Origin of the sequence: Mesorhizobium sp. LNHC229A00, assembly GCF_000502415.1 — a bacterium.
GTDB lineage: Bacteria > Pseudomonadota > Alphaproteobacteria > Rhizobiales > Rhizobiaceae > Mesorhizobium.
On sequence record NZ_AYWQ01000013.1, the window covers coordinates 1 to 88394 of the forward strand.

General features: G+C 63.4%; 93 protein-coding genes, 1 tRNA gene, 4 pseudogenes and 1 riboswitch. Of the genes and pseudogenes, 45 read left to right on the forward strand and 53 right to left on the reverse strand.

All coding sequences use genetic code 11. The annotated features are described in order from the left end of the window. A pseudogene (locus X742_RS147160) lies at positions 1-634 on the forward strand (hypothetical protein); the annotation flags it as partial. 18 nt (positions 635-652) lie between these two features. On the opposite strand, the gene X742_RS147155 reads toward X742_RS147160, so the two are convergent. The 4 genes from X742_RS147155 to X742_RS147140 are packed head-to-tail and all read right to left on the reverse strand — an operon-like array spanning position 653 to position 3730. Continuing rightward, a complete protein-coding gene (locus X742_RS147155; protein WP_023773911.1) occupies positions 653-952 on the reverse strand; it encodes a CcdB family protein in 300 nt (99 codons plus the stop codon). Next, positions 952-1194: a type II toxin-antitoxin system CcdA family antitoxin gene (locus tag X742_RS147150; RefSeq protein WP_023773912.1), complete on the reverse strand. Its 243-nt coding sequence runs from the start codon at positions 1192-1194 to the stop codon at positions 952-954. Before X742_RS147150 ends, X742_RS147155 begins: the two co-directional genes overlap by 1 nt. A gap of 54 nt (positions 1195-1248) precedes the next feature. After that, positions 1249-3069, reverse strand: a complete 1821-nt coding sequence (locus X742_RS147145) for an ABC-F family ATP-binding cassette domain-containing protein (protein ID WP_023773913.1) — start codon at positions 3067-3069, stop codon at positions 1249-1251. Position 3070: 1 nt separating this feature from the next. Then, the gene (locus X742_RS147140; protein ID WP_023773914.1) at positions 3071-3730 is read right to left on the reverse strand and encodes a thiamine diphosphokinase; all 660 of its coding nucleotides are present in this window, start codon (positions 3728-3730) and stop codon (positions 3071-3073) included. Between the two features lie 86 nt (positions 3731-3816). Next, positions 3817-3931, forward strand: a riboswitch (TPP riboswitch). Positions 3932-3974: 43 nt separating this feature from the next. Between X742_RS147140 and thiB the strand changes: the two genes are divergently transcribed. The 4 genes from thiB to X742_RS147120 all read left to right on the forward strand — a co-directional run bounded on the left by thiB (position 3975) and on the right by X742_RS147120 (position 9140). Continuing rightward, positions 3975-4973: a thiamine ABC transporter substrate binding subunit gene (thiB, locus tag X742_RS147135; protein ID WP_023773915.1), complete on the forward strand. Its 999-nt coding sequence runs from the start codon at positions 3975-3977 to the stop codon at positions 4971-4973. A gap of 78 nt (positions 4974-5051) precedes the next feature. Next, positions 5052-6671 (forward strand): thiamine/thiamine pyrophosphate ABC transporter permease, encoded by a 1620-nt coding sequence (thiP, locus tag X742_RS147130; protein WP_023773916.1) that lies wholly within the window; start codon positions 5052-5054, stop codon positions 6669-6671. Continuing rightward, positions 6664-7440, forward strand: a complete 777-nt coding sequence (gene thiQ, locus X742_RS147125; RefSeq protein ID WP_023773917.1) for a thiamine ABC transporter ATP-binding protein — start codon at positions 6664-6666, stop codon at positions 7438-7440. The genes thiP and thiQ overlap by 8 nt, the downstream gene beginning before the upstream one ends. A 230-nt stretch (positions 7441-7670) precedes the next feature. Next, positions 7671-9140 (forward strand): M48 family metalloprotease, encoded by a 1470-nt coding sequence (locus X742_RS147120; RefSeq protein WP_023773918.1) that lies wholly within the window; start codon positions 7671-7673, stop codon positions 9138-9140. Between the two features lie 16 nt (positions 9141-9156). Here X742_RS147120 and X742_RS147115 read toward each other — a convergent pair whose 3' ends face one another. Further along, complete coding sequence (locus X742_RS147115; protein ID WP_023773919.1) at positions 9157-10020, reverse strand: RNA polymerase factor sigma-32; 864 nt, start codon at positions 10018-10020, stop codon at positions 9157-9159. Positions 10021-10322: 302 nt separating this feature from the next. On the opposite strand from X742_RS147115, the gene X742_RS147110 reads away from it, so the two are divergent. From X742_RS147110 to X742_RS147100, 3 genes are all read left to right on the forward strand, one after another. Then, complete coding sequence (locus tag X742_RS147110) at positions 10323-11096, forward strand: amino acid ABC transporter substrate-binding protein (RefSeq protein ID WP_023773920.1); 774 nt, start codon at positions 10323-10325, stop codon at positions 11094-11096. A gap of 134 nt (positions 11097-11230) precedes the next feature. Next, complete coding sequence (locus X742_RS147105) at positions 11231-11911, forward strand: amino acid ABC transporter permease (RefSeq protein WP_023773921.1); 681 nt, start codon at positions 11231-11233, stop codon at positions 11909-11911. Continuing rightward, entirely contained in the window at positions 11908-12678 is a 771-nt protein-coding gene (locus X742_RS147100) for an amino acid ABC transporter ATP-binding protein (protein WP_023773922.1), read from the forward strand. Before X742_RS147105 ends, X742_RS147100 begins: the two co-directional genes overlap by 4 nt. A gap of 79 nt (positions 12679-12757) precedes the next feature. Here X742_RS147100 and X742_RS147095 read toward each other — a convergent pair whose 3' ends face one another. The 7 genes from X742_RS147095 to X742_RS147070 form a co-directional block, all read right to left on the reverse strand. Further along, entirely contained in the window at positions 12758-13339 is a 582-nt protein-coding gene (locus X742_RS147095; RefSeq protein ID WP_015315301.1) for a CarD family transcriptional regulator, read from the reverse strand. Positions 13340-13708: 369 nt separating this feature from the next. Beyond that, a complete protein-coding gene (gene fdxA / locus X742_RS147090; RefSeq protein ID WP_015315302.1) occupies positions 13709-14047 on the reverse strand; it encodes a ferredoxin FdxA in 339 nt (112 codons plus the stop codon). A 227-nt stretch (positions 14048-14274) separates the two neighbouring features. Further along, entirely contained in the window at positions 14275-14661 is a 387-nt protein-coding gene (locus X742_RS147085; protein WP_023773923.1) for an RNA-binding S4 domain-containing protein, read from the reverse strand. A gap of 10 nt (positions 14662-14671) precedes the next feature. Beyond that, positions 14672-18031, reverse strand: coding sequence for a helicase-related protein (locus X742_RS147080; protein ID WP_023773924.1), 3360 nt, complete (start codon positions 18029-18031; stop codon positions 14672-14674). Positions 18032-18262: 231 nt separating this feature from the next. Continuing rightward, positions 18263-18565, reverse strand: a complete 303-nt coding sequence (locus X742_RS1000000174150) for a hypothetical protein (RefSeq protein ID WP_156939419.1) — start codon at positions 18563-18565, stop codon at positions 18263-18265. 171 nt (positions 18566-18736) lie between these two features. Next, positions 18737-19462 carry an acetoacetyl-CoA reductase gene (gene phbB, locus X742_RS147075; protein WP_015315305.1) on the reverse strand — a complete coding sequence of 242 codons (726 nt, stop codon included), beginning with the start codon at positions 19460-19462 and terminating at the stop codon, positions 18737-18739. A 106-nt stretch (positions 19463-19568) separates the two neighbouring features. After that, entirely contained in the window at positions 19569-20747 is a 1179-nt protein-coding gene (locus X742_RS147070) for an acetyl-CoA C-acetyltransferase (RefSeq protein ID WP_023773925.1), read from the reverse strand. Positions 20748-20833: 86 nt separating this feature from the next. Between X742_RS147070 and X742_RS1000000176590 the strand changes: the two genes are divergently transcribed. Together X742_RS1000000176590 and phaR are read left to right on the forward strand one after the other, a co-directional pair. After that, on the forward strand, positions 20834-20962 hold the full coding sequence (locus X742_RS1000000176590) for a hypothetical protein (protein ID WP_023773926.1): 129 nt from the start codon (positions 20834-20836) through the stop codon (positions 20960-20962). Between the two features lie 81 nt (positions 20963-21043). Continuing rightward, positions 21044-21652, forward strand: coding sequence for a polyhydroxyalkanoate synthesis repressor PhaR (gene phaR / locus X742_RS147065; RefSeq protein WP_023773927.1), 609 nt, complete (start codon positions 21044-21046; stop codon positions 21650-21652). Positions 21653-21672: 20 nt separating this feature from the next. Here the strand turns inward: phaR and X742_RS147060 are convergent, their stop codons facing one another. After that, positions 21673-22815 carry a citrate synthase gene (locus X742_RS147060; RefSeq protein ID WP_023773928.1) on the reverse strand — a complete coding sequence of 381 codons (1143 nt, stop codon included), beginning with the start codon at positions 22813-22815 and terminating at the stop codon, positions 21673-21675. Positions 22816-22908: 93 nt separating this feature from the next. On the opposite strand from X742_RS147060, the pseudogene X742_RS01000000170450 reads away from it, so the two are divergent. Together X742_RS01000000170450 and X742_RS147055 are read left to right on the forward strand one after the other, a co-directional pair. After that, positions 22909-23969 (forward strand): annotated as a pseudogene (locus X742_RS01000000170450) (citrate synthase/methylcitrate synthase). A gap of 219 nt (positions 23970-24188) precedes the next feature. Beyond that, positions 24189-25319, forward strand: coding sequence for a patatin-like phospholipase family protein (locus tag X742_RS147055; RefSeq protein WP_023773929.1), 1131 nt, complete (start codon positions 24189-24191; stop codon positions 25317-25319). 252 nt (positions 25320-25571) lie between these two features. Here X742_RS147055 and X742_RS1000000176595 read toward each other — a convergent pair whose 3' ends face one another. After that, positions 25572-25694 carry a hypothetical protein gene (locus X742_RS1000000176595; RefSeq protein WP_023784811.1) on the reverse strand — a complete coding sequence of 41 codons (123 nt, stop codon included), beginning with the start codon at positions 25692-25694 and terminating at the stop codon, positions 25572-25574. Between the two features lie 454 nt (positions 25695-26148). On the opposite strand from X742_RS1000000176595, the gene X742_RS147045 reads away from it, so the two are divergent. The 3 genes from X742_RS147045 (at position 26149) to X742_RS1000000172875 (ending at position 30837) form a co-directional block, all read left to right on the forward strand. Beyond that, the gene (locus X742_RS147045; RefSeq protein ID WP_023773931.1) at positions 26149-27324 is read left to right on the forward strand and encodes an efflux RND transporter periplasmic adaptor subunit; all 1176 of its coding nucleotides are present in this window, start codon (positions 26149-26151) and stop codon (positions 27322-27324) included. Between the two features lie 80 nt (positions 27325-27404). Continuing rightward, positions 27405-30581 carry an efflux RND transporter permease subunit gene (locus X742_RS147040; RefSeq protein WP_023773932.1) on the forward strand — a complete coding sequence of 1059 codons (3177 nt, stop codon included), beginning with the start codon at positions 27405-27407 and terminating at the stop codon, positions 30579-30581. A gap of 97 nt (positions 30582-30678) precedes the next feature. Then, positions 30679-30837 carry a DUF3309 family protein gene (locus X742_RS1000000172875; RefSeq protein ID WP_023773933.1) on the forward strand — a complete coding sequence of 53 codons (159 nt, stop codon included), beginning with the start codon at positions 30679-30681 and terminating at the stop codon, positions 30835-30837. 63 nt (positions 30838-30900) lie between these two features. On the opposite strand, the gene X742_RS147035 is transcribed toward X742_RS1000000172875, so the two are convergent. After that, the gene (locus X742_RS147035; protein WP_023773934.1) at positions 30901-31860 is read right to left on the reverse strand and encodes an SDR family oxidoreductase; all 960 of its coding nucleotides are present in this window, start codon (positions 31858-31860) and stop codon (positions 30901-30903) included. Between the two features lie 115 nt (positions 31861-31975). Between X742_RS147035 and X742_RS147030 the strand changes: the two genes are divergently transcribed. Next, entirely contained in the window at positions 31976-32890 is a 915-nt protein-coding gene (locus tag X742_RS147030; RefSeq protein WP_023773935.1) for a LysR family transcriptional regulator, read from the forward strand. Here the strand turns inward: X742_RS147030 and X742_RS147025 are convergent. The 3 genes from X742_RS147025 to X742_RS147015 form a co-directional block, all read right to left on the reverse strand. Continuing rightward, entirely contained in the window at positions 32848-34029 is a 1182-nt protein-coding gene (locus tag X742_RS147025; RefSeq protein ID WP_023773936.1) for an MFS transporter, read from the reverse strand. The genes X742_RS147030 and X742_RS147025 overlap by 43 nt on opposite strands. 99 nt (positions 34030-34128) lie before the next feature. Beyond that, on the reverse strand, positions 34129-34437 hold the full coding sequence (locus X742_RS147020) for a DUF1244 domain-containing protein (RefSeq protein ID WP_023773937.1): 309 nt from the start codon (positions 34435-34437) through the stop codon (positions 34129-34131). A 12-nt stretch (positions 34438-34449) separates the two neighbouring features. Continuing rightward, positions 34450-35247, reverse strand: a complete 798-nt coding sequence (locus X742_RS147015) for an N-formylglutamate amidohydrolase (RefSeq protein WP_023773938.1) — start codon at positions 35245-35247, stop codon at positions 34450-34452. Between the two features lie 214 nt (positions 35248-35461). Here X742_RS147015 and X742_RS147010 point away from each other — a divergent pair, with 214 nt between their 5' ends. Together X742_RS147010 and pyk are read left to right on the forward strand one after the other, a co-directional pair. Beyond that, positions 35462-35980, forward strand: coding sequence for a DUF1036 domain-containing protein (locus X742_RS147010; protein WP_198019230.1), 519 nt, complete (start codon positions 35462-35464; stop codon positions 35978-35980). Continuing rightward, positions 35977-37410, forward strand: coding sequence for a pyruvate kinase (gene pyk / locus X742_RS147005; protein ID WP_023773940.1), 1434 nt, complete (start codon positions 35977-35979; stop codon positions 37408-37410). The genes X742_RS147010 and pyk overlap by 4 nt, the downstream gene beginning before the upstream one ends. On the opposite strand, the gene X742_RS147000 is transcribed toward pyk, so the two are convergent. From X742_RS147000 to ykgO, 4 genes are all read right to left on the reverse strand, one after another. Then, complete coding sequence (locus X742_RS147000) at positions 37380-37883, reverse strand: hypothetical protein (protein ID WP_023773941.1); 504 nt, start codon at positions 37881-37883, stop codon at positions 37380-37382. The genes pyk and X742_RS147000 overlap by 31 nt on opposite strands. 52 nt (positions 37884-37935) lie before the next feature. After that, positions 37936-39003, reverse strand: coding sequence for an alpha/beta hydrolase (locus tag X742_RS146995; RefSeq protein ID WP_023773942.1), 1068 nt, complete (start codon positions 39001-39003; stop codon positions 37936-37938). Positions 39004-39077: 74 nt separating this feature from the next. Then, complete coding sequence (locus X742_RS146990; RefSeq protein WP_023773943.1) at positions 39078-39725, reverse strand: hypothetical protein; 648 nt, start codon at positions 39723-39725, stop codon at positions 39078-39080. A gap of 110 nt (positions 39726-39835) precedes the next feature. Continuing rightward, positions 39836-39961: a type B 50S ribosomal protein L36 gene (gene ykgO / locus X742_RS146985; protein WP_006327841.1), complete on the reverse strand. Its 126-nt coding sequence runs from the start codon at positions 39959-39961 to the stop codon at positions 39836-39838. A 241-nt stretch (positions 39962-40202) separates the two neighbouring features. Between ykgO and X742_RS146980 the strand changes: the two genes are divergently transcribed. Further along, the gene (locus X742_RS146980) at positions 40203-40622 is read left to right on the forward strand and encodes a lysozyme inhibitor LprI family protein (RefSeq protein WP_023773944.1); all 420 of its coding nucleotides are present in this window, start codon (positions 40203-40205) and stop codon (positions 40620-40622) included. 12 nt (positions 40623-40634) lie between these two features. Here the strand turns inward: X742_RS146980 and X742_RS146975 are convergent, their stop codons facing one another. The 10 genes from X742_RS146975 to X742_RS146930 all read right to left on the reverse strand — a co-directional run bounded on the left by X742_RS146975 (position 40635) and on the right by X742_RS146930 (position 48930). Continuing rightward, a complete protein-coding gene (locus X742_RS146975) occupies positions 40635-41711 on the reverse strand; it encodes a 5-(carboxyamino)imidazole ribonucleotide synthase (RefSeq protein WP_023773945.1) in 1077 nt (358 codons plus the stop codon). After that, positions 41708-42205: a 5-(carboxyamino)imidazole ribonucleotide mutase gene (purE, locus tag X742_RS146970; RefSeq protein WP_023773946.1), complete on the reverse strand. Its 498-nt coding sequence runs from the start codon at positions 42203-42205 to the stop codon at positions 41708-41710. Before purE ends, X742_RS146975 begins: the two co-directional genes overlap by 4 nt. Positions 42206-42304: 99 nt before the next feature. Then, positions 42305-43216, reverse strand: a complete 912-nt coding sequence (locus tag X742_RS146965; RefSeq protein WP_023773947.1) for an anti-sigma factor — start codon at positions 43214-43216, stop codon at positions 42305-42307. Continuing rightward, complete coding sequence (locus X742_RS146960) at positions 43213-43752, reverse strand: sigma-70 family RNA polymerase sigma factor (RefSeq protein WP_023773948.1); 540 nt, start codon at positions 43750-43752, stop codon at positions 43213-43215. The genes X742_RS146965 and X742_RS146960 overlap by 4 nt, the downstream gene beginning before the upstream one ends. Before the next feature lie 426 nt (positions 43753-44178). Beyond that, complete coding sequence (locus tag X742_RS146955) at positions 44179-45384, reverse strand: aminotransferase class V-fold PLP-dependent enzyme (protein ID WP_031248210.1); 1206 nt, start codon at positions 45382-45384, stop codon at positions 44179-44181. A gap of 25 nt (positions 45385-45409) precedes the next feature. Continuing rightward, positions 45410-45871 (reverse strand): RidA family protein, encoded by a 462-nt coding sequence (locus X742_RS146950; RefSeq protein ID WP_023773951.1) that lies wholly within the window; start codon positions 45869-45871, stop codon positions 45410-45412. A 37-nt stretch (positions 45872-45908) separates the two neighbouring features. Next, positions 45909-46703 carry an amino acid ABC transporter ATP-binding protein gene (locus X742_RS146945; RefSeq protein ID WP_023773952.1) on the reverse strand — a complete coding sequence of 265 codons (795 nt, stop codon included), beginning with the start codon at positions 46701-46703 and terminating at the stop codon, positions 45909-45911. A gap of 5 nt (positions 46704-46708) precedes the next feature. Continuing rightward, on the reverse strand, positions 46709-47359 hold the full coding sequence (locus X742_RS146940) for an amino acid ABC transporter permease (RefSeq protein ID WP_023773953.1): 651 nt from the start codon (positions 47357-47359) through the stop codon (positions 46709-46711). Position 47360: 1 nt separating this feature from the next. Further along, positions 47361-48026: an amino acid ABC transporter permease gene (locus X742_RS146935; protein WP_015315334.1), complete on the reverse strand. Its 666-nt coding sequence runs from the start codon at positions 48024-48026 to the stop codon at positions 47361-47363. Between the two features lie 73 nt (positions 48027-48099). After that, positions 48100-48930 carry a transporter substrate-binding domain-containing protein gene (locus tag X742_RS146930; RefSeq protein WP_198019231.1) on the reverse strand — a complete coding sequence of 277 codons (831 nt, stop codon included), beginning with the start codon at positions 48928-48930 and terminating at the stop codon, positions 48100-48102. Positions 48931-49100: 170 nt separating this feature from the next. On the opposite strand from X742_RS146930, the gene X742_RS146925 reads away from it, so the two are divergent. Further along, on the forward strand, positions 49101-49889 hold the full coding sequence (locus tag X742_RS146925) for an IclR family transcriptional regulator (RefSeq protein WP_023773955.1): 789 nt from the start codon (positions 49101-49103) through the stop codon (positions 49887-49889). Positions 49890-49922: 33 nt separating this feature from the next. Here X742_RS146925 and X742_RS146920 read toward each other — a convergent pair whose 3' ends face one another. Beyond that, positions 49923-50126 carry a YdcH family protein gene (locus X742_RS146920; RefSeq protein WP_015315337.1) on the reverse strand — a complete coding sequence of 68 codons (204 nt, stop codon included), beginning with the start codon at positions 50124-50126 and terminating at the stop codon, positions 49923-49925. A gap of 238 nt (positions 50127-50364) precedes the next feature. Here X742_RS146920 and X742_RS146915 point away from each other — a divergent pair, with 238 nt between their 5' ends. The 4 genes from X742_RS146915 (at position 50365) to X742_RS146900 (ending at position 54119) form a co-directional block, all read left to right on the forward strand. After that, positions 50365-50544: a YdcH family protein gene (locus X742_RS146915; RefSeq protein ID WP_015315338.1), complete on the forward strand. Its 180-nt coding sequence runs from the start codon at positions 50365-50367 to the stop codon at positions 50542-50544. Between the two features lie 330 nt (positions 50545-50874). Then, positions 50875-52125, forward strand: coding sequence for a flavodoxin-dependent (E)-4-hydroxy-3-methylbut-2-enyl-diphosphate synthase (gene ispG / locus X742_RS146910; protein WP_023773956.1), 1251 nt, complete (start codon positions 50875-50877; stop codon positions 52123-52125). Positions 52126-52480: 355 nt separating this feature from the next. Next, entirely contained in the window at positions 52481-53242 is a 762-nt protein-coding gene (locus X742_RS07050; RefSeq protein ID WP_051407675.1) for a lytic transglycosylase domain-containing protein, read from the forward strand. After that, on the forward strand, positions 53211-54119 hold the full coding sequence (locus X742_RS146900; protein ID WP_245273938.1) for a Stf0 family sulfotransferase: 909 nt from the start codon (positions 53211-53213) through the stop codon (positions 54117-54119). Before X742_RS07050 ends, X742_RS146900 begins: the two co-directional genes overlap by 32 nt. A 2371-nt stretch (positions 54120-56490) precedes the next feature. Here the strand turns inward: X742_RS146900 and X742_RS146895 are convergent. Next, the gene (locus tag X742_RS146895) at positions 56491-57408 is read right to left on the reverse strand and encodes a polyprenyl synthetase family protein (protein ID WP_023773960.1); all 918 of its coding nucleotides are present in this window, start codon (positions 57406-57408) and stop codon (positions 56491-56493) included. Between the two features lie 232 nt (positions 57409-57640). Between X742_RS146895 and X742_RS146890 the strand changes: the two genes are divergently transcribed. The 3 genes from X742_RS146890 (at position 57641) to X742_RS146880 (ending at position 59380) form a co-directional block, all read left to right on the forward strand. Continuing rightward, the gene (locus X742_RS146890) at positions 57641-58402 is read left to right on the forward strand and encodes a transglycosylase domain-containing protein (protein ID WP_031248212.1); all 762 of its coding nucleotides are present in this window, start codon (positions 57641-57643) and stop codon (positions 58400-58402) included. A gap of 141 nt (positions 58403-58543) precedes the next feature. Then, positions 58544-58726, forward strand: coding sequence for a 50S ribosomal protein L32 (rpmF, locus tag X742_RS146885; RefSeq protein ID WP_008834724.1), 183 nt, complete (start codon positions 58544-58546; stop codon positions 58724-58726). A 252-nt stretch (positions 58727-58978) separates the two neighbouring features. Then, entirely contained in the window at positions 58979-59380 is a 402-nt protein-coding gene (locus tag X742_RS146880; RefSeq protein ID WP_023773963.1) for a hypothetical protein, read from the forward strand. Between the two features lie 9 nt (positions 59381-59389). On the opposite strand, the gene X742_RS146875 is transcribed toward X742_RS146880, so the two are convergent. The 3 genes from X742_RS146875 to X742_RS146865 all read right to left on the reverse strand — a co-directional run bounded on the left by X742_RS146875 (position 59390) and on the right by X742_RS146865 (position 60812). Then, entirely contained in the window at positions 59390-59821 is a 432-nt protein-coding gene (locus X742_RS146875; protein ID WP_023773964.1) for a heme-binding protein, read from the reverse strand. A 159-nt stretch (positions 59822-59980) separates the two neighbouring features. Then, positions 59981-60214, reverse strand: a complete 234-nt coding sequence (locus X742_RS146870) for a hypothetical protein (RefSeq protein WP_023773965.1) — start codon at positions 60212-60214, stop codon at positions 59981-59983. A 76-nt stretch (positions 60215-60290) separates the two neighbouring features. Further along, entirely contained in the window at positions 60291-60812 is a 522-nt protein-coding gene (locus X742_RS146865) for a helix-turn-helix domain-containing protein (RefSeq protein WP_023773966.1), read from the reverse strand. A gap of 92 nt (positions 60813-60904) precedes the next feature. Here X742_RS146865 and X742_RS146860 point away from each other — a divergent pair, with 92 nt between their 5' ends. From X742_RS146860 to X742_RS146845, 5 genes are all read left to right on the forward strand, one after another. Beyond that, positions 60905-61741: an alpha/beta hydrolase gene (locus X742_RS146860; RefSeq protein WP_023773967.1), complete on the forward strand. Its 837-nt coding sequence runs from the start codon at positions 60905-60907 to the stop codon at positions 61739-61741. Positions 61742-61829: 88 nt separating this feature from the next. Continuing rightward, complete coding sequence (locus X742_RS146855) at positions 61830-62486, forward strand: glutathione S-transferase family protein (protein ID WP_023773968.1); 657 nt, start codon at positions 61830-61832, stop codon at positions 62484-62486. Positions 62487-62491: 5 nt separating this feature from the next. Beyond that, the gene (locus X742_RS0137835) at positions 62492-62815 is read left to right on the forward strand and encodes a metalloregulator ArsR/SmtB family transcription factor (RefSeq protein WP_031241517.1); all 324 of its coding nucleotides are present in this window, start codon (positions 62492-62494) and stop codon (positions 62813-62815) included. Positions 62816-62828: 13 nt separating this feature from the next. Then, positions 62829-63200: a nuclear transport factor 2 family protein gene (locus X742_RS146850; RefSeq protein ID WP_023773969.1), complete on the forward strand. Its 372-nt coding sequence runs from the start codon at positions 62829-62831 to the stop codon at positions 63198-63200. A gap of 17 nt (positions 63201-63217) precedes the next feature. Continuing rightward, positions 63218-63682: an SRPBCC family protein gene (locus tag X742_RS146845; RefSeq protein ID WP_023773970.1), complete on the forward strand. Its 465-nt coding sequence runs from the start codon at positions 63218-63220 to the stop codon at positions 63680-63682. Positions 63683-63708: 26 nt separating this feature from the next. On the opposite strand, the gene X742_RS146840 is transcribed toward X742_RS146845, so the two are convergent. The 3 genes from X742_RS146840 to X742_RS146830 all read right to left on the reverse strand — a co-directional run bounded on the left by X742_RS146840 (position 63709) and on the right by X742_RS146830 (position 65528). Next, complete coding sequence (locus tag X742_RS146840) at positions 63709-63972, reverse strand: metalloregulator ArsR/SmtB family transcription factor (RefSeq protein WP_010911936.1); 264 nt, start codon at positions 63970-63972, stop codon at positions 63709-63711. 31 nt (positions 63973-64003) lie between these two features. After that, entirely contained in the window at positions 64004-65251 is a 1248-nt protein-coding gene (locus X742_RS146835; protein WP_023773971.1) for an MFS transporter, read from the reverse strand. Between the two features lie 82 nt (positions 65252-65333). Next, the gene (locus X742_RS146830; RefSeq protein WP_023773972.1) at positions 65334-65528 is read right to left on the reverse strand and encodes a DUF1192 domain-containing protein; all 195 of its coding nucleotides are present in this window, start codon (positions 65526-65528) and stop codon (positions 65334-65336) included. A gap of 122 nt (positions 65529-65650) precedes the next feature. Here X742_RS146830 and X742_RS146825 point away from each other — a divergent pair, with 122 nt between their 5' ends. The 3 genes from X742_RS146825 (at position 65651) to X742_RS146820 (ending at position 68056) form a co-directional block, all read left to right on the forward strand. Further along, positions 65651-66661, forward strand: a complete 1011-nt coding sequence (locus X742_RS146825; RefSeq protein ID WP_031248213.1) for an NAD(P)H-quinone oxidoreductase — start codon at positions 65651-65653, stop codon at positions 66659-66661. Positions 66662-66862: 201 nt separating this feature from the next. Then, positions 66863-67003, forward strand: a complete 141-nt coding sequence (locus X742_RS1000000172880) for a DUF1127 domain-containing protein (protein WP_023773975.1) — start codon at positions 66863-66865, stop codon at positions 67001-67003. A 360-nt stretch (positions 67004-67363) separates the two neighbouring features. Then, a complete protein-coding gene (locus X742_RS146820; protein WP_023773976.1) occupies positions 67364-68056 on the forward strand; it encodes a DUF1013 domain-containing protein in 693 nt (230 codons plus the stop codon). A 64-nt stretch (positions 68057-68120) separates the two neighbouring features. Here X742_RS146820 and X742_RS146815 read toward each other — a convergent pair whose 3' ends face one another. From X742_RS146815 to X742_RS1000000172885, 4 genes are all read right to left on the reverse strand, one after another. After that, complete coding sequence (locus tag X742_RS146815) at positions 68121-68840, reverse strand: YafY family protein (RefSeq protein ID WP_013529238.1); 720 nt, start codon at positions 68838-68840, stop codon at positions 68121-68123. A 72-nt stretch (positions 68841-68912) separates the two neighbouring features. Further along, positions 68913-69320 carry a hypothetical protein gene (locus X742_RS146810; protein ID WP_023773977.1) on the reverse strand — a complete coding sequence of 136 codons (408 nt, stop codon included), beginning with the start codon at positions 69318-69320 and terminating at the stop codon, positions 68913-68915. A 66-nt stretch (positions 69321-69386) separates the two neighbouring features. After that, the gene (locus X742_RS146805) at positions 69387-69977 is read right to left on the reverse strand and encodes a DJ-1/PfpI family protein (RefSeq protein ID WP_023773978.1); all 591 of its coding nucleotides are present in this window, start codon (positions 69975-69977) and stop codon (positions 69387-69389) included. An 84-nt stretch (positions 69978-70061) separates the two neighbouring features. Next, a complete protein-coding gene (locus X742_RS1000000172885; RefSeq protein ID WP_015315361.1) occupies positions 70062-70229 on the reverse strand; it encodes a hypothetical protein in 168 nt (55 codons plus the stop codon). 265 nt (positions 70230-70494) lie between these two features. On the opposite strand from X742_RS1000000172885, the gene X742_RS146800 reads away from it, so the two are divergent. Then, positions 70495-71448, forward strand: coding sequence for a ring-cleaving dioxygenase (locus tag X742_RS146800; protein ID WP_023773979.1), 954 nt, complete (start codon positions 70495-70497; stop codon positions 71446-71448). Positions 71449-71564: 116 nt separating this feature from the next. Then, positions 71565-71726 (forward strand): hypothetical protein, encoded by a 162-nt coding sequence (locus X742_RS06940; RefSeq protein ID WP_015315363.1) that lies wholly within the window; start codon positions 71565-71567, stop codon positions 71724-71726. A 25-nt stretch (positions 71727-71751) separates the two neighbouring features. Here X742_RS06940 and X742_RS146795 read toward each other — a convergent pair whose 3' ends face one another. The 7 genes from X742_RS146795 to tkt form a co-directional block, all read right to left on the reverse strand. After that, on the reverse strand, positions 71752-72468 hold the full coding sequence (locus X742_RS146795; protein WP_023773980.1) for an SGNH/GDSL hydrolase family protein: 717 nt from the start codon (positions 72466-72468) through the stop codon (positions 71752-71754). A 140-nt stretch (positions 72469-72608) separates the two neighbouring features. Further along, on the reverse strand, positions 72609-73352 hold the full coding sequence (locus X742_RS146790; RefSeq protein WP_023773981.1) for a thioredoxin family protein: 744 nt from the start codon (positions 73350-73352) through the stop codon (positions 72609-72611). Positions 73353-73525: 173 nt separating this feature from the next. Then, positions 73526-74551 (reverse strand): class I fructose-bisphosphate aldolase, encoded by a 1026-nt coding sequence (locus X742_RS146785; RefSeq protein ID WP_023773982.1) that lies wholly within the window; start codon positions 74549-74551, stop codon positions 73526-73528. Between the two features lie 145 nt (positions 74552-74696). Then, positions 74697-75893: a phosphoglycerate kinase gene (locus X742_RS146780; protein ID WP_023773983.1), complete on the reverse strand. Its 1197-nt coding sequence runs from the start codon at positions 75891-75893 to the stop codon at positions 74697-74699. Positions 75894-76050: 157 nt separating this feature from the next. Further along, on the reverse strand, positions 76051-77931 hold the full coding sequence (locus tag X742_RS146775; protein ID WP_023773984.1) for a potassium/proton antiporter: 1881 nt from the start codon (positions 77929-77931) through the stop codon (positions 76051-76053). 186 nt (positions 77932-78117) lie between these two features. After that, positions 78118-79128: a type I glyceraldehyde-3-phosphate dehydrogenase gene (gap, locus tag X742_RS146770; RefSeq protein ID WP_023773985.1), complete on the reverse strand. Its 1011-nt coding sequence runs from the start codon at positions 79126-79128 to the stop codon at positions 78118-78120. A gap of 206 nt (positions 79129-79334) precedes the next feature. Then, positions 79335-81326: a transketolase gene (gene tkt, locus X742_RS146765; RefSeq protein WP_023773986.1), complete on the reverse strand. Its 1992-nt coding sequence runs from the start codon at positions 81324-81326 to the stop codon at positions 79335-79337. A 261-nt stretch (positions 81327-81587) separates the two neighbouring features. On the opposite strand from tkt, the gene X742_RS146760 reads away from it, so the two are divergent. From X742_RS146760 to X742_RS146745, 4 genes are all read left to right on the forward strand, one after another. Next, positions 81588-81860 (forward strand): DUF4164 domain-containing protein, encoded by a 273-nt coding sequence (locus tag X742_RS146760; RefSeq protein ID WP_015315371.1) that lies wholly within the window; start codon positions 81588-81590, stop codon positions 81858-81860. 11 nt (positions 81861-81871) lie between these two features. Beyond that, positions 81872-82237: a cell division protein ZapA gene (locus X742_RS146755; RefSeq protein ID WP_023773987.1), complete on the forward strand. Its 366-nt coding sequence runs from the start codon at positions 81872-81874 to the stop codon at positions 82235-82237. A gap of 216 nt (positions 82238-82453) precedes the next feature. Beyond that, positions 82454-83113, forward strand: coding sequence for a peroxiredoxin (locus X742_RS146750; RefSeq protein WP_015315373.1), 660 nt, complete (start codon positions 82454-82456; stop codon positions 83111-83113). Between the two features lie 143 nt (positions 83114-83256). After that, entirely contained in the window at positions 83257-84129 is an 873-nt protein-coding gene (locus X742_RS146745) for an MBL fold metallo-hydrolase (RefSeq protein ID WP_031248214.1), read from the forward strand. A 264-nt stretch (positions 84130-84393) separates the two neighbouring features. Here the strand turns inward: X742_RS146745 and rpoH are convergent, their stop codons facing one another. Next, positions 84394-85305: an RNA polymerase sigma factor RpoH gene (gene rpoH / locus X742_RS146740; RefSeq protein ID WP_023773989.1), complete on the reverse strand. Its 912-nt coding sequence runs from the start codon at positions 85303-85305 to the stop codon at positions 84394-84396. A 189-nt stretch (positions 85306-85494) separates the two neighbouring features. After that, complete coding sequence (locus tag X742_RS146735) at positions 85495-86550, reverse strand: RluA family pseudouridine synthase (protein WP_023773990.1); 1056 nt, start codon at positions 86548-86550, stop codon at positions 85495-85497. 26 nt (positions 86551-86576) lie between these two features. On the opposite strand from X742_RS146735, the gene X742_RS146730 reads away from it, so the two are divergent. From X742_RS146730 to X742_RS1000000175245, 4 genes and pseudogenes are all read left to right on the forward strand, one after another. After that, a complete protein-coding gene (locus X742_RS146730; protein ID WP_023773991.1) occupies positions 86577-86960 on the forward strand; it encodes a hypothetical protein in 384 nt (127 codons plus the stop codon). A 36-nt stretch (positions 86961-86996) separates the two neighbouring features. Beyond that, positions 86997-87403 (forward strand): annotated as a pseudogene (locus X742_RS01000000170460) (VOC family protein). A gap of 90 nt (positions 87404-87493) precedes the next feature. Further along, positions 87494-87568, forward strand: a tRNA-Glu gene (locus tag X742_RS146725). Positions 87569-88175: 607 nt separating this feature from the next. Further along, a pseudogene (locus X742_RS1000000175245) lies at positions 88176-88394 on the forward strand (hypothetical protein); the annotation flags it as partial.

Genomic DNA, 88394 nt, shown 5'->3' on the forward strand with positions numbered 1-88394 from the left:
AGCCGCCACGCCGCCGTCGGCACCGGCAGCCGCAACGCCGCCGACGGCACCGGCTGCGGCCGTGGCGCCAACCTCGGTTCCGGTGGGCCAGAAGGCGATCTTCTATGAGGAGCGCACCAGCACCGCGCAGGGTTCAGCCGAACCCGGCAGCATCGTCTGGTCGCTGGTGCAGGAATCGCCAGGCGGCGACCTGCCGCCCGAGCCGGCGATCCGTGCCGAGGCGACTATTCCCGGCAAGGACATCCAGTTGCGCATGACCATCCGTCGCAACACCGACCAGACCCTGCCGGCCAGCCATATCATCGAGATGATCTTCCTGACCCCCGATGGGTTCGAAGGCGGCGGCGTCGACAACATATTGCGCGTTGCCATGAAGAGTTCGGAACAGGACGCCGGCAGCCCGCTGATCGGCATCCCGGCCAAGATCGCCGACGGCTTCTTCCTCGTCGCGCTCAACGACACCAAGGCCGACGAGGACGCCAACATGACCCTGTTGCGCGGCCAGGACTGGATCGACGTGCCGGTCGTCTACAAGACCGGACGGCGGGCACTGCTGACCATGGAAAAGGGCATTCCCGGCGAGAAGGTGTTCGACGAGGCTATCAAGGCCTGGCAGGCCAAGACGGCGGGCTGAGGCCAGGTCCGTCTCTGTTCAGAAGCCTTGGAACAGCATGTCGAGTGCAACAACGATCTCGTCATGATGCCGGGAAAGATTTCCTTCGACGTCCGGCAATTCGGAGGCCGTCAAGGCTGAGATGAACTGTGTGACCATCACATGGTCTTTGCCGTCGATGGCGAAGGTCGGGTTTAGTCGGCGGCCCGGAACCGGAGCCATATTGGGCGGCATCAACGGAATGACGACTCTCGTGGTCAGCCTGTCAAGAAGGTCGGACTGAACATCGAGAAGATAACCGTTGCCGTCGATATTCCGATAAAGATCGTAACGTGCCATCAAAACAGTCGATATTTGGCCAATGGCAGTCCGTTGCGCTCCACGTAGGCGTTGGAGCTTTCAATCGCTTCCGTGTTCTCTTCTTGCCAACGGCGCGTTTTTTCCGCTGCAATTGCCTGGGCGATACCTGCCTCGGCAGCACGGGAGATGTTGATGCCCAGCGCCTTGGCGTCTTTGAGCAGCTGGGAGTCTATGGACGTGTTGACGGACTTTCGTTGAGATTTCTGGGTCGAGTGCAGCATAGAAATTGCTCCCCTTATGCGCATAATATGTGCGCATGAAGGAACATGCAATCTTCACCCTTCCATCTCCTCGCGCAGCATCTCGAGTTCCAGCCATTCTTCCTCGAGCACGGCCAACGTCGCACGCTCCTTGTCGAGGGCGGCGATCGTCTTCTGGAACGAGGCCGGGTCGCGTTCGTAATAGGCCGGGTCGGCGATGTTATTCTCCAGCCGCGAGATCGACGCGGTCACTGCCTCGATCTTCTTTGGTAGGGACTCCAGCGCGAACTTCTGCTTGAACGACAATTTCTTCGCCGGCCCTTTTGGCGCCGCCGGATCGCTTTTGCCCGGTGTCGGCGCATCGCCGGCTTCCGCCTTGGCGCGCGCCTTGCGGTCGTCAAGCCTGGTGCCGCCTCGCTGCGCCAGCATGTCGGAATAGCCGCCGGCATATTCGACCCAGCGGCCGCCGCCATCCGGCGCGATCACGCTGGTCACGGTGCGGTCGAGGAAATCGCGGTCGTGGCTGACCAGTATGACGGTGCCGGCAAAGCCGGCGACCAGTTCCTGCAGCAGTTCCAGCGTCTCCATGTCGAGATCGTTGGTCGGCTCATCGAGAACCAGAAGATTTGCAGGCCGTGCCAGCACGCGTGCCAGGATCAGCCGCGCCCGTTCGCCGCCGGACAGCTCGCGCACTGGTGTGCGGGCCTGTTCCGGCTTGAACAGGAAATCCTTCATATAAGACACGACGTGGCGCTGCTCGCCATTGATGACGAGGTTCTCGCCGCGCCCGTCGGTGAGATATTGCGCCAGCGTCTCTTGCGGGTCGACCGCCTCGCGCTTCTGGTCGAGCGTGGCGATCTCCAGATTGGTGCCGAGCCGGACCGAGCCAGCGTCCGGCGCCAATTCGCCGGTCAGCATCTTCAGAAGTGTCGTTTTGCCGGCGCCGTTCGGCCCGACAAGGCCGACGCGGTCGCCGCGCTGGATGCGGGTCGAGAAGCCCTTGACGACGGTAAGGTCGCCAAAGCTCTTCTCGATGTTCTTGGCCTCGATCACCAGCTTGCCGGATTCGGCGGCGTCGCTTGCCACCATTGTCGCGGTGCCTTCGGCGCCGCGATGGCCGCGAAAACGCTGGCGCATGGTCTGCAACTCGCCGAGGCGCCGCATGTTGCGCTTGCGCCGCGCCGTCACGCCGTAGCGCAGCCAGTGTTCCTCGCGCACGATCTGGCGGCCGAGCTTGTGCTGCTCGCGCTCTTCCTCTTCCAGTACTAGGTCGCGCCATTCCTCGAAATGACCAAAGCCCTTGTCCAGCCTGCGCGTCTGGCCGCGATCGAGCCAGACTGTGGCGCGCGACACGCGCTCGAGGAAGCGGCGATCATGGGAGATGACGATGAGCGCGGAGGAAGTCCGGATGAGCTCTTCCTCCAGCCATTCAATGACAGATAAATCAAGATGGTTAGTCGGCTCATCAAGAAGCAGGATGTCGGGCTCAGGCGCCATGACGCGGGCAAGCGCGGCGCGCCTGGCCTCTCCGCCGGACAGGTCGCCAGGCCGTTCTTCGCCCGACAGGCCGAGATGCTCCATCAGATAGCTGGCGCGGTAGGGATCGTCGGCGGGCCCGAGCCCGGCCTCGACATAGGCGCGCACGGTGGCAAAGCCGTCCATGTCGGGCATTTGCGGCAGATAACGCACCGTCGCCGAAGGCTGGCGGAACACCTCGCCGTCCTGTGGCTCGATCAGGCCGGCGGCGATCTTGAGCAGCGTCGACTTGCCGGATCCGTTACGGCCGACCAGCGCAATCTTGTCGCCGGCCGAAGCGGTCAAGGCGGCGCCGTCGAGCAGTGGCGCGCCGCCAAAGGTCAGTCTTATCCCGTCGAGATTGAGAAGAGGCGGGGCCATGTCAGCTTTCGGGCAATGGATAGGGATGGGCGAGCAGCAGCGCGCGGCCATGGCCGAGCGCGATGTCGAGGCGGCCCCCGGTCTTGCCGAACTTGACCTCGTTGGAAATGGTCAGTGACGAACCGAATGCCACCTCAACCTTGTCGAGCGGCCATTTGGCGCCCGTGACGGTCAGGCCGGAGAGTTCGGAGAAGCCGAGAATCGAGAGCAGCGTGCCGTCGGCATAATCGAAGCCGGCCCTACCGGGCAGCAAGGGAACACCTTCCTGGGCGCCGCTGGTCAGACACACATCCATTCCGGCCTCGGCCAGCCGCAGGCCAAGCGCCAGATGCAGGAAGGCGTGGTCGGCGCGCTTGCCGCCGAATGCGCCCGCCAGCACAAGGCGGGTCGCCCCGCGCTCCAGTGCGGCCGCGATCGCCAGTTCTCCGTCGGTCTTGTCCTTTTCCGCCGGGAAGGTTTGCCGCGGCACGGCGGCGAGGTCGGCGGGCAGATCAGCCGGAACCGAGTCGAAATCACCCACCCACAGTTCCGGCACGAGGCCCAGCATCCGCGCATGGCCAATGCCGGCGTCGGCGGCGATGACGCGCGAGCCTTCGACCTGGCGGTCGAGCCGAGGCGTGCGGATGAGATCGCCGCCAAGCAGGATGGTGAATATGCTCATATCCCGTCGCCTTACCAGCCCGGCACCGGAAACGGAAGGCGGCAAAGTCCCACTTGCGCGGGTCATCGGCCCGGCCTATGTGTCGAAACGCTCTAACGGGGTGCCGGACGCGAATTTCGCGGGCCGGCTGAGAGGCAGTCTCGCCAACCCGCTGAACCTGATCCGGTTTGTACCGGCGGAGGGATTAGACGTTTCGGACACTCCGACGCCTCAATTCCTTTCAACGCAAACGAAGGAGGCGCCGATGCGCACGCTTTTATATTCTCTGATCGCCGCCACGGCAGTGACCCTGTCCGGGCCGGCCTTGGCCAAGGACAAGCTCACCGTCTACACCTATGAGAGCTTCACCGCCGACTGGGGTCCCGGTCCCGTGGTGAAGAAGGAATTCGAGGCAGAATGCGGCTGCGATCTCGAGTTCGTCTCGGTCGCCGATGGCGTGGCGCTGCTCAACCGCGTCAAGCTGGAAGGCGCTTCGACCAAGGCCGACATCGTGCTCGGTCTCGACACCAATCTCACCGCCGATGCCAAGGCCTCGGGCCTGTTCGCGCCACATGGCGCAGTGACGGACGTCAACGTGCCGGGTGGCTGGAGCGACGGTACTTTTGTTCCCTTCGACTATGGCTACTTCGCCGTCGTCTACGATACCCAGAAGCTGAAGTCCCCGCCGAAAAGCCTGAAGGATTTGGTGGAGGGTAGCGCCGACGACAAGATCGTCATCCAGGACCCGCGCACATCGACGCCCGGTCTCGGACTGCTGTTGTGGGTGAAGGCGGTCTATGGCGACAAGGCGCCCGAGGCCTGGGCCAAGCTCAAGACCAAGGTGCTGACCGTGACGCCGGGCTGGAGCGAGGCCTATGGCCTGTTCACCAAGGGCGAGGCGCCGATGGTGCTGTCCTACACCACCTCGCCAGCCTACCACATGGTCGCCGAGAACACCGAGCGCTATCAGGCGGCGTCGTTCGAGGAAGGCGAATATCTGCAGATCGAGGTCGCGGGCATCACCATGACCGGCGCCAAGAATCCGCTGGCGGAAAAGTTCATGGCCTTCATGACCGGACCGAAATTCCAGGAAGCCATTCCCGAGACCAACTGGATGTTCCCGGCCGGCAAGACCGACAAGCCGCTCAACCCCGCCTTCGACAAACTGGTCAAGCCGACCAAAACCTTGCTGTTCAGCCCGGAGGAGGTGGCGGCCAACCGCAAGGCTTGGGTCGATGAATGGCTGGCGGTGATGAGCAAGTAGCTTTTGTGGGCTAATCTCGTGACATGACCGCTCTACGGCGACGCTCCCTAAGCTTCACCCAATCGTTGATGGTGCGGCGTGCAAACCCGCTCTGATACCCGCATCACAGCCGGCATCATAGGGCTCGCCGCCATCGCCATTTTGATCGGCGGCGCGTTTGCGGGGCTGCTTGTGGAAGGTGCTCGCGATTTTTCCGGCGCTTGGGCCGCGTTCGATCCCTACCTGTTCCGGGTCGTGCGGTTCACGCTCTTGCAAGCGGCCCTGTCGACGCTGCTCTCGGTCGGGCCGGCCCTGTTCGTGGCGCGGGCGCTGTCGCGGCATCCACGGTTTTTCGGCCGTGCCTTCATCTTGCAGCTCTTCGCTGTGCCGCTGGCGCTGCCGGCGATAGTCGCGGCGCTCGGCATCCTGGCGCTTTATGGCCGCGCCGGCTATTTCGCGGGCCTGTTCAACTGGGTTGGCGGCCAGGGTTGGCCGGGCATCTATGGCCTGTCCGGCATTCTCGTCGCGCATGTCTTCTTCAATCTGCCGCTGGCCACACGTCTGCTCCTCGAGGCGCTGCAGACCATTCCCTCCGACCAATGGCGGCTGGCGAGCCAGCTCGGCATGGGGGCGCGGCCGGCATTCCGGCTGATCGAGTGGCCGACGCTGCGTGCTGCGCTGCCCGGTGTCGCCGGACTTGTCTTCATGCTGTGCATCACATCCTTCACCATCGTGCTGACGCTCGGCGGCGGGCCGGGCGCGACGACGCTCGAAGTCGGCATCTATCAGGCATTGCGCTTCGATTTCGATCCCGCGAGGGCTGTTGCGCTGACACTGCTGCAGATCGCCTTGACCTTCATCGTGGTGCTGACGTTGACCCGGCTCGGAGCCGACGTCGTCGGCGACGCCAACCTGCCGGTCGCGCCGCGCCGCTACCTCTCCGTCAACAGGACTGAAGCTTGGCTGAACGCGACGCTCATCGTGTTGGCCTTGCTCTTCGTCGCCGGGCCGATGGTGGCGACCGTGGCGGCCGGACTTGGCGCCGACCTCGGCCGGCTTGCCGGCGAGGCCAGTGTCCGTCAGGCGACGCTGACCAGTGCTGTACTCGCTTTCCTATCGGCATTGCTTTCGGTGATGCTTTCGCTGGCATTGACCATGGCGCGCAGGGCGCTGGCGTCGAACCGCCGCTTCGGGGCAAGGACACTGCTCGAAGAGGCCACCGATACCGGCGCTGGGTTCGTCCTGGTCGTGCCGCCGATCGTCGTCGGCGCCGGCTGGTTCCTGTTGCTGCGCCATGTCGGCGATGTCTTTGCCATCGCCCCGCTCATGGTCGTCACCGTCAACGCTGTCATGGCGATGCCTTTTGCGCTGCGCGCCATCCGTCCCGCCTATGATGCGGCAAGCGAGCGGCACGAGCGGCTCTGTGCGCAGCTCGGAATTTCCGGCTGGTCAAGACTGTGGTTGGTCGACTGGCCGACGTTGCGGCGCCCGCTGGCCACCGCTTTTGCCTTCGCCATGGCACTGTCGCTCGGCGATCTCGGCGTCATCGCCCTGTTCGGCAGTGATTCCGTGCAGACCTTGCCCTACCTTCTCCTGGCGCGCATGGGCAGCTACCGAACCGAGGACGCCGCCGGCTTGGCGCTGCTGCTCGGCCTTGTCTGCCTGGGATCGGTGCTGGCGGCGGACCGGCTGGGAAAGGAGACGGCCAGCAATGTCTGACGAGGCGGGTGGCGGCAAAGGGGTTTCGGTGCGGCTGGACAAGGTTTCGTTCAGCTATGGCGAGGCGTTGTTCGCCTTCGATGCCGAGTTCACGGCGGGGCAAATCACCGCCATCATGGGACCGAGCGGCTCCGGAAAGTCGACGTTGCTCAATCTGGTGGCCGGGTTCGAGCCGCCGCGATCCGGCCGCGTGCTGATCGGCGGGGCCGATGTCAGCACCGCGCCACCGGCGACGCGGCCGGTGTCGATGGTTTTTCAGGAAAACAACCTTTTCGCGCATCTTTCCGTCGAGCAGAATGTCGGGCTCGGCCGTTCGCCATCGTTGCGGCTAGCCGAAGCCGACCGCGCTGCGATCACCGATGCGCTTGCGCGCACCGGCCTTGCCGGCAAGGAGAAGCGGCTGCCGCGCGAACTTTCCGGCGGTGAGCGCCAGCGCGTCGCCCTGGCTCGCGTGCTGGTGCGTGACCGCCCGGTGTTGCTGCTCGACGAGCCTTTCGCTTCGCTTGGGCCCGCCTTGCGAGACGATATGCTCGACCTCGTTGCCGGCCTGCATGCCGAGCGTGGCATGACGGTACTGTTCGTCACGCATCAGCCGCAAGATGCCCGCCGCATCGCTCGGAGGCTGGTGTTTCTCGAGAACGGCGCCGTCGCCGCTATCGGCACGGCAGATGATTTCTTTGCCGGGGCTGGTCCGGAGGCATTCCGGCGCTATATCGGAGCCGGTGGCGGGGGTGCTTTATCACGAGATATTGCCCGGAAGCGGACATAATTTACGCTCAAACCGGCCCGACGCGATGTGGCGCTTGCTTGCCATGACTGGAGTAGTGTGGCTAGGTCCGCCCGATACCGGTCCGGCACAGGCCGTGATTTGCCTACAGCTTCCGCCGCATGCTTCGAGGGGCGCGTGACGGATACTGTAGCAGTTTTGTTTTGCGCATGTGGTCATGCGCAGGGACCTGAAAGGAAGCCGTTCTGGCGATCGGCGTTGACAGGCTACGAATGAACCCGCTGGCGCGCTTTATGGCGCTGGCCGGCTTTGCCGTGGCGCTGGCAAGCTGCCAGATGTTCACGCCTCCGGAAGTGCAGGAATCAGGCTTCCAGCCATCCGACAAGCCGATCACGGTCGACAATGTCGCCGCCAACAACAAGCTCGCGGAACTCGCCAAGGCGCAGCATCCGCGCATCCTGGCGACCTATGGCGGCGAATATTCAGATCCCAAGCTCGAACGCATGGTGGCCAAGGTGGTCGGCAATTTGACCGTGGTGTCGGCGAACCCGACCCAGACCTACCGCATCACCATCCTCAATTCGCCCAACGTCAACGCCTTCGCGCTGCCGGGCGGCTATCTCTACATAACGCGCGGCCTCTTGGCGCTGGCCAATGACTCGTCCGAGCTCGCCGCCGTCATCGCGCATGAGATGGGCCACGTCACCGCCAATCATGGGCTGCAGCGCCAGCAGCTGGAGGCCGAGGAAGGTCTGGCGACCAAGGTCGTTTCCGATGTGCTTGGCGACAGCCCGACCGCCAAGGCTGCACTTATCCGCGGCAAGCTCAGGCTGGCGCAGTTCTCGCGCAACCAGGAGCTTGAGGCTGACGCCATCGGTATCAAGTCGATCGGCGAAGCCGGCTACGATCCCTATGCCGCCGGCCGCTTCCTGCAGTCGATGTCGGCCTATACCGATTTCCGCTCGATCAGCGGCGCCACCGACGCCAGCCTCGACTTCCTGGCGACGCACCCCAACACGCCGCAACGCATCGATTTGGCACAGCGTCACGCCCGACAGTTCGGTGCGCCCGGCTTCGGTACACGCGACCGCGATTCCTTCCTCGCCGGCATAGACGGCCTGCTTTACGGCGACACGCCGGAAGAGGGCTATGTGCGCGGTGAAACCTTCCTGCATCCAGGCTTGGGCGTGTCGTTCACGGTGCCGGACGGTTTCATCATCGACAATTCGGCGGCGGCGGTGACGGCGACCGGCCCCGGCGATATAGCGATCCGCTTCGACGGTGTTTCGATAGACAAGAATCGCGCCCTGACCGACTATATCAGAAGCGGCTGGGTGGCCGGCCTCGACGACAGCACCGTCAAGCAGGAAACCATCAACGGCAATGAGGCGGCGACCGCGCATGCAGGCGCCGAAGGCTGGCAGTTCGATATCGCCGTGATCCGCGCCGGCGGTCAGGTCTACCGATTGCTGACGGCCGCCCCTTCGGCCAGCACCTCGCTTGAAACGGTGGCGCGCTCGGTCAGCGGCTCCTTCCGCATCCTCAGCCCCGCCGAGAAGGCGGCACTGAAACCACTGCATATTCGCGTGCTCACCGTGCAGCCGGGACAGACGATGGGGTCGCTTGCCGCGCAGATGGTTGGCGTCGACCGCAAGCTCGACCTGTTCCGCGTGCTCAATGCGCTGTCGCCGGGGGCCGCGGTTTCGGCCGGCGACAAGGTCAAGATCGTCACCGACAAATAAAAGCTCGAGCGGGAGATCAGGCGGCCGTCGCCATGAATTCCGGATTCTGCTTCACCAGGGCGACCTTGAGCTTTTCCATGGCGCGCGCCTCGATCTGGCGGACACGTTCCTTGGAGATGCCGAGCGTCTCGCCGAGCGCCTCTAGCGTGGCCCCCTCATCATTCAGCCGGCGTTCCTCGATGATCCTGAGTTCACGCGCGTTGAGCGCGTGAAGCGCTTCCTTGAGCCAGAGCGAGCGGCGCGCGACATCGATTTTGTCGCCGACAATTTCGTCGGGCAAGGGATCGTCCGAGACCAGAAAATCCATCCGCTCGGTGCCGCCCGCATCGTCGGCCAGCGGTACGTTCAGCGAAGAATCCGGAGCCGACAGCCGTGAATCCATCATCGCCACATCAGCCTCGGAGACACCAAGCGCAACTGACACCTCGCGGTAGAGATTTGTGTTGGAGAGCGGCTCGGCGCCGTTCGCCAGACGCGCGCGCAAGCGTCTGAGATTGAAGAACAGGGCTTTTTGCGCCGAACTGGTGCCGCCGCGCACAATCGACCAGTTGCGCAGGATGTAGTCCTGCATCGAGGCGCGGATCCACCACGTCGCGTAGGTCGAGAACCGCACCTCGCGCTCCGGTTCAAAACGTGCGGCGGCCTCCAGCAGTCCGACATGGCCTTCCTGAACCAGATCGCCGAGCGGCAGCCCGTAGTGGCGGAATTTCGAGGCCATGGAAATAACCAGCCGCATGTGGGCAACCGTGATGCTGTGCAGCGCGTTCTGGTCGTTGTTTACTTTCCAGAGCAATGCCAGCCGATGCTCCTCCTCGCGCTCGAGATAGGGCGCCTTCATTGCCGCGCGGACCATGATCCGTCCTGCCGTGTCTTCCATCATAAGGCGCTCCGTGGCTCGGCGAGGCAACTTGGCAGACACCGGCTTGAAATGACGGCGGCGTGCCCTACAACAGCCAAAACTGTCATGCGCGGGAAAGGTTCCGCCGGTGCGGGCAGGGCGAGCGCTAGCGTCCGCGCAGTTGTCTGGAACTTCCGAGCTTGCGAGTAAATTCCTTCCGGAGAATTTGATTTCCGAGAGACGCTCTCTTTGAAATTTCATTCCTTATTTTTTCGATCGGCATCTGCCATTTTCCAGCCCTCACAGCATGCCGGGTTACCGGCCAAGGACGGGATCACAGAAAAATGAAATGGCTCAAATCACTCATCATCGCCGGAACGTTGCAGGCCCTGGCCATCGCATCGGCCCACGCCGGCGCCAATCTCGACCAGATCAAGCAGGCCGGAGTCATCAAGGTCGGCACGGAGGGCACCTACGCTCCGTTCACCTACCATGACGCTTCCGGTGCGCTGGTTGGCTTCGATGTCGAAATCGCCAAGGCGATCGCCGATAAGCTCGGCGTCAAGGCTGAGTTCCTCGAAGGCAAGTGGGACGGGCTGATCGCCGGCCTCGATGTCAACCGTTATGATGCCGTCATCAACGAAGTCGGCATCACCGACGCCCGCAAGGCCAAGTACGACTTTTCCGATCCCTATATCGCTTCCAAGGCAGTGCTGATCGTGCGCGGCGACAACACCGACATCAAGACCTTCGCCGACCTCAAGGGCAAGAAGGCGGCGCAGTCGCTGACATCCAATTTCGGCAAGCTGGCCGAAACCAATGGCGCCGAACTGGTCGGCACCGACGGCTTCGACCAGTCGATCCAGCTGCTTTTGACCGGCCGTGCGGACGCTACGATCAATGACAGCCTGTCGTTCCTCGACTTCAAGAAGCACAAGCCGGACGCCAACGTGAAGATCGCCGCCCAGGAAGAGAATGCCGATTACTCCGGCGTCATCGTTCGCAAGGGCGATCCGGAGCTGGTCGCTGCCATCAACAAGGCGCTGGCCGACATCAAGGCCGACGGCACCTACCAGAAGATCGCAGACACCTATTTCGGCCAGGACGTCTCGAAGTAGTTCACCAAGAAGGGCCGGCTGTCGCCCTGCCACGCATCCAGCGGCGAGCCGTCTTTGACGGCTCGCCGCTTTTGTCGTGATATGGCTGACGCATTCGCGCTTCGATGACGCCCTTCCATTCCGGAGGATATTTCGTGCCGCACTGGCTGCAACTGATGCTGGACTCGCTGCCTTCGCTGCTGTGGGCAGCGTTGATCTTTACGGTGCCGCTGACGCTGCTGTCCTTCGTGCTCGGCCTGACGGTGGGGCTGGGCGCGGCGCTAGGCCGGCTGTTCGGCCCGAAGCCGCTGGTGGCGCTCGTGCGCTTCTATGTCTGGATCTTCCGCGGCACGCCACTCCTGGTGCAGCTCTTCCTGATCTTCTACGGCCTGCCGTCGGTCGGCATCCTGCTTGACGCCTTCACCGCGGCGCTGATCGGCTTCACGCTAAACATCGGCGCCTACACGTCGGAAATCATCCGGGCAGCCATCGGCTCGGTGCCCAAGGGCCAGTGGGAGGCCGCCTATTCCATCGGGATGACCTGGGGCCAAGCGATGCGGCGCACCATTCTGCCGCAAGCCGGACGGGTGGCGGTGCCGCCGCTCTCCAACACCTTCATCTCGCTGGTCAAGGACACGTCGCTGGCCGCCGCCATCACCGTTCCGGAGATGTTCCAGGCGGCGCAACGCATCGTCGCCACCACCTACGAGCCGCTCATCCTCTATGTCGAGGCGGCGATCCTCTATCTGGCGATGAGTTCGGTGCTGTCGGCCTTGCAGACGCGGCTGGAGGAGCGGCTCAACCGCTATGGCGGCTTCCTGGAGGCACGCTCATGATCAGCCTCACCAACATCGAAAAGCGTTTCGGCGACAATCTCGTGCTGAAGGGGGTGACTGTCGCCATCGCCGAAGGCAGCGTCACCGCGCTTGTCGGCCCTTCCGGCGGGGGGAAAAGCACGCTGCTGCGCTGCATCAACCTGCTGGAGATCCCAACTTCGGGCACGGTGCGGATCGGCGACGAGACGCTTGAGTTCCGCCCGGGCGGCAAGGTCTCGGCGGCGGACATAAGGCGTCTGCGCCTGCAGACCGGCATGGTGTTCCAGAATTTCCAGTTGTTTCCGCATCGCACCGCCATCGAAAATGTCATGGAAGGCTTGGTTACGGTGCTCAAATGGTCGCCGCAGAAGGCGCATGAGCGGGCACTCGCGCTGCTGGAGAAGGTCGGCATGGTGCATAAGGCGGATGCCTGGCCGGCGACGCTGTCGGGCGGCCAGCAGCAGCGCGTGGCGATCGCCCGTGCGCTGGCGCCGTCGCCGAAGGTGCTGCTGTGCGACGAACCGACTTCGGCGCTCGACCCGGAGCTGGCGCAGGAGGTGGTCGATGTGCTGGGTCAGCTCGCCAGCGAGGGAACGACCATGGTGATGGCGACGCATGATTTGCGCCTGGCCTCCAAGATCGCCCAGGAGGCGGTGTTCCTCGACGCCGGCACCATCGTCGAGCAGGGGCCATCCGCCAAGCTGTTCGGCAATCCGGAGCGCGAACGCACCAAGCGGTTCATCGCCACGCTGAAGCAGGAGGCGGCGGAGAAGGACGGAGGCGCATAGGCGCGACAATCGCGGCCTTCCCCAAATACAAAAAACCCGGCGCGAGGCCGGGTTTTCGTCAACTTGAGTGCGAAAAAGCTCAGGCAGCTTCTTCCTGCTCGGCTTCCTCATTGTCGGCCTTGGCGCCACGCTTAGGGCCTTTGTTGAGGTTGACCTCGATCAGGCGTACGGCTTCGGTTTCCGACATGCGGTTGACGGCCGCGATCTCGCGGGCCATGCGGTCGAGTGCCGCCTCGTAGAGCTGGCGTTCGGAATAGGACTGCTCCGGCTGGTTATCGGCGCGATAGAGGTCGCGCACGACCTCCGAAATCGAGATCAGGTCGCCCGAATTGATCTTGGCATCATATTCCTGGGCACGGCGCGACCACATGGTGCGCTTGACGCGGGCGCGGCCCTGCACGACCTTCAGCGCGCGCTCGACATAATCCTCCTCCGACAGCTTGCGCATGCCGATCGAGGTCGCCTTGGCAACCGGCACCTTCAGGCGCATCTTGTCCTTCTGGAAGTCGATGACGAACAGTTCCAGCTTGTGGCCGGCCACTTCCTGCTCGTCGATCGAGACGATCTGGCCGACGCCATGCGCCGGATAGACGATGAACTCGCCGGTCTTGAAACCGTGACGTGCAGCTGTGGACTTCTTCTGCGGGGTGATCGTTGCCATTACGCCCTGAACTCCTTGTTGTGGGCCGGCGGCGGTGCCGGCTGAACTCACGTGACCGGGGTCACCGATCATTAGCCGCACAACAGATGAACCCACCGGAAAAGCCGGGACCGGCAAACCGCAAGAATTGCGACCGCCTGGCCCAGATCGCTCTGGTCCGAAATGGGATTTTCACCTTTCAGTGATTTGGGGCGTCTGCGCCATAAATCGACGTTGTGTCACCGGCATGTTTCGCTGATGTAACACAAAAAGTCGGAAGAATCAAGGTTTTGCTACGTAAGCGGAGGCCACAACCAATCGCCGCCTGTCAAGGCGGTTAATCCGGCGTGCCTGTTACGCTGCGTCATACAAGCCTTTACAGCGGCGTTGTCAATCGCCTTCGCCGGGCTCGGCGGAGAAGTATTTCTCGAATTTGCCGGCCTCGCCGTCGAAGCTCTTGGCGTCGGCGGGCGGCTCCTTCTTGGCGGTGATGTTGGGCCATTTATCGGCATATTCGGTGTTGATCTGCAGCCATTTGTCGAGGCCGGACTCGGTGTCGGGCTTGATCGCGTCGGCCGGGCATTCCGGCTCGCAGACGCCGCAGTCGATGCACTCGTCGGGATGGATGACGAGCATGTTCTCGCCTTCGTAGAAACAGTCGACCGGACAGACCTCGATGCAGTCCATATATTTGCATTTGATGCAGTTGTCGGTCACGACATAAGTCATCGGTCGGCTCCGGGATGTCCCGTTTTTGCTGGCTTTTTCCGTGAGGTAACGCCTTTATCGGCTGCTTGCAAGAGTAGCCATTCCCACTGGCGCCAGAGTTTGGGAATTGAATTTCAGATCGGCGGTGCCGGGACGGTCCCACACCCCTCACCGACGTTCGTTTGCCGGTCCAAATCTGTTTTGGTTGCCGTTGCCGCGGGAGAGCACATCCGCGTCGATCGACAGGCTCAATCTTCGTCGCGCAATCGGTCGGTCTGGCGACGCTCTTTTTTGGTCGGGCGGCCGCTGCCTGCCTCGCGCATCGCCGGGATAGCATCGGGCGGGGTGTCGCCTTTCGGTGCGGGCGGGGGCGACATGTCTTGATAAAGAGTGCGAGCTTCCTCGGACGGGCCGCGCCGCGCGCCTGCGCCGAGCACCTTCCAGACGAAGATACGCCGGTCGAGCGTGATGGTCAGCACGTCGCCTGGCTTGACCAGATCGGAGGCCTGCGCTGCTTTGTCGCGATTGATGCGAACACGGCCGGCGACCACCAATTTGGCCGCGAGCGAGCGCGATTTCACCGCGCGCGAGAAGAACAGCCATTTGTCGATGCGCTGACGGCCTTCAGCAACCATCGAAGCGAATTTACTTCTTCAATTGGTCGCGCAAGGCGGCGAGCTTGGCGAAGGGCGAGTCCGGATCGAAACGTACCGGGCGCTCCTCGCGCGGCTTGGGCTGGAAGGCGGGCTTTCCGCCGCGATCGGCACCCTTGCCTTCCGGCCTGCCGCCCTTCCAGTCTGGCCGGCCTTCGCGGCGCTCGGGACGCTCGCCCTGCGGGCGGCCGTCGTGGCGCTCAGCGCCCTCAGCTTGCGGTTTGGGCTTGTACTTCGAGCGGTCGAAGCGCGGCTTTCCGGCGCCGTCGCGGCGTCCTTCGTGTGCGGGACGGTCCGCCGGCGCGTCTGTTGCCTGTTCGCCGCCGGCCGGCGCGTTGCTTCGGCCGCGCGCCTGTCCGTTTTGCGGCCGGTTGTTGCGGCCGTCGCGATGACGCGGACGCTGGTCGAAGCGACCTTGGCGCCACAGCAGGATCGGCTTTGGCGCTTCGGCTTCCGGCACGGGTTCACCGGCGGCTTCCGCCACGGCAGCTTCCGTCGATGCGGAGGCTTCGACGGCGGGCTCCGCCGCTGCGGTTTCCTCGGTGAGTGCCGCGTCAACCTCGGCGGTTTCAGGTTCGGCCCACGGCTCAACCGGCGCCGGCTCGGCGACTTCGACAGCGGCTACAGGCTCCTCCGCAACTTCAGCGGTGGCTTCCGCCTGCTCTTGCGCGACGGTTTCCACCGTCGCGTCGGCTGCGACTTCGGCTGGAACCCGTGTCTCCACGGCGGTTGCCGCATCCGACACCAGTTCGGCTCCCTCGGCGGCCGGCGAAGCCGCCGCTTCCGCCGCCTTGGCTTGTTCCGCGCGGGCTGCTTCTTCGGCTGCCTGCCTGGCCGCGGCGGCTTCCCGCGCGGCATTGTCCTGCGCTTCCAGCCGTGCCTTGACTTCCGCGGCCGGCTTCGGCTCGGCGCGATAGCCGAGACCCTTGAGGATCTCTTCCATGTCGTCGGCGGTTGCGCCAAGGATCGACATCATCGGCGGCGTCACCATGAATGACTGGCCGTCATAGGCGCCGTCCGGACGCTGGCCAAGGCCGGGCTTCCAGTTGGTCGCCGGGCGGATCAGGTCGGCCAGCCGCTCCAGAATGTCGATGCGCACGGCGCGGCGGCCGAGATTGCGGTACCCAGCGAGCTTGTAGAAGGCTTTGTCGAAGGCCGGGTCGATGACAACAGAGGTGCGGCCCGAGGCCAGCGAGTGGACGACGTCGCCGAAGCCTGGCTTGTCCTTGCCGTCGTTCTTCAGCGCCCAAAGCAGCGTCACCAGCCCAGCGGGTGCCGGCTTGATCAACGCCGGCACGAACACGTGGTATGCGCCGAAGCGGACGCCAAGCCGGCGCAGCGCCGCGCGGCCTTCCTGGTCCAAGGATTTCATCTCTTCGGCGATGTCACGACGGTTAATGAGGCCGAAATTCTCGACCAGCTGGAAAGCGATGCCACGGCCGATGCCGGAAATCTGCTCGGCGTTTTTCAGATCGACCAGCGGCTTCAACAACGACTCGATCTGGAAATTGACGAAGCGTTCGGCGCGCGCCGCGACCTTGTCGCGCGCCGGGCCCGTCAGCTGTTCGTCAGCCAGCAACACCAGGCGCGGCTTCAGCGCGTCTTCGCCCGAGACCAGCGTGCCTATCGGCGCGCCGATCCAGCGCAGCGTGCCGTCCGAACCGAGCGCGAGATCGCCATTGGCGCAGGCGCCGAAGCGCTCCGCGCGTGCCTCGAACTCGGCGGCAAGCGCCTTTTGCGCGGCAGTGCGCACGGCCTTGGCGTCTTCGCCGCCGGCGGTCTGGTCGGCGGTGAAGCGGAACCCTTGCAACTCGCCGACATGATGGCTTTCGACAAGGACGGTTCCGGTAGGACTGATTTCGGCTTCAGGCATGGTATTTTCTCTAAGGCGCCGCATGAGGACGGAAGTCCTGCGGTCTACGAAGCGTTTCGTCAACCGCTCATGCAGCGCATCCGACAATCTGTCTTCGATTTCGCGCGTCTTTTCCTGCCAGTGTGCCTGATCGGCCAGCCAGCCGGGCCGGTTCGACACGAATGTCCAGGTGCGGATCTGGGCGATGCGGTGCGACAGCGTGTCGATGTCGCCCTCGGTGGTGTCGGCGCGGCGCACCTGTTCGGCCATGTAGTTCTCGTCGACATGGCCCTGCCGGGCGAGGTCCATGTAGATCGAGGCGATGAGGTCGGCATGCTGGGCAGGCGCGATCTTGCGATAGTCGGGCAGGGCGCAGGCTTCCCACAGCAACGCCACGCGCTTTGCATTGGTGGCGAGCGCGCGGATGTCTTCGTCGCGGGAGAGATGTTCGAGCGCTTGCGCATCGACGGCCGGCAGCGCGCGTGTCAGGCCCTCGACCGGCGCGTTGGTTTCGATCGAGCGCTTCAGCGCATCAAGGCTGGCGAAATCGAATTGGGCGGTGCGCCACTGCAGCACCTTCACCGGGTCGAAGTCATGGCCCTCGATCTTCTGGACGAGATCCTCGTCCAGCGGATCGACCTGGCCGGTGACGCCGAACGTGCCGTCGCGAAGATGCCGGCCGGCGCGGCCGGCGATCTGGCCGAGCTCGGCTGCCGTAAGATTGCGGTACTGGTAGCCGTCGAACTTGCGGTTCTGGGCGAAGGCGACATGGTCGAGGTCAAGGTTGAGGCCCATGCCGATCGCGTCGGTGGCAATGAGATAGTCGACATCGCCCGACTGGAACAGCGCCACCTGGGCATTGCGAGTGCGGGGCGACAGGGCCCCGAGAACGACGGCCGCACCACCCTGCTGGCGGCGGATGAGTTCGGCGATGGCATAGACCTCGTCGGCGGAGAAGGCGACGATCGCGGTACGCCTGGGCAAGCGGGTCAGTTTCTTGGAGCCGGCATAGGCCAGATGTGACAGCCGCGGCCGCGTCACTACGGAGATGCCTTTCAGCAGCCGCTGGAGAATGCCGTGCATGGTGGCCGCGCCAAGCAGCAGCGTCTCCTGGCGGCCGCGCAGATGCAGGATGCGGTCGGTGAAGATATGGCCGCGCTCGAGGTCGCCGGCCAGTTGCACCTCGTCGATGGCAACAAAGGCGGCGTCGGTTTCACGCGGCATGGCTTCGACGGTGCAGACCGAATATTTGGCGCCCGGCGGCTGGATCTTCTCCTCGCCGGTGATCAGCGCCACTTTGTTGGCACCGACCTTTTCGCAGACGCGCGTGTAGACCTCGCGGGCCAGCAGCCTCAGCGGCAGGCCGATGACACCGGTTTCGTGCGCGACCATGCGCTCGATGGCGAGATGGGTCTTGCCGGTATTGGTCGGCCCAAGCACGGCGGTCACGTCGCGGCCCGACAGGATCAGCGGCTCGGTGTGTTTCGGCTGGATGTTCATCGGCTCGGAAATAAGGCTTTCTGGCCTCTCGTGGTCGGGAGCGTGCCAGGGTGGCGCGTATGACAGCCGACACATAGGGTTTTCGGGCGCGAAGCGAAAGCAGAATGTTCCGGCAGGGTTCCGCAGACACCCGCCTCACTCCGCAAATCAGCCCTGCTTAACAGTTGGAACGAGTCTGGAACGAATCAGCGACGAATCGGCGACTCCGCCAGATTCAGCTTTTGTTCACGGCTAGATATGGATTTTGGGACCACGAGTCTCACCACATGCTGAATCGCCGAACTGGCCCGTTTTATGCTGGGCGGGTCCTGCCGTTAACTTCCGCCGGGAACAATGAGGGGGAGTCGGTGCGCGCTCGGATAAGCTTATGAAACTGTTAATCTTTCTAAACTCGACGTTAAAGAATAGCAGCTTATCGCGGCCATTAATCTTAACATTGGGCTCAAAGCCGGAACGAATCGGCGACAAAGCAGCGCCGGCCGTATTTTCTGCTTTTGTTCTCTCAATATCTTGTGTTGTGAACAGCTTATCCACCGAGAATCCAAAGGCTTAACCACAGGGTTCGCACAGACGCGCCTACCGGCATTAACCTTTGCGTGCCGAATTGGGGCATTGCGTAACAGCCATTTGGAAACGGACCGATTTCCGGTCCGCTTATCGCAGGTGCTTATGGATCCGCAGCCTTGGACCGCGCGAGCAGACGTCTCAGACGAAGTACTGGCCGCCATTGGCGGTGAGGGTCGAGCCGGTGATGAAGCCGGCATCTTGCGAAGCGAGGAAGACCACGCAGCGCGCGATCTCTTCCGGCTCGCCAAGACGGCCGACCGGGATTTGCGGGATGATGCGCTCGTTGAGCACCTTTTCGTCGATCGCCTTGACCATCTCGGTGGCGATGTAGCCAGGGCAGATGACGTTGACGGTGATGCCCGCGCGGGCGCCTTCCTGGGCGAGCGCCTTCGAGAAGCCGATGTCGCCGGCCTTGGCGGCGGAGTAATTGACCTGACCGGCCTGGCCCTTCTGGCCGTTGATCGAGGAGATGGTGATGACGCGGCCGAACTTGCGGTCGCGCATGCCGCCCCACAGCGGATGGGTCATGTTGAAGACACCGGACAGATTGGTATCGATCACCTCTTTCCACTGCTCGCGGGTGATCTTGTGGAACATGGCGTCGCGGGTGATGCCGGCATTGTTGACCAGCACCGAGACAGGGCCGAGGTCGGCTTCGACTTGTTTGATACCGGCCGCGCAAGCGTCATAGTCGGCGACCGACCATTTGTAGACCGGAATGCCGGTCTGCGCCTTGAACTTCGCCGCCGCCTCGTCGTTGCCGGCGTAGTTCGCGGCAACCGAATAGCCGGCGTTCTTCAAAGCGATCGAGATCGCCGCGCCGATGCCGCGCGATCCACCCGTGACGATTGCAACCTTGGTCATGCATTTCCCCTTCTTAAATCGCCCTGTTGTCGGGCTTGGCAGGCACTGGACTTACCATAGGCACCACATGTGAAACGGGCGGCTTGCGCCGCCCGTCCAAAGTCTATCAGAAAGCCTCCACGCACATGGCGACGCCCATGCCGCCGCCGATGCATAGGGTGGCCAGCCCCTTCTTGGCGCCGCGTCGGCGCATTTCGAAGACCAGCGTGTTGAAGATGCGGGCGCCCGAGGCGCCGATCGGGTGGCCGATGGCGATGGCGCCGCCATTGACGTTGACGATCGAGGGATCCCAGCCCATGTCCTTGTTGACGGCGCAGGCCTGTGCGGCGAACGCCTCATTGGCCTCGACGAGGTCGAGATCCCCTGCCGACCAACCGGCTCGTTCCAAGGCCTTGCGTGAAGCGGGAATGGGTCCGGTGCCCATGATCGCCGGATCGACGCCGGCGGTCGCCCAGGAGGCGATGCGCGCCAGCGGGGTGATGCCGCGCCTGGCGGCTTCCGTTTCGCTCATCAGCAGCGCGCCGGCGGCACCGTCATTGATGCCGGAGGCATTGGCGGCCGTCACCGTGCCATCCTTGTCGAAGGCCGGCTTCAGCTTTGTCATGGCGTCGATCGTGGCGCCGTGGCGGATGTATTCGTCCTGATCGACAACCGTGTCGCCCTTCTTGCCCTTGATGGTGAAGGCGACGATCTCGTCCTTGAACTTGCCCGCCTTCTGCGCGGCCTCGGCCTTGTTCTGCGAGGCCAATGCGAACTGGTCCTGGTCGTCGCGGGTGATCTGGAACTGGCGGGCGACGTTCTCGGCGGTGTTGCCCATGTGGTAGCCATTGAAGGCGTCCCACAACCCGTCCTTGATCATGGTGTCGATCATCTTGTAGTCGCCCATTTTGACGCCGGCGCGAAGGTGCTCGGCGTGCGGCGACAGCGACATCGATTCCTGGCCGCCGGCAATGATCACCTTGGCGTCGCCGGTGGCGATCTGCTGCATGCCGAGCGCGATGGCGCGCAGGCCCGAACCGCAAACCTGGTTGAGGCCCCAGGCGGTGGTCTCCTTGGGCAGCCCGGCAAGCATCGAGGCCTGGCGGGCCGGGTTCTGGCCTTGCGCCGCGGTCAGCACCTGGCCAAGGATAACCTCGTCAATCTCGGCCGGTTCGACCCCGGCACGCGCCAAAAGTTCCTGGACGACGACGGCGCCGAGCTCATGCGCGGGCGTCGCGGCGAAGGCGCCGTTGAAGGAGCCTACAGCCGTGCGCGCGGCGCTGGCAATGACGATGGAAGCGGACATTTTCTTCTCCAGACTTCAAGGGTGTGGTTGTGCCGTTGAGGACTTTTCTTGCCCTTTCCCAACCCCAAGTCAAACCGGAAATCGGCATGGCGCCGATGCGCCGCAAATGGGCCGCGCATCGCGGTGCCGGCGGTCCGGTCGCTGCCGCGCAGCATATTTTGCCTGCCATGCAGCATTATATGATGCCGCAGTGCACAAACTGCTTGGAATTATGAGGCTTTTGCGCATATCCTCAAAAAGGGCGCAATCGTTACCGGCTGCTTACTGAGGCGTGCCGGTGTCCGGGGAGGATGCAGATGGCCGCAAAAGACGACCCTATCATTATCAAGAAATACGCCAATCGCCGCCTCTATAATACGGGGACGAGTACGTATGTGACGCTCGAGGATCTGGCCGAAATGGTCAAGAAGGGCGAGGAGTTCACCGTTCAGGACGCCAAGACCGGTGACGACATTACCCATCCGGTACTGACCCAGATCATTTTCGAGCTGGAGAACAAGGATGGGCAGAACATGCTGCCGATCCCGTTCCTGCGCCAGTTGATCGCTTTCTACGGCGATCAGATGCAGATGATCGTGCCGAGCTTCCTCGAGCAATCGATGATCGCCTTCTCCAAGGAACAAGAGCGGTTCCGCGAGCAGATGAAGGGCGCCATCGGCAAGTCGCCACTGGACGTGATGAAGATGGCGACGCCGATCAAGGCACTGGAAGAACAGACGCGCCGAAACATGGAAATGTTCCAGAACGCGATGCGGCTGTTCACGCCTTTTCCGCCGGCGGGCTCGGCTCCGGCAGCGGCCCCCGCCGAGCCGGCCAGGAAGGAAGCGGCTGAGAAGTCCGACGATCTGCAGCAGTTGAAGGACCAGATCGCGGCCATGCAGCGCAAGCTCGACACGATGTCGTGAGCGCATAGCGCTCACGCGATTTATGGCAGCAATCCCTCATAGCGGCCGCGCGGCCGGATGATGCTGCCGCTCACGATCTGTTCGACCAGATGTGCCACCCAGCCGACGCTGCGTCCAAGCGCGAAGAGGTGGAACGGTGCATCGCGCTTCAAGCCAAGGCCGTGCGCCAGCACGGCCAGGGCAAAATCGATATTCGGTTGGGCGCCGGTCGCCGCCATGGCGGCGGTTTCCAGCGACCGCAATGTTTCGTTGGTGTTGTCGAAGTCCGCCAGAAGCGCCGTGGCCCGGGGATCGCCCTCGGGATAGAGCTGGTGGCCGAATCCCGGCAGTGGCCGGTCGTGGCCAAGCCAGCGCCGGACCGCGGCATCGGCGCCATGCCGCATAGCGTCTTCGGCGAGTTGCATCACCGCTTCGCCGGCGCCGCCGTGGCGGGGACCGGACAGTGTCGTCAGGCCGGCCAGCAGACAAGCGGCGGGCGACGCTCCGGTCGAGGCCGCGACGCGGGCCGCGAAGGTCGACGCGTTGAGTTCGTGATCGGCAAGCAGCACAAGCGCACGCCGGATCGCATCCGCGCCATCGTCGTCCACCGACCAGCCCCGCGCCAATCGCTGGTGCACTGGTTCCGGCCCCGCCTCGGCACCGAGGGCGCTGGCCAGCACGCCGATCGCGTGCGCGGCATCGGTGCACAGCGAGGCAGCATTTCGTCCAAGCGAAGGCCGCGCCTGGCCGGCAAGCGAAGCGAGTTGCACAAACGCCTGGGCGCGGCCGGTCGGGCGCGGCGCATCTGGTGGCGATGCTTCGAAATGGACCGGGCCGGACAGAGCCCAGAGCAGTCCAGCGGTTTCTTCCAGCGTGGCATGGTCGGACAGCGCAACGGCATCCCGGCCCCGATAGATGAGGCTGCCGTGCCAGACGGTCGAAATCGCGGTGACGAGCGACGGCTCGCCCCAGGCGATCGCGCTTTCGGCGATGGCCGAGGGGCTGCGTCCGCGCGCCCTTCGGGTTGCCAGCGCCGCGATGTCGTCGGCGCGGTACTGGCTGCGGCGCGGATCTGCCCGATCCGGGCGCATGCCGATGCGCCCGCGGCTGACATAGGCATAGAGCGTCTGCGGCCTCACCCTGAGCCTTTCCAGCGCCTCTTCCCGCGACAACCATTCGGACATATCGAGCTCGGATATTGATTCTATTGATCAAGATTGATGCTTATGGCGTCCATCCTTATCTCCCACCGGGAAAAGCTTTAAGGAGACAAGGCCATGGCGAATGGGCTCGATGATGTGGTGGCGGCCGAAACCGTGCTGTCCGACGTGGATGGCCTGGGCGGCCGCCTGACGATCCGAGGCCATTCGCTTGGGGACTTGGCTGGACGATGGAGTTACGCCCGGGTCGTCCGCCTGCTGCTGGGCGGCTTCTTCGACGATCTGCCCGGTGACGCCGTACTGGCGGCACGGTTGGGCGAGGCACGCGTCGAGGTTTTCGACCGGCTCGCGCCTTCGCTGCCCCTGCTGGCGCCGCTCGAACTCTACAGCGCCATGCGCGCCGGCATGGCTTTGCTGCCGGATGGCGAAACGCTGGCCGACGCCTTGCGGCTGATCGCTGCGCCCGCGGTGCTGACGCCGGCCCTGCTGCGCCCGCGGCGCGGCGANACCATGCCACCGACATGTTGAGGATGCTCAGGGGAACGGTCCCGTCGCCGGCATCGGCAAAGGCGCTCGACACCTATCTGGTGACCGTTTGCGATCATGGCCTCAATGCCTCGACCTTCGCCACCCGCGTCGTCGCTTCGACCCTGGCCGGCCTGACATCGTCGGTGCTGGCCGGGCTTGGCGCGCTCAAGGGGCCGCTGCATGGCGGCGCGCCCGGCCCGGTCATCGACATGCTCGACGCCATCGCCGCGCATGGCGATGCGGCCGGCTGGCTGCGCGACGAGATCGCGCATGGCGAACGCATCATGGGCTTCGGTCACCGCATCTACCGCGTGCGCGATCCGCGTGCCGATGTCCTGAAAGCGGTGGTGCGCACGCTTGGCGGTGAGGGTGACACCGGCAGGCGGCTGGCTTTCGCCGAGACGGTCGAGCAAGCCGCGCTCGACGTGCTTCGGACTGCTAAGCCGCAGCGTTCGTTGCAGACCAATGTCGAATTTTACACCGCTCTGGTGCTGGAAGCGGCAGGGTTTCCGCCCGAGGCGTTCAGCAATGTCTTCGCAGCCGGGCGTGTTGCCGGATGGGTCGCGCATGCGCGCGAGCAGCAGACCACCGGAAGGCTGATCCGTCCGCAGTCACGCTATATCGGGCCTGTGCCGGACCTCGTCGCCTAGCTCCCATTTACCGGGCTTCATGCCCGTTTCGAAAGCTGCGGTTTCTCCCATGCAGCGGATTGGCCTTTCGCATGACCGAAATTTCATGTGATCACGCGACCGTGTTCGTGTTCTTGCCTTGATCCATTCTTATATGCTGCACTGCAACATAAGCTGGCGATAGCTGCTTCCTTCGAATGACGTAGGGGCGGGCCGGCGTATCAGGATGACAGAAACGCCATGACGAAGAACGGCAAGGTGGAGGAAAAGAAGAAGATCAACATCGCTCTCCAGGGTGGCGGCTCGCATGGCGCCTTTTCCTGGGGCGTGCTCGACCGGTTGCTGGAGGATGACAGGCTGGAGATATCGGCGGTGTCCGGTACCAGTGCCGGCGCGATGAACGCGGTGGCGCTGGCTGACGGTTTTGTCAGGGGCGGGGTCGAGGGCGCGCGCAGGAAGCTGGACGATTTCTGGCACGCGGTGGCCGCGAAGGGACGGTTCAGCCCCGTGCAACGCATGCCCTGGGATGTCGCCTGGGGCAATTGGTCTATCGAGAACACGCCGGGCTATGTCTTCTTCGACACCATGTCGCGGGTATTCTCGCCCTATGTCGCCAACCCGCTCGGCCTCAATCCGCTGCGCGACGTGGTCGCGCGGGAGATCGATTTCGGGAATGTCCATGCCTGCAAGTCGATGGAACTGTTCATCTCCGCCACCAATGTCGAGACAGGGCAGTTGCGAGTGTTTTCCGATGGCGAGATCGATCTCGACGCAGTAATGGCCTCGGCCTGCCTGCCGCAACTGTTCCGTGCTGTCGAGATCAAGGGCGTGCCCTATTGGGATGGCGGCTATGGCGGCAACCCGGCGCTCTATCCGTTCTTCAAGACGGCGGCGACCGAGGACGTGCTTCTGGTGCAGATCAACCCGGTGGTGCGCGAGGGAACACCAAAAAGCGCCAACGAGATTCAGAACCGCATCGACGAGATCACCTTCAATGCCGGGCTGCTGCGCGAATTCCGCTCGATCGCCTTCGTCAAGGAACTGATCGCCGCCCGGCGTCTGCCGCATGGCGAATACCGGGACATCCGCATGCACCGCATCGATGCCGACGAGGCGTTCAAGGATCTGTCGGCTTCGTCCAAGGTCAATGCCGAATGGGCGTTCCTGACCTATCTCAGAGATCTCGGCCGCACCGCCGCCAGCGACTGGTTGGAGGAGAACTACGACGCCGTCGGCAAGCATGCCACGCTCGATCTCTCGGGCGAACTCGACGACGGTTTCAAGCCGGTCCGCGGTCCAGCACCGGGCCGCCGGGTCAAGGAGTTTCTTGCAGCGCGCAAGAACCCGGAGGCGGAGCGCCGTCGGGCCTGAGCCCGCCGGCTGGCTCCACGGCAGTGTCGCCGGCAGCATGGCGGGTCTCCGGAGCAGCGCGTGTCCAGCGCTGCTGGCGTGACAGCAACCTTGGCGTGCGGAAGAGCCGTCATCATGCTGACGCCTGCTGCCACTCACGGTCAGATGGCGCCGGCCGGGAGACGTTCGAAGGGGTCGGGTGCGATGCTCGATACAGAATTGCGATTGGGACGAAATACACCCGGTGTTCCCGCACCTGTCTCGCGCCGGGCCCTATGTCGCGCGTATCGGGACGCGATGGTCCAGGATGTGATAATGCGGCACCATTGGTATTTTCAGCATCTGGCTCGACGTCGGTGCGTTGGCGGGGGCGAGCCTGATCTGAGCGATTGCCATGCCTCTTTTCCGAGCGATTCCAGCCCTTTGGCCCGTGTTGGTGGTGTCTCGGCCATCGCCCCGTCGCCGATCGCGCTGACGCGGATCGCGGGTTCGTGCCTGCACTTCGATCAGCGACGCGATGCGGATCGCGGCTGTAGTTCGGAGACGGCCGGACGGGCCTATGGCGAGCCGGGCGGGTCCCCAGCGGTCGACATTTCAGAGCCGGATCGTGAACCGGCGGCCGGCTTCACCAAGTAGCCTGGCAAGTCACGAAGGACCGTTTCATGACGGCCCAACCTTGTTCGGCTACGCAATGCTGCTGCAACTTTGGGACTATATTGCGATGCAACTTTGATGTAGAAGCGCGCTCGCCGATCACGGCAATTTGAACACGGTCAAGCGCGCACCCATATCGGCGACGCGCCCGCGTCATCAGACGCGGTGCTGGCCGACCCGTAGTGGAAAAATGACGATGCCTAAAATCAGGTTTCACAAGCTTGCAGCCATTGTTGTGCTCATCGGTTTCGCGGCGTGGATGGCGACGGGCGAGTTCTCGTCGGTCGGCAGCGTAGCGGCGAACAAGGCCAAGGCAGCCGAAGTCGAGCAGGGCAATAGGCCGGACGCGAGCAAGCCGAAGACGGCGGAAGCCGAACCGAAGGCCCCGCTGCGTACCGTCGCCGTGGTGACGCCGCCGCGCAAGACCTATGCGCGCGCCATCCGCATTTCCGGGCTGACCGAAGCCGACAAGCGCGCGGTGCTGGCAACCCGCGTCGCCGGCGTCATCGACAAGCTGCCGGTCAAGCAGGGCGACCACGTCAAGACCGGCGACCTGGTGCTGATGCTCGCCGCCGAGGAAAAGATCTCGATGGTCGACAATGCCAAGCAGCTTGTCGCGCAGCGCAACGCCGAACTCGATGCCGCCGAGCGGCTGGCCAAGACAGGCAATTTGCCGAAGCTGCAGCTCGACACCGCCCGTTCCAACCTGACCCAGGCGCAGTCCCAGTTGGATACCGCGCAGGCCGAGCTCGACCGCAACGAAGTGAAGGCGCCGTTCGACGGCGTCATCGACCGGGTGCCGGTGGAACTCGGCAGCTCCGTCATGCAGGGCGGCGAGGTGGCGACGATCCTCAAGCTCGACCCGGTGATCGCGCGCGGCGAAATCAGCGAGCGCGACCTCGGCTATCTCAAGATCGGCGACAAGGCCAGCGTTCGGCTGGTCAGCGGCCAGACCGTCGAAGGCACCGTGCGCTATATCAGCCGAGACGCCTCGTCGGCGACCCGCACGTTCCGTGTCGAGATTGCCATCCCCAATGCCGATGGCTCGGTGCCGGCCGGCATGACGGCCGAAATCCAGCTCAGCGCGTTGCCGACCGACGCGGTGCTTTTGCCGCGCTCGGTGGTGACGCTGGGCGACAAGGGCGATCTCGGCATCCGCGCCGTCGGCAAGGACAACAAGGTGGCGTTCTTTCCGATCGATCTGGTCGACGATACGCCGACCGGTCTCGTGCTTGGCGGCATCCCGGCCGATGCGCGCATCATCGTTGCCGGCCAGGAACTGGTGAAGGAAGGCGACGAGGTCCATCCGGTCGAGGCCGATCAGGCGACCATCAAAAAGCTGATCGGCGAAGCCACCGCCGGGACGCAGTAGCGCGTGGGCGCCGGCGCCGGACCCTGTCCGGCGACAGCATGTCCGTTCGCCACTCCCGAAAGCAACAGCAGGCATAAGTCATGGATATCGTCAGACTCGCAATCAACAATGCCCGCCTGACCATCTCGGTCCTGGTCTTCCTGCTGATTGCAGGCTGGGTCGCCTATCAGTCGACACCGAAGGAAGCGGAACCCGACGTTCCGATTCCGATGATGTATGTCAGTCTGATCTATCAAGGCATTTCACCGGAGGATTCCGAGCGTCTTCTGCTGCGGCCGATGGAAAGCAAGTTGAAAAGCCTGAAGGGCCTCAAGGAGATGCGTTCGGCCGCCTTCCAGGGCGGCGGCTACGTTCTGGTCGAGTTCCAGCCGCAGACGAACCTTGCGACGGCGCTGCAGGATACGCGCTCCAAGGTGCAGGACGGCAAGGCCGACCTGCCGCAGGCGGCCGAGGAGCCTGTCGTCACCGAGGTCAACATCTCGGAATTCCCGGTGCTCGTCGTCACGCTTTCCGGCGAATTGCCGGAGCGCGTTTTGACGGCCGCGGCCCGTGAACTGCGTGATCGCATCGAGGAAGTGCCCGGCGTGCTCGAAGGCTCGTTGCAGGGCTCGCGCGACGATCTGGTCGAAGTCGTCATCGATCCGATGAAGCTGTCGTCCTATGGCCTGCAGCTCGACCAGCTGATCGGCGCTGTCGGTGCTTCCAACAGCCTGGTCGCCGCCGGCAATATCGAGGGCTCGGAAGGCAAATATGCCGTCAAGGTGCCGTCGCTGATCGAGACACCGGAGGATGTGGCGGCACTGCCCGTGGTCGCCGGGCCCAATGCCGTGGTGCAGGCCAAGGACATCGCGACGATACGCTCGACCTTCGCCGACGCGACGACAATCACGCGCCTCAACGGCAAGCCGGCCATCGCCATCGAAGTCAAGAAGCGCATCGGCGCCAATCTGATCGACACGCTAACCAAGGTCAGGGAGGTGTCCGACGCTTTCGTCAAGACGATGCCCGAGGGCATGCACGTCACCTACACGCAGGACAAGTCCGTCTTCGTCAACCAGCTGTTGGGCGACTTGCAGAACCACGTGATGATCGCCGTCATCCTGGTGTTCATCGTCATCCTCTACGCGCTGTCCGGCCGGGCCTCGCTGCTGATTGGCCTTGCCATTCCGTCGTCCTTCCTGATCGGTATCCTGCTGCTTGCCATGATGGGCTACACGATCAACATGATCGTGTTGTTCAGCCTTATTCTGGCGGTCGGCATGCTGGTCGACGACGCCATCATCGTCACCGAGTTCGCCGAACGACGGATGAGCGAGGGCATGCCGAAGCAGGAAGCCTTCGCGCTCGCCGCCAAGCGCATGGCCGGCCCGGTCATCGCAGCCACGATGACGCGTATCGCCGCCTTCTCGCCGCTCCTGTTCTGGCCCGGGATCATCGGCGATTTCATGAAGTACATGCCGATCACGCTAATCGTCACGCTGTCGGCCTCGATGCTCTATGCGCTGGTTTTCGCGCCGACGCTGGGCGCCATATTCGCCAAGGCGCCGCAGCATCACGAGGATGGCAATCGCGACGGCTGGTACATGGCTGTCGTCAAGCAAGCGGTGCGCTTTCCCATCACCGTGATCGTGCTCACCGTCGTCTTGCTGACGGGTATTTTCGTGGGCTATTCAAAGTACGGTGCCGGCGTCGAATTCTTCCCTAGCGTCGAACCCGACTATGGCCTGCTTTACGTGCATGCCCGCGGCAACCTTTCGCTGGCCGAAATGGATACGGCGACCAAGATCGCCGAAAACCGATTGCTCGGCTGGCCCGGCGTGAAGTCGGTCTACACCCGCGTCGGCAAGACGCAGGGCGGCGGCCAGGATGTGCCCGAGGACGTCGTCGGCGTCATCCAGTACGAATTCATCGACTGGCGCGAACGCAAGTCCGCGAACCAGATACTAAGCGATCTGCGCGGCGTGATGGCTGGCATTCCCGGGGTCGACGTCGAGGTGCGCGTGCCGGAAGCCGGTCCGCCAACCGGCAAGCCGATCCAGATCAGGCTCTCGGCCGTCGATCCAACCGGCCTCGACGACAAGGCGCGCGCCGTGGCTGCGCGTATCGCCAAGGTGCCGGGCGTCATCGATATTTCCGATGGCCTGCCGCCGCCTGGCGTCGACTGGGCTCTCGAGGTCGACCGCGCCAAGGCCGCGCAATACGGTATCAGCCCGACTTCCGTCGGCACCGTGGTGCAGCTGGTGACGAACGGACTGAAGCTTTCCGAATACCGGCCCGCTGGCGCCGACGATGCCGTCGACATCCGCCTGCGTCTTCCGGAAGACCGGCGCACGCTGTCGACGCTGGACGAGCTCAGGGTGCAGACCTCGCAAGGGTCGGTGCCGATCTCGAACTTCGTCGTGCGCAAACCCGAGCCGACGGTCGGCATCCTCAACCGCATCGACGGCGCCCGCACCGTGGTGGTGCAGGCCAACGTCACGGCCGGCAGCCAAGTCGCTGTCGTGCAGCAGGAGGTCACCCAGGCCGTCACCGATATGAATCTGGGCAGCGGAATACGCTGGAAGCTCGCCGGATCGAATGAGGACAGCGCGGAAGCCAGCGCCTTCCTCAGCAAGGCCTTCGGCGCGGCGATCTTCCTGATCTTCCTGGTGCTGCTCGCGCAGTTCAACAAATTCACCAGCGTATGGCTGGTGCTGTCCTGCGTGGTCATGGCGACAATCGGCGTGTTCCTCGGACTGCTTATCACAGGCGAGACGTTCGGCATTGTCATGTCCGGCATTGGCGTCATCGCGCTGGCCGGCGTGGTGGTGAACAACAACATCGTGTTAATCGACACCTACGACCGGCTGCGCGAGGAGGGCTGGGACAAGATGGACGCGGTGCTGCAGACCTGCCGCGAGCGTGCGCGACCGGTTGTGCTGACGGCGGTGTCGGCGATTCTCGGCGTGCTGCCGATCGCCTTCGGCCTTGGGCTCGAAATCTTCCATCACGAGACGACGATCAATGCGCCGTCGACGCAATGGTGGATTTCGCTGTCCTCGGCGATCGTCTTCGGCCTGTCCTTCGCCACCATTCTGACGCTGGTGGTGACGCCGTCGATGCTGATGGTTTTCACCCGCGCCAAGGTCAAGCCCGGCGCGCGGCGCGGCTTAATCAGCCGTCTCTTCCGGCGCGGCAAGGGCGAGATCTCGTCCCAAGGACCTTTGGCAGATGTCGGCGCCGAGCCGGCGGTCAGCTTCCCGAAGGCCGCGGAATAGAGCGTTTCGCAAGCCCGAGCAACAAAGGCCGTCCGGGAACAACCGGACGGCCTTTCGCATTGTTCCCTGGAATGCAACCAGACGGCGAGGGCTCAAAATGGCCATCAGCACACTTCTCGTTATCATCCTGATCCTGATCCTGATCGGCGCGGTGCCGGCATGGCCGCATTCCCGCTCCTGGGGCTACGGACCATCGGGCATTGTCGGCGTCATCCTGGTCGTGGTGCTGATCCTGCTTGTGCTGGGAAGGATCTGACGACAACTATCACCGCCGGACCCTTACTGAGCCCAGCCGTTCTCATCTGGCGAGCAAGCTCGATCAGGCGGCCTGGCGACGGGCGGGCGCGACGGCGATGCCGATATCCTGCAAGGCTTTGTTCACGGCCTGATCGAGCGGCGTATGCGGGATTTCGCCGATGATGCCTTCCAGCCGCGTCGAAGCCAGCTGGTGCGGTTCGAAGCGCAGGTAGGACATCGAAACGATCTCGCGCCACATCGCCACGAACGGGCTGCCGGCACGCAGCACCCACCAGGGCATCGAAGTCATCTTGAGCTGATAGCCAACCGCCTTCTCGGCGGCCGCCTTGATCTGCAGGTCGGTGACCGCGTGGCCGGGAAAGTTCAGCGCTTCATAGGAGCCGAGTTTGTCCAGGGTCCTGGCCAGCGCCACGAAACCTACGGCGAAATCGGGCAGATAGGCCCATTCATGCACGAGGTCGGCCGGGCCGGGCGCGGTGTAGATGCCCTTGTTGATCTTGGCGGCGACGACAAGGTCGAACCAGGAGCCACTGCCAGTGCCGCCGAAGAAGTCGCCGGCCCGCAGAACAATGGTGCGCACCCGACCGGCCTCGGCCTCACGGCGGAACAGATCCTCCATGGCACAGCGAATGCGACCCTTCTCGGTCGTCGGATGGAACGGCGTGTCTTCCGATATCACCGCCGGCATGGGCGAGCCGTAATTATAGACCGTGCCGGGGAAGAGATGCAGCGCGTTGTTGGCGTGGCAGGCGGCCATGACATTTTCAGCCATCGGCAGGCATTTGCCCCAATCGGTGTAGATCGGGTTCAGGCCGTTGAAGATGATATCCACCCCTTCGGTGGCCTGGATCAGCGATTGACGGTCCAGCGCATCGCCGGCAACCGCCGTGGCGCCCTTGAGTTCGGCCGGTACGTTGCCGGTGCGGGTAACGGCGCGGACATCGAAGCCGGCATCGATGAAAGCCTTGGCGACCACGCGGCCGAGCCGGCCATTGGCGCCGAGAATTGCGATCCTGGTCATTTCTGAGATCTCCTGGTTAGTGGTTGCAATTCGTATTGCTGTTGCAGGGTGAATATGCGTGCCTCACGCATGAATTGAAATTGACTATGGATGCACTCTTGATATTCACTATTGAATGACTGACATCGATTGGAACCTGATCAAGAGCTTCGTCACGGTCGCGGAAACCGGCAGCTTGTCGGCCGCCGCGCGAAAGCTGTCGGCCAGCCAGCCGACGCTTGGCCGTCACATCACCGAACTGGAACATGCGCTCGGCGTTACCCTGTTCCGGCGTGGGCGAAGCGGTTATGCGCTGACGGAAGCAGGGGCCACGTTGTTCGAGCGCGGAAAAACGGTCAGCGAACAGGCCAGTGCCTTTTCACGGCTGGCGCTGGGTTCGGTCGAGGCCATCGAAGGCACTGTGCGCATCGCCGCCAGCGAAGTGGTGGCTGCCTATGTGCTGCCCGAAATGATGGCGCGACTCGGCATCGAGGAACCCGGCATCGAGGTCGAGATCGTTGCCTCGAACCAGGTCGAAAACCTGCTGCGCCGGGATGCCGACATTGCCATCCGCATGGTCAAGCCGGCGCAGAACGAACTGGTGGCGCGCAAGGTCTGCGATATCGCACTCTGCGCCTGCGCGGCCATTGCCTATCTCGACCGGCGCGGCCGTCCGCTCGGGCCGGCCGATCTCGTCGATCATCCCTTGATCGGCTTCGATCGCAGCGACGAGATGATCCGGGGCTTTACGCAATTAGGCATTCCGGTCAGCCGAAGCAGCTTCCGCTTCAGGGCCGACAGCCAAATGGTCCTGTGGGAGGCGGTGCGGACGGGAAACGGCATTGGTCTTGGCCAGGAGCCGCTGGCCGATCGCGATCCGCTGGTGGAGAAGGTGCTGCCCGGCCTGACGCTGCCCGAGCTGCCGGTATGGCTGGCGATGCATCGCGACGTGCGCAGCAGCGTGCGCATCCGCCGCGTGGCCGACTTTCTCCATGAGGAATTGAAACGTTATTCGGCTGGTGCGACGTCGGGAGCGAATTCGGCGCGGTGAGCGAGACCCGCCATCAGCAAGACGACGATCAGCAGCACCGACATGGCGATGAAGATCGGCCCGAAGCTGGAATGTTCGGCGACGAAGCCGATCGCCGACGGCGCCACCAGAATGCCGGAATAGCCCATGGTGGTGACGACGCTCATGCCGGTGCCCGACGACATGCCCTCCTGGTTGCCGCCGGCGGAAAAGATGATCGGCACCATGTTGGCGATGCCGAAGCCGCAAAGCGCAAAGGCTGCGATGGCGAGCCAAGGCGAGGGCGACAGGCCGGCGATCAGCATTCCGGCGGCCGCGACGATGGCCGAGCCGCGCAGTGTCATCACCGCGCCGAAGCGGTTGCGGACGCCATCCCCGAAAAAGCGCATGATCGCCATGACCCCGGAAAAGGCGGCGTAGGCAAGACCGGCGACGGCGAGGTCGGCGCCGAGTTCCTGCCGCAGGTACAGCGCCGCCCAATCGAGCACCGCGCCCTCTGAAATCATCGTCAGCAGGGCCATCAGGCCGATCAGGTAGACCAATGGATTTGCCGGCAGAGCGAATTTATGATGCTCGGTCGCCTGCGGTTTGTTTTCGGCCACGATGTGGGGCACCGCCGCCGCGATTGCCGCGAAGGCAAGCGCGGTCACCACCGCGGCATGGGCGAGGTGGCCATAAGTCTGGATGGCGTAGCCGCCAAGGGCGCCGCCGGCGAAACCGCCGAGGCTCCAGAAGCCGTGCGACGATGACATGATGGCGCGCCCTAGCCGCCGTTCCACCACCACCGCATTGGCATTCATGGCGACATCCATGCCGCCGATGGAGCCGCCGAAGATGAACATGGCGATGGCTGCCAGCGGCACGTTGGGGGCCAGCGCCACGACCAGCAGGCCGAGGCTGCCGCAGAGGCCGAACCAGCGCAGCACGGTGCGCGAGCCATGTTTGGAGATCAGGTGGCCGCACCATGTCATGGCGGTGACCGCGCCGGCGCCGAACAATAGGATCAGCAGGCCGAGCGTGAATTTCGAGATGTCCAACCGGGTCAGGAAGACAGGAATCTGCGGCGCCCAGCTGCCGGTCAGGAAACCATTGGCGAGGAAAATGGCCGCCACGGCCCATCGCCCGCGAATGGCAGTCTGCATGGGGTTCGAAGCGTTCATGGGACGAATCCGGTCAGAAAATGGCTATGCGCGGCAAATTAGATCGATTCAATTTTCAGTCAAGCGCTGTTAATGGGAAAGCATTTGGGCCAAACGGACTCAGTGATCCTTGGGGCGCCGCGCTTCGAATTCCGCCTTCTTGGCATCCGAAGCCTCTGTCTGGTTGAGCGCCTGCCACTGCGCATAGGGCATCCCGTAGACGATCTCGCGCGATTGGTCCTTGCCGAGCTCGACGCCTTCGGCATTGGCTGCTTCGCGGTACCAGTTCGAGAGGCAGTTGCGGCAGAAGCCGGCGAGGTTCATCAGATCGATGTTCTGCACGTCGCCCCGTTCACGCAAGTGCTCGACCAGTCGCCGAAAGGCGGCGGCCTCGAAGTCGCGCTTCTGTTCGTCGCTGAGTTCGGTCATCCGAAACCTCCGTCATAGCGGCCCGGTGCGCGAGCCGAACATCTTCACCGCATGTATATCGGGACGGTGGTCGATCGCGTCAACGATCGGTGAGAGCCGCCCGGCCCAGGCGAGAATGCCCTTCTGGTCCGCTATCAGATCCTGGCGGATTTCGATCAGCGCGTGGGCATAGCCATTGACAATGGCGTGCCTGAACATGGTGTCGCCGCGCAAAGCGCCGTCATAGGGCTCATTGTCGCCGACGACGAGTTCCTTGTCCTCAGCCAGCATATCGATCAGCGGTCGCGCCACCCGATCGTCCTTGTCCCAAAGGATACCGACATGCCACGGACGTTGCTTGCCCTGCATGGCAGGGGTGAAGGAATGCACCGAGAAGATGAAAGGTGCTTGCCCGGAAGCTTGCGCGACCGACGCAATCACGGCGCCGACCGCGTCGTGATAAGGGCGGTAGAAGCGATCGAGCCGCCTTTCGCGTTCCTCCTGCGCCAGGGGATAATTTCCCGGAATGAGGGTGCCGTCGTAAAGCTGGCGAATGAGTGTTGGATCGTCCTCGCCTCGGTTGGGATCGATCAGCAGCCGCGAGAAATTGGCAAGCACCGCCGGCGCACCGAGCAGGGCGGCTAGTTCACGCGTCACCGCTTCGACGCCAATGTCATAGGCGATATGGCGGTCGAATTCGGCCGCGGGCAGCCCCAGGCTGCCATACTCTTCCGGCAGGTCGCGGCGGGCATGATCGGCCAGAAGCACGATGCCTCGCTTGCGGTCGCCCTCGACAATGTCGAAGGGCGCGAAAACTGTGGATCGGGTCATTGGCGGAAAATGGTCGTTCGCTGGCCTTCGGGGAGGATGCTATCGTCATTCCATGAAGACGACCTCTGCGCAATGCCGTTGTTTAGCCAAGGTTTCCCGGAAAATCTGGCACCGGGCGACGGTCGCGCGCCGGGAGCCTTCCTAAATCGATTGGAATTGGTCAAAACGGCGCGTTGACATGCGCCCGGACTTTTCCGAAAAGGGGCGCAGAGAGATGCTGATGTGGTTCTTGAGGGGTTTTAGGATGGCTTCCGCCGGCGGGCAGCGCGCGCGCCTTGCCTTAGCCATGCCGCTCCTGACGCTCGCCGTGGGATTGTCCGCGATGGTCACAGCTTCGCCGGCGCGCGCCGACTTCCGCGTCTGCAACGCCACGCAGAACCTGGTCGGCGTCGGAATCGGCTACCGGGCCAAGGCCGGCTGGATCACCGAGGGCTGGTGGCACATCGAGGGATCGAGCTGCAAGACGTTGATCGAAGGGCCGCTGTCATCAAGGTTTTACTATCTTTATGCAGAAGACGCCGAGCGCGGTGGACGCTGGGACGGCCCGATCAACATGTGCGTGGCTGAAAAAGAGTTCAGGATTGCCGGCGTAAGCGACTGCGTCGCCCGGGGCTTCCAGCGCGCCGGATTCCAGGAATATGACACGGGCGAGCAGGCAAGCTGGATGGTCCAGCTCACCGACGAGCCCGCAACGGGAGGCGCTCCAGCCGCCCCGGGAACGAACAGTCAATGAGACGTAGCCGCAAGGTCAAGATCCTAGCCACAATCGGTCCGGCATCTTCCTCCGAGGAGATGCTGAAGAAGCTGTTCGAAGCCGGCGCCGATGTGTTCCGCATCAATATGAGCCATACCGATCATGAGTTGATGCGCACGCTGGTCGCCCGCATCCGCGCCGTCGAGGAAAAAGTCGGCAGGCCGATCGGCATCCTTGCCGACCTGCAAGGCCCGAAGCTGCGCGTCGGCAAGTTCGCCAATGGCAAGGAAGTCTTGACGCTGGGCCAGACATTCACGCTCGACGACAATCCCGAGCCCGGCACCTCGACAAGGGTCTACCTGCCGCATCCCGAAATCCTGAGCTCGGTCGAGGCTGGCCATCGCCTCCTGATCGACGACGGCAAGCTCGAACTGAAGGCGGTAAAGAGCGACGGCAAGTCGATCGTCTGCACTGTCATTGCCGGCACTACTATTTCCGACAAGAAGGGCGTCAGCCTGCCCGATACCGACCTGCCGGTCGGCGCGCTGACCGAGAAGGATCGCAAGGATCTCGACGCGGTGCTCGCCACGGGCGTCGACTGGGTCGCGCTATCCTTCGTGCAGCGGCCGGAAGATCTGGCCGAAGCGCGCAAGATCGCCCGCGGCCGGGCGCTGATCATGGCCAAGATCGAAAAGCCGCAGGCCGTGGCCCGGCTGGCCGAGATCATCGAACTGTCCGACGCGCTGATGGTCGCCCGCGGCGATCTCGGCGTCGAAATGCCGTTGGAAGCGGTGCCCGGCATCCAGAAGCAGATCACGCGCGCCGCGCGCCGCGCCGGCAAGCCGGTGGTGGTCGCCACGCAGATGCTGGAATCGATGATAACGGCCCCTGTGCCGACCCGCGCCGAAGTGTCCGACGTTTCGATCGCCGTCTTCGAAGGCGCCGACGCGATCATGCTGTCGGCGGAATCGGCGGCGGGCGCCTATCCGGTCGAAGCGGTGGCGATGATGAACCGCATCGCCGCCAAGGTCGAAACCGATCCAACCTATGCCGGCATCATCAACGCGCAACGCTCCGAGCCGGAAGCGACGGGCGCCGATGCCATTTCGCTGGCCGCACGCGAAATCGCCGAAACGCTGAAACTTTCTGCGATCATCACCTACACGGCATCGGGCACAACCGGCCTGCGCGCCGCGCGTGAACGTCCGCAGGTGCCGATCATCGCGCTGTCGCCGATCCTCAACACGGCGCGACGGCTGTCGCTTTTGTGGGGCACGCATTGCGTCGTCTCGCCCGATGCCACCGATCTCGACGACATGGTCAACCGCGCCTGCCGCATTGCGCTGGAAGAAGACTTCGGCAAGCCGGGCGACCGGGTCATCATCACCGCCGGTGTGCCGCTGCGGACTCCGGGATCGACCAACATGCTGCGCATCGCCTATGTCGGATCGGAAACAGCCGGCCGGTAGTCGGCCGCCAACCTCGTTGCAGCCCTGAGCGCTCTTGCCGCGGCTTCCGCGTGGTTTCTTCGCTGGAGAAACTGTCGCGCGCGAGGAATGGGGTCATGCGGATACTGATCCGGGCCGAGCATCTTTCGCCGGTTGAGTTCGGTCTTATCGAGCAGATCGAAATCCACTTTCGCAATCGTGCAATGCCATCCGGCGTTGCGCGAAGCCCAGCTTCTTTCATGGTGTTCGAGCAACCGCTCTCGGGCGCAATAGCCGTGATAGTCGAAAGCGATCAGGCCGTTCGTCACATAGATATGGTTTCCTGAAAAACCTACGTCAGGAATGATCCGTTCGCCGTAAAATCCCTCCAATGGCGGATGCCTGAGGAAGGTGCCGGCGAGAATGGCGCATGCGCCGTGACCGAAGAAGATGCGATCCGGCAGCGCCCATCGCTTTTGCGGATTTCTCTTTATGCCGTGTTTCAGGACGTACATTCCGCTCTGATCCCAATGGCGGCCTGCGATGGCCGTTTTCGGACGGCACGCATCAGGTCGGCGCGAGTTCCGCTTCAGGTTCTTTGATGTCGGAGCATTTGCCCGCGCCATACGTGTCGCCGGCAATCCGTAGCTCCACCGTCCTGGCGATTGCTTCCAGATCGATATCCTCGCCGCCGACTTTCTCGATGGCGCCGACGACGAGGTCGGATGCGATCCAGTCCGGCTTATGACCGAGATTATGCACCCAGACGAGCTCGGCGCCGGGGATGTCGCGCACCAGGCCGAGGGAGTGGATCCGGGCATAGACGACCTTGTCGCGGTCGCCGGAGATGACCACGGTCGGGGCCGTGATCTCTTTGTAGTGCGGTGCGGCGCCGAGCGCATAGCGATAGAGGCCGGCAACGTCTGTGGCGTTGGCGCGAAAAGCCGACGGCCGCAGCACCAGCGGGATCGAGGTTGCGGCGAGATAATTGTCCGGCACCTTGTTGGGTGAGAAGACGCAGATCGTGGCGTCCGCCATCCGCAGCGTCCCGGCCGGATAGGTCAGCGTCTCGGAAAACAGCCGGCCGATCACCGGAATGGTCGTCAGGTCGTAGTACCAGGACGTCGCGCCGCCCGGCCAGGGATGGGTCGCCGGCGCCAGGAAGACCAGGCCGAGCGTCTTGTCCGCATGCTCGCGGCCGAAAGCCGCCGTCACCACGCCGCCGAAGGAATGGCCGACGATGATTGCCTTCGTGATGCCGAGACGGTCCATCAGGGCGGCGATGGTTGCGGCTTGCGCCGATGGGTCCTCATTGTTGCCTGGACCGCGGCCGGACCAGCCAAAACCAGGCCGGTCGAAGAACAGCATTTCGGCGCGGCCTTCAAGCAGCGGCCTGAGTGGCAGCATCTGGTCCTTCAAATTGGCGCTGGCGCCATGGATGAAGACGATCGGCGGCAGATCCGCATTGGCTGGGGCGGGGATGTGGACATAGTGGATGCGGGCACCGTTGATGTCGGCGAACGCGCCGACCGACGGACCGCGGCGCTCGATCAGCCACGAGCCGGCGCGGGTGACGCCGACAAGGGCAAGGACAAGCGCCATCAGGAAGGCGAGCGTGGCATAGATCAGGTTCATGTGGGGATATACGGGAATGCAGGGGGATAAGTTGTGAGGCAGTAGCGCTGGCTCCAGCGCCGGCGCCTAATCTATCAAATGCCTTCGCCGGCAAGCTCTTCCGACAGGGTCGCGACCTGGTTCTGGGCGCTGCGCATCATCGGGTAGATGGCCAGCACCTTCTGCCAGGCCTCGAGCGCCGATTGCTTGTGGCCGGTTTCGGCCATGATCTGGGCCAGGCCCGACAGCGCGCCGAAATGGCGTGGCTCGAGCTGCAGCGTGCGGTCGATGTCGGCCATCGACTTGCCGTAGTTCTTCATCATGAAATGAACGGTGGCGCGACGGTTCCAGCCTTCGGCGTAGCTTGGCTGCAACGTCACCACCTGGTCCAGGAAATCGAGCGCGACGTCGAACTTCTGCTCGTTCATCGCCTTTTGCGACCACTGCATCATCAGGTCGATCGAGGCGCTGCCGGACTGGAACCATTCGTTCCAGATGTTGCCGGCAATGCGCTCGGCGGACTTTTCGTTGCGCTCGCGCTTCAGTTCGGAGAACAGTTTGTCGAGCCGGGCCTGTTTCGTCATCGGCGTGGCCGGAGTGTCCGGAGCCGCTGGCTGGGCATCGGCGGGCGCCGGCTGACCATCCGCGGCCGCCAGCGCGATCGGCCGATCACCGGCTTGGGTCGGCAGGGAGATGACGCCGGAAACCAGCAAAGTCGTCAAGAATACAAAAATAATCCGCATCGCCCGAGTTTAATCCCGGGCGGCGGAACATCAAAGTGATTTTAGCATGGGAAGGCCGGCTGGCCGACAAGCATCATGGGCGGAGGCGAAAAAAGCCTCCGGCCGAAAACTCAACCCTGGCGCGCCTTGTAGCGCGGGGCGGTCTTGTTGATGATGTAAACGCGGCCCTTGCGGCGAACCAGCTGGTTGTCGCGGTGACGCGCCTTCAACGCCTTGAGCGAATTCTTGATCTTCATGGTCTTGCCTGTCGGTCTGGACCCGGTCCGGGTCGAATTTTTAAGGCGCGCCAGAAGACGCGCCTTTTGAACGGTGGGTGGCTCATAAACGAGGAGACTTGCCCATGTCAACCGTAAGTCAACCGCAAGCGTGCTCCATGTCCTGATATCATCAAATATCCGCCATGTCCGCCCCGTGGCATTGCGCGGCCATGAGCCGGCTGGGATGATGCAGTTTATCTCAAGTGATTTGGGGACGACCATGCGCCGAATATCCCTCTCCGCCTGCCTCGTCATCCTGGCGGCGAGCTCGGCTGTCCGAGCGCAGGAATGCGACCGCTCCGACGACAGCCAGCAGATGATGAATATCTGTGCCGGCGAGGAATATCAGGCGGCCGACGCCAGGCTCAATGCGACCTATCAGGCGCTGATCGGCTCCGATGATGCCGACGGCAAGAGATTGCTTCAGGTGGCACAACGCGCCTGGATCAGCTTCCGGGATGCGGAATGCGCGCATAACACCGCCGCCAGCCAGGGCGGGTCCATCCATGCGATGGAGGTCTCGCAATGCCTGACCAGGCTGACCGATGATCGCATCAAGCAGCTCGCCGCCTCCGCCAATTGCGAGGAAGGCGATGTAAGTTGCGCCAGCCCCGACGCGGACAGCGACGAGGTGCAATAGGCGTGTCCGGTATCAGCCCCGGCGGCTGATGCGGGTGAAATGACCCATCTTGCGACCGGGCCGGGCCTCGGCCTTGCCGTAGAGATGCAGCATCAGGTCGGGCTCGGCGAGCAAGGCGGGAACGCGCAGCACGTCGTCGCCGATCAGGTTCTGCATCACGCAATCGGAATGACGGTTCGAGCTTCCCAATGGCAGGCCAGCAATGGCGCGGATATGCTGCTCGAACTGCGAAACGATGCAGGCGGCTTCGGTCCAATGGCCGGAATTGTGGACGCGGGGGGCGATCTCGTTGGCCAGCAGCGAGCCGTCGGCCAGTACGAAGAACTCGACACCGAGGACGCCGACATAGTCGAGCGCCGACAGGATTTTCGTCGCCGCGTCTTTCGCGTCCCGCCCGGTTGCCGGCGCAACGCCGGCCGGCAAGGTCGATGTGTGCAGAATGCCGTCGCGGTGCACATTCCAGGCTGGATCGTAGGCGGCGACAGTGCCGTCCAGCCCTCGCGCGGCGATGACGGAAATCTCGCGCTCGAACCGCACGAAGCTTTCCAGGATCAGCGGCACATTGCCCATCGCCTCGCAGATGCCGGCGAAACCGCCGGCTTCCATGTTGCGGAAGACGCGCTGGCCCTTGCCATCGTAGCCCATTCGCCGCGTCTTCAGGATGCCGCTGCCGCCGAATGCCTTCAGCGCCGCCGCCAACTCCTCGTCGGTGTCGACTTGATGGAACGCGGCGGTGGCGATGCCGATGCCGTTGAGGAATGTCTTTTCGCTCACCCGGTCTTGCGCCACGTCAAGCGCGCGCGGCGGCGGATAGACCGGCACTTTGGCGGCAAGCGCGGTTGCGGCGGCGACCGGCACGTTCTCGAACTCATAGGTGACGACGGCGCTTGCCGCCGCCAGTTGGGCAAGCGCGGACGGGTCGTCATAGGCGGCCGTGATCTGCCGGTTGGCGACCTGTGCCGCCGGGCAATCCGGTTGAGGCTCCAGCACGATGGTGCGGTAGCCTAGCCGGGCGGCGGCCATTGCCAGCATGCGGCCAAGCTGGCCGCCGCCAATCATGCCGATGGTCGATCCGGCGGGCAGGCTCACGGCGTATCCGTCGGTTCGGCCGCGACCTTGGCGGTCTGCGAGGCGCGCCAGGCATCCAGGCGCTGGGCAAGCTTGTCGTCGTTGAGCGCCAGCACGGCGGCGGCCAGCAGGGCCGCGTTGGCCGCACCAGCCTTGCCGATGGCCAGCGTTCCCACAGGAATGCCGGCTGGCATCTGGACGATCGACAGCAGCGAATCCTGGCCCGACAGCGCCTTCGATTCCACCGGCACGCCGAACACCGGCAGTGGCGTCATCGCCGCCGTCATGCCGGGCAGATGCGCGGCACCGCCGGCGCCGGCGATGATGACCTTGTAGCCGGCGGCCTTGGCGCCCTTGGCGAACTCATAGAGCCGGTCGGGCGTGCGGTGCGCCGAAATGATCAGCCGTTTGTGGGGCACACCAAGCGCCTCCAGCGTCTCCGCTGCCTGACGCATCGTCGCCCAGTCGGATTGGCTGCCCATGATGATGGCGACGTCGGCGCGTTGATCGTCCAAGCTTCTGCTCCCCGGCGACAAAGGCGCGCCTTAGCGGAATTCGCGCGGGGCCGCAAGGATTTCAGGCCATCGACGAGATGCCGACGGCCACGTTCCGACTCATACCGCCGCCTTGCGGAAGCGAGCGACGAAGTCGTCGAGTTCGGGGCGCTCCATGTCGGAGATCGCCCAGTAGGAGAAGGCGCCGTCGCTCCAGTGCACCATCGAAAAGCCGCCGGAGGAAAGATCGTCCGGCTGGGTGGTCTTGCCGCCCTGCTGCGGCTCGGCGACCAGCGTGATCAGGTGCTCGCGGTGGCGGTAGACCAGTGCCGGCACCGGCCGGCCCGACATCACCTCGACCCGGCCGCCGATGAGGGCGAAACCGTCCTGGGCAAGGTCCGGCGCCGGCGGCGAGACGCCGATGCGGGCGTCGAGCCACGGTTTGACCGTATGGCGGTCGGAGGAAACGATGTCGATCGGGCTCGCGGCGAGCAGGCTGCGACGATGGCCGCTGGCGACGGCCGCCGCCAAGCCGTCTTCGGCGCCGTTGAACATCACCCATTGCGTCGCGCCGCTGGCCAGCACCGCGCTGATCATGATCGACGCCGCCATGGCGCGCCAGTCGAACGAGCCGAAGCGGCTTGCCCTCGGCGATCTCCGCGCCAGCGAAGGACGCGTCCCGGCTTCACGCCGCTGGCCTGCGCCAGCGCCCGCAATCAAGCCCGGCAGCGCCGGCGGCGTGCCGCGCTGCGGCTGCGCCACCTCTGCGTGATCCTGCCGTTCGGTATCCGCCACGCCGATCGCCGCGATGCGGGCCCGAAAGGCGTCGCTCACGTCGAGGCGCGGCAAGCGGCTGACCGCGCCTCGCAAGGCAAGGATGCGGGCATGCTCGGCGGCAAGCCGGGGATCGACGGCGATGCGACGCTCCACGGCAAGGGCCGCCGCCGCATCAAGCTCGCCATCAACAAGGGCGTGGATCATCAGTCTGATACCTTCGGGATCATTGGGCAGTCCGTCGTCATGGCTGGTCATGGCGCGATCCCCAGTTCGGATGCCAGCAGGCCGCGGGCGCGGGCCAGCCTGGACATCACCGTACCCATCGGCACGTCGAGCATGGCCGCTATCTCGCGATAGCTGAGGCCGTTAATGTCGCGCAGCACCAGCGTTTCGCGAAACGGCTGCGGCAGGGCGGCGATCGCGGCCTCCAGTGCCGCCGTGTCGGCCCTGGCGATCAGGCTCGCTTCCGGACCGTCCTCGTCCGGTAGGCTGGTGCCGTGGGCCGCCGCCATGTCGTCGAGATCGCCGAGGTCGCCGACGGCCATCATGGCGCGCGGCCGATTGCGCGCCATCCAGGTGTAGGAGGTGTTGCGCACGATGGTCAGCAGCCAGGCGCGGGCATTGCCGCCAGCGTAGCCTGATATGCCGGCATGAGCCTTGATGCAGGCGTCCTGAACGACATCCTCGGCGTCGGCGGCATTGCCGGTCAGCCAGCGGGCAAGCGCCAGCGCATCGCCGAGATGCGGCAGCACTACGTCGCTGAAACGCTCCGCCAGGGCCCTGTCGCTCAAAGCAGCACCATGATCCCCTCCGGAGCGGACAGACCGTGCCGCCTCAAGATGCGACAGCGATTTCGCCTGGCTTGCAGGAGCAAAGCCTCCGGAAACGCGCAAAGTCGTCTGCCTTGCTGAAAGTGAATTCATCCGCGTCACCAGTGTCAAGCGCAATGAAAAAGAAGGGCGCCATAGACGAGGGACTGATGACGATCATGCTCGGCAGCGCATGACGGCAGCGCATGACGGCAGCGCATGACGGCAGCTGATGTCGCAGCCGTGTCCGCTGTGCTCGCGATGATGGGGCATGCCAGTCTCCTCGACGCCAGCCGTGGCGTATGTCGAGGAGACTTGTTGAAGAGACGATTTATTCCCGCGTCGGCAAATCCGGTTGTTCACAGTCGCGTGATCAGCCGGGTGCCTTCGGCATGGCCGGTTCAACGATCAATCCGGCCAGCGCAAGACGCCTGACGAATCCTTGCGAGCGACCTTCATCGCGTCGGCCGGGCGCTCCTTTGCGGTCAGCACGGCGCGCAGCCGTTCGGCGACGATCTCCGCCTCGCCGGGGTGAAGGTTGCAGGGGTCTAGGAAGAAATGGCCGCGCTCGACCTCGTGGTTGCGCACGATGATCGGCGGCGAGCCGGCGGCAAGGACAGAGGCAAGACCGGCGGCGGTGAAGCGGCTTTCGGGCGATATGAAGATTTGCAGGCGGTCGAGCGGATTGGCGGTGGGGTCGGGAATGATGATGGCGGCGATGCCGGGCAATCCCTGCAGCGCGTCCTTCCACAGATTGAGTGCTGCCTCCTCGCGCCGGCGGATGCCGGCATGATCGCGCTTCTCCCAGGCTTCGAGTGCCGCCATGGTGCCGGCGATGCTTTCCTTGCCGACCTTCATGGCGCGCGCGACGCCGCGGTTCTGCAGATAGGCGGCCCGCACCAGATCCTTGCGGCCGGTGACGATGCCGCTGGTCGGCCCGCTCAGGAATTTATGGCCGCTGTAGATGACGACATCGGCGCCGCGCGCCAGAAAACCGCGCAGTTCATACTCGGACGCGGCGTCGACGATCACCGGCACGCCCTTGGCGTGGCAGATCTCGCAAAATTCCTCCAGCGACAGCATGCCGTATTGCACGGTATGGTGGGCGACGACATAGAGGCCTGCGGCAGTACGCTCGTTGATCGCCTCGCGTACATGATAGTCCTGGGTCACGCTGACCGTGCCGGCTGGCACCACCCTGGCGCCGGCGACGCGGACCGACTGGTCGATCGGGGCGCCGTAATTGACGATGTGGCCGAGCTGGATGACGACCTCCGATTTGAGATCGCCGGTGTCGTCGGGCAGGCGCTCGATGGCGAGCAGGTTGGTTCCGGTCATCGCACCGGCGATCGCCATGGTGATGCCGCTGGCGCAGCAGGCGGTGATGAAGCCGGCCTCGCCGCCGGTGAGGCGTGCGACGACCGTGCTCGCGGCGCGCTGCAGATCGTCCATTTCCACCCATTGCGAGGCCATTTCGGCCATGGCGGAGATCGCTTCCGGGACGATAATGGAGGCGCCGAGCGCGGTCATGGTGCCGGAGACGTTGATGATCGGCCGCAAGCCCAGCCGCTCGCGGATGGTGGTGTTGGAGCCGGTATCGGAAGAGGTTTTCATGTGAGCTAATCCCGTGGGTGGCAGGTCAGGCGGCGATCTCGACGACCGCTTCGATTTCGACGGTGATGTTTCCAGGCAGCGAGCCGGCGCCGATCGCCGAGCGGGCATGGCCGCCGATCTTGTCGAAGACATCGGCGAATAGGTCCGAGCAGCCATTGACCACTTTCGGGTGGTCGCTGAAGGTCGGCGTCGCGTTGACGAAGCCGAGCAGCTTGACGACGCGCACGATACGGCCGAGATCGCCGGCGGCGGCATGCATGACGGCAAGCAGGTTGAGCCCGGTCAGCCGTGCATGCTGATAAGCCTGCTCGACCGTCACGTCCTCGCCCACCTTGCCGGTGCAGAGCGTGCCGTCGGCGCGCAGCGGCCCCTGGCCGGAGAGGAAGATCAGCCGCCCGCTCTCGGCATGGGTGACGAAGTTGGCGATGGGCGTCGGCGGCTCGGGCAGCGTCAGGCCGAGTTCGGCGAGCCTGATATAAGGCGTCATGGATGAAGGCTCCTTGGGCGGCTTTGGCCGCCTGAGTTTAGAAATGCGAGGCGCGGAAGCGCGCCAGGAAAGTGCGGAGGCGCTCGTTGCTGGTCTCCGCCGCGAGGATCTCCTTCGGCGGCCCGACGGCGCTGACGCCGCCATCGGCCATGAAGACGATGCGGCTCGAAGCGTCGCGGGCAAAGGCCATTTCGTGGGTCACCATCAGCATGGTCATGCCGTCCTCGGCGAGGCTCCGCACCACTGCCAGCACCTCGCCGACGAGTTCGGGATCGAGCGCGGAGGTGATCTCGTCGAGCAGCAGGATCTTCGGCTCCATGGCCACGGCGCGGGCTATGCCGACGCGCTGCTGCTGGCCGCCGGAGAGTTCGGCCGGCAGGCTGTCAGCCTTGTGGCCAAGGCCGACGCGCCCGAGCCAGTGCTCGGCGATCGATCGCGCCTCGGCGTCCCTTTTTCCGCGCACCTTGGTCAGACCCAGCATGATGTTGCCGGCCGCCGTCAGGTGAGGGAAGAGGTTGAAGCTCTGGAACACCATGCCGGTCTCGGCGCGCATGGCGGCAAGATCGCGCTCGCTGCGGCGCTGGCGCGTTCCGGCCTCGCGAAAACCGACCTCCTTGCCGTCGATGCGGATCGAGCCGCTGTCGTAGCTCTCCAGGAAGTTGACGCAGCGCAGGAGCGTGGTCTTGCCGCTGCCGGAAGGACCGATGACGGTCACCACCTCGCCGCGCTTCACCTGAAGGCTGACGGAGCGCAACACCTCGACGGCGCCGAAGGCTTTGGAGACATCGCGCACGTCGAGCAGCGCGGGACTGGCGTTTGGGGCTTCGGACATCGTTGCTATTCCCGGATGAAGGAGAAACGCCGCTCGAGCCGCCGGCTGGCGAGCGAGAGTGCGTAGTTGACCGCGAAATAGAGGAGCGCGCCCAGTATATAGAGCGGCATCGCTTCGTAGGTGCGGCCGATAACTTGGTTGATGGCCTGCATCAAATCGGTGATGCCGAGCAGCGACACCAGCGCGCTGCCCTTGACCGCGTCGGTGACGCCATTGATCCAGGGCGGCAGGAAGCGCCTGAAGGCCTGCGGAAAGATGACGTAGGTGAGCCTCTGGCGAAAGGTCAACCCGATCGCCATCGCGGCCTCGGACTGTCCCTTCGGGATCGAGCCGACCGCGCCCCTGAGGTATTCGATGACCTGCGCCGTCTTGAACAGGGTGAGCGCGGACACCGCGGCCCAGAACGACGGCAGATGCAGCCCGATTGCAGGCAGGCCGTAATAGACGAAGAACATCAGCACCAGGATCGGAATACCGCGAATGGTGTCCGAGAAGATGCGCACTGCCCAGCGCAAAGGAGCGGGACCATAGACCAGGCCGACGCCCAGCAGGACGCCGGCGATGAGCGACAGCACCACGACCAGCAGCGACACCCACAAGGTCACGGCGAAGCCTTCGGCAAGGAAGGGCAGTGCGTAGAGGATCTGGCTCAGCATGTCAGCGCGCCGCCCTGAATCGGCGCTCGACGAGCCGCAGCCCGAAAAGCAGCGCATAGCCGGTTACCAGATACATCGCCGTCGTGACCAGGTAGACCTCGACGATGCGGAATGTGTTGAAGTTGATCCACTGGGCGCCGAAGGTGAGTTCGGGCACCGAGATGACCGAGGCGATCGAGGTGTCCTTGAACAGCGAGATGAAAGTGTTGGAGAGCGCCGGCAGCGTGATGCGCAGCATGGTCGGCAGACGCACGTGCAACAGCCTTTGCCACGGCGTCAGGCCGATCGCCTTGCCGGCGTCGAGCTGGCCGCGCGGGACAGCCTCGAGCCCGGAGCGAAACACCTCGACCAGATAGGCGCCGCTATAGACCGACAGGGTCAATACAAACGAGGTTGGTGCGCTGTAAGCTAGGTCGACCACGGTCGGCAGGCCGTAGAAGACGAGATAGACCAGCAGGATCAGCGGCACATTGCGGATGAATTCGACATAAGCGGCGATCACCGCCCGCACCACTCGTCCGGCCGAGACGTACCAGACCGCCAGCACCAGCCCGATGACGACGCCGATGGCGATCGAGATCACGGCAAGCTCGAGGCTGAGCAGCAGGCCGCCCCAGAGCTTGTCGAAGTGCCGCCAGATCAGGTTGAAGTTAAGGGCATAGCCCATGCATCCGCCTCGGTGTGAAGGACCTCGAGTCGATTGCGGAAGGGCGACAACGCCACCCTTCCGCAATCCGGGATCAGATGACCGGGAAGCCCGGGTGACGCGCCGGCGGCTCCTGGCCGAAATAGTCCTTGAAGGCGGCGTCATAGAGCGCCGATTCATGGCCGAACATGGCGATGGTGAAAGTCTGGTTGACGAAGGTCAGCCAGTCCAAATCGCCTTGCCGCAGTGCGGCGCCGTAAAGCATCGAATACCAGCTCTTGCCGGCATCGAAATACTTGTCGGGATTGCGCGAGGCGAGCCAGCGCACGGTGGACAAGTCGACCGCGGCGGCGTCGGCGCGCTTGGATTCCAGCGCCTGCAGCACGTTCGCCTGGGTGTCGATCTGCAACACCTGGGCCTGCGGCAGAGCGTAGTGGACCGAGCTTTCGGCGTCGACATTCTGCAGGATGGAAATGCGTGTCGCCGAACCACCGGCCAGCAGCTTGTCGAAGGTCTTGTTCTCGGCGGTCGGCAGGGTCAGCAAGGCAACGCCTTCGACATAGTAGGGCCGGGAGAAATTGATCAACTGCGAGCGCTGCGCCGTCATGGTCATGAACTGAATAGTAATGTCGACCTTGTTGGTGGTCACGTTGGGAATGCGCTGGGCCGGATCCTGCATGACGAACTCGACCTTGGTCGGGTCGTCGAAAAGGCCCTTGGCGAGAATGCGGCCCATGGTGATGTCCATGCCGACCAGTTCGCCGGCATCGTTCTCGAAATGCCAGGGTGCGTTGGTGCTGCCGGTCCCGACAATCAGCTTGCCTCTGTCGAGCACGGTGCGCAACAGGCTGTCGGATGCGGCCTGTGCGGCGGCCTTCCGCGCATCGACGGCTGTCAGGACGCCGGCCGTGGCAAGTCCCGCCATTCCCAATTTCAGAAAATCACGTCTTCCGGATGTGTCGTTCACGGCGACCTCCTTTCGTGTTGTGTTCCCCTATGCACAGGCCATACACGCGGCAATGATTATCACAGGTTGTCTATTACAAGAGACACATGTATCCTGTACAAGACAGATACTAGCACCGGGAATCGACAATGCAAGATGGGAGTGTTTTGGCTGCTTCGGCCGACGAGAAGGTACCGGGCTCTCGTGAAAAGGGCCTCAACCGGGTCCTGGAGATCCTGGAGTTCCTTCACACTACGCAGCGTGCGATCGGCATTGGTGATCTCGCCAAGGGCGTCAATGCGCCGCGTTCGACCACCTACACGCTGGTGCGGTCGCTGGTCGATGCCGGCCTCCTGGAAATGGCCGGTGATGGCAATCGCGTCTATTTCGGCAAGAAGCTCTACCTCTACGGAATGGACTATGTGCGCGGCAACGATTTGTTGCGGCGCGGGCGCCAGGAGGTCGATCATCTGTCGCGCGAGACGGGCGAGACCTCGGAATTGTGCATGCTGCAGAGCGGCCGCTATACGATCGTCCATTCCAGCCCTGGTAGCAGGCCGTTCCGCATCAGTTCGGCCACTGGCTTGCAGATACCGCTGCCCTGGACCGCGTCTGGCCGGCTATTGCTTGCGGGGCAGGATAGAGCCGCGGTCGAAGCCATGGTGTCTGATGACGATCTCGTGCTGCCTGACGGGCGCAAGCTGCGGCTCGACGATTTCATCGCCGACATCGCAAAGGCAGGGGTAACCGGCTACTGCGTCACCTCGGGCCTGGTCGACGCCTATACGAAATGCCTCGCCGTGCCGGTTTTTTCAGCGCCAGGCAAGGTCGAGGCGACGATGTGCCTGGTGGTTCCGATCGATACGTCGGAGGAGCGCACCGCCGATCTCATCGGCCTGCTGCGCGGCCGCGCCGCTGGGCTCTCGATCGGCGCATAGGCGGAAAGCGCCGGCGGCGCGGGCGCTCGCGTCTCAGGCGATGATGTCTGGAATGATCCTGTCTTCCAGCTTCATCAGCCGGTCCTTGAGGAACAGCTTCTTCTTTTTCATGCGCTGGATCTGCAGCGGGTCGCAATTCATGGCGATCATCGCGTTGATCGCGGCGTCGAAATCGGCGTGTTCCTGCTTCAGCCGGGAAAATTCGAGGCGAGTATCGGCCTGTTCCTGATCGGACATTCTCTACCGTCTGCACGTCTGCGGCGCCCAAAACTGGGCCTGGTTGGGCGGGGGCGGCAATTTCTGCCACCGGCGCGCAGCCCATATCACATTTCACGTTGTCGTGGAATGCTACCACGCAGCATTCGACATCGCCGCTCGATGGTGGCACACTGTCATTGTGCCGTCACAGATACGACCTGCGGTGGACGTGCCTAGGCGGCTGCAATCGAGGAAACCATGAAAGGGAGAACCAATCATGTCTCTTGCATCCCATCTTGATGAGTTGCAGCGGAAACACGGCGACATCGAACGCGAAATCGATGACGCGATGAACCACCCGTCGGTTGACGACCTCGAAATCGGAAATCTCAAGCGACGCAAGCTGGCACTCAAGGATGCGATTGAGAAACTGAGGGCGCAACCAACCACGCATTGATCCTCACCTGACATAGCCGCTCACCACTGGCGGTCTTCCTTACCGGCGGCGCCAGCCGCCGGTGCAGTGATTTCGATTTTCAGCGCTGCACCATAAGCGGAAACTAATATCCTTCGGACCTATTTTGCCCACCTGGCCGCCGCCAGGTCGTGTGCTGTTCAGGTCCCGGCCGTGACCAATTGCTGCCAGTGGCGACCTGTCGCCATTGACAAGCCATCCTTGCTCCTCCACCTCATGCCGGACTTCAGCGCATCGGCCCGGCTTGTGCGTCCAGGTGGACGCATGCGCTTCAAGAGAGACGCATAGCGCTCAGAGACAAAGGCTGCCGGCATGACCGGATATTTTTCTTCTCCCTTCCCCCGCCGCACCTCGGTCGGCGTCGATGTCGGCGGCGTGGTCGTCGGCGGCGGCGCGCCGGTGGTCGTTCAGTCGATGACCAACACCGACACTGCCGATATCGACCAGACAGTCGCGCAGGTCGCGGCGCTGCACCGCGCCGGCTCCGAGATCGTGCGCATCACCGTCGACCGCGACGAGAGCGCGGCCGCCGTGCCGCGCATTCACGAGCGCTTGCTGCGGCTTGGCATCAACGTGCCGCTGGTCGGCGACTTCCACTATATCGGCCACAAGTTGCTCGCCGATCATCCGGCCTGCGCCGAGGCGCTGGCCAAATACCGCATCAATCCGGGCAATGTCGGCTTCAAGGACAAGAAGGACCGGCAGTTCACCGATATCGTCGAAATGGCAATCAAGCACGACAAGCCGGTGCGTATCGGCGTCAACTGGGGTTCGCTCGACCAGGAGCTTCTGACGCGGCTGATGGACGACAACCAGGACAAGGGTTTCCCGCTGACGGCGCAGGAAGTGACGCGCGAGGCGATCGTGCAGTCGGCGATCCTGTCGGCCGAGATGGCCGAAGAGATCGGCCTTGGCCGCGAAAAGATCATCCTGTCGGCCAAGGTCAGCGGCGTGCAGGACCTGATCGCCGTCTACACCGAGCTTGCGACGCGTTCCAACCATGCGCTGCATCTCGGCCTCACCGAGGCCGGCATGGGCTCCAAAGGCATCGTCGCGTCCTCCGCGGCCATGGGCATCCTCTTGCAACAAGGCATCGGCGACACCATCCGCATCTCGCTTACGCCGGAGCCGAATGGTGATCGCACCCGCGAGGTGCAGGTGTCGCAGGAACTGCTGCAGACCATGGGATTCCGGCAGTTCGTGCCGATCGTCGCGGCCTGCCCCGGCTGCGGCCGCACCACCTCCACCGTGTTCCAGGAACTGGCGCAGAACATCCAGGCGGACCTGCGCAAGAACATGCCGGTGTGGCGGGAGAAATACCCGGGCGTCGAGAACCTCAAGGTCGCGGTGATGGGCTGCATCGTCAACGGTCCCGGTGAATCCAAGCATGCCGATATCGGCATTTCGCTGCCCGGCACCGGAGAAACGCCGACCGCGCCGGTCTTCGTCGACGGCAAGAAGGCGGCGACGCTGCGCGGGCCGTCGATCGCGGCGGATTTCGAGAAAATGGTCGCTGACTATATCGAGCAACGGTTTGGTCGCGGCAAGGCCGCGGCAGAGTAGGCCAGATGCGGCGTTTCCCCTGGGTGGCGCTGATTGTCCTGTGTGGTATGGCCTGGTCGACGCTTGCCCAGGCGGATCCACCGCAATCGGCCAAGCAGCGGCTGATCGACNCGTCGACGGCAAGAAGGCGGCGACGCTGCGCGGGCCGTCGATCGCGGCGGATTTCGAGAAAATGGTCGCCGACTATATTGACCAGCGCTTCGGTCGGGGCGGCAAGGCTGCGGCAGAGTAAGCCAGATGCGGCGTTTCCTGTGGGCGGCGCTGATCTTCCTGTGTGGTATGGCCTGGTCGACGCTTGCCCAGGCGGATCCACCGCAATCGGCCAAGCAGCGGCTGATCGANCTTCCTGTGTGGTATGGCCTGGTCGACGCTTGCCCAGGCGGATCCACCGCAATCGGCCAAGCAGCGGCTGATCGACAAGGTCTGTAACCTGATCCAGGCGCATGCCGACCAGAACGGCCTGCCCCGGGATTTCTTCGCCCGCCTGATCTGGAAGGAAAGCCGGTTCGATCCCAACGCGGTGAGCCCTGTCGGCGCCGAAGGCATCGCCCAGTTCATGCCGGGCACCGCCAAGATGCGGGGGCTGGAAAATTCCTTCGACATCAACCAGGCGATTCCGGCGTCGGCTAGATATCTCGCGGAAATGAAGGCCGGCTATGGCAATCTCGGTCTGGCGGCCGCTGCCTACAATGCCGGCGAGAGCCGGGTGTCGCGCTGGCTGAATTCTGGTGGCTTCCTGCCGATGGAGACGGAAAGCTATGTCTTCGACGTGATGGGCGAGCCGGTCGACAAGTTCACCGACCGGGCCTATGCCGGCAAAGTCGAGCCACTCGATGCCAAGCTGGATTTCGCGGTCGCCTGCCGCAAGCTGCCGGTGATCATGTCCAGAACCGTGGCGATGGCCTCGATCAATATCAAGCCATGGGGCATCCAGGTGGCGGGCAATTTCCGNCTGCTTGCCGGGCATGATCCGGTGGTCAGCCGAGTGCGTACGCCGATCGGCCGGCGCGGCATCTACGCGGTCCGCATCGGCATCGACGACCGCGCCGCCGCCAATGTCATCTGCCAGAAACTGCAAAGCATCGGTGGCGCCTGCGTGGTGGTGCGCAACCGGTAGCCTAGGAGGGTTGGGCTGCACGGGCTCACGCCGCTTGAATGCGCCATCGTATCCAGCAACGATTTCAGCGATAGCGGCGCCGGGCCGGTGGGCTGGCCCGCCTTCGACAGCTACAGGGACAGCGATGTTCGACGCGTACATTATCTGCGGCACGCCTAGAACCGGCAGTACCTTGCTGTGCAAACTGCTGGCGGCCACCAGAACGACCGGCGATCCACACTCATTCTATCGGCGGCAGGATGTGTCGGAGTGGGCCGAAGAATGGAACCTGCCCCCTCGCGACCTGATGGGCGAGCCTGAATTCCAGCTTGCGTATCTCAATGCGGCGATCGATGCCGGCAAGGGTGGTACGGAAATCTTCGGTCTGCGCCTGATGCGAGAAAACCTGGACGAGCTTTCAGCGATCCTCGACCGGATCTTTCCGGGGCTTGCGTCGGACAAGGCGCGTTTCGAAAGGGCTTTCGGTCGCGTTCTCTATGTGCATCTGTCGCGTGAGAACAAGCTTGCGCAGGCTGTCTCCCTGGTCAAGGCGGAGCAGACCGGCCTTTGGCACGTCGCTTCCGATGGAACGGAGATCGAAAGGGTCGGATCGCCAGGAGAACCACGGTACGACTTCCAGCGTATCAGGGATGAAGTCGCCAAGCTCGAAGCATATGACGCAGCGTGGAACACATGGTTCGCCGAGCAAGACATAACGCCGCTGCGGATTGGCTACGAGTGGCTTTCAAGCAGCCCGGCGGCAACGCTGATTTCCATCTGTCAGGCCTTGGGCCTACAGCCGCCGAACGCCGGCGATGTGAAACCGGCTGTCGCGAAGCTCGCCGACGCGACAAGCCTCGACTGGATGGGCCGCTACCATCTGGACGCAACCGTCTGACGCCGGACGGAGTTCAGGCCGTCTTGGCCACCACCGTCTCGCTGAGCCAGGTGCCGATCTTGGCGCCGAGTCGATCGGGCGAAACGGGCTTGGGCAGATAGTCGTCCATGCCGGCCTCGATGCACTTGTCGCGGTCGCCCTTCAGCGCATGCGCGGTGACGCCGATGATGGGGATGTGGCCACCCGACGATGCCTCGATCGCCCGGATGGCGCGTGTCGCCTCGTAGCCGTTCATTTCCGGCATCGAGACGTCCATCAGAACCAGCCTCGGATGCAGCGACCGGTACATCTCGACCGCCGTGCGGCCATTGCCGGCGATGCGGTAGCTCAAGCCCAGCCCATTGAGGATCTGGCCGAACACCATCTGGTTCACGTCATTGTCCTCGGCGATGAGGATGTCGATCGGGATGTTCGGCGCGGCATTCGATTCCGGCATTGCCGCGATCGGCATGGCGGGGCCGCGGATAACCGTGAAGGCCGGCGGCGCCGGCTGAGGCANGAGTTCAGACGTGTGCTCTTCCGATCTATGCCGAAGTCGATGATCATCTTGCCGAAATCGACCTGGTCGACCGAGGTCAGGATAACGACCGGGATGGTGGACAGCCGGCTGTCGGCGGCGATGGCCCGGGCGACATCGGCGCCGTTCATGCCGGGCATCTGATAATCGAGGATGATGCAGTCGACGCTGGCGCCGAGCTGGCAGGCGCGATCGAGGAAGGCGAGACCAACCGCGCCGCTTTCGGCGGCGGCGCAGTCGAAGCTCCAGCTTCTGAGCTGTTCGAGCAGGATCTCGCGGTTGACCGGATTGTCATCGATGACCAGCACACGCGCACCGGTGACGTCGACCGGCACGATGGCGTCGCGCGCCTCGGCGCGGTGGACCGGCAGCGGCACGGCGAACCAGAAGACGGAGCCGCGGCCGATCTCGCTCTCGACGCCGATCTTGCCGGCCATCAGGTCGACGAGACGGGCGGCGATGGCGAGCCCAAGGCCGGTGCCTTCGTGACGGCGGGTCGACGAGCCATCGACCTGGGCGAACTTCTCGAACACGTTCTGCAATTTCTCGGCCGGGATGCCGATGCCGGTGTCCTCGACGCGCAGCTTGAGCTGGACGACGTCGTTGACGGTTTCGCCGCCGACATCGATCAGCACATGGCCCTTCTCGGTGAATTTCACCGCATTGCCGACCAGGTTGGTGACGATTTGCCGGAAGCGGCCGGCGTCGCCGACCACATAGGCCGGCAGCCTGGGGTCGACGCGCACGATAAGTTCCAGGTTCTTCTCGGCGACACGCGCCGAGACAAGCGTCGCCACATCCTCCACCGCTTCCGAGAGGCGGAAGGGGGCTGGGTCGAGCGTCAACTGCCCGGCATTGATCTTCGAGAAGTCGAGGATGTCGTTGATGATGGTGAGCAGCGCGTTGCCCGACTTGACGATAACGTCGGTGAACGTCTTCTGGCGCGGGTTGAGCTCGGTCTTGGCCAGCAATTCGGCCATGCCGAGCACGCCGTTCATCGGTGTGCGGATCTCGTGGCTCATATTGGCCAGGAATTCCGACTTGGCACGATCGGCGGCCTCTGCCTTGAACAAGGATTCGGCAGACTGGGCGAAGGCGCGACGGATTGCCTGTTCCATCGGCCGGAAGATCCAGAAAGCGACGATGCCCAGGACGGCAAACAACAGGCCGCTGGCCCACAAAAGCAGCCGGTCGCTAGAGGCATCCGCCTGATGGCGTTCGTCGTCCATCGCGGTGCGGACACGCACCAGCATGGGCTGAACGAACAGGTCGTTCTGGTTGCGGATCTCGCGAGGGCTCCATTCATCGGTCTTTTGCGCCACCGACATCAGGTTGAAGTTGCGGACCATGTCTCGCGGCGACCAGAACAGGTCGCCATTGACCGAAGCGGCTGCGAGCTCGCTGACGGTCTTGGCCGACAGGCGCGGGCGGATCGCGGCGAGCTGGGCGGTCAACGTCTCGATCTCGCCGGTCAGCCGCTCGGAATGGTCTCGCGCCGAAGCCGTCAGCGCATCGCGCGTCTCGATCCGCCAGGCGGAACTGGTTGTCTCGGCGAAGCTGGTGGCGTTGCGCAGATCGCGGGTAAAAATGACGAGATTGCTGCTCAGCGCATCGATTTCATGGCGCAAGGAATTGACGCGATTGAGCGAAACCATGATGGCGGCTGAAGCCAGCGCGAAAACCAACAATCCTGAAAGATAACGTATCCGGACGGACCGGATGAAGGAAGAATATTCCGGCATGCGCAACCCCAACACATACGCATCATTCTAAGGATCGGGATTACGCTTCAGTTACATTAAGATTTCGTTGGCACAACCGCAGGTGCACCGCGCAACCCATATGAGCCTGCCGTCAGCTGTTACGGGTTGCGACGAAGATCGCCGCGGCCTTTAGCAGGGCGGCATTTTCGCCATAGGGTTCGAGCAGCGCGTGCGCCTGGCCGACGAGGCCGTCGAGCTGCTTGCGTGCCCAATCCGCGCCGTGCAAGGCCACCAGCGTACCCTTGCCCGCGGCGGCATCCTTGCCGGTCGCCTTGCCCATCTGCTTGGCGTCGGCCGTCAGATCCAGCAAGTCGTCGGCCAGTTGGAAGGCTAGGCCGATCGCCGAACCGAACTCGGCAAGCCTTTCCAGGTCATCCGGCTGTGCGCCGGCCAGGATCGCACCCGCCTCGCAGGCGAAGCGGATCAGTGCGCCGGTCTTCATCGCCTGCAACGTTATGATGCCGGCCTCGTCCGGTCGCACCTGTTCGGCTTCGAGGTCCAGTTTCTGGCCGCCGACCATGCCACCGGCCCCGGCGGCGCGGGCGAGCGCCAGCACCAGGGCCGCGCGGCGCCCCGCCGGCAGCGTCGTCGCTTCGCCGGCGATGATGTCGAAGGCCAGAGTCAATAAGGCGTCGCCGGCCAGGATGGCAGTGGCTTCGTCAAAGGCCTTGTGCACGGTCGGCTGGCCGCGGCGCAGGTCATCATCGTCCATGGCCGGCAGGTCATCGTGGATCAGCGAATAGCAATGCACGCATTCGAGCGCCGCCGCGACACGCAACGCCGCTTCGCCATCGGCGGAAAACAGGGCGGCACTTTCCATGACCAGGAAGGGGCGCAGGCGCTTGCCGCCGTTCAACACGCCATGGCGCATCGCCGCCATCAGACGATCGGGCCGCGCGATCTCGCCCGAAAGCGGTCGGTCGTCGAGCAAGCGGCGCAGCATCACCTCGACGGCGGCCGCGCGCCTAATGAGCGCCATTTCGAACGCCATTTCGTCGTCATTCGTCATGGCCGGGACCGGTAGCCGACACTCAGACGTTGCGCAAGAAGGCAAGCGCCATTATGCCGGGGCAGTAAGAGCCCGTTTGGAAACTCATCTCCTGCGGTCATCTGAAGGTGTTTCCGCGCTTCCGGTGTTCACGTACTCGAATGTACGCTCCGCTCCGGTTCTCGAAAACAGCGTCACATGACCGTCACATGACTGACAGGAGCCAGTTTCAAAACGAGTTCTCTGGCATGGGTTGGGCGGCTTGGCGGAACCGATCGTCGATCATGAGACCGAAAAGCTGGACATGGCGACGAGATCGCGAGGCGTGAGCCGCCGCAGTCTCAGGCGCTGGGTCCGGCGCGGCATCGTCGTGGCCGCCGTGCTGGCGCTTATCCCGGTGGTGCTGACCTTTCTCTACCTACCGTTCTTCGTGCATCCTGTGTCGACGCTGATGCTGAAGGACCTTGCGACATTCTCCGGCTACGACCGGCGCTGGGTGTCGATCGATGACGTCGCGCCTGTGCTCGCCCATTCCGTCATCATGTCGGAGGACGGGCAGTTCTGCTTTCACCGCGGCGTCGACCTCGGCGAACTCAGGGGGGTCGTCGACGATGCGCTGGCCGGCGAGGCGACGCGTGGTGCCTCGACCATCACCATGCAGACGGTGAAGAACCTCTTCCTGTGGTCGCGGCCGCTGGGCTCTGTGCGCAAGGTCATCGAACTGCCGCTGGCCGTCTATTTCGACGCGGTGATGTCGAAGCGGCGCATTATGGAGATCTACCTCAACATCGCCGAGTGGGGACCCGGCATCTACGGCATCGAGGCGGCGGCGCAGCACCATTTCGGCATTTCGGCAAAGCAGCTGTCCAGACGGCAGGCGGCCCTTCTCGCCGTCACGCTGCCCAATCCGATCGCCCGCAATCCCGCAAAACCAGGGCCGGGTTTGAGAAGGCTCGCCAATCTGATCGAGCGGCGCGCCGGCCGCTCCGGCGCCTATGTCGGCTGCCTAGACTAGCCGGTATAAAAAAGATTCACCGCGGTGCTGGCCAAAACGGTGTCAGGCGTGTATAGGCACCCGACTTTCTCAGATTTAGGCCCCGACATGGCCCTTTCACGAGGGCGGGCGGGGCTTTTGACCATGTAGTGGAGCACATCCATGGCCGTTCCGAAACGCAAAACCTCTCCGTCCAAGCGCGGCATGCGCCGCTCGGCCGACGCCCTCAAGGCCCCGACCTATGTCGAGGACAAGAACTCCGGCGAAATGCGCCGCCCGCACCACATCGACCTGAAGACCGGCATGTATCGCGGTCGCCAGGTGCTGACGCCCAAGGAAAGCTGAGACCAGCTTTTCCGAAGGCTAGACTATGTACAAAAGACCGGCGTTTGGCCGGTCTTTTGCGTTTGGCCTCGCCGTGCGCGCCGGCTACTTCAAGCGCTGAGTTTTCGTCTCTCGTTTTTCATGTCGGCCGGGCAACCGGCTGACATGGTTATTGCATCCGGTATTCGACCGTGTTTGCGGCCGTGCACGAAAAATCTTGACGCCGTGCCTGTGGGGCATTCTACAGAAGGTGCCCCCATATGGAGACGCCAGATGTTCGGTGCCGTCCCGCTTTTGATCGTGCCTTTCGTGCTCTACAATCTCGGCCTGCTCGGTATATTCGGCGGCGGCGACGATCCGTGGGCGAGCGAGATGTTCTCGTTCCGCATGATGTCGGGCGGGGTGTTCTCGATGACGCTCGGCGACCTGATCGTGCTGATCGGGCTGATTTTTCTCTTCCTTGAAATGGTGAAGTCGGCGCGCACAACCACCGCCTCGATCATGGACCATCTGTTGTCGACGCTTGTCTTCGTTGCCTTCCTGGTCGAGTTCCTGCTGGTGAAGGGTGCCGCGCACTCCATCTTCTTCACGCTGATGATCATCGCGCTGTTCGACGTGCTGGCCGGGTTCGCGGTGTCGATGCGGTCGGCCAGCCGCGACATCAATTTGAATTAGACCGGAGCCTCAGCCCGGATCGGCGGTGAAGCCGGCGGCTTCGATGCCGGCAATCGCGGCCGCCTCGTCATTGTCCGACGTGTCGCCGGAAATGCCTACAGCGCCGACGACACTCCCTGCCTTGTCGCGGATCAGCACGCCGCCGACGACCGGCAGCACGCGTCCCCCCGAAACGTCGGAAATGCCGGCAACCAGATGCGGGCGCTCCTTGGCGAAGGCCTCGACCTTGCGCGAGCCCATGCCGATCGCCAGCGCGCCATAAGCCTTGCCGGCCGACATTTGCGGGCGCAGGAACGAGGCTCCGTCCTGGCGCTGGAAGGCGACCAGGTGCCCGCCAGCGTCGAGCACCGAGACGCCGAGCGGCTTGAGGTTGAGATCGGCGCCCCTGGCGAAGGCGGCATTTATGATCTCGACGGCTTTTTCGAGCGACAGCGCGGTCATGGCAATCTCCTGTTGAACAGCCCAATCATCTGCCAGCCGGACCAGGCAATCCCGCTTTCGGTTGAAATTGCTTCCTGCGAAGCAGCGGGATTAAAGGCGCGCCTGTCGGATGCGTCACGACCGCTCGATCCAGGACGAGGCATTGGCAGAGAGACGGGGTTATTTTTTCTTGGCGCGAGCCGGCTTCTTGGCAGGTGCAGCAGGCGCGTTGGCTAGATCTTCGGCTTCCTTCGCCAGCCGCAGCGCCCGCAGCTTGTCGGTCTTGGCCTTGCGGGCATCGCTCTCAGCGACGTATTCGGCCATGGCTTTCTGCCGGACCGTCGCCGCCTCTTCCTGCTTCTTGAAGCGCAGATCGGCACGCGCGCGGGCAGTGTCCCTAGAGTTCTCAACCAAGAGTCTATCCTATCCCGTGAAGTGTGATTTCCATCCTTTGTAGCAGAGCCGGCCTTTCAACGGGGAAAATAGTTGGTCAGGCAGCCGGGCTGGTGTTGCGGGCCTTTTCGGTAACCACCGCTTCATAGGCGGCCTGCAGCGTCGCGCGGACGGAGGAGCCGGGCGCAGTATCGAGGGGTGTGCCGAGATGCTCATGGCGCAATTCGTCCATGAATTTCTCCCACATTGGAGGGCCGCCCTTTTCCAGGAGTTCGGCACGGATCGAGAGTTCCTCGCTGGTCGGCAGCCAGACGCGGCCCCAGGCGCCGAGATGGGCGAGGATGGGCACCAGCGTGATGGCCATCTCGGTCAGGCTGTAGATCGCCTTCTGCTTGTGGCTGGGGTCGTCCGCCTTGGTCAGCATGCCGAGCTCCATCAGCCGCTTCAAACGGTCGGCGAGGATGTTGGAGGCAATGCCTTCCATCGACCCGTTGAGCAGCTCGCGAAAATGGCGCCTGCCGCCAAAAATCATGTCGCGCAGGATGATCAGGCTCCAGCGGTCGCCGAACACCTCGAGCGAAAGGTTGATCGGGCAGCCGGACCGGCGATCGAGGGTCATCCGATTTTCTCCNCAAAACCGGTTGCATTATCGTATCGGTTTTAATATCGTGCAACCGATTGCAAAATGCAATCAGTTTAGGAGGCCATGAAATGACGAGCAATGATCGTCCCGAGATCGTATCCGAAGCCTTTGGCGATCGGGCCGATCCCGCCCTGCTGCTGATCATGGGCGCGATGGCCTCGATGCTGTGGTGGCCGGAGGCGTTTTGCCGGAAGCTCGCGGATGCCGGCCTTTACGTGATCCGCTACGACAATCGCGATACCGGCCGGTCGACCAAATATCCGGTGGGACAGCCGCCCTACACTTTCGACGACATGGCTGACGACGCGATAGCCGTTCTCGACAGCCATGGCATCGGCAATGCGCATGTCGCGGGCATGTCGATGGGCGGCATGATCGCGCAGCTTGTCGCGCTCCGGCACCCTTCGCGCGTCGCTTCGCTGACCGTGATCAGCAGTTCGCCCCTGGGCACCGACACTTCGCATCTGCCGCAAACGACCGACGCCTATATGGAGCATTCGGCCTATGGGGCCAAAGTCGACTGGGCGGACCGCCGCCAAGTCATCGACTTCATGGTCAGCGATGCACGCGCGATCGCCAGCACCGCGCATCTGTTCGACGAGACCGGGATGAGGGCATTCATCGAGCGGGATTATACCAGGTCCGGCGGCTTGCTCAGCGCCACCAATCATTTCATGCTCAACGGCAATGACCGATGGAAGGGTCGTCTGCACGAACTGGCGGCGCCGCTTCTTGTCATCCACGGCACGTCGGATCCGATCTTTCCGGTCGAGCATGGCGAGGCCTTGGCCCAAGCTGTTGCCGGCGCGAAACTCATTCGTGTCGAAGGCGGCGGTCACGAACTGCATCCGGATGACTGGCCTGATTTTGAAGCTGCCATCATCGAGCATGTTCGATCCAGCTGAGACCTCGCGGGCGGGCCTTGACGAGCGAGGCCTGCCGCAATAGTTAAGTAGATGCTTCAGTGTTGCCGCGGAACAGATGAGCACAAGAATGTCCCTGACGCTGCATTTCCATCCGCTGGCCTCCTTCTGCTGGAAGCCGCTGATCGCACTCTATGAGAACGCCACGCCATTTGCGTCTGTCATCGTCGATCTAGGCGATGAGCAATCGCGCGCGGCCTTTCTGAAGGTTTCGCCGACCGGCAAGATGCCGGCGCTGCGCGACGACGCGCGTGACCGGACGGTGCTGGAATCGACCATCGTCGTGGAATATCTGGCCGCGCACTATCCGGGACCGGCCGAACTCATTCCAGCCGACGTCGACCTGGCGCTGGCCGTCCGCCAGGCCGACCGCTTCTATGATTTCTATGTGCAGGAGCCGATGCAGAAGATCGTCGGTGACAGGTTGCGGCCCCTCGACAACACCGATCCATTCGGTGTCGAACAGGCGCGGAGCCAGTTGCGCAATTCCTACGCCATCATCGAACGGGAGATGCAGTCGAGCGAATGGGCTGTGGGCGATGCCTTCACCATGGCCGATTGCGCGGCGTCTCCGGCGCTCTTCTATGCCAACAAGGTCGAACCGTTCGGCGATAGGTATCCCGCCGTGAAGCGCTATCACGACCGCCTGCTGCGGCGCGCCGCCTTCGCCAGGGTGATCGAGGAGGCGCAGCCTTACTTCAAGTTCTTTCCCTACAACAACGGCTGATCGCAATGTTGCACGATCCCGCCCAACTCGACCTGATGTTCCAGGCGCTCGCCGATCCGGCGCGGCGGCAGATGGTCGACCGGCTATCACGCGGCCCGGCGTCGGTGAGCCAGTTGGCCGAGCCGCTGGCGATGTCGCTGTCGGCGGTGATCCAGCACCTCAATCTCCTGGAGGCGAGCGGCCTCGTGCGCACGCAAAAAGTGGGACGGGTGCGCACCTGCCAGATCGAGCCGAAGGCACTGCGCGCGGCCGAGCACTGGATCAACGAGCGGCGTCTCTCATGGGAACGCCGGCTGGATAGGCTCGGCGACTTTCTTGCGGAGAAATGAAGAGGAGCATGCCATGTCAAAGAGAAAATCCGATCTGGTCCGCGGCTATTTCGCGGCCTTTCAGGCCGGCGACCGCGCCGTCATGGAGGCGGCCCTGGCCGACGATTTCACCTTCACCAGCCCCTATGACGACGCCATCGATCGCAAGGCCTATTTCGCGCGCTGCTGGCCGAACGGCAAGCTGTTCCGGTCGATGACGATCGAGCGGATCTGCGAAGACGGCAATGACGTATTCGTTCGATACAGCTACGAGACGCTTGAAGGAAAGACCTTTCGCAACACCGAACTGCATTCGTTTCGGGGCGACGAGTTGCGCAGCGTCGAGGTCTATTTCGGCGCCAGCTATCGCGGTGGCACCTTCATTCCGCAGAATCCATCAAGCTGACCAACGAGGACCCAACCGTGACCGAACGTTCCGTCGTTCATTCCACTTTTGTCATCGAGCGCTTCTATCCGGCCGCGCCGGCGAAAGTCTTCTTCGCGCTTAGCAACCCTGACGCCAAGCGACAATGGTTCACCGATCCAGACAATCCCATGCCTGGCCGCTTCGAGATGGACTTTCGCGTCGGCGGCAAGGAGATCAACGCTGGTGGACCAAAGGATGGGCCGATCCATGTCTACACCGCCACCTATCAGGACATCGTGCAGGATCAGCGCATCGTCTACAGCTACGACATGCTGTTCGGCGATGTCAGAATTTCGGTGTCGCTGGCCACGATCGAACTTTTTGCCGAGGACAAGGGCACGCGCCTGGTGCTGACCGAGCAGGGCGCTTTCCTCGATGGCCATGACACGTCCGACACACGCGAGCATGGGACCAGGGTGTTGCTCGATCTGCTCGGCAAGTTTTTGCGGATGGAACCCTAAGTACTGTGGCTGCCGATCGAAGAGGATCAGGCTTCCCAGAATTGATCGAGCCAGATGTTGAGTCTGAGGAAGCCGGCATTGCTCACCGTATAGACACGGCGCGTGCCTTCAGCCTTGGCATTGACCAGTCCGGCGTCGAGCAACACTTTCAGATGCTGTGATACCGCCGGGCGGGAGACTGGCAGCCCGGCCGCCAATTCGTTGACGGTCTTCGGACCGCGTCGAAGTTCTTCCAGAAGATGGCGCCGATTGGGGTCGGCGATCGCCATGAAGGCGTCGGAAAACATCATGCCTCATTTGTGAGGCAAAGTTTTTCAAATCTCAACTGTTTGCTTCTGCTTTTCTTCTCGGATCGAGCCGCAATGCTTCGGGGGTCACCGAACGGTCGGCCGGCTGCGTCTTGAAGGCATCGCGATCTCCGATCGGCACCGGCGCGCGGCGGCTGATGCGCAGCAGCGTGTAGCCGGCCAGCGACAGATGCGCGAAGGCTGTCGCCAGGAACAGGCCCTCCGGGCGCATCCAGCCCATCAGGGCGGCGGCCAGCAATGGCCCGATCATGGTGCCGAAGCCGTAAAGCAGCAGCAGCCCGCCCGATACCTTGACGAAATCTTCCGACCGGGCGTGGTCGTTGGCATGCGCCACGGCGATCGAATAGAGCGTGTAGGCGAAAGCGCCATAGGCGGCGGTGAAGACGAGGACGAAGACCGCCGAGCGCGGCTCGAACAGGAAGATGAGAAGCGCAAACAGCGCCGCGCCGAAGGCGGCACCGGCCAGCACGAAACGGCGGTCGGTCTTGTCGGAGAGGCGCCCGGCCGGAAGTTGCATGGCAGCACCGGCGACGACCACCAGGCTCATCATCAAGGCGATTTCGGCCGTGGAGATACCGATGCGCGCGCCGTAGACGGCGCCGAGCGTGCCCCAGGCGCCATTGGCGATGCCGATCAAAAGGCAAGCGATCGCCGACACGGGCGAGTTGGCGTAGAGTCCCTTGACGTCGAGCTTGACGTCCTGCAGCGGCTTGGGATGCGAGGCGGTCGACACCGCGGTCGGGATCAGTGACAGGCAAAACAGGATGCCGGTGATCATGAACAACGACGCCGATTTCACGTCGCCGCCGGCGACGATCATCTGGCCGCCCATGATCGAGGCATAGGTGACCATCATGTAAAGGCCGAAGACGGTGCCGCGGTTCTCGTTGGTGGCCTTTTCGTTCAGCCAGCTCTCGATGACCATGAAGGCGCCGGCCATGGTAAAACCGGTGAAGGCACGCAGCAGGATCCAGATATATTCGTCGATGACCAGGCCCGTCAGCAGTGCCACGATGGCGCCGGACGCGGCAAAGGCGCCGAAGGCGCGCACATGTCCGGCGCGGCGCACTATGCGCGGCGCAAAGAAACAGCCGGTGACGAAGCCGCCGGCCCAGGCCGTGCCCATCAGGCCGAGCGAAGCGGTCGAGAACCCTTCCACCTGGCCGCGCAAGGGCAACAGCAGCCCGTGCAGTCCCGATGCAGCCAGAAGAAAGGCAGTGCCGCGAAGCAGGGAAAGGATCGGTCTGTAGGCTGCGAGCATTTTTTGATCCGGCTGGGGACTGGGCGGGACGCGATTTGAAGACAGTCGCATTCGGGCTTTTCGGCGGCGACCTAGGGATTTTTTATCCGCGGCGGAACAGCGCCTCGGCAGCCGATTTGGTGGTGTCCTTGGTCTTGAGTTCGGCCTCCAGCCGGGAGATCTCGTCACGCAGGATGCCGATGCGCTCGGACAGTTCACCGACGGAAAGCAGCGACAGGTCTTGCCCGATCTCGTGCGGACGTGCCTTCTTCTTGGGTTCGTCGTCGAAGATCGCCATGGTTGCTCCTCCTCCGCCAGACCAGATTGGCCATTTGCCTGATTTGGCAATGAGCATACATAGGGCAAGGACGTCGATGCAAACAGCCGGTAAGAGTGCGGCGAGGAAAGACGGAAAACTTCATGGCGAGCGGACAGAAAATTCCGGCACGGATGACGGCGATCGCTATCTCGGAGCCGGGTGGCCCACGGGTGCTGAAACCGGAAACGCGCGACGTACCGCAGCCCGGCCCCGGCGAAATCCTGATCAAGGTGCATGCCGCCGGCGTCAACCGGCCGGACGTGCAACAGCGCAAGGGGGCCTACCCGCCTCCGCCCGGTGCATCGGACCTGCCGGGCCTCGAGGTGTCGGGAGAAGTGGCGGCCCTTGGTGACCAGATATCGCGCTGGCGCATCGGGGACAGGGTCTGCGCGCTCACGCCCGGCGGCGGCTATGCCGAATATGTCAGGGTTCATGCAGGCAGCGTTCTGCCACTGCCGGCGGGCTTCACCCACACGGAAGCGGCGGCGGTGCCGGAAAACTATTTCACCGTCTGGCACAATGTGTTCGAACGGGGCGGTCTGAAGAAGGGTGAGACACTGCTCGTCCATGGCGGCTCGTCCGGCATCGGCACCACCGCGATCCAGCTCGCCTCGGCCTTCGGCGCTTATGTGATCACCACCGCCGGATCCCAGGAGAAATGCGACGCCTGCCTGAAGATCGGCGCCGACCGTGCGATCAATTACCGCGAGCAGGATTTCGTCACCGCGGTCAGGGAGGCGACCGAAGGCCGAGGCGCCAACGTCATCCTCGATATGGTCGGTGGCGATTATGTCCAGCGAAACTACGAGGCCGCCGCTGTCGAGGGCCGGATCGTGCAGATCGCGGTTCAGGCAGGTGCTGTCGCCAGTGCCGATTTTTCCAAGATCATGGTCAAGCGACTGACCCATACGGGCTCCACGCTCAGGCCGCGCACCGTCGAATTCAAGGCGGCGATCGCGGCGACGCTGGAGGCACAGGTGTGGCCTCTGCTGGGCACGCGCAAGGTGGCACCGGTGATGGACATGATCTACCCGCTCACCGACGCCTGGCGCGCGCATGAGCGGATGGAGGAGGGCGAACATATCGGCAAGATCGTGCTCGACGTCGGCTAACACGCCAGCATTTTCGGCTCGGCCTGACCGGATATCGACACGGTCCGGCCAACGTCCTTCGCCCCTGCTTACAAGATGAACAGAAACTTAATGGTGCAATGCAGCATTTGCATCATTGCTATGCAAAATCGGCTGTTCAAGTCCCGCTCGATGATCACTATTTGAGCATCATCGAAACGAACCCAATTCAGGAGGACCACCATGAACCCGATCCGTGCTTTCCGTAACTGGCGCATGTACAACGAGACCGTTCGCGAACTGAACCGCCTCAACGCACGTCAGCTCAGCGACCTGGGCATCAACCGCAGCGACATCGAGCGGATCGCCCGTCAGGCGATCTGATTGCAAGCGCGACCCGCCGAATGGCAGGGTCGCAATGCAGAGCCGCCGCAGACGCTTGTCGTCGCCGGTTCCAAACCCGCCGGACCCTGTCCGGCGGGTTTTGTCTTTTGGAGCTTTGGATTCATCTCGGCTCCGGCGTGATTTGCCATGGCGCTCCGCAGCAAGTGCCATGGCAGGGTTTGGACCGCCGTGGCAAACGTTAGCGCTACCGCTGCGTTGGCTGGTTAGGTCGTTTCCAGCTCTTCCAAAAACGTTGCGAAAGCAGTCTGGAACGGTTATACAGGCCGCGAATTTCCGATTTTGGTGGCTCTAAAACCACCGCCCGCGCGGGAACGCGGGCGAACGAGAAGGATTTTGCACATGGCCAATACGCTGCTGATGCCCAAGGCGACCGCCGTCTGGCTGGTCGACAACACCGCGCTTTCCTTCGAGCAGATCGCGCAGTTCTGCGGGCTGCATCCGCTCGAGGTAAAGGCGATCGCCGACGGTGAATCAGCGCAAGGCATCAAGGGCATGGATCCGATCATGACCGGCCAGCTGACCCGCGACGAGATCGCGCGCGCCGAGAAGGATCCGAACCAGCGCCTGAAGCTTTCCGATCCCAAGGTGCGGGTGCCTGAATCCAAGCGCAAGGGCCCGCGCTATACGCCGCTGTCGAAGCGCCAGGACCGGCCGAACGCCATTCTGTGGCTGGTGCGCAATCATCCCGAACTGAAGGACGCGCAGATTTCGCGCCTCGTGGGCACCACCAAGTCGACAATCGAGCAGATCCGCGAACGCAAACACTGGAATTCGGCCAATCTGCAGCCGATGGACCCGGTGACGCTGGGTCTCGCCTCGCAGATCGACCTCGACATGGAAGTCAACCGCGCCTCGCGCGGCCGCGAGCAGGCGCAGCCGGTCGGCGACACGCTGCTGCCGGCGGCATTGACCGAGCGGTTGGTGCCTGCACCGGAGAAGCCGAAGGACGAGGATGCGGAGCTCGACGCAAACGCCGTCTTCGCCAAGCTGTCGGCGCTGAAGTCGAAGGACACCGATACCGACGAGGAATAGGCTTTTCGCCAACGCAACAAAATAGCCCGCTTCGAGCGGGCTTTTTTGTGCGGTCCGGCAAGTCTCAGCTTCGCGCCGCGCGGTCGGGCGCCATGCCGTAGTCCTCGCTGCGCTCCACCGCCCGGTAGAAATCGGCAAGCTGCTTGCCGCGCTCCGGCTTGAAGATTCGGCCGGCGATGACCACGGAGGCAATGCGGTCGATGCGGAAGGCGCGGAAATCATCGCGCATCTCGCACCAGGCGACCAGCGTCCACACCTTGCCCCAGAACCACAGGCCGAGCGGCCTGATATCGCGCGCGGTGCCGCGGCCGGCTTCGTCCGAATAGTCGATGGTCAGCACCTGGCGCTTTTCGACCGCGCGCTCGATCAGGTCGATCGCCTCGCGGGCGGCATCGCTGACCACCCACATCGGCGTGTGGATCTCGGTGCGGGCAATGCGGTCCTTCTCGGCATCGGGCAGCACGGCACCGATCTTGACCAGTGCCTCGTCGGCGGCCCGCGCCATGGCGGCGCCGCCAAAGGCGCGCACCATGCGTGCGCCGGCCACCAGCGCCACGATCTCGTCACGCGTGAACATCAGCGGCGGAAGGTCGAAACCCTCCCTCATCATGTAGCCAACGCCAGCCTCGCCGTCGATCGGCACCCCGGTCGACTGCAGGTCGGCTATGTCGCGGTAGATGGTTCGCTCGGAAACCTCGAGCCATGTGCCGAGCTTCTGAGCGGTGACCAGACGGCCACCACGCAGATGCTGCACAATCTGAAAGAGCCTGTCGGCGCGGCGCATCGTTTGCTTCCCCAGTGTTTTTCCCATGCATGCCGTGGCTCCCTGACCGGATCCACTTCCACATGACATGCATTACGGTTTCAGCCCTTCGCGCTTGCGCTGCGCGGCGACGAATTCCGCGCCGAAGGACAGTTTCCTCGTTGTCGGCGTCTTCGCATCGAGCACGCGCCAGAAGGGAGCGACGTCGCTGAGCATCATGCCGCGCTCGAGATCCTCCTTGGCAGCCTCGGCGACCGTACGCAGATGATAGCCCATGGTGACCGGGCATGTCACTTCGGCGCCATGCTCGATGGCAAGGGCCGTGCGCAGCGCGCGAACGTCCATCTCGACGCCTTCGGGGATGGAGCGGATGAAATCGTCGACCTGGCGCGCGGTCGGCACCAGCATGGGCTGGCCTTCGATAATGTCCCCTACGGTGCGCGGCGTTGGCTTCACACCGTTGCTACCAGGCGCGTTCAGCCTGTCGGTCCAGTTTTTCATCGATCGTCCTCTCGGCCGGCCATGCGCATTATCCCACCATCGCACGCACCTCCTGACAGCATACTGTCAGGAGGCTTCAGTATACTCCTTGGCGAACATGGTCCGCATCTGCGCGAGTTCGCTGCCTTTTTCCGGATAGAGCGTCTGCAGGAAGGCAAGGGCGAAAGTGCCGGGCGCCGAACCTGGCGCGGACACGATTTTGCCGTCGGCGACGGCATGTGGCACATCCTGATAATTGCCGTGGCCGGCATAGCCGGGCTCGTGACCGCTGATCCAGTCACGGCCATTGCTGGTATGCCTGGCGTTCTCGAACATGCCGGCTCGGGCCAGCGCCAGCGTTCCCGCACAGATGCCACCAACGACACCGCCGCGCGATGCGACAGCCATCAGCAGTTCGGCAGCATCCGGCGGTGCCTTGCTCGCCCAGTGGTCGGAACCGATAACGGCCACGGCATCGACATCGGTATTCTCATCGATGCTGGCCGAGCGGTCTGGCGTCAGCTTAAAACCGCTGATTCCGGTCACCGGCTTGCCGTCGGGCGTCAGCGATACGGCGCGAGCGCCGAACCAATCGACCGCCGAGGCCGCCAGCAGCCCATACTCCCAGTCGGCAAAACCTTCGATAAACAGAAAGCCGATTGTCTTCTGATCGGGCATGAGCTCGCTCCATCCCTCGCGCGCCGGACTTGATATCTGGGTGCTGACGCGTGAGCATCCAGATGCTGCGTTGAAAATTTCGTCTCAATTGCCGTGATGTCGACGCTCGGCATACATGTCTGGCCAGCCGATATCCTTGCGAATGTCGGCGGGAAGCGCGTTCATGAACCGCTGGGTCCGGATCTCGTTTCGCATCGTGCGGATCTTGCCGACATAATGCTGCATGCCGCGCAGAATGGTAAAACCGTTCATGACCAATCTCCTCTCTCTAACCGGAGACACTATCGCACACCCCTCCTGACAGCAGTCTGTCAGGAGGATGGCAGGTCGTGCGGCGACTGTTCCGTTCTTGTCGTGACGGGTCACGCGAGCGCGGATTGTTCATTAAAATAGAGCTAATCGGGGCGGTATTGTTCATAATTTGGTGACGGACTGTCGGGATAGGTGGCCTTCAGCGAAGTGACCGGAGTTCTGATATGAAAGTGGAAAATTCTTCCCCAAAAACAGGGAGACCACCATGAGCTTGCAACTGAGAGGAATTCACCACCTGACCGCCATCACCGCCAATGCGCCCGGTAATCTTCACTTCTACACGAAGGTGCTGGGGCTGCGGCTGGTCAAGAAGACAGTGAACCAAGACGATACCTCGGCCTACCATCTCTTTTACGCCGACGGCGAGGCAACGCCGGGTACCGACCTCACCTTCTTCGACTGGCCGATCGGCCGCGAACGGCGCGGCACCCACAGCATCGCAAGGACCAGCCTCAGGGTCGGCAGCCAGGAGAGCCTTGGCTGGTGGAAGCAGTACCTTGCCAGCGAAGGCATCGTGACAGGAGAGACTGCCGATGTCGGCGGCTACAAGTCGCTGGATTTCGAGGACCCCGAAGGCCAGCGCCTGAGGCTCGTCAGCGATGGCGGCAAGGGCGGCAGCCATCCCTGGGCGAAAAGCCCGGTACCGGCCGAGCATCAGATCCGCGGACTTGGGCCGATCGTTATCAGTGTTCCCGACATCACCAACACCGAGGCGGTGCTGACCGGGGTGATGAACATGCGCAAGGTCCGCGACTATGCTTCGCCCGACGGCGAGGGCCAGGTCCACGTCTTCGAAATGGGCGCGGGCGGGCCGGCGGCGGAGCTTCATGTGGCCGTGCAACCTGGGCTGGCACCCGCAAGGCAGGGCGCCGGTGCGGTTCACCATGTCGCCTTCAGGGCGCCAGACGAGGAGACGTTGCATCAGTGGACAGGGCGCCTGGCCGAATTTCGGCTGCCGTCAAGCGGCGAGGTCGAGCGCTATTACTTCCGCTCGCTCTATTTCCGTGAGCCGAACGGCATCCTGTTCGAGATTGCCACCGACGGGCCAGGGTTCACCGCCGACGAGCCGCTGGAGACGTTGGGCGAAAGCCTTGCCCTGCCACCGTTCCTGGAGGCAAAACGCGCATCGATCGAGGCTGGCCTCAAGCCGCTGAAGTAGATTGCTGCGCGGTCAAGGCGTGCGTCGCGTTCCAGTTCGGGTTCGCGGCGCCTTTTCTTTCCCGGAGACCGAACGAACCGCTTTGACAGGCGCAAGCGTTGCTGGTCAAAGGCAGCATGACGAAACTCCTCGCCCTTGTCATCGTCGGGTTCATGGTCATCCAGCTCATCAAGCCGCTCGGCTGGCCGGGGCTCAGGCGCCGCGGCGACTTCTGGAAATTGGCATTGCTCGCCATGGCGGCGATCTCGCTGGCGGCCGTTCTCGGGCACTTGACATAGGGCCTGGTGACAGCGCGGTCGCTCTTCAGTCGGCAAGCACTGGGCCGACGAGATGTTCCGCCCAGGCCCGGTAGCCGGCCTCCGAGGCATGAAACCCGTCGGAAGCAAAACCGGCCTCGGGGTTGGTGATCGGCAGGCGCGGCGCCGGCACCGCGCCGCGCTCCAGGCAGAGCCGTTCGCCCATCCGGTTCACCGCGGTGGCGCGGATCTCGAGGATCTTGCCGAGCGGCGACGGCATGGCAGGCGCACGCGTGAACTCCAGCACCGGCGACCATACCACGCGCGACTCCGGCCATTTGGCGCGCAGCGCGTAAAGCAGGCCGCCGAACTCCTTCTCGAAGCGCGGCACGGAATGAAAGTTCTTGGTGTCGTTGGTGCCGATGGCGAGCACGATATGCGTCCACGGATCAGCCGACAGATTGGGCAGGACATGGTCGCGGATCTGACCGGATGTCGCCGAATTGAAGCCGGCGGCACGCCAGCGCACAGCGCTGCCGGTGCGCTGCGCAATCATGACCGCAAGCTGCGCGGCAAGTCCGTTTTCGGAATTGCCGATGCCGACCGAGGCGGCGGAGGAATCGCCCAGCACCAACAGCGAGATTGCCGGAGGCTGGCCCGAGATCTCGTGCATGACCGGTCCCCGCGCCGGCAGCATGCGCGAGGTGCGGCGGCGGACACCCAATCCCTGCCAGACATAGATCGGGAAGGCGAGCCAGGTGAGGAAGGTCGGAAAGCGTCGCATCTGGTCCAACTGGTTTTCGACCAGCATTTAACGCATGTCGCGAGAGAGGTGAACGAGCATTTCCGGCGAAAACAGGATCGCCTCGAACGCTCTACCCCCTTGTCTTACGCAATTCCGGAGGCGCTCCGCACTTTTGCTGGTCAGCCATCGTGGCAATCGCGCTCCGCTTGCGGCTCGCCTGCATATTCGTCATGCAGCCGCACCCAATCCATCAGATTGCGGTAGAGGCCGGTCTCATCGCGGCCCTTCGGCGTCAGGTCCAGATAGTGGTAGGCGCCGATCAGTTGTTCGCCGCCGCGGGCACGCGAAACGAAGGTCAGGAAAATGTCGCCGTTCTCGTCCCTATAGAAAACGCTGGCGCCCGGAAGCTCCTTCGATGTCCGGGGTCGGGTTTCGAAATTGTAGGTGGTGTCGCCAGCCGCGATCTGCCTGTCGGTGAAGGAAACCTGCATATCGAAGTTGAAATCAGACGCATAGGACGACACCCAGTCGAACTTCCAGCCCATGCGCTGCTTGTAGGCTAGAAGCTCTTCCAGCGGCGCGCGCGAGATCACGACCAGCGATACGTCGTGGTGCATGAGGTGGTGGTTGGCACCGTCGATATGATCGGCAAGAAAGGAGCAGCCTTCGCAATGATTGACGCAGCCCGGCCCGAACATGAAATGGTAGACGATCAGCTGGCTGTTGGCGCCAAACAGATCGGCAAGTTTCTTCGGCCCCCGTTCGGTCTCGAAGACGTAGTCCTTGCGGATTTTCAACCAGGGCAGTTCGCGCCGCTCGGCCGCGACGCGCTCGCGAAGCCGCGTCAGTTCCTTCTCGCGGGCCAGATGTGCCTTATGAGCCTCGAACCATTCTTCGCGCGAAACGACCTTGTTGCGATGCATGAACTTCTCCCTGTCTGCACCCCAAGGACGTACGGGATGGGCTCGCCCCGACATCGCCGCTGTCAGGAATGCCCAGAGAAAATAAGAATTCGGATGCCTTGACCCAAGGCCGGTGCGCCAAAACAAAACCCGGGCATGTCGGCCCGGGTTTGAAGGGAAGGATAGCAGGGGCTTCAGGCAGCCTGTTCCAGGCTCGCCTTCCATTTCCCAAGTGCCGCCAGGTGGTTCATGTGGGCGCGGTGGGTGAAGGCGGCCTGGCCGGCGGCGATGTTCGAGGGCTTGCCGCTCCATGCCTTCTGCGGCGCGGCCTGCAGCGCGCGGCCATAGGAGAAAGTCAGCTTCCACGGATGCTGGCCGATGGCGTTGATGGCATTGAGGTTGGCGGTCGCCTCCTCGTCCTCCTGGCCGCCCGAGAGGAAGGCAATGCCCGGCACCGCGGCCGGCACCGTCTCGCGGAACAGTTTTATCGTCTTCTCCGCGACTTGCTCAGGACTGTCCACCGTGCCGGACTTCTTGCCAGAAAGCACCATGTTGGGCTTCAGGATCGTGCCTTCGAGGACGACACCGGCAGCGTGGAGCTCGTCATAGAGTTTTATCAGCGTCGCCTTGGAGACCTCAAAACAAGTGTCGATGTCGTGAGCGCCGTCCATCAGCACTTCGGGCTCGACGATCGGCACGATGCCGGCCTCCTGGCAAAGTGCCGCATAGCGGGCAAGCGCATGGGTGTTCGAGTTGATCGAAGTGACCGAAGGCACGCCCTTGCCGGTATCGATGTCGATCACCGCGCGCCATTTGGCGAAGCGGGCCCCGAGCTTGTAATAGTCGGCAAGCCGCTCGCGCAGGCCGTCGAGGCCCTCGGTAATGGTGTCGCCGGGAAAGCCGGCCAGCGGCTTGGCGCCGGCATCGACCTTGATGCCTGGAATGGCGCCTGCCGCCTTGATGATATCGACCAGCGGCGTGCCGTCGGCGGCCTTCTGGCGAATGGTTTCGTCATAGAGGATAACGCCGGAAATGTATTTGGCCATCGCGTCCTTGGCGCGGAACATCATCTCGCGGTAATCGCGGCGGCTGTCGGGGGTAGACTCGACGCCGATGACGTCGAAGCGCTTCTTGATCGTGCCGGAGCTTTCATCAGCGGCCAGCAGGCCCTTGCCGTCGGCCACAATCGCCGCGGCAATGTCTTCGAGACGTTCGCTCATCATGCTTCTCCTAACCGGTTGGTATCGGCCAGCACGACACTACCGCCAAAGGAATGACGCCGGAAAGCTCGAATCGAGCGAAAGTGGCCGGCGCTGCCGCCAGTTTCCTTCGAGTTGATCGAATTGCCGGTGAGCCGTGGTGCCCTCAGCGCTTCAGCACATCCACGCCGGGCAATGGCTTGCCTTCCATCCATTCCAGGAAGGCGCCGCCGGCGGTCGAGACATAGGTGAAGTCGTCAGCGACACCGGCGTGGTTCAACGCAGCCACGGTATCGCCGCCGCCGGCGACCGAAACCAGCTTGCCTGCCTTTGTGCGCGCTGCCGCATGCCTGGCCGCCGCCACCGTGGCGTGATCGAACGGCTCGATCTCGAAGGCGCCGAGCGGCCCGTTCCAGACCAGCGTCGCGGCGCGGTCGATCCACTCGCCGATCGTCGTCACGGTCCTGGCGCCGACATCGAGGATCATGCCATCGGCCGGCACGTCCGAGATGGCGACGGTCTCGCAGGCCGCACCCGCCTTGAATTCCTTGGCGACGACGCCGTCGACCGGCAGGATTATGGCGCAGCCGGCCTCTGCCGCTTCGATCATGATCTGCTTGGCGGTCGGAGCCAAGTCGTGCTCACACAGCGACTTGCCGACATCGGTGCCGCGCGCGGCGAGAAAGGTGTTGGCCATGCCGCCGCCGATGACCAGCGCATCGACCTTCTTCACCAGGTTCATCAACAGGTCGATCTTCGTCGAGACCTTGGCGCCGCCGACGATGGCAACGACCGGACGGACCGGGTTACCCAGGCCCTTTTCCAGGGCCTCGAGTTCGGCCTGCATCGTGCGGCCGGCGAAGGACGGCAAGAGGTGCGCCAGCCCTTCAGTTGACGAATGGGCACGGTGGGCGGCGGAAAAGGCATCGTTGACGAAGATGTCGCCATTGGCGGCGAGCCGTTCGGTAAAAGCGGGATCGTTCTTCTCTTCGGCCTTGTAGAAGCGGGTGTTTTCCAGGAGCAGCACGTCGCCCTTGTCCATGGCGGCGACAGCGCTGCCTGCCGTGTCGCCGATGCAGTCGGAGGCGAATGCAACGGGACGGCCGAGCACCTCGGCCGTCGCCCTGGCGATCGGCTCCAGCGAGAATTCGGGCGAGGGACCATCCTTGGGCCGACCGAAATGGGCGAGCAGGATGACCTTGGCGCCCTTGCCGGACAATTCGGCGATAGTTGGCGCGATGCGTTCGATGCGGGTGGCGTCGGAGACCTTGCCCTCGGTGACGGGAACGTTGAGGTCGACGCGCACCAGCACGCGCTTGCCGCTGATGTTGCCGATATCGTCCAGTGTCTTGAAGACAGCCATGCCGGTTCCTTTTCGTCTGAAATTCGCCGGGACCATACCTCGCATCAATGACGATGCAAGGCTTGGCTGGGGCCAGGTGCGAAATTTTGAGGCGGACGGGGACATAGTCCGTGAAGACCGCCCGGCCTATGTCGGGCGGGGCGAACGGTCGCCCGCGTCAGCTTTCGGCCGACGCTTTCTCGACCGGGGGCTCAGGGGCGTCATCCGCCTGTGTTGCCCCCAGCGCCCCAGCCGGCTTGCGCCAGTTGCGGATAAAGGCGGTGAGACGGTCGCCGATCTCGCCGGCGCTCAGGAACACAGGCACGCGCGCCACCGGCGCGGTCGGCTCGAAGGACAGGCCGAGCCCGGTGATTTTGCCCTTGTCGTCGACGTCGCGCACAATCAGCTCGATCGGACCAAGCAGCACGCGGTCGGCATATTCGGCATGGCCGCCGAGCCGCGCGGTGACCAGCGCACCGACGGTCTGTTTCTGCTCGGCCTCGCTGAGACCGGGCGCATAGGCGGCTTCCAGTTCGGCGGCGGAACGCGCCGGATCGACGGCGAAGGCGCCGAAGAAATCGGCATCCTCCGGATCGACGACGGCCCGGCTGGCGAACAGCTTGTCGAGCAGGCGGGGATAGCGATCGGGCACGAAGATGTAGACCTGATCGCCGGCGGCGAGCCGGCCCATGTCCTGGAAACGCATCGAGCGGCCGTCACGCAGCACCAGCGAGGGCCGCGCCCAGCGCGGGATGCGTTCGCCGCGCGCCACCGGACTGCCCGGCGCCACACGATAGGCAAGGAGTTCGTGATGCGCGGAGCCGGGCAGTTCAAGTTCGACCTTGTCCAGCGGTCCGAGCCGGGCCGGCACGATCAGGCCGAGGCGTCGCGCCAGCGGGCCGACGGTCCAGCCCTGGATGACCAGGGACACCAGAACGATGATGAAGGCGGCGTTGAAGATGGTGCGGCCGTTTTCCAGCCCGCCGAGCAGCGGTGTGATGGCGAGCAGGATGGATACGGCGCCGCGCAGGCCGACCCAGGAGACAAAGGCGACTTCGGGACGCGGCAGGCGGAAGGGGACAAGGCAGAGCCAGACCGCGACAGGACGGGCGACGAACATCAGGAACAGGCCAAGCGCTATCGCAGGCACCATGATCGCCGGAAATTGCGAGGGCGTCGCGAACAGGCCGAGGATGAGGAACATAATGATCTGCGCCAGCCACGACATGCCGTCCTGGAAGCGCTTCAGGATGGTGACAGCGCGGATGTCGGAATTGCCGGCGATGAGCCCGGCGATATAGACCGCCAGGAAGCCGGAGCCGCCGATGGCACCGGCGGCGGCAAAGACCATCAAGGACAAGGTCAGCACGAAGATCGGCAGCAGGCCATGGTCGAGGTTGAGCCGATCGACCAGGCGCACGATGGCGAGGCCGCCAAGCACGCCGACGATCGCGCCAAGCCCCATGTTTATGAGGAAGCCGAGGATCAGATTGGTGACCAGGACATTGGCTTCGGGGTTGGCGTGGGCGGCGATGATCTCGACCAGCGTGATGGTCAGGAAGATGGCGATCGGATCATTGGTGCCCGATTCAACCTCGAGCGTGGAGCGCACGCGCTCGCGCAGATTGATCTCGCCGGCGCGCAGCAGGAAGAACACCGCCGCCGCGTCGGTCGAAGCGACGGCTGCGCCGAGCAGGAAGGATTCCAGCCAGCTGAGGTCGAGCAGGTAGTAGGCGGCGGCGCCGAACAGGCCGGTGGTGAGAAGGACGCCGAAGGTCGCCAGCGACAGGGCTGGTCCTGCCGCCTGCCGCAGGGCGTTGAGCGGCGTGCCGAAACCCGAATCGAACAGGATGACGGCGAGCGCCAGTGAGCCGGCAAAATAAGCGATGCGGGCATTGTCGAACTGGATGCCGAGGCCGTCGGTTCCAGTGGCGAGCCCGATGCACAGAAACAGGAGCAGGAGCGGGGCGCCAAAGCGGAAGGCGATCAGGCTCGAAAACGCCGCTGCGACAACAAGCGCCGTGCCGACCAGCGTAACGAGATAGATCGCATGCTCCATCCGTGATTTGCCCCTCGAATTCCTCTGCCTCCTGGCTTCGCGGCAGAGTGGGGCGAAGGCGTGACCAGTGCAAGGCGGGAGGGTGGTTTTTTGCCCGGCGCCGCCGATTTTCGCGCTGCTGCTCCGGCAGATGAAAACGCCCGGACGAAGCCGGGCGTTTCGAGTGTCGGGAAGATCGATCTTCGATCAGGCGATGGTCTTGCCGAAAGCGACGGCGGTGTCGCCCATGCGGTTGGAAAAGCCCCATTCATTGTCGTACCAGGACAGCACCGAAACGAAGTTGCCGTCCATCACCTTGGTCTGGTCGAGCGCCATGATCGAGGAACGCGGATCGTGATTGAAGTCGATCGACACGTTCGGGTGATGGGTGACGCCGAGGATGCCCTTCAGCTTGCCGTTGGAGGCGGCGATGACCGCCTCGTTGATTTCCTGCACCGTGGTCGAGCGCTTGGCGATGAACTTGAAGTCGACGACCGAGACGTTCGGCGTCGGCACGCGGATCGAGATGCCGTCGAGCTTGCCCTTGAGGTCGGGCAGGACGAGGCCGATCGCCTTGGCGGCGCCGGTCGAGGTCGGGATCTGCGACAGGGCGGCGGCGCGGGCGCGGTAGAGATCCTTGTGCATGGTGTCCAGCGTCGGCTGGTCGCCCGTGTAGGAATGGATCGTCGTCATCATGCCCTTTTCGATGCCGACCGTCTCATGCAGGACGGCCGCCAGCGGCGCCAGGCAGTTGGTGGTGCAGGACGCATTCGAGATGACGATGTGGTCCTTGGTCAGCTTGTCGTGGTTGATGCCGTAGACGACGGTCAAGTCAGCGCCGTCGGCGGGCGCCGAGACCAGCACGCGCTTGGCGCCGGCGGTCAGGTGCGCGGCTGCCTTGTCGCGGGCGGTGAAGATGCCGGTGCATTCGAGCGCGATGTCGATGCCGAGTTCCTTCCACGGCAACTGCGTCGGATCCTTGATCGCGGTGACCTTGAACTTTTCCTTGCCGACGGTGATCTGGTCGCCGTCGACCGACACTTCATGCGGAAAGCGGCCGTGCACGCTGTCAAAGCGCAGCAGGTGGGCGTTGGTCTCGACCGGGCCGAGATCGTTGACGGCGACGACATCGATGTCCTTGCGGCCGGACTCATGGATGGCGCGCAGGATGTTGCGGCCGATGCGGCCAAATCCGTTGATGGCAACTCTGACAGTCATTTTTCTCTCCCGGGGAGCTGGAGGGCAGACGATTGGTCCGCAGCTTCATAGCGGCGGATGGGCAAAGAATCCAGCCGCGGCGGACTGGATTTAAATCGATTAGGTTGAGCCAGCCCGGCGAAACCGCTTTTCACGCGATCTCGTCGGGTATTTCGTGCATGTCGTTGTCCCAAATCGCGATACACTTTTGGGCGACATGCCAGGCCTCATCTGCCTTGCAGGCGGGCTTCCGCCGCCTTGGCAGCCGCCTCGGCTGTGATGCCGAAATGCGGATAAAGCTGTTCGATCGTACCGCTCGCACCGAAGCCGGTCATGCCGATGAAGATGCCGTCCGAGCCGATGAGATGATCCCAGCCCTGGCGGATGCCGGCCTCGATCGCCATCTTGATCGGTGCGTCGCCGATCGTCTTCTTGCGATAGGCGTCGCTCTGCTTATCGAACAGTTCGAAGCAGGGCACCGAGACGACACGGGTCGGGTGACCATGCTTTTCCAGAAGGTCGCGGGCGCCAAGCGCGATCTCGACCTCGGAACCGGTGGCGAAGATCGTCACAGCGGCCTCGCCGCTGGCGGCGGCGAGTTCATAGGCCCCCTGGCTGCTCAGGTTCTTTTCGGTGAACTCGGTGCGCACCGTCGGCAGGTTCTGGCGGGTCAGCGCCAGGGTCGACGGCGTCTTTTCGGATTCGAGCGCGATCTGCCAGCATTCGGCGGTTTCCACCGCGTCGGCCGGACGGAACACATTGTGGTTGGGAATGGCGCGCAGGGCGGCCATGTGCTCGACCGGCTGGTGGGTCGGCCCGTCTTCGCCCAGACCGATGGAATCATGGGTCATGACGAAGATCGAGCGGATGCCCATCAGCGAGGCAAGCCGCATCGAGGGGCGGGCATAGTCGGAGAAGCACATGAAGGTACCGCCATAGGCAATGAGGCCGCCATGCAGCGTCAGGCCGTTGATCGCGGCAGCCATGCCGTGTTCCCGGATGCCGTAATGGACATAGCGCTGGCCGTAATCGTCCGGCGTGATGTTCTTGGTCTGGCTGGTCTTGGTGTTGTTGGAGCCGGTCAGGTCGGCCGAGCCGCCGATGGTTTCCGGCACCGCGCCATTGATGACTTCCAGCGCCATTTCCGACGATTTGCGGGTCGCGACCTTCGGCTTGTCGGCTGAAAGCTTCTTCTTGTAGTCGGCGATGACGGAGTCGAAATTCGCCGGCAGCTTGCCACTGGTACGGCGCTCGAACTCGGCCTTCAGCTTCGGATCGGCCTTGGCCAGGCGGCCTTCCCAGTCCGTGCGCGCCTTGACGCCGGCCTTGCCGGCGGTGCGCCAGGCGTCGAGAATGTCAGCCGGGATCTCGAAGGGCGGCGAGTCCCAGTTGAAGAACTTGCGCGCGCCAGCGATCTCATCTGGGCCGAGCGGCGAGCCATGCGCCTTGTTGGTGCCGGCCTTGGTCGGGGCACCGAAGCCGATGGTCGTCTTGCAGGCGATCATCGTCGGCTTGTCGGAATGGCGGGCGGCCTCGATGGCATAGGCGATCGCTTCCGGATCGGTGCCGTCGATGTGGCTGGCGTTCCAACCGGAGGCCTGGAAGCGCGCGACCTGGTCGGTGTTGTCGGCAAGCGAGACCGGACCGTCGATCGAGATGTTGTTGTTGTCCCAGAAAACAATCAGCTTGTTGAGCTTGAGGTGACCGGCAAGGGCGATGGCTTCCTGGGAAACACCTTCCATCAGGCAGCCGTCGCCGGCCAACACATAGGTGTAGTGGTCGACAAGGTCGTTGCCGAAGGCGGCGTTCATGATGCGCTCGCCGAGCGCGAAGCCGACCGAATTGGCGAGGCCCTGGCCGAGCGGGCCGGTCGTGGTCTCGATGCCGGTGGCGTGGCCATATTCGGGATGGCCGGCGGTTTTCGAGCCCAACTGGCGGAAGTGTTTGATCTGGTCGATGGTCATGTCTTCGTAGCCGGTCAGGTGCAGCAACGAATAGAGCAGCATCGAACCATGGCCCGCCGACAGGATGAAGCGGTCACGGTCGGCCCAATGCGGGGCCTTGGGGTCGTATTTCAGGAAGCGGGTGAACAGCACCGTGGCAATGTCGGCGCAGCCCATGGGCAGGCCGGGATGGCCAGAATTCGCCTTCTCGACGGCATCCATGGAGAGAAAACGGATCGCATTGGCCATCCGGTCATGTTGTTCACGCGACGTCATGGTACCTCCAGGGTGGGGGTTTGGGGGCTTGGGAGAGCCCTTGAAAAGGGTGCGCGACACATAGCAGGCGCGGGCTTTTAGTCAACAAATCGGGTGCAGATTTGCCGGTCTTGTGATGTCGGCGGTGGACCTACTTTAGCGTTAGCGGGGGACAGTCGCGAGAGCTTTATTGACGTTGCCTTCACCCGGTGCCTAATGTTTCCGGGATAAGGCGTTCTGAACGCGAACGATTCGGTGATGGGCAGGGCACAGGACGAAGCCATGACCGGGGAAACCACGCTCAAGGAAGTAATCGCCAGGCTGAGCAAGGCCATCGAAGGGCTGGAAAACGCCGTCGCGGCCAAGCTCGAGCATGAACGCGACTATTCGGAAGCCGAGGCCGAAGTGCAGCGGATGAATGCCGACCGCTCGCGGTTGGCGCAGGAACTCGACAATTCCGAAGCGCGCGCCGAACGGCTGGAAGACGCCAACAAGGAAGTGTCGCGAAGACTGGTGACCGCGATGGAAACCATTCGCGCCGTGTTGGACAGATAGGAGCTGGCCCGATGGCACAGGTCACGGTTTCAATCGACGGCAAGCAGTACCGCATGGCCTGCGACGAGGGCCAGGAAGAGCATCTGATCGATCTCGCCGAGCGCTTCGACCGATATGTCTCGCATCTGAAGGATTCTTTCGGCGAGATCGGTGACCAGCGGCTGACCGTCATGGCCGGCATCATGGTGATGGACGAGCTTTCCGAGCTGCAGAAGCGCGTCAAGGGCATGGAAAGCGAAGTGCTGACCTTGCGCAAGACGCGCGACGAGGCGCTGACCAAGGCCGACAAGAGCGACAGCGTGCTGACCGGCGCGCTCGGCGCCCTGGCGCAGCGCATGGAAGATTTGACGGCGACGCTGGCAATCAACAAGGCCTGAGGCGTCTTTGCCGATTCCTGCCGCTTGTCCTCATGCCCGATATCAATCACGTCGTAATTTTTGGCCCTGATCCCGCGTGTGTGGAAAAATTTTTGCGCATCGAGTGAATGACCGTCATCTCCAGCGTTTAATCAGTCGCGCTGCGGTGCTACGATTAGGTGCCGGGCGCCGGGCGGCGAAGATACCGGCCACATTCACAAGGGGTAGGGATAGGTCATGAGTCTTCGTATCAACGATATCGCGCCGGACTTCACCGCCGAGACCACGCAGGGAGCCATCAAATTCCATGACTGGATCGGCGACGGCTGGGCGATCCTGTTCAGCCATCCGAAGAATTTCACGCCGGTCTGCACGACCGAGCTTGGCACGATGGCGGGGCTCGAGGGCGAGTTCAAGAAGCGCAACGTCAAGATCATCGGCATTTCGGTCGACCCGGTCGAAAGCCATGGCAAATGGCAGGATGACATCAAGACGGCGACCGGCCATTCGGTGCATTACCCGCTCATCGGCGACAAGGACCTCAAGGTCGCCAAGCTTTATGACATGCTGCCAGGCGGCGCCGGCGAAACCTCGGAAGGCCGCACACCCGCCGACAACGCCACCGTACGCTCGGTCTACGTCATCGGGCCGGACAAGAAGATAAAGCTGGTGCTGACCTACCCGATGACCACGGGGCGCAACTTCGACGAGATCCTGCGGGCGGTCGATTCCATGCAGCTTACCGCCAAGCATCAGGTGGCGACGCCGGCGAACTGGAAACAGGGTGAGGACGTCATCATCACCGCCGCCGTTTCCAACGAGGATGCGATCAAGCGCTTCGGCGCCTACGAGACGATCCTGCCCTATCTCAGGAAAACCAAGCAGCCCTCCGCCTAAGCCGGTACGTCGGAATAGTTTCCGGCTTTCCGCTCCTGCGAACCAAGTCACGCTTGACTGGTTCGTCGGGGCGGACAACGATGCTCACGGTGGGTTCCGGCGGAGAAAATCGTTTCTGCCGGCTAGGTTTGGGGAAGCCGGACGTGCAGATAGCTTTGGCGAAGCCGCAGGTCAGCGGCTTTTATGACAAGCCGACCGGGGCCATCCAGTATGTCGTCGCAGACCCGGCGACGAAGCGATGCGCCATTATCGATCCGATCCTCGACTTCGATGAAAAATCCGGCGCGACCAGTACGATGAGCGCGGATAGCTTGCTCGACTTCATTGGGGAAAACGGGCTGGAACTCGAGTGGATCCTCGATACCCATCCCCACGCCGACCATTTCTCGGCGGCGCATTACCTGAAACAGAAGACTGGAGCGCCGATGGCGATCGGCGACAAGGTCGTCGACGTCCAGGCACTGTGGAAAGTGATCTATAACTGGCCGGACTTTCCGGCTGACGGCTCACAGTGGGACAGGCTGTTCGCCGAGGGTGAGACCTTCCGGATCGGAACCCTTCCGGTCAGGGTGCTGTTCTCGCCTGGACATACATTGGCATCGATTACGTATGTGATCGGCGACGCCGGCTTCATCCACGACACGCTGTTCATGCCCGACAGCGGCACGGCAAGGACGGATTTTCCCGGTGGAAGCGCCGCGCGGTTGTGGCGCTCCGTCCAAGGCATCCTGGCCTTGCCGGAGGAAACCCGGCTGTTCGTCGGCCATGATTACCAGGCTGGCGGTCGAGAACCGATGTGGGAAAGCACGGTCGCGGCACAGAAGGCGACCAACATCCACCTGGTCGCCGCGCGTACAGAGGCCGAGTTCGTCGCGCTACGCGAGGCGCGCGATCGCACATTGCCGATGCCGCGGCTGATCCTGCATGCACTGCAGATCAACATCAATGGCGGGCGGCTGCCGGAGCCGGAAGCCAATGGCCGGCGCTACCTCAAATTCCCGCTGGACGGGCTGTGAGGTTTAGTCCCTTCTCCCCGCCACTATAAGGGGAGAAGGTGGCGGCAGCCGGATGAGGGGCGGCGCCAGCATTGATGATGATGTCCGGCATGTGCTGTTGCTCCGGCAAGAACCTGGCAACCTCAGCGCCGCCCCTCATTGTCCTGCCGGACATTTCTCCCCGTGTAGTGACGGGGAGAAAGGCGCTGCGTCGGCGGCTTCGCCAACAAAAAGGCGGCGCCAGTTTCCTGACGCCGCCCTGCTATTTCCTGCCCGAAGCCGGCTTTAAGCCGCCGGCTGTGCCTCGATGGTGCGCAGCGCCTGCATCTGGCGCTTGGCGGCGGCCTTGACCGCATCCTGCACCTTCTCGAAGGCGCGCACCTCGATCTGCCGCACGCGCTCGCGGCTGATGTCGAACTCGGTCGACAGTTCCTCGAGCGTCAGCGGCTCCTCGGCGAGGCGGCGCGCCTCGAAGATGCGCCGCTCGCGATCGTTGAGCACGGCGAGAGCGCCCGACAGCATGCCGCGCCGGTTTTCCAGCTCGTCCTGCTCGATCAGCATCTCTTCCTGGCTTTCGTGGTCGTCGACCAGCCAGTCCTGCCATTCGCCGGACTCGCCTTCCGTCGCCCGGATCGGCGCGTTGAGTGACGCGTCGCCGGACAGGCGGCGGTTCATCGACACCACTTCGGCCTCGGAAACGTTCAGCCGCGTCGCGATTTCGGCGATCTGGTCGGGCTTGAGGTCGCCATCGTCCAGCGCCTGGATCTTGCCCTTCACCTTGCGGAGATTGAAGAACAGACGCTTCTGGTTGGCGGTCGTGCCCATCTTGACCAGGCTCCACGAGCGCAGGATGTATTCCTGGATCGAGGCCTTGATCCACCACATGGCGTAGGTGGCGAGGCGGAAACCACGCTCGGGTTCGAATTTCTTGACGGCCTGCATGAGGCCGACATTGCCTTCCGAGATCACTTCGCCGATCGGCAGGCCATAGCCGCGATAGCCCATGGCGATCTTGGCGACGAGCCTCAAATGGCTGGTGACGAGCTTGTGCGCGGCCGTAGTGTCTTCATGCTCGGCGTAACGCTTGGCGAGCATATACTCTTCCTGCGGCTGAAGCATGGGAAAGCGGCGGATTTCTTCCAGATAGCGGCTGAGGCCGCCTTCACCGGAAACGATACTGGGTAATGACTGGGCCATGGTAGCGCCCCCTCTCTATTGGAGTGATGCCCCCGAAACGCGGCGGGCATGTGACGCGAACACCAAAAGGCTCGCTCGCGACAACAGATCTTATACAGGAACAAAACCAGAAAAGACAGGCATTTGTTCAACACGAAACAGTGTGTCACGTTGAAGTGAACAATGCCACTCAGGTTTTTGACGGCAGGTTCAGAGCTTGCGGAAGCCGCCGACGAGTTCCTCCATGTCCCCCGGTAACGGCGCCTCGAACCTCATCGTTAGATGGGTAGTCGGGTGCCGAAATGCAAGGAGCCGTGCATGCAAGGCTTGCCGGGAAAATGCCTGGACCTGGCTTTTCAGCGGTTCGGGCAGCCGATTGGCCTTGGTACGGAAGGCGAGGCCGTAGTCTGGGTCGCCAATCACGGGATGGCCGATATGGGCCATGTGGACGCGGATCTGGTGGGTGCGGCCGGTTTCCAGCCGGCATTCGACGAGGCTAGCGGCAGCGAATTCCCGCTGGCCCTCGCCGAAACGCTCCTGCACGGCAAAACGAGTGACGGCGTGCCGCGCGTCGTCACGGCCTTCCGGCACTACGGCGCGGCGAACCCGGTCGGAGGCGCGGCCAAGCGGCGCATCGATCGTTCCGGTCGGCCTCTGCGGTATGCCCCAGACCAGCGCCAGGTAGGCGCGCTCGAGATCACCCGTCAGGCCGTGGTCGGCGAACGCCTCCGACAGGGCCTTGTGGGCACGGTCGGTCTTGGCGACCACCATGACGCCGCTGGTCTCCTTGTCGAGGCGATGGACGATGCCCGGGCGGCGCACCCCGCCAATGCCAGACAGGCTGTCGCCGCAATGATGAATCAGCGCATTGACCAGCGTGCCGGTCCAGTTGCCGGCGCCAGGGTGCACGACAAGCCCCGCCGGCTTGTTGATGACGATCAACTCGTCGTCTTCGTGGAGCACCTCGAGCGCAATGTTCTCGCCCTCCGGCTGCGCCGGCTCCGGTTCCGGCATGGCTACCGACACATTTTCGCCCGCGCGCATCTTGCGCTTGGTTTCGTCGACCGGCTTGCCGTCGATGACGACGGCGCCTTGCCTGATCAGCATCTGCACGCGACTGCGTGACATATCCGGGCCAAGTGCTGCGGCCAGCCACTGATCTAGGCGTTGGCCGGCCGCGTCCGCGCCGGCGACCAGCAAGGTGGGCGCGGCCTCTATCAACAGGTCCTCTATCAATTCGGGGGCCTCTTCGCTATGAGCGCTCATCGAAAAACCATTCCGGAATGTTTGCCATGGCCCGGCCCGATGCCGATGAAGAGCAGGAAAAGCCTCTCGACCCCGAAGTCGACAAGCTGCGCGGCAAGCTCATCCGCTTCATGGCCATCAATCTCGGCCTGCTCTTTCTGGCTCTTATGGTGGTGATCGCGGCGATTGTCTACAAATCACGCAAAGCAACGCCGGTGAGGCCGCCGCTGGCTGGCGACGTCCAGGTACCCGCCAGCGAACCGCTCACCGGGGACATCGTTCTTCCGGTTGGCGCCAGGGTGGTCGGTCAGTCACTGTCGGGCAACCGCCTTTCGATCGACGCCGCGCTTGCCGACGGCAGCCGTGCGATCTTCATCTATGATATCGCCGAGCGCCGCCTGATCGGCCGTTTCGCGATCCGCAACAAATAGGCAGGCGCCAATGCGGCAAACACATTTGCCACGGACATGACCGGCTTCGCCGAACACCGTCGTGTCGCGACCGTGGCGCTGGTCGTCGCCAACTATGACGAGGCGATCGCCTGGTATGTAGAGCGGCTGGGCTTTACGCTGACCGAGGATGTCGATCTCGGCGGCGGCAAACGCTGGGTCACGGTCGCGCCGGCCGACGGGCCGGGCGCCAGGCTGCTGCTGGCCGAGCCGTCCGACGAGACGCAGAGGAAAAGCATCGGCAACCAGACCGGCGGCCGGGTTTTTCTCTTCCTCGAAACCCACGATTTCGCCGGCGACCATGCAGCGATGCTGACAAGGGCGTCGAATTCCGCGAGGCGCCGCGTCACGAAGCCTATGGCACGGTGGCGGTTTTCGCCGATCTGCATGGCAATCTGTGGGACCTGATCCAGCCGAAACGCTAACGCGGGGGCGGCTTTTCATTCGATGCGGCAAAGCCGCCGAACCCCAGTTGCTTTTTCCCGGCCGTCAGCCTATATCGCCCCTTCTTGAGCGCGCCCATCGTCTAGCGGTCAGGACACCGCCCTCTCACGGCGGGAACAGGGGTTCGATTCCCCTTGGGCGTACCAATAAAATCAACCATTTAGCACTGCTTCAGCCAACATCATCGAATAACAGCCGAATAAACGCCTGCGAATTTCGGCGTACGCGAAGACGAATCGTAGGCAGTCATCGACAGTGCCGGAATGACCGCAACGAGGTCGGATCAGTCATTCATCTCCTGTACGGCTTCGAATTCGGGGACCGTGTTCTTGCTGACGGCGAGATTGCGGGTAAGCCATCGATAACTGCGCCTTCTCAATAAGTGTGTGCACCTACGGTGCTAGCCGATCTGATTAGGTCCTGAAGAACTGAGGGCGCTCTTCGATCAAGCGCCAGAACAGAGCTCTCGAAGAACTTGCGTAGGGAGATCTGCTCTGCCCAGCGATTTACGCGGAGGCGTTCATTGCGTCTGCGGCTCGACCGCTTCGATCTGGCGCATGACCTCGTACGGGTCGAAGCGAATCACCTTGGCTAGGTCGAGGAATTCAACGAGATCCAGGCGACAATCGCCGTTTTCTATGTTGGCAATGAAAGGCTGATGGCGATCGAGAGCTTTGGCGACAGCTGCCTACGTCAATCCTGCCTGCTTTCGCTTCTCGGTCAGCAGCTGAGCAAATTGCCATGGCGGTCCGAATGCAGGGTCTTGGCCATCCGCTCGTCGAGCAAATTTCGCTTCGACGTTGCGGTAATCCGATTTCGTTATCGGCAACGCCGTCCGCGTCATGCGCATTGCCACTGGTGAGGAAGCCGACGAAGCGCAGTACGACGGCAAGAGCGCCGCCGCCAAAGAGTCTTGGTTCGAAGGGCGGCAAGAAGCGCGCCGCCAACATGACGCCGGAGCGGCGGGCTGAG

Coding starts and splice junctions, on each gene's coding strand:
- X742_RS147155 (WP_023773911.1), bottom strand. CDS start 952: ATGGCACGTTACGATCTTTATCGGAATATCGACGGCAACGGTTATCTT.
- X742_RS147150 (WP_023773912.1), bottom strand. CDS start 1,194: ATGCTGCACTCGACCCAGAAATCTCAACGAAAGTCCGTCAACACGTCC.
- X742_RS147145 (WP_023773913.1), bottom strand. CDS start 3,069: ATGGCCCCGCCTCTTCTCAATCTCGACGGGATAAGACTGACCTTTGGC.
- X742_RS147140 (WP_023773914.1), bottom strand. CDS start 3,730: ATGAGCATATTCACCATCCTGCTTGGCGGCGATCTCATCCGCACGCCT.
- thiB (WP_023773915.1), top strand. CDS start 3,975: ATGCGCACGCTTTTATATTCTCTGATCGCCGCCACGGCAGTGACCCTG.
- thiQ (WP_023773917.1), top strand. CDS start 6,664: ATGTCTGACGAGGCGGGTGGCGGCAAAGGGGTTTCGGTGCGGCTGGAC.
- X742_RS147120 (WP_023773918.1), top strand. CDS start 7,671: ATGAACCCGCTGGCGCGCTTTATGGCGCTGGCCGGCTTTGCCGTGGCG.
- X742_RS147115 (WP_023773919.1), bottom strand. CDS start 10,020: ATGATGGAAGACACGGCAGGACGGATCATGGTCCGCGCGGCAATGAAG.
- X742_RS147110 (WP_023773920.1), top strand. CDS start 10,323: ATGAAATGGCTCAAATCACTCATCATCGCCGGAACGTTGCAGGCCCTG.
- X742_RS147100 (WP_023773922.1), top strand. CDS start 11,908: ATGATCAGCCTCACCAACATCGAAAAGCGTTTCGGCGACAATCTCGTG.
- X742_RS147095 (WP_015315301.1), bottom strand. CDS start 13,339: ATGGCAACGATCACCCCGCAGAAGAAGTCCACAGCTGCACGTCACGGT.
- fdxA (WP_015315302.1), bottom strand. CDS start 14,047: ATGACTTATGTCGTGACCGACAACTGCATCAAATGCAAATATATGGAC.
- X742_RS147085 (WP_023773923.1), bottom strand. CDS start 14,661: ATGGTTGCTGAAGGCCGTCAGCGCATCGACAAATGGCTGTTCTTCTCG.
- X742_RS147080 (WP_023773924.1), bottom strand. CDS start 18,031: ATGAACATCCAGCCGAAACACACCGAGCCGCTGATCCTGTCGGGCCGC.
- phbB (WP_015315305.1), bottom strand. CDS start 19,462: ATGACCAAGGTTGCAATCGTCACGGGTGGATCGCGCGGCATCGGCGCG.
- X742_RS147070 (WP_023773925.1), bottom strand. CDS start 20,747: ATGTCCGCTTCCATCGTCATTGCCAGCGCCGCGCGCACGGCTGTAGGC.
- X742_RS1000000176590 (WP_023773926.1), top strand. CDS start 20,834: ATGGCGCCGATGCGCCGCAAATGGGCCGCGCATCGCGGTGCCGGCGGT.
- phaR (WP_023773927.1), top strand. CDS start 21,044: ATGGCCGCAAAAGACGACCCTATCATTATCAAGAAATACGCCAATCGC.
- X742_RS147060 (WP_023773928.1), bottom strand. CDS start 22,815: ATGTCCGAATGGTTGTCGCGGGAAGAGGCGCTGGAAAGGCTCAGGGTG.
- X742_RS147055 (WP_023773929.1), top strand. CDS start 24,189: ATGACGAAGAACGGCAAGGTGGAGGAAAAGAAGAAGATCAACATCGCT.
- X742_RS1000000176595 (WP_023784811.1), bottom strand. CDS start 25,694: ATGGCAATCGCTCAGATCAGGCTCGCCCCCGCCAACGCACCGACGTCG.
- X742_RS147045 (WP_023773931.1), top strand. CDS start 26,149: ATGCCTAAAATCAGGTTTCACAAGCTTGCAGCCATTGTTGTGCTCATC.
- X742_RS147040 (WP_023773932.1), top strand. CDS start 27,405: ATGGATATCGTCAGACTCGCAATCAACAATGCCCGCCTGACCATCTCG.
- X742_RS1000000172875 (WP_023773933.1), top strand. CDS start 30,679: ATGGCCATCAGCACACTTCTCGTTATCATCCTGATCCTGATCCTGATC.
- X742_RS147035 (WP_023773934.1), bottom strand. CDS start 31,860: ATGACCAGGATCGCAATTCTCGGCGCCAATGGCCGGCTCGGCCGCGTG.
- X742_RS147030 (WP_023773935.1), top strand. CDS start 31,976: ATGACTGACATCGATTGGAACCTGATCAAGAGCTTCGTCACGGTCGCG.
- X742_RS147025 (WP_023773936.1), bottom strand. CDS start 34,029: ATGAACGCTTCGAACCCCATGCAGACTGCCATTCGCGGGCGATGGGCC.
- X742_RS147020 (WP_023773937.1), bottom strand. CDS start 34,437: ATGACCGAACTCAGCGACGAACAGAAGCGCGACTTCGAGGCCGCCGCC.
- X742_RS147015 (WP_023773938.1), bottom strand. CDS start 35,247: ATGACCCGATCCACAGTTTTCGCGCCCTTCGACATTGTCGAGGGCGAC.
- X742_RS147010 (WP_198019230.1), top strand. CDS start 35,462: ATGCTGATGTGGTTCTTGAGGGGTTTTAGGATGGCTTCCGCCGGCGGG.
- pyk (WP_023773940.1), top strand. CDS start 35,977: ATGAGACGTAGCCGCAAGGTCAAGATCCTAGCCACAATCGGTCCGGCA.
- X742_RS147000 (WP_023773941.1), bottom strand. CDS start 37,883: ATGTACGTCCTGAAACACGGCATAAAGAGAAATCCGCAAAAGCGATGG.
- X742_RS146995 (WP_023773942.1), bottom strand. CDS start 39,003: ATGAACCTGATCTATGCCACGCTCGCCTTCCTGATGGCGCTTGTCCTT.
- X742_RS146990 (WP_023773943.1), bottom strand. CDS start 39,725: ATGCGGATTATTTTTGTATTCTTGACGACTTTGCTGGTTTCCGGCGTC.
- ykgO (WP_006327841.1), bottom strand. CDS start 39,961: ATGAAGATCAAGAATTCGCTCAAGGCGTTGAAGGCGCGTCACCGCGAC.
- X742_RS146980 (WP_023773944.1), top strand. CDS start 40,203: ATGCGCCGAATATCCCTCTCCGCCTGCCTCGTCATCCTGGCGGCGAGC.
- X742_RS146965 (WP_023773947.1), bottom strand. CDS start 43,216: ATGACCAGCCATGACGACGGACTGCCCAATGATCCCGAAGGTATCAGA.
- X742_RS146955 (WP_031248210.1), bottom strand. CDS start 45,384: ATGAAAACCTCTTCCGATACCGGCTCCAACACCACCATCCGCGAGCGG.
- X742_RS146950 (WP_023773951.1), bottom strand. CDS start 45,871: ATGACGCCTTATATCAGGCTCGCCGAACTCGGCCTGACGCTGCCCGAG.
- X742_RS146945 (WP_023773952.1), bottom strand. CDS start 46,703: ATGTCCGAAGCCCCAAACGCCAGTCCCGCGCTGCTCGACGTGCGCGAT.
- X742_RS146940 (WP_023773953.1), bottom strand. CDS start 47,359: ATGCTGAGCCAGATCCTCTACGCACTGCCCTTCCTTGCCGAAGGCTTC.
- X742_RS146935 (WP_015315334.1), bottom strand. CDS start 48,026: ATGGGCTATGCCCTTAACTTCAACCTGATCTGGCGGCACTTCGACAAG.
- X742_RS146930 (WP_198019231.1), bottom strand. CDS start 48,930: ATGGCGGGACTTGCCACGGCCGGCGTCCTGACAGCCGTCGATGCGCGG.
- X742_RS146925 (WP_023773955.1), top strand. CDS start 49,101: ATGCAAGATGGGAGTGTTTTGGCTGCTTCGGCCGACGAGAAGGTACCG.
- X742_RS146920 (WP_015315337.1), bottom strand. CDS start 50,126: ATGTCCGATCAGGAACAGGCCGATACTCGCCTCGAATTTTCCCGGCTG.
- X742_RS146915 (WP_015315338.1), top strand. CDS start 50,365: ATGTCTCTTGCATCCCATCTTGATGAGTTGCAGCGGAAACACGGCGAC.
- ispG (WP_023773956.1), top strand. CDS start 50,875: ATGACCGGATATTTTTCTTCTCCCTTCCCCCGCCGCACCTCGGTCGGC.
- X742_RS146895 (WP_023773960.1), bottom strand. CDS start 57,408: ATGACGAATGACGACGAAATGGCGTTCGAAATGGCGCTCATTAGGCGC.
- rpmF (WP_008834724.1), top strand. CDS start 58,544: ATGGCCGTTCCGAAACGCAAAACCTCTCCGTCCAAGCGCGGCATGCGC.
- X742_RS146880 (WP_023773963.1), top strand. CDS start 58,979: ATGTTCGGTGCCGTCCCGCTTTTGATCGTGCCTTTCGTGCTCTACAAT.
- X742_RS146875 (WP_023773964.1), bottom strand. CDS start 59,821: ATGACCGCGCTGTCGCTCGAAAAAGCCGTCGAGATCATAAATGCCGCC.
- X742_RS146865 (WP_023773966.1), bottom strand. CDS start 60,812: ATGACCCTCGATCGCCGGTCCGGCTGCCCGATCAACCTTTCGCTCGAG.
- X742_RS146860 (WP_023773967.1), top strand. CDS start 60,905: ATGACGAGCAATGATCGTCCCGAGATCGTATCCGAAGCCTTTGGCGAT.
- X742_RS146855 (WP_023773968.1), top strand. CDS start 61,830: ATGTCCCTGACGCTGCATTTCCATCCGCTGGCCTCCTTCTGCTGGAAG.
- X742_RS0137835 (WP_031241517.1), top strand. CDS start 62,492: ATGTTGCACGATCCCGCCCAACTCGACCTGATGTTCCAGGCGCTCGCC.
- X742_RS146850 (WP_023773969.1), top strand. CDS start 62,829: ATGTCAAAGAGAAAATCCGATCTGGTCCGCGGCTATTTCGCGGCCTTT.
- X742_RS146840 (WP_010911936.1), bottom strand. CDS start 63,972: ATGATGTTTTCCGACGCCTTCATGGCGATCGCCGACCCCAATCGGCGC.
- X742_RS146835 (WP_023773971.1), bottom strand. CDS start 65,251: ATGCTCGCAGCCTACAGACCGATCCTTTCCCTGCTTCGCGGCACTGCC.
- X742_RS146830 (WP_023773972.1), bottom strand. CDS start 65,528: ATGGCGATCTTCGACGACGAACCCAAGAAGAAGGCACGTCCGCACGAG.
- X742_RS146825 (WP_031248213.1), top strand. CDS start 65,651: ATGGCGAGCGGACAGAAAATTCCGGCACGGATGACGGCGATCGCTATC.
- X742_RS1000000172880 (WP_023773975.1), top strand. CDS start 66,863: ATGAACCCGATCCGTGCTTTCCGTAACTGGCGCATGTACAACGAGACC.
- X742_RS146820 (WP_023773976.1), top strand. CDS start 67,364: ATGGCCAATACGCTGCTGATGCCCAAGGCGACCGCCGTCTGGCTGGTC.
- X742_RS146815 (WP_013529238.1), bottom strand. CDS start 68,840: ATGCGCCGCGCCGACAGGCTCTTTCAGATTGTGCAGCATCTGCGTGGT.
- X742_RS146810 (WP_023773977.1), bottom strand. CDS start 69,320: ATGAAAAACTGGACCGACAGGCTGAACGCGCCTGGTAGCAACGGTGTG.
- X742_RS146805 (WP_023773978.1), bottom strand. CDS start 69,977: ATGCCCGATCAGAAGACAATCGGCTTTCTGTTTATCGAAGGTTTTGCC.
- X742_RS1000000172885 (WP_015315361.1), bottom strand. CDS start 70,229: ATGAACGGTTTTACCATTCTGCGCGGCATGCAGCATTATGTCGGCAAG.
- X742_RS146800 (WP_023773979.1), top strand. CDS start 70,495: ATGAGCTTGCAACTGAGAGGAATTCACCACCTGACCGCCATCACCGCC.
- X742_RS06940 (WP_015315363.1), top strand. CDS start 71,565: ATGACGAAACTCCTCGCCCTTGTCATCGTCGGGTTCATGGTCATCCAG.
- X742_RS146795 (WP_023773980.1), bottom strand. CDS start 72,468: ATGCGACGCTTTCCGACCTTCCTCACCTGGCTCGCCTTCCCGATCTAT.
- X742_RS146790 (WP_023773981.1), bottom strand. CDS start 73,352: ATGCATCGCAACAAGGTCGTTTCGCGCGAAGAATGGTTCGAGGCTCAT.
- X742_RS146785 (WP_023773982.1), bottom strand. CDS start 74,551: ATGAGCGAACGTCTCGAAGACATTGCCGCGGCGATTGTGGCCGACGGC.
- X742_RS146780 (WP_023773983.1), bottom strand. CDS start 75,893: ATGGCTGTCTTCAAGACACTGGACGATATCGGCAACATCAGCGGCAAG.
- X742_RS146775 (WP_023773984.1), bottom strand. CDS start 77,931: ATGGAGCATGCGATCTATCTCGTTACGCTGGTCGGCACGGCGCTTGTT.
- gap (WP_023773985.1), bottom strand. CDS start 79,128: ATGACTGTCAGAGTTGCCATCAACGGATTTGGCCGCATCGGCCGCAAC.
- tkt (WP_023773986.1), bottom strand. CDS start 81,326: ATGACGTCGCGTGAACAACATGACCGGATGGCCAATGCGATCCGTTTT.
- X742_RS146760 (WP_015315371.1), top strand. CDS start 81,588: ATGACCGGGGAAACCACGCTCAAGGAAGTAATCGCCAGGCTGAGCAAG.
- X742_RS146755 (WP_023773987.1), top strand. CDS start 81,872: ATGGCACAGGTCACGGTTTCAATCGACGGCAAGCAGTACCGCATGGCC.
- X742_RS146750 (WP_015315373.1), top strand. CDS start 82,454: ATGAGTCTTCGTATCAACGATATCGCGCCGGACTTCACCGCCGAGACC.
- rpoH (WP_023773989.1), bottom strand. CDS start 85,305: ATGGCCCAGTCATTACCCAGTATCGTTTCCGGTGAAGGCGGCCTCAGC.
- X742_RS146735 (WP_023773990.1), bottom strand. CDS start 86,550: ATGAGCGCTCATAGCGAAGAGGCCCCCGAATTGATAGAGGACCTGTTG.
- X742_RS146730 (WP_023773991.1), top strand. CDS start 86,577: ATGGCCCGGCCCGATGCCGATGAAGAGCAGGAAAAGCCTCTCGACCCC.